General features: G+C 69.7%; 105 protein-coding genes, 1 tRNA gene and 2 rRNA genes (2 of these 108 cut by a window edge). 40 read left to right on the forward strand and 68 right to left on the reverse strand.

What is annotated here, in order from left to right; genetic code table 11:
* From IAI59_RS12950 to IAI59_RS12965, 4 genes are all read right to left on the reverse strand, one after another.
* Positions 1-403, reverse strand: the start of a protein-coding gene (locus IAI59_RS12950; RefSeq protein WP_207418236.1) for an ABC transporter permease. The gene continues 584 nt to the left of window position 1, outside the view; the window shows 403 of its 987 coding nt (coding positions 1-403); the start codon lies at positions 401-403; its stop codon lies off the left edge, out of view.
* Entirely contained in the window at positions 400-1,908 is a 1,509-nt protein-coding gene (locus tag IAI59_RS12955; protein WP_207418235.1) for a sugar ABC transporter ATP-binding protein, read from the reverse strand. The genes IAI59_RS12950 and IAI59_RS12955 overlap by 4 nt, the downstream gene beginning before the upstream one ends.
* A gap of 6 nt (positions 1,909-1,914) precedes the next feature.
* On the reverse strand, positions 1,915-2,874 hold the full coding sequence (locus IAI59_RS12960; protein ID WP_207418234.1) for a sugar-binding protein: 960 nt from the start codon (positions 2,872-2,874) through the stop codon (positions 1,915-1,917).
* Between the two features lie 113 nt (positions 2,875-2,987).
* The gene (locus IAI59_RS12965; protein WP_207418233.1) at positions 2,988-4,454 is read right to left on the reverse strand and encodes an MFS transporter; all 1,467 of its coding nucleotides are present in this window, start codon (positions 4,452-4,454) and stop codon (positions 2,988-2,990) included.
* Positions 4,455-4,577: 123 nt separating this feature from the next.
* Here IAI59_RS12965 and IAI59_RS12970 point away from each other — a divergent pair, with 123 nt between their 5' ends.
* Positions 4,578-5,228: a DNA-3-methyladenine glycosylase family protein gene (locus tag IAI59_RS12970; protein WP_237180830.1), complete on the forward strand. Its 651-nt coding sequence runs from the start codon at positions 4,578-4,580 to the stop codon at positions 5,226-5,228.
* Here IAI59_RS12970 and IAI59_RS12975 read toward each other — a convergent pair.
* From IAI59_RS12975 to IAI59_RS12995, 5 genes are all read right to left on the reverse strand, one after another.
* Positions 5,225-5,986, reverse strand: coding sequence for an alpha/beta fold hydrolase (locus tag IAI59_RS12975; protein WP_207418231.1), 762 nt, complete (start codon positions 5,984-5,986; stop codon positions 5,225-5,227). The genes IAI59_RS12970 and IAI59_RS12975 overlap by 4 nt on opposite strands.
* Positions 5,986-6,858, reverse strand: a complete 873-nt coding sequence (locus tag IAI59_RS12980) for a DMT family transporter (protein ID WP_207418229.1) — start codon at positions 6,856-6,858, stop codon at positions 5,986-5,988. Before IAI59_RS12980 ends, IAI59_RS12975 begins: the two co-directional genes overlap by 1 nt.
* Positions 6,855-7,871, reverse strand: coding sequence for an NAD(P)H-quinone oxidoreductase (locus tag IAI59_RS12985; RefSeq protein WP_207418228.1), 1,017 nt, complete (start codon positions 7,869-7,871; stop codon positions 6,855-6,857). Before IAI59_RS12985 ends, IAI59_RS12980 begins: the two co-directional genes overlap by 4 nt.
* A gap of 192 nt (positions 7,872-8,063) precedes the next feature.
* Complete coding sequence (locus IAI59_RS12990; RefSeq protein ID WP_207418227.1) at positions 8,064-9,047, reverse strand: Bug family tripartite tricarboxylate transporter substrate binding protein; 984 nt, start codon at positions 9,045-9,047, stop codon at positions 8,064-8,066.
* Positions 9,048-9,079: 32 nt separating this feature from the next.
* Positions 9,080-10,237 carry a diaminopropionate ammonia-lyase gene (locus tag IAI59_RS12995; protein WP_207418226.1) on the reverse strand — a complete coding sequence of 386 codons (1,158 nt, stop codon included), beginning with the start codon at positions 10,235-10,237 and terminating at the stop codon, positions 9,080-9,082.
* Positions 10,238-10,304: 67 nt separating this feature from the next.
* Here IAI59_RS12995 and denD point away from each other — a divergent pair, with 67 nt between their 5' ends.
* Both denD and IAI59_RS13005 read left to right on the forward strand, forming a co-directional pair.
* The gene (denD, locus tag IAI59_RS13000; RefSeq protein ID WP_207418225.1) at positions 10,305-11,291 is read left to right on the forward strand and encodes a D-erythronate dehydrogenase; all 987 of its coding nucleotides are present in this window, start codon (positions 10,305-10,307) and stop codon (positions 11,289-11,291) included.
* 198 nt (positions 11,292-11,489) lie between these two features.
* A complete protein-coding gene (locus IAI59_RS13005; protein ID WP_207418224.1) occupies positions 11,490-12,059 on the forward strand; it encodes a fasciclin domain-containing protein in 570 nt (189 codons plus the stop codon).
* 64 nt (positions 12,060-12,123) lie between these two features.
* Here the strand turns inward: IAI59_RS13005 and IAI59_RS13010 are convergent, their stop codons facing one another.
* Complete coding sequence (locus IAI59_RS13010; protein WP_207418223.1) at positions 12,124-13,029, reverse strand: polysaccharide deacetylase family protein; 906 nt, start codon at positions 13,027-13,029, stop codon at positions 12,124-12,126.
* A gap of 130 nt (positions 13,030-13,159) precedes the next feature.
* On the opposite strand from IAI59_RS13010, the gene IAI59_RS13015 reads away from it, so the two are divergent.
* Together IAI59_RS13015 and IAI59_RS13020 are read left to right on the forward strand one after the other, a co-directional pair.
* Complete coding sequence (locus IAI59_RS13015; RefSeq protein WP_207418221.1) at positions 13,160-14,602, forward strand: amidase family protein; 1,443 nt, start codon at positions 13,160-13,162, stop codon at positions 14,600-14,602.
* Positions 14,603-14,642: 40 nt separating this feature from the next.
* The gene (locus IAI59_RS13020) at positions 14,643-15,911 is read left to right on the forward strand and encodes a hydantoinase/carbamoylase family amidase (RefSeq protein ID WP_207418220.1); all 1,269 of its coding nucleotides are present in this window, start codon (positions 14,643-14,645) and stop codon (positions 15,909-15,911) included.
* Between the two features lies 1 nt (position 15,912).
* Here IAI59_RS13020 and IAI59_RS13025 read toward each other — a convergent pair whose 3' ends face one another.
* The 4 genes from IAI59_RS13025 to IAI59_RS13040 all read right to left on the reverse strand — a co-directional run bounded on the left by IAI59_RS13025 (position 15,913) and on the right by IAI59_RS13040 (position 19,212).
* Positions 15,913-16,497: a YcbK family protein gene (locus tag IAI59_RS13025; RefSeq protein ID WP_207418219.1), complete on the reverse strand. Its 585-nt coding sequence runs from the start codon at positions 16,495-16,497 to the stop codon at positions 15,913-15,915.
* On the reverse strand, positions 16,497-18,065 hold the full coding sequence (locus IAI59_RS13030) for a L,D-transpeptidase family protein (protein WP_237180829.1): 1,569 nt from the start codon (positions 18,063-18,065) through the stop codon (positions 16,497-16,499). The genes IAI59_RS13025 and IAI59_RS13030 overlap by 1 nt, the downstream gene beginning before the upstream one ends.
* A 74-nt stretch (positions 18,066-18,139) precedes the next feature.
* Positions 18,140-18,670: a YceD family protein gene (locus IAI59_RS13035; protein WP_207418216.1), complete on the reverse strand. Its 531-nt coding sequence runs from the start codon at positions 18,668-18,670 to the stop codon at positions 18,140-18,142.
* Positions 18,667-19,212, reverse strand: a complete 546-nt coding sequence (locus IAI59_RS13040; protein WP_207418215.1) for a ubiquinol-cytochrome C chaperone family protein — start codon at positions 19,210-19,212, stop codon at positions 18,667-18,669. The genes IAI59_RS13035 and IAI59_RS13040 overlap by 4 nt, the downstream gene beginning before the upstream one ends.
* A gap of 172 nt (positions 19,213-19,384) precedes the next feature.
* Here IAI59_RS13040 and IAI59_RS13045 point away from each other — a divergent pair, with 172 nt between their 5' ends.
* Positions 19,385-19,897 carry an outer membrane protein assembly factor BamE gene (locus tag IAI59_RS13045; protein WP_207418213.1) on the forward strand — a complete coding sequence of 171 codons (513 nt, stop codon included), beginning with the start codon at positions 19,385-19,387 and terminating at the stop codon, positions 19,895-19,897.
* Here IAI59_RS13045 and IAI59_RS13050 read toward each other — a convergent pair.
* From IAI59_RS13050 to rpiB, 11 genes are read right to left on the reverse strand one after another with little or no spacing between them, the layout of a single operon-like run.
* Complete coding sequence (locus tag IAI59_RS13050) at positions 19,894-21,087, reverse strand: MFS transporter (RefSeq protein ID WP_207418212.1); 1,194 nt, start codon at positions 21,085-21,087, stop codon at positions 19,894-19,896. The genes IAI59_RS13045 and IAI59_RS13050 overlap by 4 nt on opposite strands.
* Entirely contained in the window at positions 21,087-22,055 is a 969-nt protein-coding gene (thiL, locus tag IAI59_RS13055) for a thiamine-phosphate kinase (RefSeq protein WP_207418211.1), read from the reverse strand. Before thiL ends, IAI59_RS13050 begins: the two co-directional genes overlap by 1 nt.
* A gap of 4 nt (positions 22,056-22,059) precedes the next feature.
* Positions 22,060-22,557 carry a transcription antitermination factor NusB gene (gene nusB / locus IAI59_RS13060; RefSeq protein ID WP_207418210.1) on the reverse strand — a complete coding sequence of 166 codons (498 nt, stop codon included), beginning with the start codon at positions 22,555-22,557 and terminating at the stop codon, positions 22,060-22,062.
* Positions 22,554-23,036, reverse strand: coding sequence for a 6,7-dimethyl-8-ribityllumazine synthase (ribH, locus tag IAI59_RS13065; RefSeq protein WP_207418209.1), 483 nt, complete (start codon positions 23,034-23,036; stop codon positions 22,554-22,556). Before ribH ends, nusB begins: the two co-directional genes overlap by 4 nt.
* A complete protein-coding gene (gene ribB, locus IAI59_RS13070; RefSeq protein WP_207418208.1) occupies positions 23,033-24,169 on the reverse strand; it encodes a 3,4-dihydroxy-2-butanone-4-phosphate synthase in 1,137 nt (378 codons plus the stop codon). Before ribB ends, ribH begins: the two co-directional genes overlap by 4 nt.
* Positions 24,166-24,768 carry a riboflavin synthase gene (locus IAI59_RS13075; protein WP_207418207.1) on the reverse strand — a complete coding sequence of 201 codons (603 nt, stop codon included), beginning with the start codon at positions 24,766-24,768 and terminating at the stop codon, positions 24,166-24,168. The genes ribB and IAI59_RS13075 overlap by 4 nt, the downstream gene beginning before the upstream one ends.
* A gap of 3 nt (positions 24,769-24,771) precedes the next feature.
* Entirely contained in the window at positions 24,772-25,884 is a 1,113-nt protein-coding gene (gene ribD, locus IAI59_RS13080) for a bifunctional diaminohydroxyphosphoribosylaminopyrimidine deaminase/5-amino-6-(5-phosphoribosylamino)uracil reductase RibD (protein ID WP_272877388.1), read from the reverse strand.
* Positions 25,885-25,887: 3 nt separating this feature from the next.
* Positions 25,888-26,463 (reverse strand): GNAT family N-acetyltransferase, encoded by a 576-nt coding sequence (locus IAI59_RS13085; RefSeq protein WP_207418203.1) that lies wholly within the window; start codon positions 26,461-26,463, stop codon positions 25,888-25,890.
* A gap of 15 nt (positions 26,464-26,478) precedes the next feature.
* Positions 26,479-26,949 carry a transcriptional regulator NrdR gene (nrdR, locus tag IAI59_RS13090; RefSeq protein ID WP_207418201.1) on the reverse strand — a complete coding sequence of 157 codons (471 nt, stop codon included), beginning with the start codon at positions 26,947-26,949 and terminating at the stop codon, positions 26,479-26,481.
* 24 nt (positions 26,950-26,973) lie between these two features.
* Positions 26,974-28,278 (reverse strand): serine hydroxymethyltransferase, encoded by a 1,305-nt coding sequence (gene glyA, locus IAI59_RS13095; RefSeq protein WP_207418199.1) that lies wholly within the window; start codon positions 28,276-28,278, stop codon positions 26,974-26,976.
* Positions 28,279-28,282: 4 nt separating this feature from the next.
* Complete coding sequence (gene rpiB, locus IAI59_RS13100) at positions 28,283-28,747, reverse strand: ribose 5-phosphate isomerase B (RefSeq protein WP_207418197.1); 465 nt, start codon at positions 28,745-28,747, stop codon at positions 28,283-28,285.
* Positions 28,748-28,913: 166 nt separating this feature from the next.
* Here rpiB and hemB point away from each other — a divergent pair, with 166 nt between their 5' ends.
* Both hemB and IAI59_RS13110 read left to right on the forward strand, forming a co-directional pair.
* On the forward strand, positions 28,914-29,918 hold the full coding sequence (hemB, locus tag IAI59_RS13105; RefSeq protein ID WP_207418195.1) for a porphobilinogen synthase: 1,005 nt from the start codon (positions 28,914-28,916) through the stop codon (positions 29,916-29,918).
* An 83-nt stretch (positions 29,919-30,001) separates the two neighbouring features.
* Positions 30,002-30,361: a YXWGXW repeat-containing protein gene (locus IAI59_RS13110; RefSeq protein ID WP_207418193.1), complete on the forward strand. Its 360-nt coding sequence runs from the start codon at positions 30,002-30,004 to the stop codon at positions 30,359-30,361.
* A gap of 42 nt (positions 30,362-30,403) precedes the next feature.
* Here the strand turns inward: IAI59_RS13110 and IAI59_RS13115 are convergent, their stop codons facing one another.
* The 6 genes from IAI59_RS13115 to IAI59_RS13140 all read right to left on the reverse strand — a co-directional run bounded on the left by IAI59_RS13115 (position 30,404) and on the right by IAI59_RS13140 (position 37,315).
* Positions 30,404-31,546 carry an alpha/beta hydrolase gene (locus tag IAI59_RS13115; protein ID WP_207418191.1) on the reverse strand — a complete coding sequence of 381 codons (1,143 nt, stop codon included), beginning with the start codon at positions 31,544-31,546 and terminating at the stop codon, positions 30,404-30,406.
* 98 nt (positions 31,547-31,644) lie between these two features.
* Positions 31,645-32,487: an alpha/beta fold hydrolase gene (locus tag IAI59_RS13120; protein WP_237180828.1), complete on the reverse strand. Its 843-nt coding sequence runs from the start codon at positions 32,485-32,487 to the stop codon at positions 31,645-31,647.
* On the reverse strand, positions 32,480-33,682 hold the full coding sequence (locus tag IAI59_RS13125; RefSeq protein ID WP_207418187.1) for a CaiB/BaiF CoA transferase family protein: 1,203 nt from the start codon (positions 33,680-33,682) through the stop codon (positions 32,480-32,482). The genes IAI59_RS13120 and IAI59_RS13125 overlap by 8 nt, the downstream gene beginning before the upstream one ends.
* A gap of 33 nt (positions 33,683-33,715) precedes the next feature.
* Complete coding sequence (locus tag IAI59_RS13130) at positions 33,716-35,029, reverse strand: SLC13 family permease (protein WP_237180827.1); 1,314 nt, start codon at positions 35,027-35,029, stop codon at positions 33,716-33,718.
* A 44-nt stretch (positions 35,030-35,073) separates the two neighbouring features.
* Positions 35,074-36,549: a malonyl-CoA decarboxylase gene (locus tag IAI59_RS13135; protein ID WP_207418186.1), complete on the reverse strand. Its 1,476-nt coding sequence runs from the start codon at positions 36,547-36,549 to the stop codon at positions 35,074-35,076.
* Between the two features lie 115 nt (positions 36,550-36,664).
* Complete coding sequence (locus tag IAI59_RS13140; protein WP_207418185.1) at positions 36,665-37,315, reverse strand: GntR family transcriptional regulator; 651 nt, start codon at positions 37,313-37,315, stop codon at positions 36,665-36,667.
* Between the two features lie 110 nt (positions 37,316-37,425).
* Between IAI59_RS13140 and IAI59_RS13145 the strand changes: the two genes are divergently transcribed.
* Both IAI59_RS13145 and IAI59_RS13150 read left to right on the forward strand, forming a co-directional pair.
* Positions 37,426-38,937: an aldehyde dehydrogenase family protein gene (locus IAI59_RS13145; protein WP_207418184.1), complete on the forward strand. Its 1,512-nt coding sequence runs from the start codon at positions 37,426-37,428 to the stop codon at positions 38,935-38,937.
* A 90-nt stretch (positions 38,938-39,027) separates the two neighbouring features.
* On the forward strand, positions 39,028-40,290 hold the full coding sequence (locus tag IAI59_RS13150; protein ID WP_207418183.1) for an AmpG family muropeptide MFS transporter: 1,263 nt from the start codon (positions 39,028-39,030) through the stop codon (positions 40,288-40,290).
* Positions 40,291-40,306: 16 nt separating this feature from the next.
* Here IAI59_RS13150 and IAI59_RS13155 read toward each other — a convergent pair whose 3' ends face one another.
* On the reverse strand, positions 40,307-41,104 hold the full coding sequence (locus IAI59_RS13155) for a hypothetical protein (RefSeq protein WP_207418182.1): 798 nt from the start codon (positions 41,102-41,104) through the stop codon (positions 40,307-40,309).
* A 168-nt stretch (positions 41,105-41,272) separates the two neighbouring features.
* Between IAI59_RS13155 and cuyA the strand changes: the two genes are divergently transcribed.
* The gene (gene cuyA, locus IAI59_RS13160; protein ID WP_207418181.1) at positions 41,273-42,298 is read left to right on the forward strand and encodes a D-cysteate sulfo-lyase; all 1,026 of its coding nucleotides are present in this window, start codon (positions 41,273-41,275) and stop codon (positions 42,296-42,298) included.
* Positions 42,299-42,328: 30 nt separating this feature from the next.
* Here the strand turns inward: cuyA and IAI59_RS13165 are convergent, their stop codons facing one another.
* From IAI59_RS13165 to dapA, 3 genes are read right to left on the reverse strand one after another with little or no spacing between them, the layout of a single operon-like run.
* Positions 42,329-43,255, reverse strand: a complete 927-nt coding sequence (locus IAI59_RS13165; protein ID WP_207418179.1) for an AEC family transporter — start codon at positions 43,253-43,255, stop codon at positions 42,329-42,331.
* 19 nt (positions 43,256-43,274) lie between these two features.
* Positions 43,275-43,769, reverse strand: coding sequence for an SsrA-binding protein SmpB (gene smpB / locus IAI59_RS13170; protein ID WP_207418178.1), 495 nt, complete (start codon positions 43,767-43,769; stop codon positions 43,275-43,277).
* Between the two features lie 7 nt (positions 43,770-43,776).
* On the reverse strand, positions 43,777-44,655 hold the full coding sequence (dapA, locus tag IAI59_RS13175; RefSeq protein WP_207418176.1) for a 4-hydroxy-tetrahydrodipicolinate synthase: 879 nt from the start codon (positions 44,653-44,655) through the stop codon (positions 43,777-43,779).
* Positions 44,656-44,802: 147 nt separating this feature from the next.
* On the opposite strand from dapA, the gene IAI59_RS13180 reads away from it, so the two are divergent.
* The 7 genes from IAI59_RS13180 (at position 44,803) to IAI59_RS13210 (ending at position 51,781) form a co-directional block, all read left to right on the forward strand.
* Positions 44,803-46,818 (forward strand): lytic transglycosylase domain-containing protein, encoded by a 2,016-nt coding sequence (locus IAI59_RS13180; RefSeq protein WP_207418174.1) that lies wholly within the window; start codon positions 44,803-44,805, stop codon positions 46,816-46,818.
* Complete coding sequence (locus IAI59_RS13185; RefSeq protein ID WP_272874655.1) at positions 46,815-47,294, forward strand: phosphatidylglycerophosphatase A family protein; 480 nt, start codon at positions 46,815-46,817, stop codon at positions 47,292-47,294. The genes IAI59_RS13180 and IAI59_RS13185 overlap by 4 nt, the downstream gene beginning before the upstream one ends.
* Positions 47,295-47,795 (forward strand): CinA family protein, encoded by a 501-nt coding sequence (locus IAI59_RS13190; protein WP_207418172.1) that lies wholly within the window; start codon positions 47,295-47,297, stop codon positions 47,793-47,795.
* Between the two features lie 22 nt (positions 47,796-47,817).
* Positions 47,818-48,186, forward strand: a complete 369-nt coding sequence (gene secG / locus IAI59_RS13195; RefSeq protein ID WP_207418169.1) for a preprotein translocase subunit SecG — start codon at positions 47,818-47,820, stop codon at positions 48,184-48,186.
* Between the two features lie 153 nt (positions 48,187-48,339).
* Entirely contained in the window at positions 48,340-49,968 is a 1,629-nt protein-coding gene (locus IAI59_RS13200; protein ID WP_207418167.1) for a CTP synthase, read from the forward strand.
* A gap of 91 nt (positions 49,969-50,059) precedes the next feature.
* A complete protein-coding gene (gene eno, locus IAI59_RS13205) occupies positions 50,060-51,337 on the forward strand; it encodes a phosphopyruvate hydratase (protein WP_207418165.1) in 1,278 nt (425 codons plus the stop codon).
* A 120-nt stretch (positions 51,338-51,457) separates the two neighbouring features.
* The gene (locus tag IAI59_RS13210; protein WP_207418163.1) at positions 51,458-51,781 is read left to right on the forward strand and encodes an FtsB family cell division protein; all 324 of its coding nucleotides are present in this window, start codon (positions 51,458-51,460) and stop codon (positions 51,779-51,781) included.
* Here the strand turns inward: IAI59_RS13210 and IAI59_RS13215 are convergent.
* Positions 51,769-52,653 carry a LysR substrate-binding domain-containing protein gene (locus IAI59_RS13215; RefSeq protein WP_207418161.1) on the reverse strand — a complete coding sequence of 295 codons (885 nt, stop codon included), beginning with the start codon at positions 52,651-52,653 and terminating at the stop codon, positions 51,769-51,771. The genes IAI59_RS13210 and IAI59_RS13215 overlap by 13 nt on opposite strands.
* Before the next feature lie 103 nt (positions 52,654-52,756).
* Here IAI59_RS13215 and IAI59_RS13220 point away from each other — a divergent pair, with 103 nt between their 5' ends.
* On the forward strand, positions 52,757-53,791 hold the full coding sequence (locus tag IAI59_RS13220; protein ID WP_237181126.1) for a YeiH family protein: 1,035 nt from the start codon (positions 52,757-52,759) through the stop codon (positions 53,789-53,791).
* Positions 53,792-53,919: 128 nt separating this feature from the next.
* Here the strand turns inward: IAI59_RS13220 and IAI59_RS13225 are convergent, their stop codons facing one another.
* Entirely contained in the window at positions 53,920-55,083 is a 1,164-nt protein-coding gene (locus IAI59_RS13225) for an amidohydrolase (protein ID WP_207418157.1), read from the reverse strand.
* Between the two features lie 25 nt (positions 55,084-55,108).
* On the opposite strand from IAI59_RS13225, the gene IAI59_RS13230 reads away from it, so the two are divergent.
* From IAI59_RS13230 to IAI59_RS13255, 6 genes are all read left to right on the forward strand, one after another.
* Positions 55,109-56,980 (forward strand): autotransporter assembly complex protein TamA, encoded by a 1,872-nt coding sequence (locus tag IAI59_RS13230; protein WP_207418155.1) that lies wholly within the window; start codon positions 55,109-55,111, stop codon positions 56,978-56,980.
* On the forward strand, positions 56,980-60,768 hold the full coding sequence (locus IAI59_RS13235; protein ID WP_207418153.1) for a translocation/assembly module TamB domain-containing protein: 3,789 nt from the start codon (positions 56,980-56,982) through the stop codon (positions 60,766-60,768). Before IAI59_RS13230 ends, IAI59_RS13235 begins: the two co-directional genes overlap by 1 nt.
* A gap of 50 nt (positions 60,769-60,818) precedes the next feature.
* Positions 60,819-61,007 (forward strand): DUF6726 family protein, encoded by a 189-nt coding sequence (locus IAI59_RS13240; protein WP_207418151.1) that lies wholly within the window; start codon positions 60,819-60,821, stop codon positions 61,005-61,007.
* 114 nt (positions 61,008-61,121) lie between these two features.
* Entirely contained in the window at positions 61,122-62,060 is a 939-nt protein-coding gene (locus IAI59_RS13245; RefSeq protein WP_207418149.1) for a Bug family tripartite tricarboxylate transporter substrate binding protein, read from the forward strand.
* Between the two features lie 37 nt (positions 62,061-62,097).
* Entirely contained in the window at positions 62,098-63,801 is a 1,704-nt protein-coding gene (locus IAI59_RS13250; protein ID WP_207418148.1) for a thiamine pyrophosphate-requiring protein, read from the forward strand.
* 280 nt (positions 63,802-64,081) lie between these two features.
* Complete coding sequence (locus tag IAI59_RS13255) at positions 64,082-64,270, forward strand: hypothetical protein (RefSeq protein WP_207418147.1); 189 nt, start codon at positions 64,082-64,084, stop codon at positions 64,268-64,270.
* Between the two features lie 218 nt (positions 64,271-64,488).
* Here IAI59_RS13255 and minE read toward each other — a convergent pair whose 3' ends face one another.
* The 3 genes from minE to minC are packed head-to-tail and all read right to left on the reverse strand — an operon-like array spanning position 64,489 to position 66,425.
* A complete protein-coding gene (gene minE, locus IAI59_RS13260) occupies positions 64,489-64,791 on the reverse strand; it encodes a cell division topological specificity factor MinE (RefSeq protein WP_207418146.1) in 303 nt (100 codons plus the stop codon).
* On the reverse strand, positions 64,788-65,606 hold the full coding sequence (gene minD / locus IAI59_RS13265; RefSeq protein WP_207418145.1) for a septum site-determining protein MinD: 819 nt from the start codon (positions 65,604-65,606) through the stop codon (positions 64,788-64,790). Before minD ends, minE begins: the two co-directional genes overlap by 4 nt.
* A 51-nt stretch (positions 65,607-65,657) precedes the next feature.
* A complete protein-coding gene (gene minC / locus IAI59_RS13270) occupies positions 65,658-66,425 on the reverse strand; it encodes a septum site-determining protein MinC (RefSeq protein WP_207418144.1) in 768 nt (255 codons plus the stop codon).
* Positions 66,426-66,615: 190 nt separating this feature from the next.
* Between minC and IAI59_RS13275 the strand changes: the two genes are divergently transcribed.
* The gene (locus IAI59_RS13275) at positions 66,616-67,053 is read left to right on the forward strand and encodes an acyl-CoA thioesterase (RefSeq protein ID WP_207418143.1); all 438 of its coding nucleotides are present in this window, start codon (positions 66,616-66,618) and stop codon (positions 67,051-67,053) included.
* Positions 67,054-67,208: 155 nt separating this feature from the next.
* Positions 67,209-68,009 carry an alpha/beta hydrolase gene (locus IAI59_RS13280; protein WP_207418141.1) on the forward strand — a complete coding sequence of 267 codons (801 nt, stop codon included), beginning with the start codon at positions 67,209-67,211 and terminating at the stop codon, positions 68,007-68,009.
* A 21-nt stretch (positions 68,010-68,030) separates the two neighbouring features.
* On the opposite strand, the gene gloA is transcribed toward IAI59_RS13280, so the two are convergent.
* The 21 genes from gloA to IAI59_RS13385 all read right to left on the reverse strand — a co-directional run bounded on the left by gloA (position 68,031) and on the right by IAI59_RS13385 (position 90,694).
* Positions 68,031-68,423 (reverse strand): lactoylglutathione lyase, encoded by a 393-nt coding sequence (gene gloA, locus IAI59_RS13285; protein WP_207418139.1) that lies wholly within the window; start codon positions 68,421-68,423, stop codon positions 68,031-68,033.
* A gap of 33 nt (positions 68,424-68,456) precedes the next feature.
* The gene (locus IAI59_RS13290; RefSeq protein WP_207418137.1) at positions 68,457-69,320 is read right to left on the reverse strand and encodes an LpxI family protein; all 864 of its coding nucleotides are present in this window, start codon (positions 69,318-69,320) and stop codon (positions 68,457-68,459) included.
* A gap of 40 nt (positions 69,321-69,360) precedes the next feature.
* A complete protein-coding gene (gene lpxA, locus IAI59_RS13295) occupies positions 69,361-70,206 on the reverse strand; it encodes an acyl-ACP--UDP-N-acetylglucosamine O-acyltransferase (RefSeq protein ID WP_207418442.1) in 846 nt (281 codons plus the stop codon).
* 20 nt (positions 70,207-70,226) lie between these two features.
* Entirely contained in the window at positions 70,227-70,712 is a 486-nt protein-coding gene (gene fabZ, locus IAI59_RS13300) for a 3-hydroxyacyl-ACP dehydratase FabZ (protein WP_207418135.1), read from the reverse strand.
* A 5-nt stretch (positions 70,713-70,717) separates the two neighbouring features.
* Positions 70,718-71,785 carry a UDP-3-O-(3-hydroxymyristoyl)glucosamine N-acyltransferase gene (gene lpxD / locus IAI59_RS13305; RefSeq protein WP_207418134.1) on the reverse strand — a complete coding sequence of 356 codons (1,068 nt, stop codon included), beginning with the start codon at positions 71,783-71,785 and terminating at the stop codon, positions 70,718-70,720.
* Between the two features lie 9 nt (positions 71,786-71,794).
* Complete coding sequence (locus IAI59_RS13310; RefSeq protein WP_207418133.1) at positions 71,795-72,583, reverse strand: OmpH/Skp family outer membrane protein; 789 nt, start codon at positions 72,581-72,583, stop codon at positions 71,795-71,797.
* A 137-nt stretch (positions 72,584-72,720) separates the two neighbouring features.
* Positions 72,721-75,084, reverse strand: coding sequence for an outer membrane protein assembly factor BamA (bamA, locus tag IAI59_RS13315; RefSeq protein ID WP_207418132.1), 2,364 nt, complete (start codon positions 75,082-75,084; stop codon positions 72,721-72,723).
* A 164-nt stretch (positions 75,085-75,248) separates the two neighbouring features.
* Positions 75,249-76,331, reverse strand: a complete 1,083-nt coding sequence (gene rseP, locus IAI59_RS13320; protein ID WP_237181222.1) for an RIP metalloprotease RseP — start codon at positions 76,329-76,331, stop codon at positions 75,249-75,251.
* A gap of 36 nt (positions 76,332-76,367) precedes the next feature.
* Positions 76,368-77,534 (reverse strand): 1-deoxy-D-xylulose-5-phosphate reductoisomerase, encoded by a 1,167-nt coding sequence (gene dxr / locus IAI59_RS13325; RefSeq protein WP_207418131.1) that lies wholly within the window; start codon positions 77,532-77,534, stop codon positions 76,368-76,370.
* The gene (locus tag IAI59_RS13330) at positions 77,525-78,385 is read right to left on the reverse strand and encodes a phosphatidate cytidylyltransferase (RefSeq protein ID WP_237181127.1); all 861 of its coding nucleotides are present in this window, start codon (positions 78,383-78,385) and stop codon (positions 77,525-77,527) included. The genes dxr and IAI59_RS13330 overlap by 10 nt, the downstream gene beginning before the upstream one ends.
* Positions 78,386-78,389: 4 nt before the next feature.
* Positions 78,390-79,139, reverse strand: a complete 750-nt coding sequence (uppS, locus tag IAI59_RS13335; RefSeq protein WP_207418128.1) for a polyprenyl diphosphate synthase — start codon at positions 79,137-79,139, stop codon at positions 78,390-78,392.
* A gap of 33 nt (positions 79,140-79,172) precedes the next feature.
* Positions 79,173-79,745: a ribosome recycling factor gene (gene frr / locus IAI59_RS13340; protein ID WP_207418126.1), complete on the reverse strand. Its 573-nt coding sequence runs from the start codon at positions 79,743-79,745 to the stop codon at positions 79,173-79,175.
* Between the two features lie 25 nt (positions 79,746-79,770).
* Positions 79,771-80,490 (reverse strand): UMP kinase, encoded by a 720-nt coding sequence (gene pyrH, locus IAI59_RS13345; RefSeq protein WP_207418124.1) that lies wholly within the window; start codon positions 80,488-80,490, stop codon positions 79,771-79,773.
* A 191-nt stretch (positions 80,491-80,681) separates the two neighbouring features.
* Entirely contained in the window at positions 80,682-81,593 is a 912-nt protein-coding gene (gene tsf / locus IAI59_RS13350) for a translation elongation factor Ts (RefSeq protein WP_207418122.1), read from the reverse strand.
* 24 nt (positions 81,594-81,617) lie between these two features.
* The gene (rpsB, locus tag IAI59_RS13355) at positions 81,618-82,460 is read right to left on the reverse strand and encodes a 30S ribosomal protein S2 (RefSeq protein ID WP_237180825.1); all 843 of its coding nucleotides are present in this window, start codon (positions 82,458-82,460) and stop codon (positions 81,618-81,620) included.
* Positions 82,461-82,650: 190 nt separating this feature from the next.
* A complete protein-coding gene (locus tag IAI59_RS13360; RefSeq protein WP_207418121.1) occupies positions 82,651-83,307 on the reverse strand; it encodes a DsbA family protein in 657 nt (218 codons plus the stop codon).
* Positions 83,307-86,744: a DNA polymerase III subunit alpha gene (gene dnaE, locus IAI59_RS13365; protein ID WP_207418120.1), complete on the reverse strand. Its 3,438-nt coding sequence runs from the start codon at positions 86,742-86,744 to the stop codon at positions 83,307-83,309. Before dnaE ends, IAI59_RS13360 begins: the two co-directional genes overlap by 1 nt.
* 35 nt (positions 86,745-86,779) lie before the next feature.
* Positions 86,780-87,469, reverse strand: a complete 690-nt coding sequence (locus IAI59_RS13370; protein WP_207418119.1) for an ABC transporter ATP-binding protein — start codon at positions 87,467-87,469, stop codon at positions 86,780-86,782.
* Positions 87,462-88,715 carry a lipoprotein-releasing ABC transporter permease subunit gene (locus IAI59_RS13375; RefSeq protein ID WP_207418118.1) on the reverse strand — a complete coding sequence of 418 codons (1,254 nt, stop codon included), beginning with the start codon at positions 88,713-88,715 and terminating at the stop codon, positions 87,462-87,464. Before IAI59_RS13375 ends, IAI59_RS13370 begins: the two co-directional genes overlap by 8 nt.
* A 5-nt stretch (positions 88,716-88,720) precedes the next feature.
* Positions 88,721-90,031, reverse strand: a complete 1,311-nt coding sequence (gene proS / locus IAI59_RS13380; RefSeq protein WP_207418117.1) for a proline--tRNA ligase — start codon at positions 90,029-90,031, stop codon at positions 88,721-88,723.
* A gap of 399 nt (positions 90,032-90,430) precedes the next feature.
* Positions 90,431-90,694: a DUF1467 family protein gene (locus IAI59_RS13385; protein ID WP_207418116.1), complete on the reverse strand. Its 264-nt coding sequence runs from the start codon at positions 90,692-90,694 to the stop codon at positions 90,431-90,433.
* Positions 90,695-90,831: 137 nt separating this feature from the next.
* Between IAI59_RS13385 and IAI59_RS13390 the strand changes: the two genes are divergently transcribed.
* Positions 90,832-91,059: a hypothetical protein gene (locus IAI59_RS13390; RefSeq protein WP_207418115.1), complete on the forward strand. Its 228-nt coding sequence runs from the start codon at positions 90,832-90,834 to the stop codon at positions 91,057-91,059.
* Here IAI59_RS13390 and IAI59_RS13395 read toward each other — a convergent pair.
* Entirely contained in the window at positions 91,026-91,943 is a 918-nt protein-coding gene (locus tag IAI59_RS13395; protein WP_207418114.1) for a lysophospholipid acyltransferase family protein, read from the reverse strand. The two genes, IAI59_RS13390 and IAI59_RS13395, sit on opposite strands and share 34 nt — an antisense overlap.
* A 124-nt stretch (positions 91,944-92,067) precedes the next feature.
* On the opposite strand from IAI59_RS13395, the gene IAI59_RS13400 reads away from it, so the two are divergent.
* From IAI59_RS13400 to IAI59_RS13440, 9 genes are all read left to right on the forward strand, one after another.
* A complete protein-coding gene (locus tag IAI59_RS13400) occupies positions 92,068-94,596 on the forward strand; it encodes a ligase-associated DNA damage response DEXH box helicase (protein WP_207418113.1) in 2,529 nt (842 codons plus the stop codon).
* Between the two features lie 98 nt (positions 94,597-94,694).
* Entirely contained in the window at positions 94,695-95,420 is a 726-nt protein-coding gene (gene pdeM, locus IAI59_RS13405) for a ligase-associated DNA damage response endonuclease PdeM (protein ID WP_207418112.1), read from the forward strand.
* A gap of 73 nt (positions 95,421-95,493) precedes the next feature.
* Positions 95,494-96,243, forward strand: a complete 750-nt coding sequence (locus tag IAI59_RS13410; RefSeq protein WP_207418110.1) for a metallophosphoesterase — start codon at positions 95,494-95,496, stop codon at positions 96,241-96,243.
* Positions 96,244-96,345: 102 nt separating this feature from the next.
* A complete protein-coding gene (locus tag IAI59_RS13415) occupies positions 96,346-97,554 on the forward strand; it encodes an alpha-hydroxy acid oxidase (protein WP_207418108.1) in 1,209 nt (402 codons plus the stop codon).
* Between the two features lie 76 nt (positions 97,555-97,630).
* Positions 97,631-98,167 carry a SixA phosphatase family protein gene (locus IAI59_RS13420; protein WP_207418106.1) on the forward strand — a complete coding sequence of 179 codons (537 nt, stop codon included), beginning with the start codon at positions 97,631-97,633 and terminating at the stop codon, positions 98,165-98,167.
* Positions 98,168-99,676 carry a CYTH and CHAD domain-containing protein gene (locus IAI59_RS13425; protein ID WP_207418104.1) on the forward strand — a complete coding sequence of 503 codons (1,509 nt, stop codon included), beginning with the start codon at positions 98,168-98,170 and terminating at the stop codon, positions 99,674-99,676.
* A gap of 379 nt (positions 99,677-100,055) precedes the next feature.
* Positions 100,056-101,351, forward strand: a complete 1,296-nt coding sequence (gene gltA / locus IAI59_RS13430) for a citrate synthase (protein ID WP_207418102.1) — start codon at positions 100,056-100,058, stop codon at positions 101,349-101,351.
* A 261-nt stretch (positions 101,352-101,612) separates the two neighbouring features.
* Positions 101,613-102,302, forward strand: coding sequence for a hypothetical protein (locus IAI59_RS13435; protein ID WP_237180824.1), 690 nt, complete (start codon positions 101,613-101,615; stop codon positions 102,300-102,302).
* Between the two features lie 64 nt (positions 102,303-102,366).
* Positions 102,367-102,594, forward strand: coding sequence for a hypothetical protein (locus tag IAI59_RS13440; RefSeq protein WP_207418100.1), 228 nt, complete (start codon positions 102,367-102,369; stop codon positions 102,592-102,594).
* A gap of 73 nt (positions 102,595-102,667) precedes the next feature.
* On the opposite strand, the gene IAI59_RS13445 is transcribed toward IAI59_RS13440, so the two are convergent.
* Both IAI59_RS13445 and wrbA read right to left on the reverse strand, forming a co-directional pair.
* A complete protein-coding gene (locus IAI59_RS13445; protein ID WP_207418098.1) occupies positions 102,668-103,606 on the reverse strand; it encodes a ring-cleaving dioxygenase in 939 nt (312 codons plus the stop codon).
* Between the two features lie 37 nt (positions 103,607-103,643).
* The gene (gene wrbA, locus IAI59_RS13450) at positions 103,644-104,255 is read right to left on the reverse strand and encodes an NAD(P)H:quinone oxidoreductase (RefSeq protein ID WP_207418096.1); all 612 of its coding nucleotides are present in this window, start codon (positions 104,253-104,255) and stop codon (positions 103,644-103,646) included.
* A 105-nt stretch (positions 104,256-104,360) separates the two neighbouring features.
* Here wrbA and IAI59_RS13455 point away from each other — a divergent pair, with 105 nt between their 5' ends.
* The 3 genes from IAI59_RS13455 (at position 104,361) to IAI59_RS13465 (ending at position 106,668) form a co-directional block, all read left to right on the forward strand.
* Positions 104,361-105,335: a LysR family transcriptional regulator gene (locus IAI59_RS13455; protein ID WP_207418095.1), complete on the forward strand. Its 975-nt coding sequence runs from the start codon at positions 104,361-104,363 to the stop codon at positions 105,333-105,335.
* A 21-nt stretch (positions 105,336-105,356) separates the two neighbouring features.
* A complete protein-coding gene (locus IAI59_RS13460; protein WP_207418094.1) occupies positions 105,357-105,872 on the forward strand; it encodes a Ros/MucR family transcriptional regulator in 516 nt (171 codons plus the stop codon).
* Positions 105,873-105,981: 109 nt separating this feature from the next.
* Complete coding sequence (locus tag IAI59_RS13465) at positions 105,982-106,668, forward strand: EI24 domain-containing protein (protein WP_207418093.1); 687 nt, start codon at positions 105,982-105,984, stop codon at positions 106,666-106,668.
* Between the two features lies 1 nt (position 106,669).
* On the opposite strand, the gene IAI59_RS13470 is transcribed toward IAI59_RS13465, so the two are convergent.
* From IAI59_RS13470 to IAI59_RS13485, 4 genes are all read right to left on the reverse strand, one after another.
* The gene (locus tag IAI59_RS13470) at positions 106,670-107,566 is read right to left on the reverse strand and encodes a dihydrodipicolinate synthase family protein (RefSeq protein ID WP_207418092.1); all 897 of its coding nucleotides are present in this window, start codon (positions 107,564-107,566) and stop codon (positions 106,670-106,672) included.
* Between the two features lie 189 nt (positions 107,567-107,755).
* Positions 107,756-107,829: transfer RNA gene (locus tag IAI59_RS13475), tRNA-Met, on the reverse strand.
* Between the two features lie 54 nt (positions 107,830-107,883).
* A 5S ribosomal RNA gene (gene rrf / locus IAI59_RS13480) occupies positions 107,884-107,998 on the reverse strand.
* 134 nt (positions 107,999-108,132) lie between these two features.
* Positions 108,133-109,666 (reverse strand): 23S ribosomal RNA (locus IAI59_RS13485) (it continues 1,202 nt past the right edge of the window).

Here is a 109,666-nt window from a genome sequence, read left to right on the forward strand (position 1 = left end):
CGTCATTGGTGTAGTAGCGCGCGGCGCCGCGGTAGATCAGCAGCCCGCACAACGTGACCACGAAGGGCTGCAGCTTCAGCTTTGTCACCAGCAGCCCGTGCAGCCAGCCGAGGAACAGCCCGGCCACCAGCACGATCAGCAGTGCCAGTGGCCAGGCGACCTCGTAGTTGACCAGCAGGTCGATGAAGATGACGCCCAGCAGTGCGAACATCGAGCCCACCGACAGGTCGATGCCCCCGGTGATGATGATCAACCCCTGCCCGATGCTGAACACGCCGAACAGGCCAATCAGGTTGGCCATGTTCAAGAGGTTCACGCCGGACAGGAACAGCGGGTTCATCAGGGCCGTGATGCCGCCGATGACGATCAGCAGCAGCCCCAGGCCCAGTTCCTTCTTGCTCATGTCTCCAGGGTCTCCTGCCCGATCGCCAGCCGCAGCACCGCCTTCTCGCTGAAGGCGTCCCGCTGCAGGGTGCCGCTGATGCGGCCCTCATGCATCACCACGATGCGGTCCGAGACGCCGATCACCTCCTCCATGTCGGAAGAGATCATCAGGATGGCCACGCCCCTGTCGGCCAGCGCGCGCATCAGCCCGTAGATCTCGCCCTTGGCGCCGACGTCGATGCCGCGCGTCGGCTCGTCGAACAGGATGACCCGGGGCGCCATGCTGAGCCACTTGCCCAAAACCACCTTCTGCTGGTTGCCGCCGGACAGGGTGCCGGCGGCCACCGCCGTGCTGTGCGCCTTGATGTGCAGCGATGCCGCCTGGGCCGCCGCCGCGCGCTGTTCCGCCACGAAGTCGATCAGCCCGGCATGGCAATAGCTCGGCATGCTGGCCAGGGTGATGTTTTCCGAGATGGGCATGTCCAGCACCAGCCCGTCCTGCTTGCGGTCCTCCGGCGCCAGGTAGATGCCGGCGGCGACCGCGTCCTTGGGCGAGCCGATCCGCACCGGGCTGCCATCGAGCGTCACCGCCCCGCCCAGCGGCGGGTCGATGCCGAAGAGCGCGCGCGCCAGCGATGTGCGGCCCGAGCCGACCAGCCCCGCGAGGCCGACGATCTCGCCCGGCTGAATGGACAGATCCACCTTGCGGCCGGGAAAGGCCGCGGTGACCAGCCCGCGCGCTTGCAGCCCGCCCGCGCGCGGCGGCTGGGCGGGCGGGGTGTACAACGCCCGCAGGTCACGCCCGATCATCAGCCGGATCATGTTGGCGTGGCTGATATCCTCGCGCGCCAAGGCGCCCGCCAGCTTGCCGTCGCGCAGGCAGACCACACGGTCGGCGCAGTCGATCACCTCGCCCAGTCGGTGCGTGATGTAGACGATGCCGGTGCCGGAGGCGCGCAGCTCCGCCACCACCGTCAGCAGCCGCGCGGTTTCCGAAAGGGTCAGGGACGAGGTCGGCTCGTCCAGGATGATGATGCGCGCTTCCGCCGCCAGGGCCTTGGCGATCTCCACGAGCTGGCGCTGGGCGATGGACAGCTGCGCCACCGGCGTGTGCGGCGTGAAGTCGGCGCCCAGGCGGCGCAGCAGAGGCGCCACCCGGGCCGCCGCCGCGCGCCGGTCCAGCAACCGCAGGGGGCCGCCCCTCAGCGGCTCCCTGCCAAACAGGACGTTGGCGGCGACATCCAGGTTGTCAAAAAGATTGAGCTCCTGGTGCACGAAGGCGATGCCGGCGGCCTGCGCCTCCGGCACCGAAAGGCGGTCGTAGCTGCGGCCGCCCAGGTGGATGGCGCCCTCGCTGGGCGCCACCACGCCGCCCAGCACCTTCATCAGCGTGGACTTGCCGGCGCCGTTCTCGCCGATCAGCCCCAGCACCTCGCCCGCGTCGAGCGAAAGGCTGACGCCATCCAGCGCGCGCACGCCGGGGTAGCTCTTGCTGATCCCCTCCAGCCGCAGCAGCGCGGTCATGGCACGCTACCGGGTCCGCAGCAGCTCGCGCATCTGGCCCTGGAACTCGGCCACGTTGCTTTTGTCGATGATGCGCGTGGGCACGATGATCTGCTTGTTGGCCGGGATGAACGACCGGTCGTTGTTGATGTACTTGATCATGTTGATCATGCTCATGTACCCGAACTCGAAGGGCTGCTGCACGACGGTGGAAAAGATGGTGCCGTCCGCCACGCCGCGCAGCGTCAGCCCGTCCTCGTCGAAGCCAACGACCTTGACCTTGCCTTCCTTGTTCGCCGTTTTCACCGCCTGGTAGATCTGCGGCGTGTTGTAGGCCCAGAGGCCCGACAGCAGCGCGATGTCCGAATAGCGTGCCAGCGTGTCCTCGACGTTGCGCTTGGCGCGGGCCATGTCGCTTTCATCGGTGCGGACGTCGACGATCTCGATGTTGCCGCCTTGCAGGACCTCGCGAATGCCCTGCACGCGCTCGCGCGCGTTGTCGGCATCCATGGTTCCGACAAAGAGCATGGCCTTGCCGCCCTGCGGCAGCGCCAGCTTCATCTGCTTGCCGGCCTCGCGCCCGGCCGCCACGTTGTCCGTGCCAATATAGACGGCGCGGTTGCTGTTGGGCGCATCGCTGTCCGTGGTGAACAGCACGGCCTGGGAGGCGGCACGGTTCAGCGTGTCGGTCGAGTTGGACGGGTTGATCGGCGAGATGGCGATGCCTGCCACCTTGCGGGCCAGCAGCTCGTCCACGATGCGGCGCTGGTCAGCGGCGCTGGCCTGACCGGGGACGAACATCTCCATGTTGTATTCGGGATGCTCGCGGTTCGCCTTCTCGATGCCGCGCCGCGCGATGGTCCAGAAATCGGCGGAAACGTTGACGATGAAGGCGAGGGTCTTCTTTTCCTGCGCGATGGCGGCGGGGCCGAACGCCGCCGCGGCTGCCAGGGCCGCGGGCACGGCAAGCAGTGAACGCCTTTGCATGGTCGCTCCTCAAACATTTCCCCGGCCCCGGTAGGGCCTTGGTTGCTCGGGCCTGATTTCTGGCCCGTTGCAACCACGCTAGCAGAAGCGCGACGCTGCTAGGAAGCACGCTTTCAGCTTACCTTTTGGCCATCCGCCGGCTCCAGGGACAGGGGGGCGGAGACCTCCTCCAGCGACTTCCGTTCCGCCGCGAAGCCGAGCTTCCATTCGGTCGCAGCGGCCAGCAGCATCAGGAATGCCGCCAGCAGGAAGCCCCAGAAGATGTCGGTGCGCTGCCCGCCCTCGATCAGCCAGCCGAACAGCGTCGGGCCGGCGACACCGCCGATCGCCGTTCCGAAGGCATAGAACAACGCGATGGCGATGGCGCGCATCTCCAGCGGAAAGCTTTCCCCCACCGTCAGATAGGCGGCGGAAGCAGCGGGTGACGCGAAGAAGAAGATCACCGTCCAGGCCAGGGTCTGTTCCCAGGCCGACAGCCAGCCCTGCTGGAAGGCATAGCCCGAGATCGCCATCAGGATCCCCGCCGTGGCATAGGTCAGCGTGATCATCACCTTGCGACCGACGCTGTCGAACAGCGGCCCCAGCAGCAGCGGGCCAGCCAGGTTGCCCAGCGCGAAGGGCAGCAGGTACCAGCCCACCTGCCCGGAGGGGACACCGTAGAACTTGGTGAGCACCAGGGCGTAGGTGAAGAAGATGGCGTTGTAGCAGAAGGCCTGGCAGGCCATCAGCGTGATGCCCAGCACCGTGCGCCGGCGCTGCCGGTGGAGCATGATGTCGAAGACGTCTCGCAGAGAGGTATGGCCCCGGCGCCGCAGCTTGACCGGCCCGTATTCCAGCGGCGGCAGCGGGCCATGCCGCGCTTCCACGCGTTGCTCGATCTCGTGCACGATGCGGCTGGCTTCCTCGCCACGGCCATGGGTCATCAGCCAGCGCGGGCTTTCCGGCACCCAGTTGCGCAGGAACATGATGACGATGGACAGCACGCCGCCAACGATAAAGGCCGCGCGCCAGCCGATCTCGGGGTCCACCACCGCCGGGTCCAGCACCACCAGCGCCGATGCCGCGCCCAGCGCCGCGCCTGCCCAGAAGGTGCCGTTGACGGCGAGGTCCACGGTGCCGCGCTTGCGGGCCGGGATCATTTCCTGGATCGCGGAGTTCACCGCGGCGTATTCGCCACCGATGCCGGCACCGGTCAGCGCGCGGAACAGTGCGAAAGACCAGAAGTCCCAGGAAAAGCCGGTCGCGATGCTGGCGGCCATGTAAAGGCCGACGGTGATGAAGAACAGCTTGCGCCGCCCCCAGCGATCCGTGAGCCAGCCGAACCCGATGGCGCCGATCACCGCGCCGATCAGGTAGGCGGAAGCGCTGAGGCCCACCTGCGTCGCGCTGAGCGCCAGGCTGGGGCTTTCGTTGATGGCACCGGCCAACGAGCCGACCAGCGTCACTTCCAGCCCGTCCAGCGTCCAGGTGATGCCGAGGGCCGCGATAATCAGCCAATGGAAGCGGTCCCAGGGCAGGCGATCGAGCCGCGCGGGCACATCCGTTTCGAATACGTCGCCCACCGCCGTCTGCCGGTCCATCGCGCGCCCTCCCTCGGTCCTTCAACGGCCAACGCGGTTGAAGCGCGGGCGTTGCGGCGACGGGGTTGCCCGGCGGGGCATGGCGTGCATCATCCTCGCGGCATGGTCCGGAGAAACGCTGCGATGACAAGGCGATTGGGCGGGCGCGCCGCCCGCGCGCATCTGGCGGCCGACCCGGTGATGGGGCCGGTGGTCAAGCGGGTCGGCGCCTTCACCCTGGTGCCGGAACCCCGCGAGCCGTTCGAGGCGCTGGTGCGCGCGATCGCCCACCAGCAGGTGCATGGCCGCGCTGCCGAGGCAATGCTGCGCCGGCTGATCGAACTCTTTCCGCAGCAGGCCTTCCCGGACCCCGCCGGCCTGCTGGCCCTACCGGACGGCGCGATCCGTGGCTGCGGCTTCTCGGGCGCCAAGGTCGCCGCCATCCTGGACATCGCGCACAAGACGGTGGGCGGGCTGGTGCCGACGCGGCGCGCCGCGGCCCGCCTGCCCGACGAAGTGCTGATCGAACGCCTGGTGGCGATCCGCGGCGTCGGGCGCTGGACGGTGGAGATGCTGCTGATCTTCACGCTGGGCCGGCCGGATATCCTGCCGGTGGACGACTTCGGCGTGCGCGAAGGCTTTCGCCATGCCGCCGGGCTGGACGCCCAGCCCAGGCCCAAGGCGCTGGCCGAGATCGGCCAAGCCTGGGCACCCTTCCGTTCCGCCGCCGCCTGGTACCTGTGGCGCTATGCGGACCTGGCCAAGGGCGGCTTCAATGCGCCAAGCGCGATCTAGCCGAGAAACGCCCCCAGGGCGGCCAGAAAGCCGGCCGGCTGCTCCGCATGCACCCAATGGCCGGCGTTCTTGACCCGGCCAAAGCGCACGGCGGGGAACAGCGCGCGGAACATCGCGCGGTGCTCGTCCCTGACGTAATCGGAGCTCTCACCGGACAGCACCAGCACGGGGCCGTCATAGCGCGCCCCGGGCGGAAACTCCGGCGCGGCCTCGATGGCCGGCAGCGCAGTCGCCGTTTCGCGCAGCCCAATCCGCCAGGACGGCCCGGTGAAATCCAGGTTCTGCAGCAGAAAGCCGCGCACGCCCGCGGCGGGCACGGCCGCCGCCAGAGCCGCGTCCGCCTGCCGGCGGGTGAGGCCAGGCGACAGCGGCAAGGCCAGCATCGCTTCCGCATAAGGGCGGAAGGCGGGGGGATAGGCCACGGGCGCGATGTCCACCACCACCAGCCGGGATACCGTCGCGGGGCGCGACAACGCCAGCATCATCGCGACCTTGCCACCCATGGAATGACCCACGACGTCGGCGGAAGCGACGCCCAGCGCGGCCAGCGTTTCCGCCACATCCGCCGCCATCGCCGCGTAGTCCATGGCGGCATCGTGCGGAGAAGCGCCATGGTTGCGCAGGTCCAGTGCCAGCACCCGCCGCCCGGCGGCGGCCAGGACCTTCTGCACGCCGCCGAAATTGGCGGCCTGCCCGAACAGTCCGTGCAGCAGCACCAGCGGCGGCCCCTCGCCCAGCTCGACGGCGTTCAGGCGCATCAGCCGAAGGTCGCCACGAGGACGCTGCCGACGATCAGGGTGCCGCCGATCAGCACATCCCAGCCCAGCGGCTCACCCAGCCACATGGTCGAGATCACCACGCCGATCGCCGGCGCCAACAGAAAGCCAACCGACGACACCGCACCCGGCAGCCGCCGCCCGGCCTCGATCACCGCCCACGTGCCGAGGGGCGCGACCACGCAGCCGATCACCAGCATCTGCCACAGGGCCCCGGCGCCGATGCCGCCACCGAGCGCCAGAGGCTCCTGCACCAGGGCCATCGGGAGCAGCACCGCACCCCCGAGCAGAAAGGCGAAGGGCAGGTTCTCCAGCATTGGCCGCGCCGCCGGAAACAGGCGCGTGACGATGATGGCCCAGGACCAGAGAAAGGATGCGATCAGCAGCATGGCATGCCCGAGCACGACGCCATGGTCGTGAAAATCAGCCGCCCAGGGACCCGCCAGCGCGGCCACGCCCGCGAGCCCCAGCCCGGCCGCCACCCAGCGCGCGGACGACACCTTCTCCTTCATCACCAGCACGGACAGGGGCACCAGCCAGAAGATGGTGACATTGGCGAGCACGGCGGTGCGCCCCGCCGGCACCAGCGCCACCGCCAAGTGCGTCAGGGCGAAGTAGCCGCCCAACTGCAGCACGCCCACGCCCAGGATCGCCGGCCAGTCCTGGCGCGACGGCCAGCGCAGCTTGCCCTGCGCGACCAGCAGCAAGGCGATGATCGCCGCCGCCAGCATGGTGCGGGACACGGCGAACCACAGCGGCGTCGCATCGGCCAGGGCGGACTTGGTGATCGGCCATGCGCCGCCGAACAGCGTCACGGCCACCAGCAGCAGCCGCAGGTCAGCCAGGGCGATCATGCTGCGGCGCTGTCGGCGACTTGCAGAACGATCTTGCCGATATGCCCGCTGCTTTCCATCAGCCGGTGCGCCGCGGCGGCCTCCGCCAAGGGAAACACGGCGTGGATCGGCGGCACGCATTCGCCTTTCGCCAGCAGGGGCCAGACCTTCTGGCGCAATGCATCGGCGATGGCTCCTTTCTCGGCGGCGGTGCGTGGCCGCATGGTGCTGCCGGTCACGGTCAGCCGCTTCACCATGATGGGCCGCAGGTCCACCTTCTCGGCCTCGGCACCGCCGAGAAAGGCGATCATCACCAGCCGCCCGTCCTTGCCCAGGCAGCGCAGGTTGCGCTGGAAGTAGCTGGCGCCCACCATGTCCAGCACCACGTCCACGCCCTGTGGCACCGTGGCCTTCACCTCGGACACGAAGTCCTGCTCGCGGTAGTTGATCGCGGCGTCGGCGCCGAAGCGCAGCATCGCGGTGCATTTCTCCGCGCTGCCGGCGGTGGCCAGCACGCGGGCGCCGAACGCCTTGGCAAGCCGGATGGCCGTGACGCCGATGCCCGAGGTGCCGCCATGCACCAGCACGCTTTCCCCCGCCGCCAGCCGGCCATGGCCGAACAGGTTGGCCCAGACGGTGAAGAAGGTTTCCGGCACCGCCGCCGCCTGCACAGCATCGAAGCCTTCCGGCCAGGGCAAGGCCTGCGTGGCGGGCGCGATGCAATATTCGGCGTAGCCGCCGCCATTCACCAGAGCGCAGACCCGCTCGCCCAGGGCGAAGCGCCCGACGCCCTCGCCCAGCGCGGCGACCTCGCCTGCCACTTCCAGTCCCAGCTCCGGGCTCGCGCCTGGCGGTGGCGGATAGGCGCCCTTGCGCTGTTCGACGTCGGGGCGGTTCACGCCCGCCGCCATCACGCGGATCAGGATCTCGCCCGCAGCCGGCCTTGGCACCGGGCCTGTGGCGGGGACCAGCACCTCCGGCCCGCCGCCGGCGCCATGCGCCACAAACGTCATGTTGCTGGGTAGCGCCGCCATGATCTGGTTCCCTCCGCCTGGCGGCCATCAGCCCGGCGTGGCAGGGTCGGCGGTGCATCCTGTCGCGTCAAGGCGCGCGCAAGCCTGTGCCATGCCGATAAGGGTCACAGTGTTGCTGTGGAAACACGCCCCGGCTGAAGTTTGGCGATGGCAGCCAGCGCCACCCGCGAACGGATGGCGCTGGCCGGCGGATCAGTTCGCCTTGATGCCGGCCGCCTGGATGATCGGCGTCCACTTCGCGATCTCATCGTCCAGGAATTTGGCGGTGCTGGCCGGCGTGGTGTCGGACCGGGTCTGCATCGTCAGGTCGGACAGCCGCGCCTTGACGCTGTCCATCGCCATGACCTTGTTGATGGCCTCGTTCAGCTGCGTGACCACGGCGGCCGGCGTGCCGGCCGGCAGCATCACCATGTGCCAGGTATAAGCCTCGTAGCCCGGCACGCCGCCCTGCTGGAAGGTCGGCATGTCCGGCAGCTGCGGCAGCCGGTCGGCCGAAGACACGGCCAGCCCCTTCACTTCCTTGCTGCGGATAAAGGGCAGCGCGTTGTTGGCCACATCCAGCATCATCGCGATGGTGCCGTTCAGCAGGTCCGGCATGGCGGCGGCGGAGCCGCGATACGGCACGTGGTTGACCTTCAGGTCGCCCGCCTGCTTCAGGAACAGCTCGCTCGCCAGGTGCAGCGCGGCGCCGTTGCCGGTGCTGGCGTAGTCGTATTTGCCCGGGTTCTTCTTGAACAGCTCGATCAGCTCGGGCAGCGAGTTCACCGGTAGGTTCTTGTTGACCATCATGATCATCGGGATCACGCCGGTCAGTGCCACCGGTTGGAAATCCTTCATCGGATCAAACGGCAGGCTCGGGAAGATCTCGCGCAGCGCGGCATGGGCGATGGTGGTGTAGAGCGCCGTGTAGCCATCCTTCGGCGCCTTGGCGACGGCGTCCGATCCGACGACCACGCCGGCGCCCGTGCGGTTTTCCACCACCACGCGCTGCGGCAGCATCTTGGACAGCTCGTCGGCGATCAGCCGGGCCGGCACGTCGGTCGGACCGCCGGCGGCAAAGGGCACGATCATCCGGATCGGCTGGTTGGGCCAAGTGGCCTGCGCGCGGGCCGCGGCGGGGAGAAGTCCGGGAAGGGCTGCGGCCGCCCCGAGAGCGAGCAGGTCACGACGGTTCATCGGCGGATCATCTCCTGGGCAGTCCAAGTTTTTTATGGAAGTTTTGTCATCATATGGACCGGGGGCGGACGGGTCAACGCGGGCGTGGTGGCTCCAATCAGGCTCGCATACAGATCCGGGTCGGTCGCGCCTTCCGTGCCGAACAGCAGCACCCGGGACGCGCCGTCCAGTTCCAGTGCCTGCCGCGCCGCCTTGTCCGCCGCGGCCAATTGCAATGCGATCAGCCCCGCCACCGCGCTTTCCCCCGCTTCCACCGGCGGAACGCGCTGCGCCAGGAGGCGCATGGCAGGGGCCACCGCGCTGTCCGGCACCGTCATGAACGCGAAGGCGGCACGTTCCAGCTCCTGCCACGCCAACAGGCTCGGTTCGCCGCAGGCCAGCCCGGCCATCAGGGTATCAGGTTCGCCCGGCGCAGCGGCCATGCCGCCGGCCTCGGCGCTGGCCAGCAGGCACGCGGCCCCATCGGCCTCCACCACAACCACCCTGGTCCCGGTGCCGAGGCGCAGCCGCGACTGTGCCGAAACGGCGGCCGCCACCCCGCCGACGCCGGCCTGGATGAAGATGTGGGTGGGCGGCTCCGGCAAGGCCGTCATCGCCTCGTCCGCCATCAGGCGGTAGCCCTGCATGATATCCCGCGGGGGCTCGGTATAGCCTGGCCACGAGGTGTCGGACACGACGATCCAGCCCTCGGCCTCCGCCATCCGCGCCGCCTCGCGCACCGAATCATCGTAGTGCCCCGGCACTTGCCGCACCTCCGCGCCAAGGGCCGCGATGGCATCGCGCCGGCCCTGGCTGACGCCGGCGTGCACGAAGATCACGCAACGGGCACCGAAGCGCCCTGCTCCCCAGGCCACGGCGCGGCCGTGGTTGCCGTCCGTGGCGCAGCACACCGTTTGCACCGCGTCACCGCTGCGCCGGGCGCGGGCGGCTTCCAGCACGCGGGCCACGGCATAAGCACCACCCAGCGCCTTGAAGCTGCCCAGCCCGAAGCGACCCGATTCGTCCTTGTAGTGAACGGCGCCAATGCCGGCATCGGCCGCCACCTCAGGCATACTCAGCAAGGGCGTGGGGGCGTAGCCCGGCCAGGCACGGATCGCGGCCGCGGCGCGGTGGAAGCCGGAGTTGGGCAGCACCACCACGCCGGGCACGCCATGGCGCGGGTTGCGAAGCAGGCGGAAGGGATGCGTCATGCGCTTCAGCTTGGGCGCGCGCGCCCGGTGGGGCAATCTGCCGCAAACAGAACATTACGAGGAAACGATGCGGATCACCATTCTCGGCGCCGGCGGCTTTCTGGGACGCAAGCTGGCGGCCCGCCTGGCGCGCGACGGCAGCCTCGGCGGCCGGCCCGTGACGGCGTTGACGCTGTTCGACCTGAACGTGCCGCCGGCGCCGGACGCTGCCTTTCCCATCCACCGCATCGCGGGCGACGTGGGGGATGCCGCCACGCTGTCCCGGGCCATTCCGGCCGGTACCGACGTGGTGTTCCACTTGGCCGCCGTGGTCAGCGCTGCGGCGGAAGCCGATTTCGACCTCGGCATGCGGGTCAATCTCCATGGCACGCTGGCGCTGCTGGACGCCTGCCGCAAGCTGGAGCACGCGCCGCGCGTAGTGTTCACCTCCTCCGTCGCCAGCTTCGGCGGCGGGCAGCAGGCCATGGTCCCGGATGACGGGCGGCAGGTGCCGGCGAATTCCTACGGCGCGCAGAAGGCGATGGGCGAGCTGCTGTTGCAGGACGCGTCCCGCAAGGGCTTTCTGGACGCGGTCAGCATCCGCCTCCCCACGGTGATCGTCCGTCCGGGGCGCCCCAACAAGGCGGCCTCCTCCTTCGTGTCCGGCATCGTGCGGGAGCCGCTGCTGGGCCTCGCCACCACCTGCCCGGTGGGGCCGGACTTCGCCGTCTGGGTGTGCTCGCCCCGGCGGGCCGTGGACTGGTTCCTGCACGCGGCGGCGATGGACACCACGCCGCTCGGCATCGACCGGGGCCTCAACCCGCCCGGCCTGTCCGTCACGGTGGGAGAGCTGCTGGCTGCCCTGGAACAGGTGGGCGGGGCGGAGGCCCGGGCGCTTGTGCGATTCGAGCCCGACCCGGCGATCGAGGCGATCGTCGCCGGCTGGCCGGCCGCCTTCGCCGCCACCCGTGCCCGCGCCCTGGGCTTCGCGCAGCAGGAAGACGCCGGCGCCGTGCTGCACGCCTTTCTGGCCGACGACCTGGAAGCGACCCGCGCCGAACGGGCGATGACCTGAGCCCGCAGAGGCACTTCCGGCACGGTTCTGGCGCCGGCTGAGAACTTCGCGGCGGGGCCGGCGGAAGCATCTGGCATGGCGGTATTTTTCCGGCTAAGCCGCGCAAGGGCCACGACCCCGGTCGTCGCCCGATGACCTGCGACCGGCCAAAGAGCGTGCCGCACCTGCCTGCCGGCACCCAGGAGAGGACCAGCAACCTTGATTTCCCGTCGTTCCATCATGTTCGCGGGCGGCATGCTGCCCCTGCTGCTCGCCGGCTGCGCCACCATCATCGCCCCCAACAAGCCGCTGCCGGAAGACGGCACCATCGACCTGATGTCGCTGCTGTCCGGCCTGCCGAATGCCAAGCTGTTCACGGCGGCGTTCAAGCGTTCCGGCCTGTCGGACCGCGTGGGCGTGGCCAACGGCCCCGTCACGGTCTTCGTTCCGACCGACGACGTGCTGGAAGCCCTGCCGCCCGCGCAGCGCGCCATCCTGACCGATACCGCCACCGACAAGGACCAGCTGCGCGCCGCCGTGGGCGGTCTCTGCGCCAGCGGTCAGCTGCGCCTGGAAAGCATCGCGGTGCGCCAGGGCCACATCAACACCTGGACCATCAACCAGCAGCTGCGCGTCACCGGCGCGCCCTCGCCGACCGCCAAGATCCAGCGCGCGGTGCTGGCCAATGGCCGCACCACCGTCAGCGGCCCGCAGGTCGGCTTTGTCCGGGCGGACATTCTGGCCAGCAACGGCGTGATCCACTTGCTGAACGGCGCGCTGCTGCCCTGAGCCGGGCACCACGCCCGAGACCGGGGCCGGAACCGCGATGCGGTTCCGGCCTTTTTTCTTGGGATCAGCCCGCCGACTGGGACTTGCACCATTCGGCCACCTGCGCGTGCGTGGCGAACCACACCTTGCCCGATGCCTTGATGTGCTGCAGCAGCCGGTCCAGCAACGCGATGCGGCTGCGGTGGCCGATAACGTGCGGGTGCATGGTCAGCAGAAACAGCCCGCCTTCCTCCCGCGCGCCATCGAACTCGGCCCGGAAGATCTCCTCAACGGCCGAGGGCGGCGTGTAGGGCCGCAGGCCCGAAAAGCGCAGCATGTTGAAGTACACGGCGTCGTCGCGGATCCATTCCGGGGGCAGTTCGACGATGCCGGTCGGCTTGCCGCCATCCTCCAGCTCGTAGGGGTCGTCATCGGCCATCAGGCTGCTGTCGTAGAGCAGGCCGAGCTCCTGGATGATCCCCATGGTATCCACGGAGAAATCCCAGCTGGCGGTGCGGATGCCGACGGGGCGGCGGCCGCTCAACTGTTCCAGCGTGTCGGCCGCGCGGAAGGTCAGGTCGCGCTCCACGCCGGGCGGCAGGCTAGTATTCGCCTCGTGGATCCAGGAATGGATGCCGATCTCATGCCCCTCGTCGGCCACGCCGCGCACCTCGTCGGGGTGCAGCAAGGCGGACACGGCGGGGTAGAAGAAGGTGGCCGGGGCACCGTGCTTGGCCAGCAGGCGGCGGATGCGCGGCACGCCCTGGCGCGCGCCGTACTGGCCCTGGCTGATGCGCATCGGGCTTTCGTCGTTGTCGCGCAGCGGAATGGTCTCATGGTCGGCGTCAAAGGACAGCGCCACGCAGCACTGCGCGCCGTCCGGCCAGCTGCGCGGCGCCAGGCTGCGGCCGCCCCGCGCGCGGCCGACAATGCCGCGCCAGCGCTCCTCGCTCCATTCCCACGGCTTCTGGCCCTGTGTCGCTTCGCTCATGCCGGTTCCTCCATTGCGATACGGGGGCAGTTTGGACCCGCTGGCCGCCGCCAGCCAGGGGGGGTGCCCTTTCCTCGGTCCCGCCGCCGCCGCATGGTGGCCGGCAACTGAAGCCTTCGCGGAACCTCCCATGTCCGATACCGATCCGGCCCTGATGTCGGCCGAGCAGCTCCTCGCCCTGTATGCCCGCCGGCGGCTGTCGCCGGTGGAAGCGCTGCAAGCGGTGATGGAGCGGGTCGCGCGCTTCAATCCCTGGGTCAACGCCTTCAGCCAACTCAACCCACGCGCCCTGGCGGATGCCGGCGCCAGCACGGCCCGCTGGGCCGCCGGCCGGCCGCTGGGGCCGCTGGACGGCGTGCCCGTGACCGTGAAGGACTCTCTGGACCTGCAGGGCTTCCCCACCCGCCATGGCAGCAAGACCACCGCAACGGCGGCCGCCACGGAGGATGCCCCCGCGGTGCTGGGCCTGAAGGGTGCCGGCGCCGTGATGCTGGGCAAGACGCACACCACCGAATTCGAATGGAAAACCCCCGGCGACAACCCGCCGGGCGGCATCACCCGCAACGCCTGGAACCCCGAGCGCTCGGTGGGCGGTTCCTCGTCCGGCGCCGGCGCCGCGGGCGCGGCGAATTTCGGTCCCCTGCACCTGGGCAGCGATTCGGGCGGCGGCATTCGCGTGCCGGCCGCCTGGTGCGGGCTGGTGGGGCTGAAGCCCAGCCAGGGGCGCGTGCCGCAATGGCCGCGTGCGACGTTCGGCACGTTGTCCTCGGCCGGCCCGATGGCGCGTAGCGTGCGCGACGCCGCGCTGATGCTGTCCGCCATGGCACAGGCTGACCTGCGCGACCCCTCCGCCCTGCCCGACGATGCCCGCGACTGGCGCGGCGGCATCGAGGACGGCGTCGCCGGGCTTCGCGTCGCCGTGGTCCGCCGCCCCGGCTTCATGCCGCCGATCGACGCGGAAGGCGAAGCCTCGGTGGAACTGGCCGCACGCCTGCTGCGCGAGCAGGGCGCCATCGTGGAGGGTGCCGACCCCGACGTGCCGGACCTCCGGGACGCCTTCGCCTTGCTGCGCGGCGTGGCGCTGGCCCGCCGCGTGGCCGGCATCGCGCCAGACCGGCGGCCATTGCTGGATGGCGGCCTGGAGGAAACGGCGCAGCGTGCCGAAGGGCTGTCCGCGCTGGATTACCTGGCGGCGGAGGCGCTGCGGATGGAGGCTGCGCATGCCATGGCACGGTTCCACCAGCGCTACGACCTGGTGCTTTGCCCCACCACGCCCAGCGCCGCCTTCGCCGCCGACGCGCCGACCATCCGCCCGCGCGAGGCATTGTGGCGCGACTGGCTGCCCTGGACCGCCGTGTTCAGCATGACCGGCCAGCCCGCCATCTCGGTGCCGGCCGGCATGGATGAAAGCGGCATGCCGCGCGGCGTGCAGCTCGCCGCCGCCCGCCTGCGCGACGACTTGGTGCTGCGCGGCGCGCGGGCGATCGAGCGCGCCGTGGCGCTGCCCCCGGCCCGCACGGAACAGCCGGAACAGCCGGAACAGCCACAGGGCTGCGCCCACCACGCGCATTGATCGCCGCCCCTCCACGCCACGCAAGGAACCGCCCATCGCCATGACCGACACCCTGCCCCCCGCCCTGCCCGCCGCCATCGATGAAAGCCGGCAATGGGCCCGGCTCATGGGCATGGCCATGCTGGGCGCCATTCCCCATGACGGCGTGAACCGTGAGGCGCTGACGCCGCTGGACCGCCAGGCCCGCCGCCTGCTGGTCACCTGGGCCATCGAGGCGGGCCTGACGGTCAGCATCGACGAGATGAACAACCTGTTCCTGCGCCACGAGGGCACCGACCCCACGGCGGCCCCGGTGCTCAGCGGCAGCCACATGGACAGCCAGCCCAGCGGCGGGCGGTTCGATGGCATCTGGGGCGTGGTGGCGGCGCTGGAAGCGGTGCAGGCGATCCGCGAGGCTGGCCTCGCCACCCGCCGGCCGATCGAGGTGGTGTCCTGGACCAACGAGGAAGGCGGCCGCTTCGCCCCCGGCTGCATGGGCAGCATGGCCTGGTCCGGCCACCGCCCCGCCACCACCTGGGACCAGGTGGCAGACGGCGCGGGCATCACCTTCCGTGCCGCGCTGGACGAGCAGATGGCGGCCGAGGCGGACCTGCCCCGCCGCCCGCTGGGGCCGCAGCCCGGCGCCGCCCCTTTCGCCTACGTGGAGGCCCATATCGAGCAAGGGCCGCGGCTGGAAGCCGACCTGCTGGACATCGGCGTGGTGACCGGCATCCAGGGCAGCCGCTGGTTTCTGGTGGATATCACCGGGCAGTCCGCCCATGCCGGCACCACGCCGGTCGGGCTACGACGCGACGCGGTGCAGGACATGGTACGCGCCATCGAGGCACTGAACCGCCTGACGGAAGACCCGGAGGACGTGCTGCGCTTCACCGTCGGGCGGGTCGAGGTGCATCCGAACAGCAGCAATTCGGTGGCCGACCGGGTGCGCTTCAGCATCGACCTGCGGCACCCGGACGCCGCCGTGCTGACCGCCAAGGGCGATGCGATCGCAGCCACGGTGCAGAGCGCCGTGAAGTTCTGCACGGCGCAGGTGACCGAGCGCTTCACCGCCATGCCCGCCACCTTCCAGCCGGACGTGCCGGCGGCGGTGGAAGCGGCGGCGGCGGCGCTGGGCCTGCGGTCGCTGCGCTTGGCGTCCGGCGCCTTCCACGACGCGCAGTTCCTGGTGCCGGTCTGCCCGACAGGGATGATCTTCGTGCCGTCGCGCGGCGGCATCAGCCACAACCCGGCCGAGTACAGCTCGCCGGAGCAGCTCGCCGCCGGCACCAGGGTCCTGGCCGCGACGCTCTACGACCTGGCCAACCGCTAGCCTACCAGCGGCGCGGCGGACCGCAGTCCAGGTGCACAAAGCCCTGGCGGTAGTAGCCGACGCCGCCCACCTGCATCTGCGCCGCCGTGCGGGCGACGCCGATGCCGTCCCGGCCCTGCAGCCGGAAGTCGGCCGCCATGCCCGACATGTGCAGGCTGACGGTGGAGGCAGCACGGGTCTGCCGGGCCGTGGCGGCATTGTGCTCGGGCGTGCGGTAGCCGCTCATGATGGTGAAGGCCTCGTTGGCATCCAGCCGGTCGGCCACGGCGCTGAGCACGTCAAACAACCGGGGGTCCATCGGCGTGACCTCGGCCTGCGACAGGTCGCGGAACACCCAGTCCAGCTTGTGCAGCGCCGCGCGGTCGTACTTGCCATCGCGGAAATACACGCCGTCGAAGCTGTCGTCGGACACGGCGCGCTGCACGTTCAGGCGCCGCACGCCCGGCAGGCTGGCGGCGAAGGCACCCTTTGGCAACGCCGCGCAGCCGGCCAGCACGCCGAAGCCCGCCTTCAACACAGTGCGGCGGCTGGCCATTGCGGGCTCGCAGCAGGGGCAGCCGCCGCGGCGGTTGAACAGGTCCAGCATCAGCGGGCCACCACGGCGGTGGGGGCGGCCGCGCCGGCGACGACGGCGGCGGGCGGCGGCGGCGGCGCGGCCGGCGGCACGCGCTGGTCCAGGGCGCGCACATAGGCGGCATCCAGGCCATAGATGTCGGGCCGCAAACGCAGCCGTCCTCCCTCCACCACGGCGGTCTGATACACCAGCCGCACCGGCAACGGCCGGCGCAGGCCGACGGCGCTGGTTTGCCGCGATTCCAGCGCCGCGTCGGCCTTGGCGCGGTCCCAGCCGGGCGTGCCTTCCAGTACCGCTCCCAGGAGGTCCATCGGCCGCTCCAGCCGGATGCAGCCCGAGGAAAAGGCACGGTCGCGCCTCGCGAACAAACCGCGGTCCGGCGTGTCGTGCAGGTAGATGTCGTCGCTGTTGGGCATGATGAACTTGATCCGGCCGAGCGCGCTGAAGTCGCCGGCGTCCTGGCGAAAGAGATACGGCACCCGCTCGGGGTTCACTGCCGCCCAGTTCACGGACAGCGGATCGACCTCGACGCGTTCGCCGCCGATGTATTGGAAGACGCGAAAACCCTTTTCGATCATCGCCCGCGGGTCGCGGCGGAACTTCGGCAGCAGGTCTTCCCGCGCATTGCGTTCCGGCACGCCCCAGGGCGGATTGAACTGCACCGTGGTCATGGTGACGGACAGCAGCGGCGTGGCCCGCTGCGGCTTGCCGACGATCACGGCCATGTCCAGCAAGGCCCGCTCGCCTTCCAGCAGCTTCAGCCGGAAGTCGGGGACATTGACCTCGATGCGCCGCCCCGGCTGCGGCCGCGGCATGGCACGGCGCTGGTCCAGGGCAACGCGCAGCTGCGCCACGCGCGCCTCGGCCGGGCGGTTCATCACCGCCAGCGTGGCGGGGCCCACGCGGCCATCGGCATCCAGGTTGTAGGCGGACTGCCAGCGCTTGACGGCATCCAGCAGCGTCTCGTCATAAGCCGCGGGATCGGCCGGCACCTCCGCGGCCAATGCCGCGTCCTCGGCCGCGACGCGCGCGCGCAGGGCCGGCACCCGCACCGGGTCCACCACGCCGGGTTCGATGGTCATGGTGTCCGGCGTGGCGGAGGGCGGCACCTTGGGCCAGCCGCCGGCCTCCACACGCGCTCGGGCCTCGCGCAATGCCGAACGCAACAGGTCGGTGCCCGGGGGCAGCAGGGCCGCCTGCTCCACCACCTGAGCGGGGTCGGGGCTGCCGTGCAGCCGGGCCTGCCACGCCGGCAAAGCCACGATGTCCCGCCGCAGGTCGGGGCGGCCGGGCAGATAGCGCACGCGGCCCTGCAACAGGTCGGACACGGCGGCCCAGGCCGCGGCATAAAGCGCGGCGGCATAGCCCTGCGGGTCGGCGGTCGCGCGCGCATCGGCCGGGATGGCGTAATGCGCCGGGTTCAGGCCGTCCTGGTCCAGGGCCCGCAGGCGGGCGGCCAGGGCCAACAGCGCGTCCCAGTCGGGCCGCGCGGCGGGCGGAACCACGGCGGGACCCGCCGCCTGGGCCGCGAGCGGCAGGACGGAAGCCAGGAACACGAGGCAAGCATCGCGGCGAAGCATGCGGCATGGCATACAGCCCCGCCGGGTCGCCTGGCCAGCCCTTCCTGCATCACGCCGCCGCCAGGAACAATCGGTTACTGAGGTTTCTTCAGACCGGCGAGCTTGGCGAAGGGGTTGGGGCGCGTGGCTTCCGGCGCCGCCTCCGCATCGTCATCCAGCTCCAGCGTGGCGCCCGGCACACGCGGATAGGGGTCGAGCGCCAGGGACAATTGCTCGGCAATGGCCTCGCCCAGCTCCAGGTGCTCGCCGGCCACCGGAATCTCGTCCGGCCCCTCGGGGTCGGGCTCGTCCTCTTCCTCACGCTCGGCGTCCATGCGCACGAAGCGCAGGTCCACCGCTTCCTCCACCCGCTGTGGCACGGGGTCCAGCGTCACCACGCAGGCCTGCACCACATCCGCGCTCATGCGGCCGCGCACCCGCACGGCGCCACCGGCCTCGGACCGCAGCCGCAGGCTGGCCTTCAGCGAACCGATGTCCAGGATGCCGAAGCGGCGGGCCAGGGCAGCCCGCTCGGCGGGGGTGGCTTCCAGCTCCTCGCGCTTTTCCTGGCGGGTGATGGTCCCCCAGGACAGCAGGCGGGAGAATTCGGGGGCGATGTCGCTCATGCCGTTACCTCGGGGAAGCGCGCGCGGCCGGCCAGCAACGCGTCTAGGGGTTGCGCCGCCAGGGCCGTATCGGTGCGCAGCGCCGCGGCCGCCAGCCGGGCGGGCCGATCGTCGTCATCGGGCAGGGTGCCGCGCCACACGTTGCGCGCCAGGGCGGTGGCCAGGCCCGCGGCATCGCCCGCTTCCAATGGCGCCTCGTAGGCCTGGGCCCGGCCGTGAAAGGCTTCCCACATGTTCTTCACCCGGCGGGAAATGGACATGTCGCCCACCCCCATCTCGCGCAGGTTGGTGTCCATGTCCGCGAACATCGCGTCGAACACCGCCTGGGCCAGCTTGGCGCCGCGCGGGTCGGCATCGCGATGCAGGCGCCGGATCAGCAGCGCGACGTACAGGCCGACGATGTCGAACCGCCCGTCCAGCGTGTCCGGCACCGAGAGCTCGGCGTAGAAATAAGGCTGGCGGGCCGCCTGCACGGCCTGGCCATACAACTCGAAGCCGCGGCGCTCATGCGCCTTGCTGCGGAACAGGCCGAACAGGGCCATGGCGGGCGGGGCTCCTCGTGCTTCGGCAAGCGGCAGTTGACCCCAATGCGGGGCGGTGGCAATCGACCGAGCAGATGGCCCGCCAGCCGCGCCCGGTCAATCGGGCACGGGCAAGCGGACCGCACCGACCCCCACCGCGCCGCAGGCCGGTACGTACCGAGAGGGCTCAGCCATGGCCAGCCGCACCATCCCCGCCCCACGGGCCCGCCTCGCGCCCGGTCTCGTCGCGCTCGGCCTGCTGCTCGGCGGCTGCTCGGTGTTCGAGGCGCCACCGGTGCTGCGCGGCAACCGCGCCGACCCCGAGGTGATCGCGCAGCTCAGCCCCGGCGTGCAAACCAAGGCGGATGTGCGCGCGCTGCTGGGCTCGCCCAGCGCCACCGGCACCTTTGACGATTCAGAGTGGTACTACATCAGCTCCGTGACGCGCATCCGGCCGGCGCAGAACCCCGGCGTGGAGAACCAGCGGGTGGTGACCATGCGCTTCGACCCGCAGGGCGTGCTGCAAAGCGTCAGCGAGCTGGGCCCCAAGGATATGCGCGACGTGGCGGTGGTGGAACGCACCACGCCGGTGCCGGGCACCGACCGTACCATCCTGCAGGCGCTGTTCGGCAATATCGGCCGCGTGGGCGCGGCTGGCCTTGGCGCCGGCGCGGATGCCGGGCCGGGCGGCGGCCCCGGCCGCTAAAGCGCGGCCACGGCCCGCCGGCGGCCGAAGGCGATGGCGCCCACCGCCACCGCCATGGCCGGTACCAAGAGCAGCATCAGGGTGTTCCAGCCCGCCCAGGCGTGGATGGCGCCCGACGCAAAGGCGCTGCAGGCCACGGTGCCGAAGACAATGAAGTCGTTGGCGGCCTGGGCGCGCACCCGCTCGTCAGGCCGGTAGGATTCGGCCAAAAGGTTGGTGGCGCCGACGAACATGAAGTTCCAGCCCAGGCCCAGCGCCACCAGTGCCACGCCGAAATGCGCGAAGCTTTCGCCCGAGGCCGCGACCAGCACGCAGCCAATGTTCAGCGCCGCCCCCGCGACGATGACGGGCCGCGCGCCGAAGCGGGCGATCAGCCGGCCGGAAAAGAAGCCCGGGGCGAACATCGCCACCGCGTGCATCTGAATGACCGTGGCGCTGGCGGAAATGCCGAAGCCGCACAGCATCATCTCCAGCGGCGTCGCGGTCATCATCAGGTTCATGCAGCCATAGGCCAGCGCGCCGGCCATGGCGGCGGTGATAAAGGCGGGCCGGACCAGGATCTCGCGCAGCGGCGTGCTGTTCTTGGGGCGCGGCGGCGCCGGCGGCAGGCGGGTGAAGGACAGCAGCGTGATGCACACCAGGGGCAGCAGGGCCAGGATCAGGTAGGTGCCGAGAAACAGCATCGGCGCCAGCAGGTCCTTGGAGTTCTTCACCAGCTCGGGCCCGAAGATCGCCGACAACACGCCGCCCGCCATCACCAGGGAAATGGCGCGCGGGCGGTATTCCGGCGTCGCCACCTCGGCAGCGGCGAAGCGGTAATGCTGGGAGATGCCAAAGCCGATGCCGGCCGGCACCGCGCCCAGGCAATACAGTGCGAAGGAACCCTGCCACACGCCGGCGGCGAAGGTCAGGCTGCCGATGCCGGCGCAAAGGGCACCCAGCATGAAGCCCGGCTTGCGCCCGAGCCGCGCGAAGATGATGCCGGCCGGGATGGAGGCCGCCATGGTGGACGCCATCTGCACCGCCATGGGCAGGGTGGCCAACAGCTTGTCCGTCGCCAGGCTGTAGCCGATCAGGGCGGACATCGCGGTCTGGCCCACCGTCGCCGCCTGCATCAGCGCCTGGCACAGGAACATCAGGAACACGCTGCGCTTCATGGTCGCGGCATCCGCCGCATGGCCGGACTGCATCAGAAGTGGCTCCATCCCTCTTGGGAGAGGGTCATGGGCGCCCCCTGCCCGTCCAGCACCGTAACAAGCGGATCGCCCGCCACGAACCGCCCGATGCGCGTGGCAGTCGTGCCGGTGGCGGCGGCGAGAGCGGCGATGCCGGCCGCCGCGCCGGGCGGCGCCGCGAACAGCAGTTCGTAATCGTCGCCACCCGTCAGCACGCGCCGCAGCAAGGCGGGTTCAGCGGCCAGCACCGCGGCTGCGGCGGGCGACAGCGGCACCAGCACCGCCTCAAGCACCGCGCCGCAACCCGAAGCGCGGCACAGGTGCCCCAGGTCCTGCACCAGCCCGTCCGAAACATCCATGGCGGCATGCGCCAGCCCTACCAGCCCCTGCCCCAGCGCCATGCGCGGGCGCGGGATCCGGTAGCGGTCCGCCAGATGGCCCGCTGCGTCGCCCGCCCGCTCGCCCAGCGCCACGGACAGGCCCAGCGTGCCGTCGCCCACCGTGCCCGAAACCCAGAGCTCGTCCCCTGCCCGCGCGCCGTTGCGCCGCAGGGCGGTGCCGGGCGCCACATGGCCGATGATGGTGAGCGACAGGGACACCGGCCCGGCGGTGGAGGTCGTGTCGCCCCCCAGCACGCGCAGGCCAAACTCGTGTTGGTCCGCGGCCAGCCCGGCGGCGAAGCCCTGCAGCCAGTCCGGCGGCGTCTCGCGTGGCAGGCTGACCGTCAGCAGGTAGCCGAGCGGCTGCGCGCCCATCGCCGCGAGGTCGGACAGGTTGGTGCGCAGCAGCTTGCGGGCGATGTTGCCCGGGCTGTCGTCCGGCAGGAAATGCACGCCGGCGACCATGGCATCCGCCGCCAAGACCAGCTCGCGCCCGGGGGGCGGTGTCAGCAATGCGGCGTCGTCGGACAGGTCCAGGGCGCCAGGGCCCGCCAGCGGCCGGAAGTGCTGGGCGATCAACGCGAATTCCGGCGGCAGGGTCATGCGGTCAGCGAGTGAACTCGGGGCCCCGCAGGTGGCGCGCCAGGGCGTCTAGCACGCCATTGGCGAAGCGCGGCTCCTCGCCCCCGAAGAAGCCGTGGGCGATGTCCATGTATTCGTTGATCACCACGCGCGCCGGCGGCTCGGTGGAGGAGGAGAACTCGAAGGCCGCGGCGCGCAACAGGGCACGCAACACCGGGTCCAGCCGCGCCACCGTCCAGTCGCGGGCCAGATGGGCGCTGATCACGCCATCCAGCATGTCGCCATCCTTCGCCACGCCGCGCACCACGTGGGTGAACAGCGGCACGTCCACCTGCGGCACACGCCCGTCCTCATAGCCGCCGCCATCAGGGCCCAGGCGGTGACGCACGAACTGGTCGATCACCGTTTCGGCGCTTTCGCCGCCCTGGTCGCTTTGAAACAGGGCCTGGATGGCGGCGACGCGCGCGCCGGTACGGGGGCGGCCCTGCTGGGCCGCCGCGGAGGTCTTGGTGGGGGTGCTCATCGGATGCCCCATCTGCGCGCCAGCGCGATCTGGGTCAACAGGGCGTGGGCGGCCTCGGCGCCCTTGTTGTGACGGTCGTCGGCGCTGCGGGCCTCGGCCTGGTCCAGGGATTCGACTGTCAAAAGGCCAAAGCCCAGCGGAATGCCGGTTTCGCTGCTGATGTCCATCACGCCCTGGCACACCGCCTCGCAGATGAACTGGTAGTGGTCGGTCTCGCCCTTCACCACGCAGCCGTGCAGCAGGTAGCCATCCCAGCCAGGCGCGACTTCCATGGCCATGCGCAGCGCCGCCGGCAGCTCGAAAGCGCCCGCCACGTCCACCGTTTCCAGGTGGGCGCCGGCCTCGGCCAGCACGCGCTCGGCGCCGCGCTTCATGCCGCCCACCACGCCGTCGTAATAGGGTGCCTGGATCAGCAGGATGCGCGGCGGCGGGCCGGCGACAACGGGGGTGGCGCGCTCGGGGGCGTCGATGGTGCTCACGGGGTGGGGGCCTCGCCGTCGTCGATGGAACGGGTTTCGGCGACCGTCAGGCCATAGCCTTCCAGGCCGACAATCGCCTTGGGGTGGTTGGACAGCAGGATCATTTCCTTGACGCCGAGATCCGCCAGGATCTGCGCGCCGATGCCGTAGTCGCGCAGCTCCGGGTTCACGCCCCGGCCGCGGCCGGCGCGCACGCGCTCGGAAATGGCGGTGGGCTTCACGTCGCGGATCAGCACCACCACGCCGCGCCCGGCGGCCGAAATCTCGGCCATGGAGCGCTGCAGGTCGTGCGGCCCCTGCATGCCGATGATGTCGGACAGGACGTTCACCGCATGCATGCGCACCAGCGCCGGGCCAGGGCGCGCCAGATCGCCCTTCACCAGCGCGACGTGCTCGCCGTATTCCAGCGTGTTCGCGTAGACCACCAGCCGCCACTCGCCGTTGCCCGAAGCATCCGGCATGCGGCCCTCCTCCACCCGCTTGACCAGCCGCTCCGTGCGGCGGCGGTGGGCGATCAGGTCGGCGATGGTGCCGAGCTTCAACCCGTGGTGCTGGGCGAAGGACACCAGGTCCGGCAGGCGGGCCATGGTGCCGTCGTCATTCATGATCTCGCAGATCACGCCGGCGGGGTTCAGCCCGGCCATGCGGGCGAAGTCCACCGCCGCCTCGGTATGGCCGGCGCGCACCAGCGTCCCGCCTTCGCGCGCCACCAGCGGAAACACGTGGCCGGGGGTGACGATGTCCTCGCGCTTGGTTTCGCCATTGATGGCGACCGCGACGGTGCGCGCCCGGTCGGCGGCGGAGATGCCGGTGGTCACCCCTTCCCGCGCCTCGATGGAGACCGTGAAGGCGGTCTGGTGCCGGGTGCCGTTGGCCTGGGCCATCAGCGGCAGCCCCAGATGCTCCACCCGCCCGCGCGTCATGGCCAGGCAGATCAGCCCGCGCGCGAAACGGGCCATGAAGTTGATGGCGTCCGGCGTGGCGAACTGCGCCGGGATCACGAGGTCGCCCTCGTTCTCGCGGTCCTCGTCATCGACCAGGATGAACATGCGGCCGCGCCGCGCTTCCTCCAGCAGCTCCTCGGTGGGGCTGAGGAACTGGTGCAGCGAGGTCTGCGTGGTCGTCATGTTCATGCGTGGAACTCCTGCAGGCGGGCGACGTAGCGCGCCAGCATGTCGATCTCGATGTTCACCCGGTCGCCGGGCTTCAGGTCGGCAAGGGTCGTGACCGTGCCGGTATGCGGGATGACGTTGACGCCGAAGCTGTTGCCCTGCACCTCGTTGACGGTCAGGGACACACCGTTGACGGTGACGGAACCCTTGGGCGCCACAAAGCGCGCCAGCCCGTCCGGCAGGCGGAACAGCCAGCGGGTGGAGCCGTTCTCCGGCGTCTCGGACAGCACGTCGCCCAGCCCGTCCACATGGCCGGACACCACGTGGCCGCCCATCTCGTCGCCCACCTTCAGGGCGCGCTCCAGGTTGATGCGGCTGCCGACCCGCCAGCCGCCCAATGTCGTCTTGGACAGGCTTTCCGCCGAAACCTCGACCGTGAAGCGGCTGTCGCCCAGCGTCACCACCGTCAGGCAGCAGCCGGAGCAGGCGATGGAAGCGCCGATCTCGGCCCCCGCCAGCCAGCCCTGCGGCGTGTCGATGGCCAGCCGCATGTCCTGGCCGTCGCCCAGGGGCTCGATGGCGGAAACGACGCCGATGGCGGTGATGATCCCGGTGAACATGGTTCAGGCAGCCTCGAATTCACTAAGCAGGTCCGGCCCCAGCGCGATCGCCGAGACCCTGCGGAACTTGGGCATCTCCGACAGCAGGTCCAGGGGCAGCGCTTCCGCCGCCGGCCGGCCATCGGCGCCCATGACGGCGGGAGCATGGAACCAGGCGAGCCGGTCCACCAGCCCCGCGCGCAACAGGGCCGCCGCCAGGCCGGCGCCACCCTCCGCGAAGACACGGGTGATGCCGCGCACCGCCAGCGCCCGCAGCAGGGCGGCGGGGTCCAGGCCGCTGTCCAGCGCCGGAACCTCGATGATCTCCGCGCCACGCCCCCGCAGCGCCTCCAGCGCGGCGGCCGGATGCCCGGCCCGGGTCGCGATCCAGGCGGGTGCGGGGTTGTCCAGTAACTTGGCGCCGGGCGGCGTGCGCAGGCGGGAATCCGCCACCACCCGCACGGTGGGTAACGGCGCGGCGCCGGGCAGGCGCGCGCTCAGGTCCGGGTCATCGGCCAGCACGGTGCCGCTGCCCACCAGAACGGCATCGTGCCGCGCGCGCAGCGCATGCACGGCGCGGCGGGCTTCCGGCCCCGTGATCCAGCGGCTTTCACCCGTGCGCGTGGCGATGCGGCCATCCAGCGTGCTGGCAAGCTTCAGCGTCACCAATGGCAGCCCGGCCGATACGCGTTTCAGGAAGCCGGCGCTGAGCCGGGCCGCCTCGTCCCGCAGCACGCCGGCCTGGACCTTGATGCCGGCATCCCGCAACAACTGCAGGCCCCGGCCATCGACGCGGGGGTCGGGGTCGCGCAGCGCCACCACCACGCGGGCCACGCCGGCGGCGATCAGCGCATCGGTGCATGGCGGCGTGCGGCCCCAGTGGCAGCAGGGCTCCAGGGTCACAAAGGCGGTGGCACCCCGTGCGGCGTGCCCGGCCCGGCGCAATGCCTCGGTTTCGGCGTGGGGCCGGCCGCCGGGGGCAGTCCAGCCCCGACCCACCACCTCGCCGTCCCGCACGATCACGCAACCCACCGCCGGGTTGGGCCAGGTGTTGCCCAGCCCCCGCGCGGCCAGCGACAGTGCGGCCCGCATGTGGGCCTCGTCTTCCGAGGCCTGTGTCTGGCCCGCCGCCGGCACCGTTCAGGCCGCGACGGCGGCCGCGAGCAGCGGCTTGGCCAGCACGCTGTGGCGCAGCATGGCTTCCAGCACCGGCTCCGGCCGCAGACCCGCGGTGCGCAGCGCGTAGCCCCGCCGGCGGAACAGGCCCAACGCGCGCAACTGCCCGCTGGGCACCCGCACCCGCAGGCTGGCGACGCCCTGGCGGCCCAGGGTCTCCTCCATGGCCGCCAGCAGGGCGGAGCCGATGCCCTGCCCGGTGCGGCCGGGCGCCACCCACAGCCCCTGCAGGCGGGCGGGCGGGTCATTGGCGGCGGGCAACGTGGCCAGGGCGCAACCGACCGGCACGCCATCCACCTCGGCCAGCAGCAACACGCCCGGCGTCGCGGCCAGAAAGCAGGTGAAGCGCGCGGCATCCGCCCGCGCCCGCAGTTCCGGCGGCAGCAGCACCGCCACGCCCTGCGCGAAGGCCGCGGCGGCGATGGTGGCCAGCGCCGGCCGGTCGGCCAGCTGCGCCGGGCGAAGCACGATGCCGCCACGCGGACGGACCGCGCCAGGGCGCCAGGCGGCGGGAACCGCGCCGATGTCTGTGAATGTCACCAAGGGATCAGGTACTCAGCCGTTGTCGGGGTCGGGGGTCTTGCCCAGGGAGCCCAGGAAGGCCTGGAAGTCCTTGGCCTCGCGAAAATTGCGATACACGGAGGCGAAGCGCACATAGGCCACGGGGTCGAGTTCCCGCAACGTGTCCATCACCATCTCGCCGATGGCGCGGCTGGCGATCTCGCTTTCGCCCTCGGCTTCCAGGCGGCGCTGGATGCCGTTGACGATGCGCTCCACCCGGTCCTCGTCCACCGGCCGCTTGCGAAGCGCCACGCGGATGGAGCGCGCCAGCTTCTCACGGTCAAAAGGCACGCGGCGCTGGTCGGACTTCAGCACCGTCAGCTCGCGCAGCGTCACCCGCTCGAAGGTCGTGAAGCGGGCGCCGCAGGAGGGGCAGGATCGCCGGCGGCGGATGGCCGCGCCGTCATCGGCGGGGCGGCTGTCCTTCACCTGGGTGTCCTCGCTCCCGCAGAAGGGACAGCGCATGTCTCCGTCCCCTCCCCCGCGCCCTCAGGCCTTGTAGATCGGGAAGCGGTTGCAGAGGTCGAGCACCTGGCGGCCGACCTCGCGCTCCACGGCCTCGTTGGCTTCCGGCGCATTGGCCTGGGCCAGCCCCTTCAGCACCTGGCCGATGAACTGGCCGATCTCGCGGAACTCCGCCTCGCCCAGCCCGCGGGTGGTGCCGGCGGGCGTGCCCAGGCGAATGCCGGAGGTGATGGCCGGCTTCTCGGGGTCGAAGGGCACGGCGTTCTTGTTGCAGGTCAGGTGGGCGCGGCCCAGCGCGGCCTCGGCCAGCTTGCCGGTCAGCTTCAGGGGGCGCAGGTCCACCAGCATCAGGTGGTTGTCCGTGCCGCCCGTGACGATGCCCGCCCCTTGCGCCTGCAGCTCGGCGGCCAGCGCCTTGGCATTGGCCACCACGGCCTTGGCATAGGTGCGAAACTCGGGGCGCAGCGCCTCGCCGAAGGCCACGGCCTTGGCGGCGATCACATGCATCAGCGGGCCGCCCTGCAGGCCGGGGAAGACGGCGCTGTTGAACTTCTTGGCCAGCGCCTCGTCGTTGGTCAGGATCATGCCGCCGCGCGGCCCGCGCAGCGTCTTGTGGGTGGTGGTCGTCACCACGTGGGCATGCGGGATCGGGCTGTCATGCGCGCCACCGGCGACGAGGCCCGCGAAATGCGCCATGTCCACCATGAACCAGGCACCGACCTCGTCCGCGATCTGGCGGAAGCGGGCGAAGTCCCAGGCGCGGGAATATGCGGAGCCGCCGGCGACGATCAGCTTGGGGCGGGACTCGCGCGCGATGCGGGCCACCTCCTCCATGTCGATGGTCTGGTCTTCCTGGCGCACCGTGTAGGGCGCGACCTTGAACCACTTGCCGGACTGGTTGGCGGGCGAGCCATGGGTCAGGTGCCCGCCGGCCGCGAGGTCCAGGCCCATGAAGGTGTCGCCCGGCTGCAGCAAGGCGAAGAACACCGCCTGGTTCGCCTGCGCGCCGCTGTGCGGCTGCACATTGGCGAAGCCCACGTTGAACAGCTTCTTGGCGCGCTCGATCGCCAGCGTCTCGGCCACGTCCACGAACTCGCAGCCGCCGTAGTAGCGGCGGCCGGGATAGCCCTCCGCGTACTTGTTGGTCAGCACCGAGCCCTGGGCTTCCAGCACGGCGCGGGACACGATGTTCTCGCTAGCGATCAGCTCGATGCCGTCCTGCTGCCGCACCAGCTCGCGGCCGATGGCGTCCAGGATCTCCGGGTCGGTTTCGGACAGCGGGGCGGAGAAGAACCGGCCGGCGCCGGCGACGGGGGTGATGTCGTTCATGGCGTCAGGCCTCCTGGGCAGCGGGGGAAGGATTGATCTTGCTGACGCGGCGCGCGTGGCGGCCGCCCTCGTAGGGCGTGGTCAGAAAGGCGGACAGGCTGTCCAGCACCACCTCGGGGCCCGTGGTGCGGGCGCCGAAGCAGGCGATGTTGGCATCGTTGTGGGCGCGGGTCAGCCGGGCCTCGGTGGTGGAATGCACCACCACGGCGCGCACCTCGGGGTGGCGGTTGGCGGCGATCGCCATGCCGATGCCGGTGCCGCAGACCAGCACGCCAAAGACGGCCTCGCCCGCCGTCACGGCCCGCGCCACTTGGTGCGCGAAGTCCGGGTAGTCGACGCTGCCGTCGCCATGGGTGCCGAAGTCCCGCACCGGGTGCCCGGCGGCTTCGAGCGCCGCGCGCAGGCTGTCCTTCAGGGCGACGCCGGCATGGTCGGCGCCGAGGGCGATGGGGGTTTCGGCCGGATTCATGCGGCTTCCGTTACCACGGCTTGTGTCTGCGCGAAACACGAACCACCCGCCCTTGCATGCAACGCGGCAGCGCGGACCCATCATGGCACGCCGCCACGCATCGGCTTTCCCTGCCGGCCCCAGCGTGGCATGGGGCGAAACCGCCGACCCGCGAGGAGCTTCCCGCATGACCCCACCCCTAGGTGCCTTTCCCGCCATCCGCCCGCGCCGCAACCGGCGCGATGCCTGGACGCGCCGCCTGGTGGCCGAGAACCGCCTGTCGGTGGACGATCTCATCTGGCCGATCTTCGTGATGGACGGCGCCGGCGCCCAGACCACCGAGGTGGCCTCCATGCCCGGCGTGCAGCGCGCGACGCTGGAAGCCCTGGCCACGCATGTCGCGCCCGCGGTGGAGCTGGGCATCCCGGCCGTGGCGCTGTTTCCGATGACCCCGCCCGCGCTCAAGGACGCCGAGGGCACCGAGGCGCGCAATCCGGACAACCTGATGTGCCGCGCCGCCCGCCTCTTGAAGCGGGAGTTCCCGCAGCTTGGCCTGATCGGCGACGTGGCGCTCGACCCCTACACCGACCACGGCCATGACGGCGTGATCCGGGATGGCTACGTGGCCAATGACGAATCGCTGGAGGTCCTGGCCGCCCAGGCGCTGGTACAGGCAGAGGCGGGGATCGACGTGATCGCGCCGTCGGACATGATGGACGGGCGGGTCGCCGCCATCCGCGCGGCGCTGGACGGCCGCGGGCTGATCCACACCGGCATCATGGCCTATGCCGCCAAGTACGCTTCCGCCTTCTACGGCCCGTTCCGCGACGCGGTGGGCAGCGGCGGCGCCCTGAAGGGCGACAAGAAGACCTACCAGATGGACCCCGCCAACAGCGACGAGGCGATGCGCGAGGTGGCGATGGACCTGGCCGAAGGCGCCGACATGGTGATGGTCAAGCCGGGCATGCCGTACCTCGACATCGTGCAGCGGGTGAAGGCCGAGTTCCGCGTGCCTACCTTCGCCTACCAGGTCAGCGGCGAATACGCGATGATCATGGCGGCCGTCCGCAACGGGTGGCTGGAGCACGAACGGGCCCTGCTGGAAAGCCTGATGGCCTTCAAGCGCGCGGGCGCCGACGGGGTGCTGACCTACTTCGCGCTGGATGCCGCCCGGGCGCTGCGCGGCCGCTGACGCGGTTGTCACCCCTGCGCCATGGAACGGGATGCCGCCAGGCCCCGTTGCCATGGACGTTTCTGGCAGGGAGATCGCGAAACATGCTGAACCCTTTGCGCGGGGCCGCGGGCCTCGGTGCGTTGGCGCTTCTGGGCCTGTCCGCCTGCGTGCCGCCGCCGCCCGCCGTCGGTGGCTATGCCCCGGTCGCGCCCGTTCATGCGCCGGCGCCCGTGGTGGTTCCCTACCCTGCGGTGCCGCCGCTGCGGGCCGAGATACGCCCACCGCCGCCGGTCGGGCTACGGCTGGTATGGCAGCCCGGCCATTGGCAGTGGAACGGCTACGAATATGTCTGGAGCGAGGGGCGCTGGGTGCAGCAGCGCATCGTCGCGCAACGCTGGGAGCCGGGCCACTGGGTGGACCGCGGCGGCCGCTGGGCGTGGGAGCCGGCGGGCTGGCGCTAGGCCAATGGCGGGGCGGGAGCCGAAGCTCCCGCCCCTGTCACGTCAGGCGCGGGGGCGCCGGGCGTTGCGGCGCGGCGCCACCACGGCGGGTGCCGGCGCGGCGAAGGCGGCCTGCAGCTCCGCCGCGACGAAGCGCTGCGCATCGCCCGCCTTGGACAGGACCTTGGGGTCGGCGCCGAAGAACTCGTGCGTCACACCCATGTAGTCACGCTCGACCACCTGCACGCCGTTGGCGCGCAGCTTCTCGCCCAGGGCCTTGCCTTCGCTGTTCAGCGGGTCGATCTCGGCGGTGACGATGATCGCCTTGGGCAGGCCGCGCAGCTCGGCATTGCCCACCACGTTCAGGCGCGGGTCGGTCTTCTCGGACGGCGCGCCGGTGCCGTAGTTGTCGAAGAACCACTTCATCATCGCGGCGTTCAGCGGCTTGGCCATGGCGTTGGCGCGGTAGGACGGGGTGGTCATGTCCGTGCCCGCCACGGGGTAGATGAGGCCCATCGCCACCGGCAGGGGCGCCCGTGCCTCGCGCGCCATCATGGCGACGTTGATGGCCAGGTTGCCACCCGCGCTTTCGCCGACCACGGCGACCCGCGACAGGTCGCCACCCAGCTGCGCCGCGTTCTGCAGCGCCCAGATGTAGGCGGCATAGGCATCGTCATGCGCGGCGGGGAAGCGATGCTCGGGGCCCTGGCGATAATGCACGGAGATGACGATGGCGCCGGTATCGGCGGCCAGCGCGCGCGGCGAGGAGTCGTAGACGTCCAGGTCGGCGATCACGAAGCCGCCGCCGTGGAAATAAACGATCATCGGCAGGCGCGGCAGCGGCTCGCCCCGCGCGGGCGCCGCCTGCGGCACGTAGATGCGGGCCTGCAGCGGGCCGGCGGAACCGGGGATGGTGATGTCGCGCACCTGCGGGATGGCGCGCGGCGCGGTGGGCAGGCCCAGCATGCGCTGGCGGGCCTTCACGGCATCGGCCATGCTCGGCTGGCGGCGCGCCTCGGCCGGCGTCAGCGTCTCGATCGGCTTGGGGTTCAGCGACGCGAAGGCTTCCAGCAGGCCGCGCATCTCGGGGTCGGCACGGCCGGTCGGGTCGGCGGGCGGCATGGGGGAGACGTCGGTGGCACAGGCGGACAGCGCGGCGAGGCCGAAGGGCAGCAACAGGCTGGCACGGCGGGACAGCATGGTCATGACGGGGGGTCTCTCCTGATCGGCACCCCCCATCCCGGACGTGGGAAGCGAGGCATTACCGCTGCCGGAAACGCTTTGTTACCGCCCCGGTTGCGCTGCTAATCGCGCAGGAAACCGCGGATCATGCCGGTCTGCGCCGGGTCCATGAGGGCCGGAGCGTGGCCGCAGCCGGCGATGGTCGCCAGCGTCACGCCGGGCTTCAGGGCCATGCGGGCGGCCGTGGCCGCGGTCAGCAGGGGGCTGGTTTCACCGCGCAGCAGCAGCACCGGCCGGTCCAGCGCATCCCACATCGGCCACAACACGATGTCCGTCGGCGCGGCGGCCTGCATCGGCTTGGCGATGGCCGGGTCGTAGTGCAACGTCACGCGGCCGCCGGGCGTCATGCGCGCCGATGTCTCGGCCAGGTGCCGCCATTCGGCCGGCGACAGCGGTCCGAAGCCGGCGTGGATGACGCGCAGATGCGCTTCCAGCGCGTCAATCCCGGCGAAGTCTGGCCCGAAGCCGACATAGGCGGCGATGCCGGCCAGCGCCGCCGCCGGGATCTCGGCGCCCACGTCGTTGAGCACCAGCCGCCCGACCCTGTTCCCCGGCAGGCTGGCGAGCGCCATGCCGATCAGCCCGCCCATCGAGGTCCCGACCCAGTCGAACCGCCCCAGCCCCGCCAGCAGCGGCGCCAGCGCCGCGAGGTAGCTTGGCACGGCGTAGAGGCTGCCATCCGGTAGCCAGGAGGACAGGCCACGCCCGGGCATGTCCGGGCAGATCACCCGACGCCCGTCCCCGGCCAGCTCTCGGGCCAGGGTGTCGAAGTCCCGGCCCGTGCGGGTCAGGCCATGCACGCAGACCACCGGCGCGCCGTCCGCCGGCCCCCATTCGGCCCAGCGGAGATCCACCGGGCCGAAGGGGAGCGGGACGCGCAGCGCGCCGAGGCGGGGTTCAGACAATCCCGCCGTCCCGCAGCTTCGCGATGGCGGCGGCATCGTGCCCGAGCGAGGCCAGCACCTCGTCCGTGTGCTGGCCGAGCACGGGGGCGGCCGAGCGGTAGTCCGGCGGCGTGGCGGAAAGCTTCACGGGATTGGCGATCACCGTAACCGGCTCGCCCGAGGCATGGTCCATCGTCACCAGCATCTCGCGGGCCTGGACATGCGGGTCGGCGAAGACCTTTTCCAGCGTGTTGATCGGGCCGCAGCCGATCTTCAGCGCTTCCAGCTTGGCGATCCACTCGTCGGTGGGCTTGGTCCTGGTCAGCGCCGTCAGCGTTTCGGTCACCAGCGCGCGGTTGCCGACGCGGGCGGCGTTGGTGCTGTAACGTTCGTCCGCCAGCAGGTGCTCCAGCCCGAAGTTCTTGCAGAACCGCTCGAACGTCGGGTCGTTGCCGATGGACAGCACCATGTAGCCATCGGCCGTGGGGAACACCTGGTAGGGCACGATGTTGGGGTGCTGGTTGCCCAGCCGCGGCGGGTTCTGCCCGGTGGCCAGGTAGTTCATGCCCTGGTTGGCCAGCCACGCCACGTGCGTGTCCAGCATGCTGATGTCGATCTGCTGCCCCTGCCCCGTCGCCTGCTTGTGCCGCAGCGCCGCCAGGATGCCGATGGTGCCGTAGAGCCCCGCGAACAGGTCCGCCACCGGGATGCCGACCTTCTGCGGCTCGCCCTCGATCTCGCCGGTCAGCGACATCACGCCGCCCATCGCCTGGATCAGAGCGTCGTAGCCCGGGCGCGGCGCGTAGGGGCCGGTTTGGCCGAAGCCGGTGATGGAGCAGTAGATCAGCCCGGGATACTTCTCCTTCAGCTGTTCCCAGCCCAGCCCGTACTTGGCCAGCGCGCCGACCTTGAAGTTCTCCACCAGGATGTCGGCGGATTCCAGAAGCTGGTGGACGATCGCCTGCGCCTCGGGCTTGGCGATATCCAGCGTGATGGACTTCTTGTTGCGGTTGACGCCGACGAAGTAGGCGCTTTCCCGCGTGTTCGGCATGAAGGGCGGCGCGAAGCCGCGCGTGTCGTCCCCCGCCTCGGGACGTTCGATCTTGATCACCTCGGCGCCGAGGTCGCCGAGCATCTGCGTGCAGGTGGGGCCGGCGAGCACGCGGGTGAGGTCCACCACGCGCAGGCCCTTGAGCGGTCCGGTCGGTTCAGTCATGGCATCAGGTCTTTCTTGCTCGCGGGCACTCAATCACATCCAGTTCGGCACGACCAGAATGGCCCAGGCCAGCAGCGGGCCCAGCGCCACCACCAGGCCGCTATAGATCAGGAAGCGGCGGAACAACGTGTCGCGCTCGCTTTCAGCAGCATTGGCCACCACCAGCGCGCCATTGGTGGAAAAGGGGCTGACATCCACGATGGTGGCGGAGATGGCCAGCGCCGCCACCATGCCGGCCGGGCCGATATGCCCCTGCATCATCAGCGGCACCGCCAGCGGGATGATGGCGCCCAGCACGCCGACGGAGGACGCGAAGGCCGAGACGATGCCGCCCACGTAGCACAGCAGCAGCGCCGCCAGCAGCGGCATGCCGAGGTTGGTGACGCTGTTGCTGACCATGTCCACCGCGCCGGACTTCTGCAGCACCGCGACATAGGTGATGACACCCGAGATCAGCAGCACGGTGGACCAGCTGACCTTGTCGATCGCGCCCTTCTGCGCTTCCGGCGACAGCAGCGCCAGGATCACCGCGATGGTGATGGCCACCATGCCGACGTTGAGCCCGAAGGCCAGCGAGCCGACGCCCAGGATGACCAGCCCCGCCAGGGTCAGCATCTGGTCGCGCGTGGCCGTTTCGCGCACCGCGTGGCCGGCGCTGGCCGGCGTTCCGCCATGGCCGCGCACATCGACCGAGGCGCCGCCGCCCTGCTCCAGGCTGTTGTCGCCGCCCGTGTCGCGCCGGCCCAGCAGCTTCAAGCCGCCGAAGGCCACGAAGACCCCGATGGCGACCAGCAGGTTGAAGATCAGGCTGGCCAGAAACAGGAAGACCTCGCTGCCTTCCATGCCCGCGCGCTCGACGATCTGGTTGGTGATGCCGCCATAGATGCTGATGGGCGAGAAGCCACCCCCCTGCGCGCCATGGATCACCAGCAGGCCCATCATCAGCGGGTCGATCCTGTAGTGCCGCGCGAAGCGCAGCGCGATCGGCGCGATGATGGCCACCGCCGCCGGGCTGACGGCACCGATGGCGGTCAGCACCGCCGCCACGCAGAACATCACCCACGGGATCAGCGCGATGCGGCCGCCGACGCCGCGCACCGCCCAATGCACCAAAAGGTCGATGGTGCCGTTCTTCTGCGCGATGGCGAACAGGTAGGTGATGCCGACCAGGGTGACGAACAGATCCCCGGGAAAGCCCGCCAGGATGGCATTGGCGCCCATGCCGACGATGAAGGTGCCGATCAGAAAGGCGAGCGCGAAGGCCAGGGCGCCCATGTTGATCGGCAGCGCGGTGCCGATCACGAACATGACGACCAGCCCCAGGATGGAGGCAATGGCAGGAGACAAAATGAACGTTCCTTTGTTTTTGGGCGCGCGAAAGACGCGCGGCGTCAGGCGGCGGGCTTGTCGCTGCCCTCGGTAGTGCCGCCCAGCAGGCGTGGAAGGTAGCCGCCGCGGGGCTTGGGGGCCGCGACGGCCGGCAAGGCCAGAAGCGCATCGACCGAGGCCGAGCGCGCGACCGCGCCGGAGCGCGTGAAGGCCTCGTGGTTCGCCTCGATGCTGTCAGGGTCGTACAGGTAGTTCACCATGATGCCGAAGGATTCGGCCATGCCGCGCGGCGCGGTGTTGCCCCGCCAGTTGATCCGTTCCAGGCGGGCGCCGTTGCCCAGGTGGAAGCGGGCGACAGGGTCGATGTTGCCCATGCCGGTGTTGGGGCGGGTCAGGTATTCGGCGGCAAGGCGCATCAGCGGCTTGCGCAGCGCAGCATCCGTCGCCGCATCCGCCCACCATTCGCCATCCGCCAGGCTGTCGAGCAGCGCTGCCGCGCCGGGGCGCTCCTCGCCCTCCGCCGGCGGATGCAGCGCCAGGATGGCGGCCTCCTCTTCTGGCAATAGCACGTCGGCGCTGCGGTCCAGGCGGCGCTTCAGCCAGCGGCGGAATCCCGGCACGGGCGACAAGGTGGCGAAGGTGCGGATCTGCGGCAGCTCGCCCTTCAGCTCCTCCACCACCTGCTTGATCAGGAAGTTGCCGAAACTGATGCCGCGCAGCCCGTCCTGGCAGTTGGAGATGGAGTAGAAGATGGCCGTATCCGCATCCGGGCTGGAGCCCTCGGGCGGCGCCAGCAGGGGCTGGATGGCGCTGGCCAGCCCCCGCACCAGGGCAACCTCCACGAAGATCAGCGGCTCGCCCGGCAGGGCGCGGTGCAGGTAGGCGAAGCAGCGGCGGTCCGGCGCCAGGCGGCGGCGCAGGTCGTCCCAGCCCATGATCTCGTGCACCGCCTCGTAGTCGATTAGCTTTTCCAGGATCGCGGCCGGCGTATCCCAGTCGATGCGCCGCAGCTCCAGGAAGCCCCGGTTGAACCAGGAAGTGAAGAGGTGGTGCAGGTCGGCGTCGAGCGGCTTCAGTTCCGGCTGCTTCTTCAGCTCGCCCAGCAGCTCGCGGCGCAGCTGCACCAAAGCGGCGGTGCCGCCGGGCGCCATGTTCATCCGGCGCAGAACCTCCTGACGCGGTGGCTCGGCCTTCTCGAACAGGGTCATGGCGCGGGCGGCGCTGGGCTCATCCAGATAGGCCCGGGCGGCGGCGCGCAGCGCGTCCTCGTCCGGCAAAAAGGCGCCGGCCAGAAATTGGCGGAAGGCCGCGCGGTCTTCTGGGTTCAGGTCGTGCAGCACCGCCAGCAGCTCACGCGCGACCGCGGCGCCGGAGGCCTCTCCGCGTTCCGACAGCAGGGATCGCGCCAGGAGTTCCGCCCGCACCAGCGGCGGCCGGGCGATGCCGGGAACATCGGCGTAGGGTCGGCCACGATCGGCGATGCCGGACCACAGGCGTTCCAGCCAGGTGCGGGCCCCCAGCGTGACGGATATCGGCATGGTTCCCTCCCCCTGCTGTTTCATGGCGTTGCCGCCACTATTCCGCACCCCGGAGCGGAGGGAAACCCGAAATTATGCGAGGGAGGGCAGCCTGGGCCGCCAGGCATGCGGGAGGCTAGCTTCGCGCCCGCCGCATATACTGCGCCAGGGCCGCGCTCGCCGTCAGCATATGCGCGCGCATCAGCTGCGCCGCCTCTTCCCCCGCGCCGCGCAACACCTGCTCCAGGATCGCGCCGTGCTCGGCGAAGGACCGCTGGATGCGGCGGTCCTCGTGGAACTGCGCGCGGCGATAGGGTGCCAGCCGGAGCCGGAGCGCCATGGCGTGCTCGGCCAGCACGCTGTTGTGCGTGCCCCGGTACAGCAGGGCGTGGAAGCCGCGGTTGTATTCGTCATAGGCATCGAGCGCCGTCTCGTCGGCCGTGAAGTCGGCATGCAGGGATTGCAGCGCGAAGCGTTCCGTGGCGGTCATGCGGAAGGTGGACAGGCGCGCGCACATGGCCTCCGTCTCGGCCATCAGCTCGAACATCTCGGCCAGCTGCTCCAGCGTCACGCTGGCGACACGGGCGCCGCGACGTGGCTCGATCACCACCAGGCCGGCGGAGGCCAGCTCCCGCAAGGCTTCCCGCGCGGGCGTGCGGGACGCGCCGAAGCGCTCGGCCAGGGCGCTTTCATCGATCACGCTGCCGGGTGCGATGCGGCCGGCGGTGATGTCGTCGGCCAGGTGCAGGCGGATGGTTTCGGCAAGCGTCGCGGGGGATCGGGTCATCGGGGCCCATGCTGCCCCGCCCCGGCGGCGGGCGAAAGGGGCCGGCTTGAAAGGCAGCCGGCCAGCGCGCATGGTCTCGCGCCCTTTGTGCATCCGGGAGAAGAAACGCCATGCTCGACACGCCAAACCCCGCGCCCGGCAGCCCCCTGCTCGATCCCGCAGCACTGGCGAAAGCGATCTCAGGGTATCATTTCATTGGTGGGCGGTACACGCCCGCCCGGTCCGGCAAGACCTTTGATGTCGTGAACCCCGCCACCGGCGCGGCGGTGGCCCAGGCCGCCGATGGCGACGCGGCGGATGTCGATGCCGCGGTGACCGAGGCGGCCCGCGCGCAGAAGGAATGGGCCAGGATGCCCGCCCGCAAGCGCGGCGCGCTCGTGTACCAGGCGGCCACCCTGATCCGCGAGCATGTGGAGGAGCTGGCCCGGCTGGTGGCGCTGGAGACCGGCAAGGCGCTGCGAACGGAAAGCCGCGTCGAGGCCAACAACGTGGCCGACATCTTCGAGTTCTTCGGCGGCCTGGGTGGTGAGCTGAAGGGCGAGACCGTGCCCTTCGGCCCCGACGTGCTGAACGTCACGGTGCGTGAGCCGCTGGGCGTGGTCGGCGCCATCATCCCCTGGAACATCCCGATGATGCTGATGGCGCTGAAGGCGGCGCCCGCCCTGGTCGCCGGCAACAGCATCGTCGTGAAGTCGGCCGAGGAAGCACCGCTGGCGGTGCTGCGCATCGTGGAATTGATGAACCGCGTGCTGCCGGCCGGCGTGTTCAACATCCTGTCCGGCCAGGGCCCGGAATGCGGTGCGCCGCTGGTGGCGCACAAGCTGGTGCGCAAGGTGACCTTCACCGGCTCGGTCGAGACCGGCCGCATCATCGCCCGGGTCGCCGCCGATAAGCTGATCCCGGCGACGCTGGAACTCGGTGGCAAGTCGCCCATGATCGTCTTCGCGGATTGTGACTTCGAGAAGACTGTGGCCGGCGCGCTGACCTCGATGCGCTTCACCCGCCAGGGGCAAAGCTGCACGGCGGCCAGCCGCATCTTCGTGGAGCGGCCGATCTTCGACAGGTTCGTGGCCGAGATGGCCAAGCGCGTGGACGCCATGGTGATGGGCGACCCGCTGGACGAGAAGACCGACATCGGCACCATCATCTCGCCCGAGCAGTTCAGCAAGGTGCAGGGCTTCATCGCCGAGGGCGAGAAGACCGCCGGCGCCACCGGCCGCGCCTGCTCCGCCATGCCCAGCGACCCGGCGCTGAAGAAGGGCCTGTTCATCCGCCCCTACATCTTCACCGGCCTGACCAAGGACAGCCGGCTGGTGCGCGAGGAGATCTTCGGCCCCGTCACCACCGTCTTTCCCTTCGACAGCGCCGACGAAGTGCTGGCCGAGGCGAACGACAGCGAGTTCGGCCTGGCCGCCACGGTCTGGACCAACGACCTGAAGATCGCGCTGGGCTTCGCGCACGGGCTGGAGGCCGGGCTGGTGCAGGTCAACCAGAACCTGGTGGTGCAGCCCAACCTGTCCTACGGCGGCGTCAAGAACTCCGGCCTGGGCAAGGAAGCCAGCCTGGAATCCATGCTGGAGCATTTCACCCACAAGAAGACGATCATGGTGAACATGGCCTGACGGCCGTCGGGCATGGTGAACATGGCGTAACCCGACACCACGCGCGCGGCGGATAGGAAATCCGCCGTGCGCGTGGCAGTTTGCGCTTCCATGCGCACGCTCCAGCTGTTCAAGAATCCCCGCTTCCTGGTCATGCTCGCCCTGGGCTTCTCGGCGGGCGCACCCTTGCCGCTGGTGCTCGGCATCCTGCGGCGCTGGATGACCGAATCCGGCATCTCGTTGACCGAGATCGGCATGACCGCGCTGATCGGCTTGCCCTACTCCCTGAAGTTCGTGTGGTCGCCGCTGCTGGACAACGCCCTGCCCCCGGCCTTCCGGTCCTGGGGCCGCAGGCGAGGCTGGCTGGCGGTCATCCAGCCGCTGCTGATGGTGGCCATCCTGCTGATGGGCGCCTCCGATCCCGCGCTGGCGCCGCTGGCCACCGTCGCTGCCGCCATTGCGGTCGCGTTTCTGTCCGCCAGCCAGGACATCGTCATCGATGCGTATCGCATCGAGATGCTGGAGGAACGCGAGCAGGGCCTCGGCCTCGCCTTCTATGTCTGGGGGTACCGGCTGGCTTTGCTGGCGGTGGGGGCCGGCGTCCTGTGGGTGTCGGAATACACCGGGTGGTTCTGGGCCTTCGCCTATGCCGCCGCGCTGATCCTGGTCGGCTTTCTGGCTGTGTGGCTGGGGCCGGACGTGCTGTCCCCCCGTCCCCGCATCGCGGTGGCCGGCTTCGCGGCCCGCATGCGGGCCGCGATCGTCGACCCTTTCGCCGACTTCACGCGCCGGCCTTACTGGCTCGCGATCCTGCTGTTCGTGGCGTTGTTCAAGCTGGGCGAGGCTTTGGCCGCCGTGATGGTCACGCCCTTCCAGGCACAGCTCGGCTTCACGCGCGGCGAGGTGGCGCAGGTCGGCAGCGTGTTCGGGCTGTTCGCCACGCTGCTGGGGGCGCTGGCGGGCGGCTGGCTGGTGCTGCGCATCGGCACCGCGCGGGCATTGATCCTGACGGGGCTGGGGCAGATGCTGTCCAACGTCATGTATATCTGGCTTGCCTATGCCGGCCACGACATGACGGTCTTCTATCTGCAGACCGGCGTGGAGAACTTCACCGATGGTTTGGCCGACGCCGCCTTCCTGACCTATCTCTCGGCGCTGACCAGTCGCGCCTTCACGGCGACCCAATATGCGCTGCTATCATCGCTGGCGGCGGTCGGCACCCGCACGGTCGGTGCGTTCAGCGGGTCGCTGGCGGAAAGCCTCGGCTGGCCGGCCTTCTATGCCGTCACCATGCTGGCGGCGTTGCCGGCCATGGCGATCATGCTGTTCCTGCTACGGCGATTGCCGCCGGAGCCGGAGGCGGCTCGGGCTTGAAGACAGAGTAGCAGTGTCACGCCGCGCGGCGGCGGAACAAGCCAAATCCTGCGAGAAAGCCCAGAACCGGAAACATGAACGGGACCGCCGCCCAAGCGAGCATTTCGTTCTGGATGCTCAAGGCCATCAGTAGCAGTGGCCATTGGGACAGAAGCACCGGCACCAATCCGAACGCGAGGTGGACTGGGTGCCATGGCCACCACTGGCATAGCCAGCGTCCCAGCAACCAACTCGCGGCAACGAGAACCAAAAGACCGAGGATCCCAACCATGCCGCGAATAGCTGCTGTCGTCGGCAGGTCACTGACGGCAAAGGCTATCATGATCACTGCGCCCGGCAGCATCACGGAGACCACGCACATGATGAGGGCGCGGCGACGTCCCGAAGAGGGTCGTGTGAGCTGATTGCGACCGGCCTCAGCAGTGATGGCTTGGCGATGCTCATATCCAGCACCGAGCATCATAGCGATGGAAGGCAAGCTGAGAGCGACAATGCTACCGAGCAGTATCGGCACGCCCTCATCGGTTTTCACCCAATGCCAGAACAGCGTGACACCAGACAGCAAAACGGCTGACCGGGTATCCGTTCCAGACCCCGCGCGGCGGGCAAGCCAACGGCCGCCCCGCCATGCAAGAATGTATCCGACCACGGCCATGATAAAGGTGGCGGCGGTTATGACTGCCTCATGCCCCGGCCAGATTTCCCTGACCACCAGGTTGGCGATGATGGGGAGAAGCGTGACGCCCCCGATGATTGGCAGCGCCAGCCCGAGGTGGAGCAGCCCGTAGATCCACCGGTTCAGAGCAGTCGACATGCAGGATCACCCTGGAAATGGCAAAGCTCAGGGTAACATGCTGCCTTCATGACCGTCACTAGGCGGTGGTCCATGACTGGGCCTGACTTGCCATCCTATCCCGCCGCCGCCACACCATCCCCGCAGAAGGCCGAAGGGCCCCAACGCTTCCGGAAGGACTCGATCGCCATGAACCTCGCCCGCTTTCCCCGCATTCGCCTTGGCCACCTGCCGACGCCGCTGGAGCCGATGGAAAATCTGTCGCGCCACCTCGCCGGCCCGAACGGCGGCCCCAACCTCTGGATCAAGCGGGACGACTGCACCGGCCTGTCCACCGGCGGCAACAAGACGCGCAAGCTGGAATACCTGATGGCCGACGCCCGCGCGCAGGGTGCCGACACGGTGATCACCCAGGGCGCCACCCAGTCCAACCATGCGCGGCAGACGGCGGCGGCGGCGGCCAAGCTTGGGTTTGAATGCCATATCCTGCTGGAAGACCGCACGGGATACGACGATGCCGCCTATACCCAGTCCGGCAACGTGCTCCTGGACAAGCTGCACGGTGCCACCGTGTCCCGCCGCCCCGGCGGGGCCGACATGGCGGCGGAGATGGAAACGCTGGCCGCCGAGCTGCGGGCCAAGGGCCGCAAGCCCTACGTGATTCCGGGCGGCGGCTCCAACGCCGTCGGCGCGCTGGGCTACGTGAACGCGGCGCTGGAGCTGGTGGCGCAGGCGGCCGAGATCGGGCTGCGGATCGACCACGTGGTGCATGCTACGGGCAGCGCGGGCACGCAGGCTGGCTTGGTCGCCGGGCTGGTGGCGCTGAATTCCGGCATTCCCGTGCTGGGCATCGGCGTGCGCGCACCGCGCGAGAAGCAGGAAGCCAATGTCTTCGCGCTGGCCGAAAAGGTGGTGGCGCATCTTGGCCTGCCCGGCATCGTCAAGCCGGAGCACGTGGTGGCGAACTGCGACTACGTGGGCCAGGGCTACGGCATCCCGACCGAAGGCATGGTCGCGGCCGTGAAGCTGCTGGCGGAGCAGGAAGGCATCCTTCTGGACCCGGTGTATTCCGGCAAGGGCATGGCCGGCATGGTGGACCTGATCGGCAAGGGCCACTTCAAGCCGGGCGAGAACGTGGTGTTCTTGCACACCGGCGGCGCGGTGGGCCTGTTCGGCTACCCCGAGGCCTTCGCCCTCCCGGCCGAGGCCGGCTGACCGGGGCGCGCGCCCTTACGGCCGCGCGCATTACCGGGCCCAGGCCAGATAGGCGGCGACGGTCAGCACGGACAGCACCGTGCTGGCCAGAATGGTGGCAGAGGTCGTGCCGGCATCCCGCCGGTAGTATTCCGCCAGCATGAACGGCCCCGTGCCGGTCGGCAGCGCCGCAGCCAGCACGGCGGCCTGCACCTGCAGGACCGGCAGTTGCAGCAGGGGCGCGGCCAGCAGCCACACCAGCACCGGCAGGGCCACCAGCTTCAGGCCGGTCAGCCACGCCACCGCGCCCCAGGCGGTGCGTCGCCCGCCCCGTGCCTGCGCCAGAAAGGCGCCGAGCGCCACCAGCGCGCAGGGCGAGGCCGCAGCACCCAGCAAAGCCAGAAAGCGATCCAGGCTGCCCGGCAGCGAAATCCCGGCCGCGGAAGCCATCGCGCCCAGGGCCGGCGCCACCAGCATGGGGTTGCGGACCAGCGCCAGCCCGACTCGCCGGGCGAGGCGCCACGGGCTTTGCCCCGCCTGCTGGCCGATCTCGATGCAAATGACGCCGAAGGCGAAGACGAAGCAGACGGTGAGGATGGTGGCCATCGTCATCAAAGGCAGGCTGGCGGGCCCTAGCGCCGCCGCGGCCAGCGGAAAGCCCATGTAGCCGGTGTTCGGATAGGCGGCGTTCAAGCCGTCCAGCCCCGCTTCGGCCAGAACGCCGCGCCGCATCGCGACGGTGACGCAGAACAGCAGCAGGGACCCCAGCCCGAAGGCCGCGACGAAGCCCGGCTGCCACAACGTGGCGAGCGAGGCCTTGGCCATGATGCTGAACAGCATCGCCGGCAGCGCCAGCCACACCACGAAGCGGTTCAGCTCTGACACCGCGTGCGGCCCCAGCACCCCGCGCCACCGCGCCAGCCCGCCCAGCAGGATCAGCCCGAAGACCGGTAGGACGACGCCCAGGGTTTCAAGCATGAAAGGTCGCGGGCAACGCCTAGATCTTGTCGCCCCGCATCAGCCGCGACTTGTCCCGCTGCCAGTCGCGTGCCGCGATGGCGTGGCGCTTGTCGGCCTTGGACTTGCCCTCGCCCACGCCCAGCACGACCTTGGCGATGCCACGGTCGTTGAACAGCAGCTCCATCGGCACCAGGGTGATGCCGTCCCGCGTGATGGAGCCGGACAGCGCCTCCACCTGCTTCTTGTGCAGCAGCAGCTTGCGGGGGCGGCGCGGCTCGAACTTCGCCACCACGCTGCCGGCCTGCCATTCGGGAATATAGCAGTTGAACAGCCACATCTCGCCGTCCCGCTCGCCGGCCCAGGCGTCGGTCAGCGCGGCGCGGCCGGACCGCAGCGACTTCACCTCCGGCCCCACCAGCACGAGACCGGCCTCGAACACCTCGCCGATCTTGTAGTCGAAGCGGGCCTTGCGATTCTGCGCGGCGGTGCCGTGCGAGATCAGCGCCGACTTCTTCTTGTCCTTGGCGGCCATCGGCTTCTCAGTTCAGCAGGCCGGCGGAGACCATGGCGGCCTTCACGCGGGCGCGGGTGGATTCCGACACCGGCGCCATGGGCAGCCGGCAGAAGGCGGTGGACTTGGCCAGGAGGCTGGCGGCGTACTTCACCGGCCCGGGCGAGGTTTCGCAGAACATCGCGTCGTGCACCGGCACCAGCCGGTCCTGGATGGCCATGGCTTCCGCGAGGTCGCCCTTGTCCCAGGCGGCATGCATCTCGGCGCAGAGCCGCGGCGCGATGTTGGCGGTGACGCTGATGCAGCCATGGCCACCGGCGGCCAGAAAGGCCAGCGCCGTGTGGTCCTCGCCCGACAACTGGCAGAAGTCCGGGCCAATGGCGGCGCGGGTGTGCAGCGGGCGGGTCAGGTTGGCCGTCGCGTCCTTGACGCCGACGATGTTGGGGTGCTTGGCCAGGCGCGCCATGGTTTCGACCGACATGTCCACGACGCTGCGGCCCGGGATGTTGTAGATGATGACCGGCAGGTCCACCGCATCGGCGATGGCCTTGAAATGCAGGAACATCCCTTCCTGGGTCGGCTTGTTGTAGTAGGGCGTGACGATCAGCGCGGCGTCCGCCCCCGCCTGCTTGGCATGGCGCGTCAGCTCGATGGCTTCTTCCGTGCTGTTGCTGCCGGTGCCGGCGATGACCGGCACCCGGCCGCCGGCGGCTTCCACGCACATCGCCACCACCCGGTGGTGCTCGGCATGCGACAGCGTCGGGCTTTCGCCGGTGGTGCCGACCGGGATCAGCCCCTGCGTGCCCTCGGCGATCTGCCAGGCGCAGAAGTCCTGAAAGGCTTTCGGGTCCAGCGACCCGTCCTCGGCCATCGGCGTGATCAGCGCGACGAGGGATCCCTTGAACATGTGACCTGGTTTTCCTTCCCGCAGGGCGGCGATGCGCTTGAAGGCGGGAAGCTAAGGGCGCCGCCCCGCCGCGACAAGCGTTACACCGACATTCGAGCTCAGCGTTGGCGGGACAAGCGCCGGCCGATGGTCTAGGCTTTGGCCCCCATGCGCCGCCCCGCCCTGCCCCGCCTCCGCCCCGCCCTGCTGGCCGCCCTGCTGCTCGGCGCGGCGTTTCCCGCCAGTGCCCAGCCCTGGGCCAGTGACAGCAGCCGCAGCGCCGGCCGGGCCGCGCTGGCCGCCGCTAATGCCGGCCGCTGGCCGGATGCGCAGGCGCTGTCCACCGGCGCTGACCCGCTGGCCGCCAAGCTGGTGCAATGGATGCGCATCCAGGTGCGCGGCATGTCCAGCGCGGCCGAGATCGCCGCCTTTCTGGCCGCCAACCCCGATTGGCCGATGCGCGCCACGCTGCTGGCCCGCGCCGAGGAGCTGCTGCCCCTGCTGCCCGACGACGCCATGGTGCTGCAGCTGTATCAGAACGACAGCCCGCGGGGCCTGTCCGGCGCGCAGGCCCTGGCGGAAGCCCGGCAGCGCCAGGGCCAGGACCCCACGCCGGTTCTGCGCGAAGCCTGGCGCGAAGCCAATTCCGACGCGCTGGAGGAATCCGTCTTCCTCAGCCGCAACGCCCCGGTCCTCCTGCCCGGCGACCATCGCGCGCGGTTCGAGCGGCTGGCCTGGACCCGGCAATTCGTGCCCGCCGCGCGCGTGGTGCCCCTGCTGCCGCCGGAAGCACGCGGCGCGGCCGAGCTGCGGCTGGCCCTCGCGGCGGAACAGCCGGATGCCGCGGTGACGGGGCGGCCCGACGACCTGGGCGTGGCCTATGAGTGGGCACGGCTGCTCCGCCGCCGCGACCGCGATGCCGAGGCCGCAGCCGTGTGGCGTGCCGCCGAGCCGCTGCAGTCCAAACTCTCGCCCGAGGCCGCCAAGGCGGTGTGGGCCGAACGGCAGGTGTTGTCGCGCAAGCTGCTGCGCCTGGGCGATGCCCCCGCCGCGCTGCGCCTTGCCGCCCAGCATGGGCAGGTGGACACGGCGGACCTGCATGATGCCGAGTTCCTGGCCGGCTTCATCGCGCTCCGCCGGCTGAACGACCCGGCGCTGGCCGCCGGGCACTTCGCGCGGGTGGGAGTGGACAGCACCTCCGTCATCACCCGCTCGCGCGGCCATTACTGGCGGGGCCGCGCCGCCGCCGCCCAGGGCCGCGCCGCCGAGGCCCGCGCGCATTTCGAGGAAGCGGCCGCCCTGCCCACCAGCTTCTACGGCCAGTTGGCGGCGCTGGCGCTTGGGGAAGCTTCGCCCCAGCTCGCCGCGCGCATCACCGGCGTGGTGCCCGCCACGCCCTCGGCCCAGGCGGCGAGCGCCTTTCTGGACCGGGAGTTGTCGCGCGTGGTGGTGACGCTGGCGGACCTGGGGGATACCGGCCGCGCCCGCACCTTTCTGCTGCGGATCGAGGATCTGGCGCCTGACCCCGGCACCCAGGTGCTGGCGGCACGGCTGGCCAACCGCATCGGCCGGCCGGACCATGCGGTATGGGTCGCGCGGCGCTCGGGCATCGATGGCGTGATGCTGTTGCCGGAAGGCTGGCCGGTCCCCTACCCGGTGTCCGGAACCGGGCTGGCGGAGCCGGCCTTCATCTACGCCATCAGCCGCCAGGAAAGTAACTTCGACCCCTCCGCCGTTTCGCCGGCCAATGCGCGCGGGCTGATGCAGCTTTTGCCCGGCACGGCGGCGCAGGTGGCGCGGCAGATCGGCATTCCCACCCAGGCCGGCTGGCTGACAACGCAGCCGGAGCACAACATGCAGCTCGGCGCGCAGTACCTGGCCGACCAGATCACCCGGTTCGGCAACCTGGCCCTGGCCGCGGCGGCCTACAACGCGGGTCCGCGCCGGGTGGAGGACTGGCTGTCCACCTATGGCGACCCGCGCATCGGCGTGGCCGCCGGCGGCGTGGACATGCTGGACTGGATCGAGCAGATCCCCTTCACCGAAACCCGAAGCTACGTGCAGCGGGTGGTGGAGAACGCGGTGGTGTACCGCGCGCTGGACCCCGCCACCGCCGGGTTGGACCACCCGCTGAAGCCCTGGCTGCCGGTGGGCAACGCCGCCAGCACCACGGCCACCCGTTGAGCGACCCGGCGCTGCCGGCGCGGGCCACGGTTCCGGCCGGGCTGCCGCGCTTCATCGCCAGCATGGGGGGCGTCGGGTTCTTGCGGCCGGCGCCGGGCACCTGGGGCTCGCTGCTGGTGTTGCCGCTGGCCTGGGCGGGGCCGGTGGCCTGTCTGGGGCTGGCGGTTCTGCTGTCGGCCGCCGGATGGTGGGCGCTTGGGCGCCTGCAGGAAGCCAAGGCCGACCCTGGCTGGGTGGTGGTGGACGAAGGCGCCGGGCAGCTCATCGCCCTGGCCGCCCTGCCCTGGGCAGGCGGCGCGGCGGGCGTGCTGCTGGCGTTTCTGCTGTTCCGTGCCTTTGACATCCTGAAGCCTGGCCCCGTGGGCTGGGCGGACCGGCGCAAGGGCGCCAGCGGCGTCATGCTGGACGACATCATCGCCGGCGCCCTGGCCGCCGGCTTGCTGCTGGTGGCCCGCTGGCTTGGAGTGACCTTGTAGATGCTGCCCCAAGAAACCCTGACCCAGGCCGCCGGCCTGCTGGACCTGCTGCAAGCGCGCGGCATCACCCTGGCCACTGCCGAATCCTGCACCGGCGGTCTGGTGGCGGCGGCGGTGACGGCCATTCCTGGCTCCTCCGCCACGTTGCTCGGCGGCTTTGTCACCTATTCCAACGCGGCGAAGGCGAAGTCGGTGGGCGTGGACCCGGCGGTGATCGGCCGCCTGGGCGCCGTCTCGGCCGAAGTCGCGGCGGCGATGGCCGAGGGGGCGGCACGCGAGTCGGGCGCCGCCATGGGCATTTCCACCACCGGCATCGCCGGCCCCGGGGGCGCCACGCCGGGCAAGCCGGTGGGGCTAGTGTTCATCGGAGTCGCCCTCGCCGGGCAGCCGGCCCGGACCGAGCGCCACGTGTTCCCCGGCGGCCGCGACGCGGTGCGGGCCGCCACCGTGGCCGCCGCCCTGCGCATGGCCGCCGCTGTTGCCGCTGGCGCCGAAGGCTGATCGACGCTAGAAGCGGCCCGCCATGATGACAGTCCTGCTGGTCCTGCACCTTCTCGTCACCCTCGCGCTGATCGGCGTCGTGCTCCTGCAGCGCAGCGAAGGCGGCGGTCTGGGCATCGGTTCCTCCCAGGGCATGGGTTCCTTCATGACCGGGCGCGGCACGGCCAACCTGCTGACGCGCTCCACCGGCATCCTCGCCACGCTGTTCATGGTGCTGGCGCTGGCCATGGCGCTGCTGGGCCGCGGTCAGGCGCAGCGTGGCTCCATCCTCGACCTGCCGCCCGGCCCGGCCATTCCGGCGCAGCCCACCAGCCAGCTGCCGCCGGTGACCACCAACCCGGCGCCCGCGGCCCCCGCCGCGCCGGCGCAGCCGGGCGTGCCGACCAACTGAGCCAGCCCCCACGGGTTGGCGCACCGGGCGCGGGAAGCGAGGCTTCCGGCGCCCTTTTTGTGTGAGCGGCGCGAGCCCCGCGCCGCAGGACAGATCAGAGATGCCGTTGAGGCGGGTTCCCCGAACCCCCGCGGCGCGCTAGGAAGGTGGCCCATGACGCGGTTCGTTTTCATCACCGGCGGCGTGGTTTCCTCCCTCGGCAAGGGCATCGCGGCGGCCAGCCTGGCTGCGCTGCTGCAGGCCCGGGGCCACAAGGTCCGCCTGCGCAAGCTCGACCCCTATCTCAACGTCGATCCGGGCACGATGTCCCCGTATCAGCACGGCGAGGTCTTCGTCACCGACGACGGTGCCGAGGCCGACCTCGACCTCGGCCACTACGAGCGCTTCACCGGCGTGCATGCGACCAAGGGGGACAGCTTCACCTCCGGCCGCATCTACGCCGACGTGATCGCCAAGGAGCGCCGGGGCGACTACCTGGGCGGCACCGTGCAGGTGATCCCGCACATCACCGACGCCATCAAGGCCGCTGCCACCGCCGATACGGACGGACTGGACTTCGTGCTGGTGGAAGTGGGCGGCACGGTGGGCGACATCGAGTCCCTGCCCTTCCTGGAAGCGCTGCGCCAGCTGCACAACGAGCTGGGCCCGCAGCGCAGCCTGTTCATGCACCTGACCCTGGTGCCCTACATCCCTTCCGCCGGCGAGCTGAAGACCAAGCCGACGCAGCATTCCGTGAAGGAACTGCTGGGCCTCGGCATCCAGCCGCAGATCCTGTTGTGCCGCTGCGACCGGCCGATCCCGGAGAACGAGCGCCGCAAGATCGCGCTGTTCTGCAACGTTCGGCCGGAAAGCGTGATTCCGGCGCTGGACGCCTCCTCCATCTACGCCGTGCCGCTGCAGTACCATGCGGAGGGTCTGGACCGTGAGGTGCTGCGCCATTTCGGGCTGTCGGTCTATGGCGACCCGGACCTGTCGCGTTGGAAGCACATCGTCAACCGGCTGACCAACCCGGAAGGCGAGGTCAACATCGCGGTCGTCGGCAAGTACATATCGCTGCTCGACGCCTACAAGTCGCTGGCCGAGGCGCTGATCCACGGCGGCATCAAGCACGGCGTCAAGGTCAACCTGCAATGGGTGGACAGCCAGGTGTTCGAGACGCCCAACGCCGTGGAGCGGTTGGAAGGCGTGCACGGCATCCTGGTGCCGGGCGGCTTCGGCGAGCGCGGCGCGGAAGGCAAGATCGCCGCCGTTCGGTTCGCCCGCGAAAAGAAGGTGCCGTTCCTCGGCATCTGCTTCGGCATGCAGATGGCGGTGATCGAGGCGGCGCGGAACCTCGTGGGGCTGGAGCATGCCTCCTCCACCGAGTTCGGCCCGACCGACGAGCCGCTAGTGGGCCTGCTCACCGAGTGGCTGCGTGGCAATGACCGCGAAAAGCGCAGCAAAGAAGGCGACCTGGGCGGCACCATGCGCCTTGGCTCCTACCCCGCCGCGTTGGCCGAGGGCTCCCTGGTGCGGGACGTTTATGGCGCCGCCGAGATCACCGAGCGCCACCGCCACCGCTACGAGGTGAACATCGGCTACCGCGACCGGCTGGAGCAGGCGGGGCTGCGCTTTTCCGGCCTTTCGCCGGACGGGCTGCTGCCGGAAATCGTGGAATACCCGGATCACCCGTGGTTCATCGGCGTGCAGTACCACCCGGAGCTGAAGTCCAAGCCCTTCGACCCGCATCCGCTGTTCGCGGGCTTCGTGGGTGCCGCGGTGAAGCAGGCCCGGCTGGTCTGACGCTCGGGCCGGGCCGGCAGGCCCGGCTCCCCCTTGCTCTTCCCGGGCCAACATCCTATCGGCAGCACCATTCTGTTGAGGGAAGCCCGGAATGACCGCCATTGCCGACATCATCGCGCGCGAAGTACTGGATTCGCGCGGCAACCCGACCGTCGAGGTCGATGTCGTGCTGGAATCCGGCGCCATGGGCCGGGCGATCGTGCCGTCCGGCGCCTCCACCGGCGCGCATGAGGCGGTCGAGCTGCGGGACGGCGACAAGGCCCGCTTCCATGGCAAGGGCGTGCAGAAGGCCTGCGCCAATGTCGAGGGCGAGATCTTCGACGCGCTGTCCGGCATGGACGCCACCGAGCAGGTGAAGATCGACGAGGCGATGATCGCCCTCGACGGCACCCCCAACAAGTCGCGGCTCGGCGCCAACGCCATCCTCGCCGTGTCGCTGGCCACCGCCAAGGCGGCGGCGACCTATTACGAGACCCCGCTGTACCGCTATGTCGGCGGCGTCTTCGCCCGCACCCTGCCGGTGCCGATGATGAACATCATCAACGGCGGCCAGCACGCCGACAACCCAATCGACATTCAGGAATTCATGGTGATGCCGGTGGCCGCCGGCACGGTGGCCGACGCCGTCCGCATCGGCTCCGAGATCTTCGCCAGCCTGAAGAAGGCGCTGCACGACGCCGGCCACAACACCAACGTGGGGGACGAGGGCGGCTTCGCCCCCGACCTGAAGTCGGCCGAGGAAGCGTTGAACTTCATCTCCAAGGCCTGCGAGGCCGCCGGCCACCGCGTGGGCGAGGACGTGATGTTCGCGCTCGACTGCGCTTCCACCGAGTTCTTCAAGGGCGGCGTCTACGACATGGAGGGCGAGGGCAAGAAGCTCGACGCCGGCGGCATGGTCGATTACCTGGCCGGCCTGTGCGACCGCTTCCCGATCATTTCCATCGAGGACGGCTGCGCCGAGGACGACTGGGAAGGCTGGAAGCTGCTGACCGACCGCCTGGGCGGCAAGGTGCAGCTGGTGGGCGACGACCTGTTCGTCACCAACCCGGAGCGGCTGCGCCAGGGCATCGAGAAGAAGACCGCCAACTCCATCCTGGTGAAGGTCAACCAGATCGGCACGCTGACCGAGACGCTGGAAGCGGTCGAGATGGCGCATCGCGCCGGCTACACGGCCGTGATGTCGCACCGCTCGGGCGAAAGCGAGGACAACACCATCGCCGACCTCGCCGTCGCCACCAACTGCGGGCAGATCAAGACCGGCTCGCTGTCCCGCTCCGACCGGCTGGCCAAGTACAACCAGCTGATCCGCATCGAGCAGAACCTCGGCCCGGCCGCGCGCTACGCCGGACGCACCATTCTGCGTCGCTGAGGCCACAGCCGGGCATCGTTTCGACGGTGCCCGGCAATCCTGCCTTGCGGAGAATGCAATCCTGACCTTTAGCTGCGAGCGTTAACGGCCCATTCAGATTCGTGGCCGGGAAGGATGGCGATGCGGGCGATCAAGCGGGCGTTCGGTGTGCTTTTCGTGCCGGTGGTCTTTGCCGGGCTGTGCTGGCACTTCGCCTGGTACGCGGTGCATGGCCCCCGCGTCGGCTCCCTAGCCCGGGAAGCGAAGGCGGCCGAGATCGTCGTCGCCCGCGCCGACCTGGTGAAGGCCGAAGCCGAGCGCGACAGCATGGAGCGCCGCGTCGCCGGCCTGCGCGGCGACCAGATCGACCGCGACCAGCTCGATGAGCGCGCCCGCGCCCTGCTGAACATGGTGGGCAAGGACGAGGTGGTTTCCCCCTACGGCCCGGGCCGTCAGCTTTTCTGAACCGCGAGGTCCAGCAGCGCCCGCGCGGCTCCGCTGGCATAACGCTCCCGGTGCCGCAGGGCTTTGAAGCTGCGGGGTGGCAGGCGCACCCCTGCCCTGGCCAGCAGGCCGGCGGCCAGATGCGGCGCGGCCGCCCGTTCTGACACCACCGCGGCACCGCCGCCGCCTTCCACCGCCGCCAGCACCGCCTCGTTGGACGGCAGTTCCAGCGCGACCTCCAGCGCTGCCGGGTCGATACCTAGGCTGGGCAGCAGGTCTTCCAGCGCGGCGCGGGTGCCGGAACCTGGCTCGCGCATGATCCAGGCACTGTCGCCGAAGCGGGATGGCGGCAGCGGCGCACCATCCGCCCAGGGGTGGTCCAGACCGACCACGATGATGAGCTGGTCGGTGGCCAGAATGGTCTGCCGCAGCGCCGGCTCCTCCACCTCGCCTTCCACGAAGCCCAGCTCGGCCGCCCCGTCCAGCAATGCTTGGACCACGGTCGCGGTGTTGCCGGCGGTGACGCGGACGCTGACCCCGGGGTGGCTGGCCCGGAAGCGCACCAGCAGCGGAGGCAACCAGTAGCTCGCCACCGTCTGGCTGGCCTGCACCGCCAAGGTGCCGCGCCGCGCGCCGCCGAGCTCGGCCAGGACCAGCTCGGCCGCCTGTGCGCGGGCGAGCACCGCTTCGGCCTCGGCCCGGAAGATTCGCCCCGCCTCTGTCAGTTCGATGCGGCGGCCGACGCGGTGGAACAACGCGATGCCGTGCCGGGCTTCCAGGGCACGGATCGCCGCGCTGACGGCCGATTGCGTCAGATGCAGCGCGGCGGCGGCGCGGGTGACGTGCTCGCGCTCCGCCACGGCAGCGAAGATGCGAAGTTGTTCCAGGGTCATAGCCCGATCATTCACTTTTATCGAACAGAACCACAAGAACAACGCGTTTGATGAATGGTTTGCCTCGTTTCAAAACGGGGGCAAAACCATGACAGGCTCCCTCATGTCGCTTTCCCTCGCCAAGGGCACCGCGTTCCTGCCCGAGCGGCTGCGCGTTCTGGCGCCGGGTCTCCTGCTGTGCATCGCCGTGGTGGCGGTGGCCGAGGTGCTGCAAGCCGCCGAGGTCGTGCTGTTTGGCCGTGCCTGGCTGGAAAGCCTGGTGCTGGCCATCCTGATCGGCACGCTGGTCCGCACGTTGTGGGTGCCGCCCAAGTCCTGCGCCCCCGGCATCGCATTCAGTGCCAAGATGCTGTTGGAAATCGCGGTGATGCTGCTGGGCGCCTCGCTCAGCCTGCGGGCCATTCTGGCGGCGGGTCCGATGCTGCTGGTCGGCATCGCGGTGGTGGTCGCGCTCAGCCTGGGCTTCAGCTACGGCATCGGCCGGCTGTTTGGCCTGCCGCGGAAGATGGCCGTGCTGGTGGCCTGCGGCAATTCCATCTGCGGCAACTCGGCCATTGCCGCCGCGGCGCCGGTGATCGGCGCCAATGCCAAGGACGTGGCCGCGGCCATCGCCTTCACGGCGGTTCTCGGCGTGCTGGTGGTCCTCGGCCTGCCGCTGCTGGCGCCGGCCCTGGGGCTGAACGACCTGCAATACGGCATCCTGGCCGGGTTGACCGTTTATGCCGTGCCGCAGGTTCTGGCGGCCACCGCCCCGGTGGCAGCCCTCAGCGTGCAGATGGGCACGCTGGTCAAGCTGGTCCGGGTGCTGATGCTCGGCCCGGTGGTGGTCGGCCTGTCGCTGGTGGCCGGGCGCGCGGGGGGGCAGAAGCCGCCGTTGTCGCGTCTGGTGCCCTGGTTCATCCTGGGCTTCCTGGCGCTGGCGGCGCTGCGGGCGGCGGGGGCCATTCCGGAAGCGGCGCTGGGGCCGATCTCAACAGTGGCCGGAATTCTGACCGTACTGTCCATGGCGGCGCTGGGGCTTGGCGTCGATGTGCGGGTGGTGGCCCGCGCGGGCGCGCGGGTCAGCGCGACGGTGGTGCTGTCGCTGCTGGCGCTCGGCGCGGCGAGCATCGGGCTGATTCATTTGCTGCCGTTGTAGTATCGCAACCGGATCGCGATTGCCGGGTTACGCTTTGCGCCCAAATCCTGCGTTGAGCGAAACCCCGGCTGTTGGGCGGGCGTTCAGGACTCATGTCACTGTCCTGCCTGCCCGCCCCGGGCCGCTCTTCAGTCCTGTTCCTTCACCAGGGCCCGCTTGGCCACTTCCGCGAGAAAGCCACTGGCTGCGGGAAGCACGGCATCGTTGAAGTCGTAGTTGGGGTGGTGCAGCTCCCGGCCACCGTCGGACGGGCCATTGCCGATCCAGACAAAGGCACCGGGAACATGGTGCAGGAAGTGCGAGAAGTCTTCGCCGGTCATGGCCGGCGGCAGGTCGCGCCGCACCGCCGTCACGATGCCCGCCGCTTCCGCCGCCATGTCGGCTTCCGCCTTGTGATTGGCCGTCACCGGCACGCCGGACTGGATGCTTGCCGCCGCCTGGAGGCCAAAGGTCGCCGAGATGCCGGCGGCCACGCGGTCCAGCCCTTCGCGGATCTGCTGCCCGACCTCGTCGCGGATGTAGCGCATGCTGCCCTTGATCTGGACGCGGGCCGCGATCTGGTTCTGCGCCTCGCCGCCATGGATCGTGGTCAGGCTGACTACGCCGGTATCCATCGGGTCGAGGGCCCGGGCCACGATCGACTGGCAGGCGACGATGGCGTGGCCGGCCGCGACGATCGGGTCGCGCGCCAGGTGCGGCAAGGCGGCGTGGCCGGCATGGCCCTCGATGTCGATCTGGAACCGGTTGCCGGCGGCCATCACGGCGGCGTCGTGCACCGCCACCGTGCCGGCGGCAAGGCCGGGCCAGTTGTGCCAGCCGAAGATGCGGTCCATCGGAAAGCGCTGGAACAGCCCGTCGGCGATCATCGCCTGGGCACCGCCGCCGCCCTCCTCCGCCGGCTGGAACACCAGCTGCACGGTGCCGGTCCAGCTGTCGTCCCGCATCAGCAGGGCCGCGGCGCCGAGCAAGGCGGTGGTGTGGCCATCGTGGCCGCAGGCGTGCATCACGTTGGGCACGGTGCTGCGCCAGGGCAGCGCCTCGGCCGTCGCGTTTTCCTCGATGGGCAGGGCGTCCATGTCGCCGCGCAAGCCGACGCTGCGGTTGCTGCCGGGCCGGTGCAGCGTGGCGACCACCCCGTGCCCACCGACGTTCTTGGCGATGTCGGTGACGCCCAGTTCCCGCAGCTTTTCCGCCACGAAGGCGGCGGTGATGCCCTCGTTCAGGGTCAATCCGGGGTTGGCGTGGAGATGCCGGCGCCAGCCCGTCAATGTTTCGGCAAGATTGGGGTCCATGTGCTAGGGCATAGCGGGTAAGACCATGCGCCTCAAACACAGCCTGCTCCTCCTGGGACTGATCGCTCCCGTCCTCGCCCTCGGGTCGGCTTCCGCCCCGGGGCAGGAAGCCGCGCCTGCCGGATCGCCTGAGCCTGCGGAGGCGGTGCGCTCCTACGAGGTCAGCATCCCCGACACGGGCGACGAAGCGCTGGACGGCGCGCTGCGTCGCGCCTCGGCGCTGGAAAACCTGCGCGACAGCGTGACGGTGGATGCCGACGGGCTGATCGCCCGCGCCATCGGCGAGGCCGGCAACATCCGCGATGCGCTGCGGTCCGAAGGGTACTATGCCGGCAGCGGCCGGGTCACCCTGGCCGGCGAGGCACCGGATGCCGCCGGCTTGGCGCAGCGGCTGGCCGCCATGCCGGGCCCGGTTCCCGTGGTCGTGACGGTGGAGCGCGGCCCGCAATACACCTACGCCCCCGCCCTGCTGGTGGCGGACCCGCCCGGTGCTTCCCTGGCGGATGCCGGCGACGCCATCCTACCGGCGGGCGAGCCGGCCCGCGCCGCGCCCGTGATCGACACGCAAAACCGGCTGGTCAGCAACCTGAAGGACAGCGGCCACCCCTTTGCCGCGGTAGGCCGCCGCGTGGTGGTGGACCATGACACGCGGCGAATGGAGGTCACCTACCGCGTCACGCCCGGCCCGGTGGCGCAGTTCGGCACGCCCACCGTGTCGGGGCAGGAGCAGGTGGACGACCGGCTGCTCGCCAACGTGGTGCGGCCGCTCGCGGGTCGCACCTACAGCCAGGCCGAGATCGACAAGACCCGGCGGGACCTGGTGGCGCTCGGCGTGTTTTCCACCGTGCGCGCCCGCGCCGCCGACCGGCTGGACGCGGCCGGCACCCTGCCCGTCAGCTTCACGGTGGCCGAGCGGGCACGCCATTCCATCGGCTTCGGCGCCGCCTATGAAACCCGCTATGGCCCGACCCTGAGCACCTTCTGGGAACATCGCAACCTGTTCGGCGGCGCCGAGCGGCTGCGGGTGGAGGCCGAAGCCAACCGCCTGGGCACCAGCGGCAACACAGATGATACCGGCGGCAAGCTGTCCGCGAACCTGCGGCAGCCCTGGTTCCTCGGCAGCAACCAGACCCTGGTCTACGACATCGCCGTGCTGCGCGAGCGGCTGGACGCCTATGACCGCGATGCCTTCACCGCCTCGGTCCTGCTGGAACGGCCGATCACGGAAAAGCTGACCATCTCCGCCGGTCCGCTGGGCGAGGTCAGCCGCGTCACGCAGGATGACATCACCACCAACTACCAGTTGCTCGGCGCGCTGGGGCAGGTGCGGTGGGAGGATGTCGACAGCCTGCTGAACCCGTCCCGCGGGCTGCGCATCACCGCGCTCGCCAGCCCGATCTACAACTTCACGGACGCGGACCTCTTCACCCGCACCCGGTTGCAGGCCAGCACCTATCTTGACCTGTCCAGCGACAAGGGCAGCATCCTGGCGTTGCGCGGCGTGGTCGGCAGCATCCTGGGCGCCGAGATCGGCGGCGTGCCGCCGGACAAGCGCTTCTACGCCGGCGGCGGCGGCTCGGTACGCGGCTACGACTACCAGTCCATCGGCCCGCGCACCCGCGGCGACCAGCCGCGCGGCGGCCTGTCCCTGGTGGAAGCCAGCATCGAGCTGCGCCAGCGCATCCGGGGGCCGATCGGCATGGCCGCCTTTGTCGACGCAGGCTCGGTGGGCACGGACGTGACGCCGGAATTCGGCAACATGAAATACGGCGCCGGCCTGGGCATCCGCTACGACACCGCCATTGGCCCGCTGCGCGCCGATGTCGGCATTCCCCTGAACAAGGAGCGGGGCGACAGCGCCTTCGGCCTGTATGTCGGCATCGGGCAGGCATTCTGATGCGCCGCGTCCTGAAATGGGTGGGCGGCGTGGTCGCCGTGCTGCTGCTGTTGCCGGTGCTGCTGATCGGGGGCGTGCTGCTCGGCGCCAACACCGCGCCCGGGCAGCGCGCCATCGCGGACCTCGCGCACCGCTTCGTACCTGGTCTTTCCATAGAGGGTCTCAGCGGCCCCATCCCCGGCAGCCCGGGCTTCGGCAAGCTGACCATGTCCGACAGCAAGGGTCCCTGGCTGGTCGTTGAGGACGGACGGATCGAGCTTGGCCTGTCCGCGCTTCTGAACCGCGAGTTGCTGATCAACCGTGTGGCGGCCAGCCGCGTGGCGCTGCTGCGGCTGCCGGAAGCCGATCCCAATGCCCCGCCACCGCCGCCCAGCGAACCCGGCCCCCTGGTGCCGGCGCCGCCCCAGTTGCCGGTCGCCGTGCGCTTGCTGGCGCTGGACGTGGCGCGCATCGAGATCCCGCGCGAGCTGATTTCCGCCACGGAGGAGGAAGCCAGCCCCGGCGGCTTCGCCCTGTCGGCACGGGGCAATGCCAGCCTCGTCGCGCAGGTGCTGGACGCCCGCCTCCGGCTGGAGCGGCTCGGCCAGCCCGGTTCGCTGAACCTGGAAGCCGGGCTGGACCCCAAGTCGTCGCTGCGCCTGGGACTGCGGGTGCAGGAACCGGCGGGGGGCGTGCTGGCCACCGCCATCGGCGCCCCCGCCAATGCCACCGACCTGACGCTCAGCCTGGACGGCCCGGCCAGCGGTGCGGCGCTGCAGGCGCAAGGCACCATCGGCGAGGCCGCACGCTTCAACGCCGCCGGCACCGTGGCGATGAACCCCGACAGCTCCGCCCACATCGTGCTGCACGGCGAGGCCGCGACGCCGACCCTGCTGCCTCCCCCTGCCCGGCGGGTCGAATTCGCCATCGACGCGGCGCAAACGCCGGCCGGCGGATTGAACCTTGCCCGCCTGTGGCTGCGCGCGCCGGGCGGTGAGGCGACGGCGCAGGGCAACCTGGAACGGCTGACCCTGACCGGGCGCGTGGCGGACTCCTCCGCCCTGGCGCCGCTGGTGCCGGAGATCGTGGGCTGGGAATCCATCGCGCTGGACGGCAGCATCAGCAACGGCCAGGACTTCGTGCTGCGCGTGCAGCCCCAGGGGCTGCGCCTGCCGGCGCCGGCGGACGCCGCGCTCGGTCCCGCGCCTGTCGCGGAATACGCCGGCACGCTGTCGCGCATCGAACGCTTCACGCTGGATGGTGCCGCCGCGCGGCTGGAAGCCTCTGGCGGCTTCGCGGACGGGCTCGATCTGGCGCTGCACCTGGTGGTGCCCGAAGTCAGGCGCATCCGGGAGGAGGTGTCCGGGCCGCTGGACCTGCGCGCGACGGTGAAGGGCCCCGCGGCGAACCCGGCCATCGCCGCGCGGCTGACCAGCCCCGGCCTGACGGCGGCGGGGCGCCGCATCGAGAACCCGGACCTGCAGGTCGAGACGCCGGCCGTGATGGGCCTGACCGGCACCGCCCGGCTTGCCGCGCATGCCGAGGGGCAGCCGGTTTCCCTGGCGCTGCAGGCGGCGTCGGAAGGCGCGTTCATCCGGCTGCGCGAGGCGCGTGGTCAGTTCGGCCCCATCACCATGGGCGCCGATGGCAGCTTCGATACGGTGGCCAAGCTGTTCGACGGCTCAGCCTTCGTGAAGTCGGACAACCTGGCGCCACTCAGCGCCCTGGCCGGCCAGCCGGTGGCCGGCCGCATGGACCTGACGGCCACGTTGCGGCCGCAGGGCGGGCAGCAGGGTATCGATGCCCGCCTTCAGCTGGCCCAGGTGCAGGCCGCCGGGCAGACCGTCGGCGCCAACCTGACGCTGAAGGGCACCGACGCGGCGCTCGACTTCAATGCCGATGCCAAGCTGACCCAGGGCAATGTGTCTGGCCGCGGGCGCTTCACGCGGGGCAGCACGGGCATGCGCTTCGACCTCGCCGCGCTGGACGTGTCGCAGGGCGAGTACGGCGTCCGCCTGGAAGCCCCCGCCACCATTCTGCTGCCGCCATCCGGCGCCGTGGAGATTCCCGGCCTGCGCCTGGCCGGCCGGCCGGGCGGCAACGTCACCATCACCGGGCATTGGGGGCCGGACCGCGCGGACCTGCGGATGGCCCTGGCGACCCTGCCCCTGTCGCTGGCCAACAGCTTCGTGCCGGAGCCGCAGCTCGGCGGCAGCATCACCGGCGACGTGCGCGTCACCGGCCCGACCACGGCCCCGGAGGTGAACGCCGTCATCAACGGCACCGGCCTGACCGTGGTGGCCCCCTGGTCGCGCGGCTGGCCCACGGGCACGCTGCGGGTGGAAGCCACGCGCAGCGGCGCCGGTGCCGTGCGGGCGAATGCCACCTATCGCATGGGAGCACTGGCCAGCCTGAATGCCCGCGCAGAACTGCCGCAAGGCCCGGCCACCACTGCGCCGCTGTCGGCCAGCCTCGACGGCACGGCCGATCTGGCCACCCTGCTCGCCCCCACGCTGGGCGGTGGTGCCAACCGCGTCACCGGGCGCATCGCGCTGGCGGGCGGCGCCGGCGGCACGCTGGGCGCGCCGCAGCTGACCGGCACGGTGGACCTGACCAATGGCAGCGTGCGCAACCAGCTCTACGGCCTGCGGCTGAGCAACATCACCGCCCGGCTGCGGGCCCAGGGCGAGCGGATCCTGGTGGAGCGTTTCAACGCGCGGGCCGGCCAGGGCAGCATCGAGGCCAGCGGCTTTCTGGAACCCTTCGCCGCCGGCATCCCGATCGACATCGCCGTCACCGCCCGCAACGCGCAGCCCTTGCAAAGCGAGCTGATCACGCTGTTGACCGACGCCGACCTGCGCTTCACCGGCCCGCTGCAAACAAACCCGGCGCTGGGCGGCACGGTGCGGCTGCAACGCGCTGTTATCAACATCCCGCAGCAGCTGCCCGGCGGCGGCGTGACCACCCTGGGCGATGTGCAGGAGCGTGGCGGTCCGAACGCCCGGCCCGCCGGGGCCGTGCCCCGCCGCAACGCCGCGCCGCCGGCACCGAACCTGGAGGCCACCCCCGCCGCCCCCGTGGCGCTGAACCTGCGGATCGAGGCGCCGCAGGCCATCCTGGTGCGCGGGCGCGGGCTGGACGCGGAGATGGGCGGCAGCATCCGCATCGGCGGCACAGCGGCGGCCCCCTCGCCCGATGGCACCTTCTCGCTGCGGCGTGGCACCTTTCAGCTGCTCGACCGCCGGCTGAACTTCAGCCGCGGCAATCTGGTGTTCGATGGCGCCGGGCTGCTGCCCAGCCTGGACTTCGCGGCCACCACCACGGCGCAGGGCGTCACCATCACTGTCACCATCAGCGGACCGCCCAACGCGCCGAAGATCGAGTTCACCTCCTCGCCCGAGCTGCCACAGGACGAGGTGCTGGCGCGGCTGCTGTTCGGCCGCTCGGTGGACAAGCTGTCCGCCTTCGAGGTCGCGCAGCTGGCTTCCTCCATTGCCGGCACGGCGGGGCTGACGGGGGGTGGGCGGGGCTTTTTCGGCCGGCTCGCGGACCGTCTCGGCCTGGACCGGCTGGGGGTCGGCAACAGCACGGACAACGAAGCCGGCGGCAACCGCAACGGCGCTGAGAATTCAGCGCTCCAGGCCGGCGGTTATATCGGCCAGGGCGTTTATGTTGGCGTCGAGCAGGGGTTGGAAGGCGGGCCGCGCGTCGGCGTGGAAGTCGAGCTGACCCCGCGCCTGAAGCTGGAAAGCTCCACCGGCGGCCGTGGCGGCGAGCGCCTCGGCCTGAGCTACGAGTTCGAATACTGACACATCGCTGGCCCTGGCTGCCGGCCAGCGCACCTCATGGAGCAGACAGAATGTCCAGCAGCATCATTCTCCGCCGTGTCTGCCAGGGCGCCCTGCTCCTCGCCATCGCCGGCAGCCTGGGCGGCTGCGGGCTGGTGGCCTTGCCGTTTCGCGCCACCAGCGCCGTGGTCAAGGTCGTGCCTGTGGCGGGCGACGTCGTGGCGGCGCCGTTCGATGCGACAGCGGAAGTGATCGACTGACGGCAAAGGCTGGGGCATCCTCGGCATGCGCTTTGCAAACCATTGCATTGTGCATCGTACCGAGATGAGGACCCCATGCCGTTGCCTGGACGACGCGTTCTCGCGGCTTTCACCATGTGTCTGGCCCTGGCCGCGCCCGCGGCGCGGGCGCAGGATTCCTGGCCCACCCGGCCGATCCGCCTGATCATTCCCTTTGGGCCGGGTGGCATCAGCGACAGCGTCGCCCGCCTCGCCGCGGAATGGCTCGGCCGCCATCTCGGCCAGCCCGTCATCCCGGACAACCGCCCCGGCGGAAACGGCGCCATCGGACTGGAAGCCGCGGCCCGCAGCCCGGCCGATGGCTACACCCTTCTGGCTGCCAGCGCGTCGCACGTGGTCGTGCTGCCCCTCATGCAAAACCTGTCCGTGGACCCGGCTCGCGACCTGATGCCGATTTCGATCACGGCCACCAACCCGCTGGTGCTGGTAACCTCGGCAGCTCTTAACACCGGCAGCCTGCCCGAATTCGTGCAGGTGGTGGGGCGCCAGCCCGGCAAGCTGGACTATGCTTCCGGTGGCACGGGCGGGCTGAGCCACCTGGGTATGGGCTTTCTGCTGCATCGCCTGGGGCTCAGCATGGAACACGTGCCCTACCGCAGCGGACCGCTGGCGGTACAGGATCTGCTCGCCGGGCGGGTGCCTGTCTACCTCGGCAACTACATCGACATCGCGGGGCTGCTGCAGTCGGACGGCCTGCGGGTGCTGGCCGTCACCTCGCCCCAACGCAGCATCGCCTTGCCGGCCGTGCCGACGGTGGCCGAGCAGGGCTACCCGGGCTTCGAGCTGGGCACCTGGAACGGCTTGGCCGCCCCCGCCGGCCTGCCCCCGGCCATTCGCGACCGCATCGCCGCCAGCATGGCCAGGGCCTGCGAGGATGAAGGCTTCCGCTCCGCGATCCTGCGCCTCGGCGCCGAGCCCAGCTGCGTTGGCAGTGCCGAGATGGCGGCGACCATCGCGCGCATGACGCCCGTGATGCGGGAAGCCATCGCCCTGTCCGGTACCAGGGTCGAATAGCCAAGCCCAACCACAACAACCAACTGGAGGTTCGCCCATGAACGACCGCATGGAGGCGTCGCCCAGCGCCGCCGAAATTTTCCTGCGTCAGCTTGGCGCCGCCGGCGTGGACTGGCTGTTCGCCAATGGCGGCACCGACTTCCCACCGATCGTCGAGGCCTATGCCAAGCTCGCGGACAGCAACCACCGCCTGCCACGGCCGATGACCGTACCGCATGAGAACGCGGCCGTCGCCATGGCGCACGGCGCCACCATGCTTCTGGGGCGGCCGCAGGCGGTGATGGTGCATGTGAACGTCGGCACCGCCAACACCATCAACGGCGTGCTGAACGCGGCGCGCGACCAGACGCCGATGCTGGTTCTCGCCGGCCGCACCCCCTATGCCGAGCACGGCCGCCACGGCGCCCGCACGCGCAACATCCACTGGGCGCAGGAGATGTTCGATCAGGCCGGCATGCTGCGCGAAGCGGTGAAATGGGATGGTGAGCTCCGCGACCCCGAGCAGGCCGCCGACCTTGGCCGGCGGGCGCTGTCCATCGCCATGGCCTCGCCGCGCGGCCCGACCTACGCGACGCTGCCGCGCGACACGCTGGCCGCGCCTGTCCGCCGCGCCATGGTCAAGGACGGCCCCCTGCCCGCCCCGGCGAGCCCACCGCCCGACCCTGACGCCATCGCCCAGGCAGCAGCATGGCTGGCACAGGCCGAGCGGCCGCTGATCATCACCGCCGCCGCCGGGCGCACGCGGGAAGGGTTCGACGCCTTGTCCGACCTCGCGGACCGTCATGCCCTGCCGGTCGTGTCGTTCACGCCCCGCTTCGTGAACCTGGCCGCCGATCATCCGATGCATCAGGGCTATGAGCCGGGGCCGCTGCTGGCCGAGGCCGACTGCGTGCTGGTGGTCGATACCGATGCCCCCTGGATTCCACATCTGGAAGGCCCCCCGGAAGGCTGCCGCGTCATCCACCTCGGCCCCGACCCTCTGTTTGCCCGCTACCCGATGCGCAGCTTCCCGACCGACCTGGCCATCACGGCCGATCCTGGCCCGGGTCTGCGCGCCATTGCCGCGGCCATGGCGGCCCTGCCGGCCGGGGCCGACATCGCCGCGCGCCATGCCCGCCTCCGTGAGCGTGGCACCGCGCAGCGCGCGGCCTGGGCCGCACAGGTGGCGGAGCCACCGGCTGGCGCGATCACGCCGGAATGGATCAGCCATTGCCTGGGGCAGGCGCTGGAGGACGATGCCATCGTCGTCAACGAATATCCACTGCGCCAGGCCTTCTGCCCCCGCACCCGCTGGGGCAGCTTCTACGGGCAAAGCACCGCGGGCGGCCTTGGGTGGGGGTTCGGCGCGGCGCTGGGTGCCAAGCTGGCGGCGCCGGACCGGCTGGTGGTCGCGACGCTGGGCGACGGGGCCTATGTGTTCAACAACCCCGCCGCCTGCCACTGGGTGTCGCAGGCCCACGGGCTGCCGGTCCTGGTGATCGTCTTCAACAACCGCATGTACGGCGCCGTACGAAACTCCACCCTGGCGATGTATCGGGACGGCGCCGCCGCAGCCCGGGGCGGCACGCTTCTGGCCGATCTCAGCCCCGCCCCGGCCTTCGAGGCCTATGCCGAGGCCAGCGGTGGATACGGAGAAAAGGTCAGCGATCCCGCCGCCCGGCCTGGCGCTTTGCTGCGTGCCATCCGCGCCGTGACGGTGGAGCGAAGGCAGGCATTGCTGAACGTTGTCTGCGACTATTAACAGCTTAGATCATATGACGACTTCATTTCATAAAACGCTGTTCTCACAGCTTTTCACAGAGACTGAATTAAATTTTCCTGGGTCTGTTCCAGCCTCTCGACATTGCCTGGCTTCTGGCCGATACCCGCTGAGGCGGTGCTGAACCGCGACGGCTGGCCTCTTGCCGGCCGCGCGAACGCCGCCTTTCCGTCCTGCGATACCAAGAGGTTTCCTGGCGCCCCCAGCGCCACCGGGACCATGCGGAATGGCGGTGGCGGTCCATCCAAGGAAGCTCCGTATCATGCGTGCCTTCGACGGCCAGATCTCCGGCAACCGGCCCATCCAACGCTCCACCGAAGAGAAGAAGCGTCAGCTTCGTGACCTGAAGGAAGCGCTTGCCGCCCTCAAACCGCATGCTGCCGCCAGCCTCCGCGAATCTTTGAACGCGAAGATCAAGGCGTTGGAAGTGGAGTTGGCTCCCCGCCGCTAAGCGCGCGTCGCTCGTCACGCCGATGCGGCGACGAGCTGATGGGCGTCGTCATGTGCGGAGTTGCTTCGGGACCGATCTCGGCATCGGCCCGGGTGGCCCGCGCCAAGCCTGTCAGCGCAATCTTTCGGAAGCGGGCAGGTCGCAGGGCTTAGGCACCAGGCAGTTCAGCCCTGCCCGGGCGGACAGCGCGGCGATCACCCTCGCCGCGCCGAACGACTTCAGGCGGCGGGGGTGGGCCCGCTGACCTTGCGCTCACCGGGCTTCGGTCCCGGCAGCTCGACCTCGATGGCCAGCGTCGACATGTCGCCGCCGCGGTCCAGGGAAACCTGAACCGCCTTGGCGTCGATGGCCACGTACTTGGAGATCACCTCCAGCAAGTCCTTCTGCAGCTTGGGCAGGAAGTCCTCGCCGGTGCGGCTGATCCGCTCGTGTGCCAGCACGATCTGCAGCCGCTCCTTGGCCGCGCCCGCGGTGGGCGGTGCCGCCTTGCGGTTAACCCGAAAGACGTCGATCCAGCTCATGCGGCCCTCCCGCCGAACAGCCGTGACAGGAAGCCCCTCTTCTCCGCTTCGATAAAGCGGTGCGGCCGGTCCTCGCCCAGAAAGCGTGCCACCGCATCGCCGTAGGCGCTGCCCGCGGTGGATACCGCATCCAGGATCACCGGGTTGCCGGTGTTGGAGGCCTTCAACACGCTCTCGCTTTCCGGGATGACGCCCAGCAGCGGGATGGCGAGGATCTCGCGGATATCCTCCAGCTTCAGCATCTCGCCCTTTTCGACGCGCGACGCATCGTAGCGCGTGACCAGCAGGTGCTCCTTCACCGGATCGCGCTTCTCCTCCGCCCGCTTGGAGCGCGACTGCAGCACGCCGAGAATGCGGTCGGAGTCACGCACCGAGGACACTTCGGGGTTGGTCACGATGATCGCCTGGTCGGCGTAGTAGAGCGCCAGCAGCGCGCCCTTCTCGATGCCGGCGGGGCTGTCGCACAGGATGTAATCGAACTCCTTGCTCAGCTCCTCGATGATCTGACCGACGCCTTCCTTGGTCAGCGCGTCCTTGTCGCGGGTCTGGCTGGCCGGCAGGATCGACAGGGTGTCCACGCGCTTGTCGCGGATCAGTGCCTGGTTCAGCCGGGCCTCGCCATTGACCACATTGACGATGTCGAAGACCACCCGGCGCTCGACGCCCATGATCAGGTCGAGGTTGCGCAGGCCGACGTCGAAGTCGATGACGACGGTCTTCTTGCCGCTTTGGGCAAGACCGGTGGCGAAGGCCGCGGAGCTGGTCGTCTTGCCGACGCCCCCCTTGCCGGATGTCACCACGATCACTTGCGCCATGGGATACAGTCTCCTCTCTGCCGGGCCGATAGTTTGATCTGGGAGACCCGGTCAGCCCAGCTTGTCGAATCGCATGCTTTCGCCGATCAGCCGCACCTGAACAGGCTTGCCGATCGGCGCTTCCGTCAGCCCTTCCCGCACGGCGTAGTAGCCGGCGATGGACACGAGCTCAGGGTCGAAGTTCAGTGCGAAGACGCGCGCATCCGTGTTGTTCTCGCCCCCCGCGATGGCACGGCCGCGCAGGGCACCATAGACGTGCACGTTGCCATCCGCGATCACCTCGGCGCCGGCATTGACCGTGCCGTTGACGATCAGGTCGGCGCCCTGCGCCCATACGCGCTGGCCGGCGCGCACGGGGATGTCGACCACCATGGTCGGGCGCATGCTGCCGGGCGGCGGCGGCGGTTCGGCCGGCGCGGCGGGGGTGGGCTGAGCCGGCGCGGGGGCGGCCGCCGCCTGCTGCGGCACCTCCTCCTCCTTGCCACCGCCGGCGGCGCGCAGCGGCGGCAAGCCGGCGGCCTGGGCGGCCGCCCGCATCTCGGGCGTGCCGCCGGTGGTGCCGATCGGCATGATCTCGATGCCGCGCAGCCCCGCGATCAGCCCACCGAAATCCACGTCCTGCGGAGCCTGCGACAGGTCGTCCAATCCCACCACGATGGGCGCGAAGCGCAGAAAGCCCGGGGCGCGGCGGAACTGGTCCCCCAGCGCGGGGACGATCACCTCCGGCCGCGCATCCAGCAACCGCAGCACCAACAGGTTGAAGTTGGCGCCGCGCAACCGGAACGGTTCAAGGCGGGGCTGGGCGGCGGGGGCTGACATGCGGTGCGGGCTGATCCTGGCTGGAGACGCAACGGCACCGCGGACGGCAACCATTTGTAAACCTATACATCGGGTGTGACGCTCCGCGAAACCCGCCACGCGGCCAAGCCAGAGGATTCGGTGCAATTCTGCCATAGTGTGGCCGAATCGCGCCGGCGCCCCTACCCTGGCCCGCCAGGAGGCCCGAGCCATGCCCAAGACTATTCCGACACGCGACAGCTACCGCCACTTCATCACGGTGCCGACCCGTTGGGCGGATCAGGACGCGCTGCAGCACATCAACAACGCGGTCTACTACACTTATTTCGATACCGCGGTGGCCCGTTTCCTGTTCGGCACCGGCGTGCTAGACGACCATGCCTCGGCCGTCACCGCCGTGGTGGTGGAAACCACCTGCCGGCATCATGCCCCAGCCTTCTTCCCGGACGTGCTGAGCGTCGGGCTGCGGGTCGGACATATCGGCACCACCTCGGTCCGCTACGAGATCGGCGTGTTCCGCGAGGGGCAGGACAATGCCTGCGCCGAAGGGCATTTCATCCACGTGCATGTGGACCGCCGCGACATGGCGCAAACCCGCCCGGTGCCGCCGGAGCTGATCGCCAAGCTGAAGCCTTTGATGGCAGGCTGACAGCCTCCACCACGCGCAACTGCCGGTTGTGCAGGCGCAGCAAAGCCCATCGCGCAGGCATCGCCCATCACGGCGCAGGATTCGAGCCCATGTCCGGCAGCGCGGCACGCAGGTTGCAAAGCCATGCCGGACCCGCAACCGCCGGATACCACGCGATGCCTGTGCCGACCCCCCGCTACCTGCCCCTGCCGCCTGTCCCCCGCCCTGCAGGCCCCGCACCATCCTGGTCGGCCGTGCTGGCCCAGGACTCGGCGGTGCTGCGGCAAGCTCGGCCGGGCCAACTGGACCAGCCCTATGCCGCAGCCGACTGGTGCCGATGGGATCTGTTCCCCGCCCCCGATCCGAACCGCCCCTGCTTGGTGATACTGCATGGTGCGGGCAGCGCGGCGGGGGAATGGTGCTCGGGTGACCGGCGCGATTGCGGCGCGCTTGCGGATGGACTGCGCGACCACGGCTGGGCGTCTGCCCTGCCTGGCCGTGGCCACGTGCCCCAGGCCAGCCCGACGCGGATCGTGCATGAAACCCACCGGGCCCTGGACTGGCTGGCGGCGCAGGGTGCGCGACACGGCCTTGGCGGGCCGGTGGTGCTGGCGGGCTGGGGAGCCGGGGCGTTGCTGGCGGCGTTGCTGCTGGACCATCCGGTCGTCGCCGCCGGCATCGGGCTCTGTGGCGAATACGAACTGGAAGGCTACGCGGGCCTGGGGGCCACGGAACTTGAAGCCGCGGCGCTGTCGCCATCGCAGCTGCCGGTGGTGCGCAAGCGCTTTATTCTGGCCCACGACGGCGGCACCAGCGCCGCCTCGGCCACGGCCTTTCACGAGGTACGCGGGGCGGCGGGCGGCGGCGGGCGCCTGATCGGCCTGCCGGGCCAGGGGCTGGGCCGCCTGCTGGACTCGCTGCGCGCACCGGACGGCGCCTTGTGCCGCGCCGTCCTGGAATTGCTGCCCGGGGCCTGAACGCCACCCCGGGCGTGGGCCTCAGCCCTTCCGCTCGATCAACTCGATCTTGTAGCCGTCCGGGTCCTCGACGAAGGCAATGACGGTGGTGCCGAACTTCACCGGCCCCGGCTCGCGCGTGATCTTGGCGCCGGCGCCGCGCAGGGCCTCGCAGGTCGCATAGATGTCGGGCACGCCGATCGCGATGTGCCCGAAGGCGGTGCCCATCTCGTATGTGTCGACGCCGTAATTGTAGGTCAGCTCGATCACGCCGGCCCCGGTGCTTTCCGGTGCATAGCCGACGAAGACCAGCGTGTACTTGCCGTCCGGCACGTCGTTGCGGCGCAACTCCTGCATGCCCAGCAGGCGGGTATAGAAGTCGACGCTGCGGTCCAGGTCGCCGACGCGAAGCATCGTGTGCAGAAAGCTGCTCATGGCGGGGTGTCCTCGTGAATGCGGGTGCCTGGCTCAGCCGGCCGGCGGTGCCCAGGCGGGGTCGAACGGATTCAACGCCAGGATAAACAGACCGTTCGCCTCGGCGGCGGCCAGCGTCGCCTCGCGGTCGATCACGATGGTGCCATCCGCCTGAATGGCGAGGCCCCGCAGCCCGGCGGCAGCGGCGGCCAGCACGGTGTCGGGCCCGATGGTCGGCAGGTCGGCGCGGCGGTCCTGGCCCGGCTTCATCACCTTGACCAGCACGCCGCCCGGCCCGTCCCGCCGCAGCGTTCCGGCCCGGGCCAGCATGGCATCGGTTCCCTCGATCGCCTCAACCGCCAGCACCAGGCCCTGCTGCACCACGGCGCCCTGGCCGATATCCTGGGCGCCGATCGCCCGCACCACGGCCAGGCCGCGGCGGATGTCCTGCACCGCCTGCTCGTCCGGCCCGGCGGTGGTCAGGAGGCCCGGCTGGTCGACCATCAGCTCCGCCATGACCTGGCGGGCTTCCAGGGGGTTGAAGCCTTCCTCCCGCAGCACCTGCACCACGGCGGACAGCAGCGAATCATCGCCGCCGAAGGCCTTGATGCCGACGCGCGGCACCAGCCGCGCAGCCCCGGCGTCCGGGCGCAGCGACAGAAAGCTGGGCCGCTTCACCGCGCCGGCCAGGATGAGATCCCGCACGCCGGCGGCGCGCAGCCAGTCCAGCATGCGCCCCGCAGCGCCCATGCGGCATACGATGTGGGGGTAGGCCGTGAAGTCCGCCGGCTGGCCGAAGCCTTCCAGCACCACCACATGGACCGCCCGCCCCGCCGCCACGGCGGAAGCGGCGGCGCGCTGCGGCAACAGCCCGCCGCCGGCGATCAGCCCGAGCGGCCCGCCCAGCGGCTGGGACATGCCCAGCTGGCGCTGCAAGGCCCCACCCGGCGCCACCGGGTCAGCCCTCGGCCGCGTCGTCGTCCTCGACCATCTCGCGCCCGGCCTTGCACAGCCCGCGCTTGCTGTCGGCGCGCACGAAATCGAGGATCTCGGCCACCACCGGGTCGGTGCCATGCTGCGCCTGGACCGCCGCCACCCGCTCGTCAAACACGCCGGGCGACCGGAACAGGGTGCGGTACAGCCCGCGCAGCACGTTGATCTGCGGGCGCGGAAAGCCACGGCGCTTCAGGCCGATCAGGTTCAGGCCCGTCAGCCGCGCCCGGTTGCCCATCACGGCGCCGAAGGGGATGACATCGGCCTCCACCCCGCTCATGCCGCCGATCACCGCTTGGCGACCGATGCGGACAAACTGATGCAGCGCCGCGCCGCCGCCGACAAAGGTGGTATCGGCAATCTGCACATGGCCGCCGAGCATCACGTTGTTGGCGAGGATCACATGGTGATCCAGCGTGCAGTCGTGACCCACATGGGCAACGCACATGATCAGGCAATCCGGGCCGATGGTGGTGACGCCGTGCCCGCCCACGCTGCCGCGATGGATGGTGGCATGCTCGCGCACCACGGTGCGGGCGCCGACCACCACGCGGGTCGGCTCGCCCTTGTACTTCAGGTCCTGCGGCGGCAGGCCGATGCTGGCAAAGGCGAACACCTGCACGCCTTCGTGCAGGTGGGCATGGCCATCGATCACGGCATGCGAGGTCAGCACGCAGCCGGCTTCCAGCACCGCATCGGGGCCCACCACGCACCAGGGGCCGATGCGACAGTTGGCGCCGATCCGCGCCCCTTCCGCCACCACGGCCGTGGGGTGGATCTCGGCGCTGGGGTCGATGCCGGCGGACAGCATGGTCACCTGATCCGGCACGCTCACGCGCCGACGATCATGGCGGTCACGGTCGCCTCGGCCACGGTCGCGCCGTCCACGCGGGCGACGCAGGCGAACTTCCACACGTTGCCGCGCTGCCGCTCCTTGGTCACGGTGATGCGCAGCTGGTCGCCCGGCACCACGGGGCGGCGGAACTTGGCGTTCTCGATGCTCATGAAATACACCAGGCGGCCACGGGCGGATTCACCCAGGGTCTCGACCACCAGCACGCCGGAAGTCTGGGCCATGGCTTCCACGATCAGCACGCCCGGCATCACCGGGTGGCTGGGGAAATGGCCCTGGAAGAAGTTCTCGTTGGCGGTGACGTTCTTGATGCCGACCGCGCTCTCGCCCAGCACGACCTCGACCATGCGGTCGACCAGCAGCATCGGGTAGCGGTGCGGGATCGCCTGCATGATGCGGGCGATGTCGAAGGCCTCGATGCGCGTGCCGCCGGTGTCGCCGGAAGCCTGTTCTTGCTGGTCCATGCTTGTCAGTCCGTCTTGTCTGGCCGCTGCGGGCCGCTGGGCGCCAGCGCGGACTTCCCGCCGCGGGCGCCGATGTTGCGCAGATGGATGGAGGCGCGGAGCGAATCGCGCAAGGGGATGGCCGGCGTGCCCGTCACGTCCATTCCCTCCGGAATGTCGGTCAGCACGCCCGCCTGGGCGCCGATGCGGGCGCGCGATCCCACCTTGAGATGGCCCGCCAGCCCCGCCTGCCCTGCGGCGGTCACGTAATCGCCCAGCACCGTGGAGCCCGAGATCCCCACCTGGGACACCAGAACGCAACCACGCCCGGTCACCACGTTGTGTCCGATCTGCACCAGGTTATCGATGCGCGTGCCGTCACCGATCACCGTGTCGTCCAGGGTGCCGCGGTCGATGCAGGCATTCGCGCCGACCTCCACCTCGTCGCCGAGCAGCACCCGGCCAAGCTGTGGCAGGGTGACGAAGCGACCCTGCGGCGTGGGCGCGAAGCCAAAGCCTTCCTGCCCCACCCGGGCACCCGGATGCAGCGTCACACGATGCCCGGCCACGCAATGCGACACGCTGGCGGAAGCCAGGATCCGGCAATCGTCGCCAAACCTGCATCCCGGACCGATCACGGCATGCGCGCCCACGACGCAACGCGCGCCCAGCACCGCCCCGGCGCCGATCACGGCATAGGGGCCGACCTCGCAGCCCTCGCCGAGCTCGGCATCCGGCGCCAGCACGGCGCTCGGGTGGATGCCCGCCGCCACGGCGGGCGCGGGGTGGAACAAGGCCGCGACACGGGCGAAAGCCAGTTGCGGCGTGGCCGAGACCAGCGCCACGGCCCCCTCCGGCAACGCCGCCAGCGACGTTTCCGCCAGCACCACCGCGCCGGCCTTGCTGGCACGCAGGGCTTCGAGGTTGCGGCGGCCATCGACAAAGGACACCTCCCCCGCCCCCGCTGAGCGCAGCGGTGCCACGCCGTGCAGCAGCCGGCCCGCGTCGCCCACCGCGCGGGCACCGGCGGCCTCGGCCAGAACGGCCAGGCTATGCGGGCCCGTGACGGGGTGAAAGCGCGGGTCGACCGGCACGGCGGCGCCTCAGTTCCGCCGGGGCGCCTGGCCCTGCGCGGGCGGGCGCTGCCCCTGGCCGGCCGGCGCGGAGGCGGCGGCGGGCGTGGCTTCCTCGGGCGGCACCGTCACGCTCTTGAGCACGCGGTTCAGCTGCTGCGCCACCTCGGCCGTCAGGTCGAACGGCGGGTCGTTGTAGATGACCAGCGGCCGCGGCAGCACCAGGTTGACCTTGCGGCTGGCGGACACCTGCCGGATCACCGTGGCCAGCGCCTGCTCGATCTCCATCAGGCTGCCCTGCGCGGCCTGCTCGATCGCGCGCGAGCGGTCGCGGAAGATACGCTGGGCGTCCTGCACGCGGTCCTGCAGGTCACGCTCCTTGGTGCGCAGATCCTCGGGCGACAGGCCGGCCCGCTGCGCGGCCAGGGCCTGCTGCTCGTCGCGCCAGCGCGCCTGCTCGCGCTGCAGGTCCTCGTTCAGCTTGGCGCGCCGCTTCTCGATTTCCTCGCGCACGGCGTTGAAGGCGCTGGAGTTGCGCTGCACTTCCGGCACGTCCACGATGCCGATCACCGCGGCGGGCGGCTGCTCGCCGGGCGGCAGCGGCGCCGGGTTGGGCTGCACGGCGCGCTGCGGCGGACGCTGCTGCTGCTGCGGGGGGCGCTGCTGCTGCTGCGCCGGGCGTGGCTGCTGTGCCGGGGCGGCGCCCCCTTGCCCCTGGCCGGGCACGAACCAGTCCTGCTGCTGGGCCATGGCGGCGCCGCCCAGCATCGTGGTCGAGAGAAGGATCGCCGCCAGGGCGACCGGTGCGCGTCGCGCCATCGTGGAAATACTCCGTGCAGGCCGGGTGGTTGAAAGCGGGACGGCCTTGCGTGCCGTCGCCCCGGCTTGTTGGGCAGGGCGCCCGGTGGGCGGCCCCGCAGGATGGAATGCCGGCAGCGACGGCAAGCGGAAGCCGGTCAGAAGCGTGTGCCGAAGCCGAAGCGGAAGACCTGCGTTTCGTCGTAGGACTTCTTTACCACGGCCTGGGCAACGTCGATGTTGATCAGGCCGAAGGGGCTGCGCCAGGAGATGCCGACGCCGGCACCGACGCGCGGGCTGCTGTCGTCGACCACGCCCGTGCCGGCGTTGACATCGCTGAGCGAACCGACGTCGACAAAGGCGCGGCCGGTGATGCCGATATCAGCGGGCAGTGGCAGCGGAAAGCGCATCTCCGTGCTTTGAGTCCAAAGCACCCGTCCACCTAGCGAGTCCGAACCATCCGCGTTGGTCACACGCGGCCCGGCACCGGCGACCGCGAAGCCGCGCAGGTTCTCGCCACCCAGGAAGAAGCGATCGATGATGCGCTCGGGCTTGTCGTCGAAGCTGCGCATGATGCCACCGCCAGCCGACAGTGCCAGCACGTAGTCCGGATCACCCAGCCAGCGCTCGAACGGAATGTAGTAAGTGCCTTCCAGACGCGCGCGAACGAAGGCCACGTCGCCGCCAAGACCGGCGAGATCGGTACCCAGCCGCAACACATAGCCGCTGCGGGGATCAAGACGGGAATCCCGGGTATCATAGGTCAGCGTCTGGCCGATCTGCGACAGCACGGTCACACCCACCTGCTCTCTAATGACCTGACGCTTCAACGAGTTCTCGTCGATACTGAACACGTTGCGGCGGGACAGGGTATAGGCCCAGGACTGCCGCAACCGCTCGTTAAACTCGTAGCCAGCGCGGACGGCGCCGCCATACCGGCGCTCCTGGTAGCCGGAGTAGTCGCGCAGATCGCGCGTCACGTAGAACAGGTCGGCGCCGACCGACAGGTTGCGGTCCAGGAAGGACGGGTCGGTCACCGACAGGTCCACCGAGCTGCGGCGCTGCGCGATGGTGGTGTTGATGCGGGAGTCGATGCCCGTGCCGAGCAGGTTGCGCTCGCGCAGGCCGATATCGGCCAGTGCGCCGGCATCGGTGGAATAGCCGCCGCCCAGCGACAGCTCGCCGGTCGCCCGCTCGTTCACCGTCGTCGTCAGGATCACCCGGTCCTGCTGCGATCCGGGCTGCGAGGTGATCTGTACGTTCTGCTCGAAATAACCCAGGTCGCGGATGCGCTGGCGCGACCGCAGCACCGCGGCGTTGTTGAAGGCATCACCCTCGGCCAGCCGCATCTCGCGCCGGATCACGCGGTCCTGGGTGCGGGTGTTGCCCGTGATGTCGATGCGCTCGACATAGGCGCGCTGGCCTTCCGCTGCCTCGAACACGAGGTCGATGGTCTTGCTGTCGGGGTTGCGGGTGATGCGCGGCGTCACCTCGACAAAGGGCGCGCCCAGCACGTTGGCGCTGTCCTGCACGGCTTGCACGGAGCGCTCGATCGCGTCGCCGTCGTACCAATCGCCGGAATTGACCTCCAGCGCATCCTGCAGCTGCGCGCCGGACACGTTGCGCAGGGTGGACGTCACCTCGACCTTGCCGAGGCGGTAACGGATGCCCTCGTTGATCGTATAGGTCAGGAAGAAGCCGCTGCGGTCCGGCGCCAGCTCGGCGCTCGCGCCGGTGATCTCGGCATCGGCGAAGCCGTTGCGCTGGTAGTAGCGGCGCAGCAGCTCGCGGTCGAAGTTCAGCCGCTCGGGCTCATAGGTGTCGGACGAGGAGAAGGGGCGGTACCACGCCTGCTCGCGCGTCGAGACGATTTCCTTCAGGCGGCTGTCGGAGAACTGGTCGTTGCCCACGAAGTTGATACGCGAGATCAGGGCGGTGTCGCCTTCGGTGATCTCGAACACCACGTCCACGCGATCCTGCTCGCGCTGGATGATCTTGGGCTCGATGCGGGTGTTGAAGCGGCCGCGGCGGGCATACAGCTCCAGCAGGCGGGCGCGGTCGTTCTGCGCGGCGGCATCGGTATAAACCGAGCGCGGCTTCAGCGTCGTCTCGGTCCGGAGGTTGTCGTCGCCGATCTTGCGGTTGCCTTCGAAGACCACCTGATTGACGATCGGGTTTTCCCGGACCGTCACTACCACGCGGTCCCCGTCGCGGCCGATCTGCACATCGCGGAACAGGCCCGTGGCGAAGAGCGTCCGCAGGCTGCGGTCCTGCCGGTCGCTGTCAAAGCGGTCGCCGGGCTGGAGCAGCATGTAGGAGCGGATGGTATCCGCCTCGATCCGCTGGTTGCCACGGACCTCGATGGCGCGGATCACCTCGCCGGCCGGGCGCGCCGCGGCGGCGGTGGCCGGCGCAGCACGGCGCGCGGGGGCCGTTCGCTGGGTCTGCGCCTCGGCCGCCAAAGGCAGCACGACGGGGACCAAGCAGGTGGCAGCGAGCAGAAGGGCGCGTGTGGCGTGCAAAGGATTCGGTCCGGACCCTGGAGTCATTGATCGAGGCCACGAACGGGCCGGCGCGGGCCGGAGACTAGCCGGGAACCATCCCCCCCGCCAGCCCCTGGACCGCCCGGCGATTTATGCCCTGTTCACCTTCGGTTGCAACACGTTGCCGAGATTCGCGCGCCGGCTCAGCCGAACAGGCGCACGACGTCCTTGAAGGTGGTGAAGACGAACAGTGCCACCAGCAGCAGCATGCCCGCGCGAAAGCCGTATTCCATGACGCGCGGCGGCACGGGACGGCCGCGGATCGCTTCCAGCGCGTAGAACACCAGATGACCGCCATCCAGGACCGGGATGGGGAATAGGTTGATCAGCGCCAGATTGACCGACAGGATGGCGATGAAGCTGACCAAGCTCGCCACGCCCATCAGCGCCACCTGCCCCGACAGCTGGGCGATGCGCAGCGGCCCGCCCAGGTCATCCGTGCCGCGCTGGCCGGTCACCATCTGCCAGATGCCGGCAAGCGTCTGCCCGGTGATGTCGGCGGTCTGCGCCACGCCGGCGGCCACGGCGCTGAATGGGTTGAGCCGGCGGAACTCCGGCGCGCCGCCTGTCACGCCCAGCACGCCGACGGTGCCGCCATTGGCCTCGCGGGCATCGGGAGTGGCGGTGAGCTGCTGCTCGGCGCCTTCGCGGCTGATGCGCAGCTGCACCGGCTGCCCGGCACGGGCCTGGATATGGCGCTGCACTTCCTCGAACCGCCCGATCGGCTGGCCGTCCAGGGACAGGATGCGATCGCCCGGCAGCAGGCCGGCGCGGGCGGCCGCGCTGTTTTCCACCACGCCCCCGACGGTGGCCGCCGGCTGCGGCTGGCCGATGCTCATGTAGAGCCCGGCGAACAGCACGGCGGCCAGGATGAAGTTGGCCGCAGGGCCGGCCGCCACCACGATGGCACGGTCGCGCACCGGCTTTTCATGGAAGGTCCGGCCCGGCAGCCAGCGGGCACGCTGTTCCGGTGTCGCGTCGTCCGGGCCTTCCTGGCCGTGCAGCTTCACGAAGCCGCCCAAAGGCAGCCAGGACAGCCGCCATTCGGTGCCGCGCTTATCGGTCCATTTGCGGATGGCGCGCCCGAAGCCGATGGAAAAGACCTCGACATGCACGCCGCGCCAGCGGGCCGCCAGGTAGTGGCCCATTTCGTGCACGAAAACGAGCACGCCCAGCACCACGAGGAAGGACAGCACCGTGCGCAGGCCGTCGGACAGGAATTCCAAGGTCAACTCTCCGTCCCCGGTGGGGGCGTGTGGGGGTCAGGCCGCGCGGCGGGCGGCGCGGGCTGTGGCATCCTGCCGCGCCGCGGCATCCAGCGCCAGCACGGCCTTCAGGTCAGGCACGGCGGGCGAACCCAGGGCCGACAGCGTTTCCTCCACCACCTCGGCGATGCCGAGAAAGCCGAGCCGCCGCTGCAGGAACAGGCCCACCGCCGCCTCGTTGGCGGCATTCAGAATGGTGGTGGCGCCGGGACCCGCCCGCAAGGCTTCCCGCGCCAGCCGCAACGCGGGGAAACGCCGCGTATCCGGGGCGTAAAACTCCAGCCGGCCCAACGTCACCAGATCCAGGCGCGGCACCCCCACCGCCATGCGACGTGGCCAAGCCAGGGCGTGGGCGATGGGCGTGCGCATGTCGGGCGAGCCGAGCTGGGCCAGCACCGAGCCATCGGCATACTGCACCATGCCGTGCACCGTGGACTGCGGATGCACCAGCACCTCGATCCGCTCCTCCGGCATCGCGAAGATGCGGGCGGCCTCGATCAGCTCCAGGCCCTTGTTCATCATGGTGGCGCTGTCGATGCTGATCTTGCTGCCCATGGACCAGACCGGGTGCTTCAGCGCCTGCTCCACCGTCACGGCGGCCATCTGCTCCGGCGTGAACAGGCGGAACGGACCGCCCGAGGCGGTCAGCACGATTTTCTCCACCACCGAGGGATCACGGGCGTCCAGCGCTTGGAAGATCGCGTTGTGCTCGGAATCCACCGGCAGAATGGTGGCGCCGGATGCCGCGGCTTCCGCCAGCACCAGGTGCCCGGCGCAAACCAGGGCCTCCTTGTTGGCCAATGCCAAGGTACCGCCGCGGGACAGTGCGGCCAGCGTCGGTTCCAGCCCGGCGGCGCCGACAATGGCGGCCATGGTCCAGGCGGCCGGCAGCCGGGCGGCGGCCAGCACCGCCTCCGGCCCGCAGGCATGCGCGATGCCGCTGCCCGCCAAGGCAGCTTCCAAAGCCGGCGCGGCGGAAGGATCCGCCAGGACGGCCACCTGCGGCCGCAGCCGGCGCGCCTGCTCAGCCAGCCCGGCGACATCGCGGCCCGCCACCAGCGCAACCACCTCGAACTCACCGGGGGACGCCGCATCGAGCAGCGCCACCGTGCTGCGGCCCACCGAACCGGTGCAGCCGAGGATGGAAACGGTCTTCACCGCCACAGCACCACGCCATAGCCGACCGCCAGGGCCAGCAGCGCCGCCACGGGCGCCGCCGCGATCAAGCCGTCCAGCCGGTCCAGCAGCCCGCCATGGCCGGGGATCAGCGCCGAGCTGTCCTTGACGCCGAAATGCCGCTTGAAGGCGCTTTCCAGCAGGTCACCGATCTGGGTGGCCACGCCCAGCAGTGCCGCGATGCCGGCCGCCTTGATCATGTCATCCGGATAGGGCGTCGCCCAGGCGGCCACGCCGGCGCCGATCGCCATGCAGCACAGCAACCCGCCGACGGCGCCCGACCAGGTCTTGCCCGGCGAGATCGCCGGCGCCAGCTTCGGGCCACCCACCATGCGCCCGACGATGTAGGCGCCGATGTCGCTGGCCCAGACCACCGCGATCAGAAACAGGACGTTGTCGCGCCCCGCCTCGTTGTCGTGACGCAGCGCGATCAGGGAAATGCCGGCGATGCCCACATACAACACGCCGAAGCCCAGCCAGCCGGCCGACGCCGGGCGCCCGTCCCGCCGCCGCATCCAGCCCGCGCCGCCCCAGGTGGCGGCAGCGCCCATCAGCAACAGCGCGAGTGCCCACCAGTTGTAGCCCAGCACCGCGATGGCGCAGGCAACGAACACCGCGGCCGGCACCGCCGCCCCGGGCAGCACCCGGTTGCGCAGGCCGCACAGATGCACCCATTCCCACACCAGCCCGGCAATGGCGACGGCCATCAGCGCGGTCCAGGGCAAGGCCCCCAGCCAGATGCACAGCAGGGCCCCCGGCCCCAGCACGGCGGCGGAGATGGCGCGCTTCTTCAGGTCCCGCCAGCGCTTGGCGTCCGACGACGCGGCCTCTGCGCTCACCGGCTCAGCCCGCGCCGTAGCGGCGGTCGCGCCGGGCAAAGGCGGCCATGCCCGCGGCCAGCTCGGCGGCGCCGAAGTCGGGCCACAGCACGTCCGTGAACCAGAACTCGGCATAGGCGGCCTGCCACAGCAGGAAGTTGGACAGCCGCTGCTCGCCCGAGGTGCGGATGATGAGGTCGGGGTCCGGCATGCCGACGGTGGACAGGTTGCGCTCCAGCAGCGCCTCGTCCAGCTCGTCCGGATGCAAACGGCCGGCCGCCACCTCGCGGGCCAGCGCGCGGGCGGCCCCCGCAATCTCGGTGCGGCTGCCGTAGGACAGGGCGACCGTCAGGTTCAACCCCGTGTTGTTGGTGGTCAGCGCCTCGGCATCGCGAATCGCGGCGGTGGTTTCGCGCCCGAAGCGCTCCCGCTCACCGATCACGCGGAGCCGCACGTTGTTGCGGTGCAACGCAGCGATCTCGTGCCGCAAGTAGAAGCGCAGCAGGCCGGTCAGGTCCCGCACCTCGTCATCCGACCGCTGCCAGTTCTCGGACGAGAAGGCGAAGAGCGTGAGCCAGCCGATGCCGGCCTGCGCCGCGGCCTCTACCGTGCGGCGCACCGCATCGGCGCCCGCCTTGTGGCCCAGGGCGCTGGGCAGGCCCCGCCCCCGCGCCCAGCGGCGGTTGCCATCCATGATGATGCCGACATGCACCGGCACGCCCGGCGGCGTGCCACCCGTGATCACCGGTGCTGTCGCACCCTTGGCCGCGCTCATGATGAGTGTGTTACCCGCGTGCAGGAGTGGCGATCAGACCGTGCGGATATCCTTGTCCTTTTCGACCAGCATGTCGTCCACCTTCTTGATGGTGCCGTCCGTCATCTTTTGTACGTCGTCCGACCAGCGCTTGGCGTCGTCCTTGGAAATCTCGGACTTGGTTTCCCAGCCCTTGATCTGCTCCATGCCGTCGCGCCGCACGCCGCGGGCGGCGACCTTGGCGGATTCGGCATACTTGGAAGCCTGCTTGGCCAGTTCGTTGCGGCGCTCGGCGGTCAGCGGCGGCAGCGGCACGCGGATCGTCTGGCCCTCGGTCTGCGGGTTCAGGCCCAGCCCAGAGTCGCGGATCGCGACCTCGACGGCCTTGATCGCCGAACGGTCCCACACCTGCACGGACAACATGGACGGCCCGCCGACGGCGATATTGGCCACCTGCGTCAGCGGCTGGTTGGCGCCGTAGAGCTCGACCCGGATGGGCTCCAGCAGCGCCGGCGAGGCGCGGCCGGTGCGGAGGCCGGAGAATTCCTTCTTGAGCGACTCCAGCGCGCCATCCATGCGGCGCTGCAGGTCCAGCTTCAGCTTCGGGAAATCGGCGGGAGCGGCCATGGCGGGGCGTCCTTCTTCTCTAGGCTTAATGATCAACGACCGTGGTGAACTTGCCTTCGCCCTGCATGACGGCGGTGAAGGCACCCGGCTCGTGGATGTTGAAGACGATGATCGGCAGCTTGTTCTCGCGTGCCAGGCTGATGGCGGCGGCGTCCATCACCGCCAGGTCGCGCGCCAGCATGTCCAGGTAGGTCAGCGAGACGTAGCGCTCGGCATTCGGGTTCTTGCGCGGGTCGGCGGAATACACGCCGTCCACCTGCGTGCCCTTGAACAGCGCGTCGCATTTCATTTCGGCGGCGCGCAGCGCGGCGGCGGTGTCGGTGGTGAAGAACGGGTTGCCGGACCCGGCGGCGAAGATCACCACCCGCCCCTTCTCCATGTGCCGCTCGGCGCGGCGGCGGATGAAGGGCTCGCACACGCTGCTCATGGGAATGGCGGACTGCACGCGGGTAGCCACGCCCGCCCGCTCCAGCGCGCTTTGCATGGCCAGGGCGTTCATGACAGTGGCCAGCATGCCCATGCTGTCCGCCTGCGCGCGGTCCATGCCGGAGGATGCGCCGGCCACGCCACGGAAGATGTTGCCGCCGCCCACCACCAGGCAGACCTCGACCCCGAGTTCCACCACGCCCTTGATGTCGACCGCGATGTCCTTGACCGTCTGGTTGTCCAGGCCATAGTCGCGGCTGCCCATCAACGCCTCACCCGACAGCTTGAGCAGGACGCGCTTGTAGATGGGTGCAGGCATGCCGGCGGAACTCCATGGGCTTCAGGCGTCAAAGGATGACAGCGCATCGTGGCGAGGCGATGGCGCGCGGGCGCACGATAGGCAGGCGCCCCACGGCCGGCAAGGCACGGCCGGGTGACCCTGCCCTTACATGAAGACGGGGGCACCGGCCAAGCCGGCGCCCCCGCCAGATTTAGTTCGGCAGGCCGGTGTCAGACCGTACCGGCGGCCGCCGCGACCTCGGCGGCGAAGTCGCCGACCTGCTTGTCGATGCCTTCGCCCAGCTGGAAGCGGGCGAAGCCCGTCAGCTTGGCACCAGCCTTCTGCACCACGGCCTTCACGCGGCTTTCGCCGTCATGCACCCAGACCTGCTCCAGCAGCACCACTTCCTCGTAGTACTTGCGGACGCGGCCCTCGACCATCTTCTCGATGATGGCATCGGCCTTGCCGGAAGCGCGGGCCTGCTCCATCAGCACCGCCTTCTCGCGCTCCAGCGCGGAAGGGTCGACGGCGTTGACGTCCAGGCTGTCCGGGCGGGCAGCCGCGACGTGCATGCCGATCTGACGGCCCAGCGTTTCCAGCGCCTCGGCCTCCGAAGGGGCCTCCAGCGCCGCCAGCACGCCGATCTTGCCGAGACCCGGCTTGACGGCGGAGTGGGTGTAGGTGGCGACCACGCCCGACGGCACCGTCAGGCGCTTGGCGCGGCGGATCGTCATGTTCTCGCCGATGGTGGCGATCAGGCGCGTCAGCTCCTCCTGCACCGAATGGCCGGTGCCGGGGAAGGTGACGGTCTTCAGCTGCTCGATGTCGTCGCCATAGGTCAGCACCAGGCTGGCGGCTTCCGACACGAAGTTCTGGAACAGCTCGTTGCGCGCCACGAAGTCGGTCTCGGCATTGACCTCGATCATACCGGCGACCTGCGGGCCGCTGGCCACGCCGACCAGACCCTCGGCCGCCACGCGGCCGGACTTCTTGGCGGCGGCGGCGAGGCCCTTCTTGCGCAGCCAGTCGACGGCGGCCTCGATGTCGCCACCGTTCTCCACCAGCGCCTTCTTGCAGTCCATCATGCCCGCGCCGGTCTTGTCGCGCAGGTCCCGCACCATCAGGGCAGTGACTTCAGCCATATCGTTCGCTCCCGACTGTTCGGTTCAGGCCTGGGCGGCCGGGGTCTCTTCGGCGGCAGCCGGCTCCGCCACGGAAGCGGAAGCCTCGATCGCCTCGTCGGCGGGCGCGGCGTCGTCGGCCAGCACGTCCTCGGACGGCAGCTCCTCGGAAGCACCCAGGTCGACGCCGGAGGCCTGCAGCTCGGCGCTGATGCCGTCGAACACGGCGCCGGCCACCAGGTCGCAATACAGGTTGATGGCGCGGATGGCGTCATCGTTGCCCGGGATCGGATAGGCGATGCCCGAGGGATCGGCGTTGGAATCGAGCACGGCCACGACGGGGATGCCCAGCTTGTTGGCTTCCTCGATCGCCAGCTTCTCCTTCACCACGTCGATGACGAAGATGATGTCCGGCAGGCCGCCCATGTCGCGGATGCCGCCCAGCGCGCGGTCCAGCTTCTCCTTCTCACGCGTCAGCATGAGAACTTCCTTCTTGGTCAGACCGGCGGTGTTGCCGCCGAGCTGCTCGTCCATCTGCTTCAGGCGCTTGATGGAGCCCGTGATGGTCTTCCAGTTGGTCAGCATGCCGCCGAGCCAACGGTGGTTCACGTAGTACTGGCCGCAGCGGGTCGAGGCCTCGGCCACGTATTCGGCGGCGGACTTCTTGGTGCCGACGAACAGCACGCGGCCACCACCGGCCACCACGTCACGGACGGCGCGCAGCGCGCGGTCCAGCAGGGGCACGGTCTGCTGCAGATCGAGGATGTGGACCTGGTTGCGGATGCCGAAGATGTACGGGGCCATCTTCGGGTTCCAGCGGCGGGTGTGGTGTCCGAAATGGACACCGGCCTCGAGCAGCTGGCGCAGGGAAACTTCGGGCATCGCCATGCGGGCGGTCCTTCCTTCAGGGTAGTCCGGTTGAGCCTCCGCGGCACTCACCCCCCTGTCGGGGGACCGGACCCAGGCGCCATGAGGGCGGAAGGGCGTGCCGCGTGCGGATTTGCCCGTGCGGGATCAACCCCGCCCGGGCGCGCCGCATATGGCATGAAGCCCCTGTCAGAGCAAGGCCGGAGCGCCGCTAGCGGACGTCCTCCTCCGCATCCGGGCGCAGGCCCAGGCTGGCCAGCAGCGCTTCCACCGGGCCGAACAGCGCACCGTTCGGCACCACCACCGGCTGCCCGTCCTGCATCCGCAGCAAGGCCGGCACGCCGCCGATGCCCAGGCGTCGCATGAGGTCCTGCGCCGTCGCGCTCCGGCTGTCCACCGCCGCGTCCAGCGCCGGGTCGCCGCTGTCCAGCAGCGCCGCCGCCTCCTCCAGCCCCAGGTCACGGAGCGTTGCCGCCAGCAGCGCCGGGTCGGCGATGTCGCGCCCTTCCGCGTAGCGCAGCATCTGGATGCGGTGCAGCGTTTCCAGCTCTTCCGCCGGCTCGGTCAGATGCACCGCGGTCAGCGCGCGGGTGGCGGGGGCGGAATCGAAGCGCCCTGCCCGGTCGCCAAGCACCTTGTCCCGGTAGGTGTCGGAAAACACCTGACCGGTCATTGCCGCGATGCGCTGGTCGTTGCTCCAGGCCTGGGCGGCGAACTCCTCCGTCATGGTCCGACCACCGCCCGCGAACAGGCCGGTGGCCAGCGGGTGCACCACCGCGTCCGGTTCCAGTTCCAGCTTCACCACCGCGGGGGCGGCGCCGTAGCACCAGCCGCACAGGGGGTCGTAAAGATAAAAGAACTCGACCATCAGCCCGCCTCCACATGTGCCACGCCGGGCAGAACCTTCATCGCCTGCGCCAGGCGCGGGGACACGTTGAAGTACCCCGGCAGCGGCACCTGCACCTCCTGGCCGGGCGCGGTGCGCGCCCAGATGTCCACGGTGCCGCGCCCCGCGCCTTCGCGCTGCAGCAACGCCTGCACCAGCCCGATGGCTGCCTCGTCCTCGATCACCAGCCGCAACTTCTGCCGCAGGTCGGCGGCGGCCTTGTCCAGCGGCTGCAGGTCCATGGCGGTCAGGCGCAGCGTGTCGCTTTCCATCTTCGCCTCGCAGGTCATCAGGATGGCGGTGCCCTCCTTGAGCCATTCGCGGGACCGCAGCAGCACCTCGCTGAACAGCGTCACCTCCGTGCTGCCCGACGAATCCGAGATCCGCACCCAGGCCATGCGGCTGCCGGTGCGGGTGGTGCGCTCCTTGCTGTTCACCACCGTGCCGGCCAGCTTGATGCGCCCGACGCCCGCTTCCGCCCGGACCTGGGCGTGGGAGATGGGGGTGGCGCCCAGCTTGCGCAGCGCCTCGCGATAGGTGTCCAGCGGGTGGGCGGAGAGGTGGAAGCCCACCGCCTCGGCTTCCTGACTCAGCCGCTCCAGCTCCGGCCAATCCGGGATGTCGGGCAGCCGCAGCGGTTCGGGCCGGGCGTCACCGCCGCCGAAGAGTCCGATCTGGCTGGAGGCGCGCTCCTCCGCCTTGGCCTGGGCGCGGCGCAGCACCACCTCGGCGCCGGCCACCATGCGGGCGCGGTTCTTTTCCAGCGTGTCGAAGGCGCCAGCGCGCGCCAGGTTCTCCACCTGCATCTTGTTCAGCAGGCGCGGGTCCACGCGCCCCGCGAAGTCCGCCACGGATTCGAAGGGCCGGTCGCGCGCCGCGACCATGTCCTTCATCGCCTGCATGCCGACCCGCTTGACGGCGGCCAGCGCGAAGCGGATCGCGGCCTTGCCGTCCGGCGTTGTTTCGGTACGGAAGTCGGCGGCCGAGCGATTGACGTCCGGCGGCAGGATCGGGATGCCGATGCGGGACGCCTCCTGCATGTGGTTCGCTAGCTTCTCCGTCTTGTCCATGTCGAAGGTCATCGACGCGGCAAGGAAAGCGACGGGGTAGTTCGCTTTCAGGTAAGCGGTCTGGTAGGCGACCAGCGCATAGGCGGCGGCGTGCGACTTGTTGAAGCCGTATTCCGCGAACTTCTCCATCATGTCGAAGATGGCGCCGGCCTTGTCTTCCGGCACGCCGTTCTTCACGGCGCCGTCCACGAAGGTCTTGCGCTGCGCCTCCATTTCCGAGCGGATCTTCTTGCCCATGGCGCGGCGCAGCAGGTCGGCGCCGCCCAGCGAATAGCCGGCGACGTCCTGGCTGATCTGCATCACCTGCTCCTGGTACACCAGGATGCCGTAGGTCTCCTCCACCAGGTGGCGCATGGAGGGGTGGACAGGCTCCCACGCCTCGCCGTGCTTGCGCGAGCAATAGGCCGGGATGTTGGCCATCGGGCCCGGGCGGTACAGCGAGACGGCGGCGATCAGATCCTCGAACCGATCGGGGCGCATGGCGCGCAGGCAGTCCCGCATGCCCTGGCCTTCGAACTGGAACACGCCCGCCGCGTCGCCCCGGGCCAGCATCTCATAGGTGCGCTTGTCGTCCAGCGGCAGGCTCGCCAGGTCGATCGTCACCCCCTGCTCCGCCAGGATCTCCACGGCGCGCTGCAGCACCGTCAGCGTCTTCAGGCCCAGGAAGTCGAACTTCACCAGGGAGGCGTTCTCGACGTATTTCATCGAGTACTGCGTCACCAGCATGTCGGAACGCGGGTCGCGGTACAGCGCCACCGTGTCGATCAGCGGCTTGCGGCCGATCACCACGCCGGCGGCATGGGTCGAGGCGTTGCGGAACAACCCTTCCAGCACCAGCGCCGTTTCCATCAGCCGGTCCACCATCTCGTCGGACCGCATCTCCTGCAGCCGCGGCTCGCCGTCGATCGCCTGTTGCAGCGTCACGGGCTTGGCCGGGTTGAAGGGGATCAGCTCGGCGATGCGGTTCACCTGGCCATAGGGCATGCCCATCACGCGGCCGACGTCGCGCACCACCGCCTTGGCCTGCAGCCGGCCGAAGGTGATGATCTGCGCCACGCGGTCGGCGCCGTATTCGTTGCGGACGTACTGGATCACCTCGTCCCGCCGCTCCTGGCAGAAGTCGATGTCGAAGTCCGGCATGGACACGCGTTCGGGGTTCAGGAAGCGCTCGAACAGCAGCCCGAAGCGCAGCGGATCGAGGTCGGTGATCAGCAGCGCCCAGGCAGCGACGGAGCCGGCGCCCGAGCCGCGGCCCGGCCCGACGGGGATGCCCTGCTGCTTGGCCCATTGGATGAAGTCGGCGACGATCAGGAAGTAGCCCGAGAAGCCCATCTTCTCGATCACGTCCAGCTCGAAGGCCAGCCGCTCGCGGTACACCTTGCGGGTGTCCGGGTCGGGCGCCGTGCCCTGGGCATCCAGCCGGCCTTCCAGGCCACGCGCGGCCATGTCGCGCACCGTCTCGGCTTCCGTCATGCCGGGCTGCACCTTGGGGCAGATCGGCAGTTCCGGCTTGCGGTTTTCCGCCATGATGGCGCAGCGGCGGGCGATGGCCAGCGTGTTGTCGCAGGCTTCCGGCAGGTCCTGGAACAGCGTCCGCATGGCCTTGGCGGACTTGAAGTAGTGCTCGGCCGTCAGACGGCGGCGGTCCGGCTCGGCCAGGGTGCGCCCCTCGGCGATGCACAGCAGCGCGTCATGCGCCTCGTACATCTCGGGCTTGGCGAAATACACGTCGTTGGCGGCGACGATGGGCAGCGCCGCGGCATCAGCCAGCGCCAGCAGCGCCGCCTCCAGCCCCCGCTCCGTGGGCAGGCCGTGGCGCGTCAGCTCCACCGCCAGATTGTCGCGGAAGCTTTCCTTCAGCGCGTCCAGCAGCTGCGCCGCGGCGTCCCGCCGCCCTTCCAGCAACAGCCGCGCCAGCGGGCCCTGGGTGCCGCCGGTCAGCAGGAACACGCCCTCCGCGTGGTCCCGCAGCAGGTCCAGCGTGATGGACGGCTTGCCCGAGGCGTCATCCCGCAAAAAGCCATGCGAGGACAGGCGCTGGACGTTCTCCAGACCGCGGGCGTTCATGGCCAGCGCCACCACCGGGTCGGGCAGCAGGCGGGCGGCCTCCGGCCGGTCGTCGGTGGCCGAGCGGGCCAGCATCAGCTGGCACCCCAGGATGGGCTGCACGCCCTTGCCGGCGCAGTAGCCAGAAAATTCCAGCGCCCCGAACATGTTGGCGGTGTCGGTTAGCGCCAGGGCCGGCATGCCGGCCTCCTTGGCCAGAGCCGCCAGCTTGTCGATCTTGATGGCCCCTTCCGCCAGGGAATAGGCCGAATGGGTATGCAGGTGGACAAAGGAACCGGACATGCCTGCCTTATAGCATGCCCGGCCCCGGGTGCGCGCTATTCGACCGGCGCGACCAGCCCTTCCCACAGCGTCACCACCCGGTCCATGCGCCGGGCGAGGTCCGGATTGTGGGTGGCGATCAGCGCCCCCACGCCCGCGCCCCGCACAGCGGCCAGCAGTTCCTCGAACACCCGGTCGGAGGTGCCGACGTCCAGGTTGCCCGTGGGCTCGTCCGCCAGCAGCAGGCCGGGGCGGTTGGCCAGGGCGCGGGCGATGGCCACGCGCTGCTGCTCGCCACCCGACAGCCGCCCGGGCCGGTGCTGCTCCCGCCCCGCCAGCCCGAACGAGGCCAGCAGCTCACACGCGCGTGCCTCGGCCGCCGCCTTGGCGGTGCCGATGGCCATCTGCGGCAGCACCACGTTTTCCAGCGCGGTGAATTCCGGCAGCAGGTGGTGGAACTGGTACACAAAGCCGATGGACCGGCCACGCAACGCGCTGCGGGCATTGTCGGAAAGCCCAGCCGTGTCCTGGCCATCGATCAGCACCCGCCCGGAATCGGGCTTTTCCAGCAGCCCGGCCAGATGCAGCAGGGTGGACTTGCCCGTGCCGGACGGTGCCACCAGGGCGACGATCTCGCCGGCATGGATGTCGAGGTCGGCGCCGCGCAGCACCGGCAGCTCGCCCGCCTCGGTACGGAACGAGCGGGCGACGCTGTTGAGCCGCAGGCGCGGCGGGTGGTCACTCATTGCGCAGGGCCTCCACCGGGTCGATCCGCGCGGCGCGCCAGGAGGGGTAGAGCGTGGCCAGCAGCGACAGCACCAGGCCCATCACGACCACCTGCGTCACCTCGTTGGCGTCCACGATGGCGGGCAGCCGCGTCAGGAAATACACCTCCGGGCTGAACAGCTGGGTGCCGGTCAACGACTGCAGCGCCTGCCGGATGCGCTCGATGTTCAGGCAGAACACGAGCCCGATGCCGAAGCCGATCAGCGTGCCAAGAATGCCGATGGAAGCGCCGCACAGCAGGAAGATGCGCATGATGGCGCCGCTGCTGGCCCCCATGGTGCGCAGGATGGCGATGTCGCGCCCCTTGTCCTTCACCAGCATGATCAGCGAGGAGATGATGTTGAAAGCGGCGACGACGATGATCAGCGTCAGGATCAGGAACATCACGTTCCGCTCCACCTGCACGGCGGCGAAGAAGGAGCTGTTGCTGGCCTGCCAGTCGATGACGCGGAACGGCATGGGCGAGAGCGTGCGCTGGATCTCCTGCGTCACCTGCCGCACCTGGTCCGGGTTGATGGCGAAGATCTCGATCTGCGACACGGCGCCGGGCATCTGGAAGTAGAGCTGCGCCGCCGACAGCGGCATGAAGACGTAGCCGCTGTCGTATTCGTTCATGCCCGTGTCGAACAGGGCCGCGATAGTATAAGTCTTCAGGCGCGGCACCATGCCGATCACGGTGGTGCGGCCCTGCGGGCTGACCATCGTCACCTTGCCGCCGACGCGCAGCTGCAGCTTCTGCGCCAGCCGCGCGCCGATGATGATGCTGTCCTCACCCCCGAACTGCGCCAGGTCGCCGGCCACGATGTTGCCGGCCAGGATCGGCCGGGCGCGCAGGTCCTCGGGCCGGATGCCGCGGGCGAAGCCGCCGGTGGCGCCGCCGCCCTCGCTGGTCAGCAGCACCTGCCCCTCCACCACCGGCGCGGCCGAGACGATGCCGGGCAGGCCGCGCACGCGCGCCAGGATGCTGTCGAAATCCCGCAGCCCGCCACCGTCGGCGGCATAGATGCCGAGGTGGCCGTTCAATCCCAGGATGCGGCCCAGCAGTTCTTGCCGGAAGCCGTTCATCACGGACATGACGATGATCAGCGTCGCCACACCCAGCGCGATGCCGACCAGCGAGAAGGTGGCGATCACGGACACGAAGCGCTCGCCCTTGCGCGCCCGCAGATAGCGGAAGGCGACGGTGCGCTCAAAGGCGCCGAACATGGGCGTCAGCCCCCCTGGATGTGGCGCAGCGCCTCTTCGAGCGAGCATTCCATCCGCTCGCCCGTCGCGCGGCGCTTCAGTTCGATCTTCTCGTTGGCGGCACCGCGCGGGCCGATGATGGCCTGCCAGGGATAGCCCGCAAGGTCGGCATCATTGAACTTCACGCCCGCGCGGTCGGGGCGGTCGTCATACAGGGCCTCGTCCGGCAGGGCGGCGTAGAGCTTCTCGCACAGCATGTCGGTGGCCAGGTCGCCCGGCTTCAGGTTCAGGATGGCGACGCGGAAGGGCGCCACCGCATCCGGCCACTTGATGCCGGCCTCGTCGTGGTTGGCCTCGATGATGGCGCCCAGCAGGCGGGACACGCCGATGCCGTAGGAGCCCATTTGTGGCGTCACGGGCTGGCCGTCCGGGCCGGTCACGGACAGGCCCATCGCCTTGGAATACTTCTCGCCGAAGTAGAAGATGTGGCCGACCTCGATGCCGCGGGCCGAGACCTGCTGCTCGGCCGGGATGGCATTCCAGGCGGCCTCGTCGTGCATCTCGTCGGTGGCGGCGTAGCGGCTGGTCCAGAAGTCGACCGTGGGGTCCAGGCTGCCGTCGTAGTCGGGCTTCTGGGCCAGCACGTCGAACTCCAGCAGGTCCTTGTGCAGGTAGACCTGGCTCTCGCCCGTCTCGGCCAGGATGATGAACTCGTGGGACAGGTCGCCGCCGATCGGGCCGGTGTCGGCGCGCATCGGGATGGCCTTCAGGCCCATGCGGGCGAAGGTCCGCAGATAGGCCACGAACATCTTCTTGTAGGCGAGCCGCGCGGCCTCCGCGTCCAGGTCGAAGGAATAGGCGTCCTTCATCAGGAACTCGCGGCCGCGCATGACGCCGAAGCGGGGGCGCACCTCGTCCCGGAACTTCCACTGGATGTGGTACAGGTTGCGCGGCAGGTCGCGGTACGACTTGGCGAAGCCCTTGAAGATGTCGGTGACCATCTCCTCGTTGGTCGGGCCGAACAGCATCTCGCGCTCGTGGCGGTCGGTGATGCGCAGCATCTCCTTGCCATAGTCGTCGTAGCGGCCGGACTGCTTCCATAGCTCGGCGCTCTGGATCGTTGGCATCAGGATTTCCTGGGCGCCCGCGGCGTCCTGCTCCTCCCGCACGATCTGCTCCACCTTCTTCAGCACGCGCAGGCCCAGCGGCAGCCACGCATAGATGCCGGCGCTGGTCTGCCGGATCATGCCGGCGCGCAGCATCAGCTTGTGGGAAGCGATCGCCGCCTCGGCGGGGATTTCCTTGAGGGTCGGCAGGAAGGCGCGGGAAAGGCGCAAGGTCTGGCTCCGGTCCAAAGCAGTGGCGCGGAACCTAGGCGGGATTGCAGGCCGATGCCAGGGAGCGGGGCCACTCCTCCGACCTGCATGCTGCACCGCAATAAAAATACGCCGCAGCCGCTCAAATTATAACTTTGTTCGATTCCGCTTGGAATGTGCTTACCGAAGCGATACAAATCCACCCAACAAAAAAAAGGCCGCACCGAAGTGCGGCCGAGTTTAGGGAGGAAACGCCAGTCACACGGCAGGAAGAGAACCAGCTCTCTTCCTGAGACCAACTGTGACCGGCGATGACCCGGGCGGCAACGCAAAAACCCGATGTGTTTGCTGAAAAATCGGGCGCCTGAAACCTGAAAGCCTTGAAAATGGACAAGAGCGAGAAAATCGCCGCCATTCTGCTTAATTCGGCGTCATTGCCAGCCAACCGCTGCGGAAGCTGAGCCAGTCGCTCCGCACGATCATGAAGATTCCCGCCCACAGCACCGTGGCCACCACGGTGGTCCATATCGCCTTTGTCAGGATCGCCGGCCGCCGGGGCGCGCCACGCCAGCCGCCATCGGTTTCCCGCCCATCGGGCTCCGGCTGGATGCCGAAGGGCAGCACGGCGAACAGCACCGTCCACCAACACAGGAAATACACCATGATCCCTGTCGCCCAGCCCATGACGGCACCTCCTTCGTTGTGGCCCGGCCTTAATCCCATCGCGGGCGGCAGGCCAGGGCCCGTGGTGGTTCGCCGACGTCGCCGTCATGCCGCATGACCTTCATCGGCCGGTCATGAATTGCGGAGATAAGCCCGCCATGCCCAGCCATCGCCCTGCCCTGCCCCCACAAACCCTGCGCCACGCCGGCGAGATCGAGGCTCCGGTCGTCGCCCTGTTCGAAAGCGAGGCCGCCGCCCAGGCCGCCACCGCCCGCACCGGGGCCCGGACGCTGCGCCGCCCCACCAGCGGCGTGCTGACCTTCGCGCCCATGCCCGGGCTGCGCGAAGACCTTTACGCCGCGGGCGCGCTGCTGGTGGTGGGCTGAGCGCGGTAGACATCCTTGGGAAAGCGGCGGTGCAGCCACAGCCACTCGCCCGGCCGCGCCCGCACCCATCGCTCCATGCAGGCGTTCACCGCCGTCAGCAGCAGGCGCACGTCCTCCGCCCGGTCACCGCTGTCGGGCAGCGCTAGCGGCGGCTCCACCACCACCCGGAAGCGTGCGGGGCCGATACGCTCCACATGGGTCGGCACCAGGGGGCAGCGGAAGCGCAGCGCGAACTCCGCCACCGCCGGCGCGGTCATCGCCGGGTGGCCGAAGAAGGGGATGGCCAGCCCTTCGTTCAGCTTCTGGTCCACCACCAGGCCCAGCGCGCCACCGCCGCTGAGGTGCTTCAAGGCCGCCCGGGCACCACGGCTGCCCTTGGGAAACAGCGGCAGCTCGGCGCTGCCTTCCCGCATGCGCCGCACCTCGGCATCCACGAACGGGTTGTCCGGCGCCCGGTAAAGGCTGGCGAGCGCGATGCCGAAGCGCAGTGCGGCACGTGGCAGCACCTCCCAGTTGGCCAGGTGAGCGCTGAAGCTGATCATGCGGGTGCCGGCGGCGGGAAGGTTCTCGGCGCCCGCCACCTCCCAGCCCGGGCCCTCCGCAGTTTCGCCCAGGCTGGCGACCAGCGGCATCTCCAGCATGGAGCGGCCCAGGTTGTCCCAGGCGTCGCGCAGCACGGCGTCCCGCCAGGCGGGGTCGCTGTCCGGAAAGGCCAGTTCCAGGTTGCGACGGCCCACGGCGGAAACCGGCAGCCATGGCCCCAGCCGGCGCAGCGCGCCGCCGCCCAGAGCCGAGGCGCGCCGCACCCCGAGCCGCCGCGCCAGCGCGAAAAGGCCCTTCACCAGCAACGCCTCGAACCGCCACCACAGGCGCTTCACATCCATGTCCCTTCCCGGCCGGGCGGCGGTTCTGCGGCATCGGCGCCCTGCTGGCGATGGCAAAATCGCGCGCGATGTGAAATCGGCGCACTTCCGCCCCGCGCGCGCTTGCCCCATATCGGGGGCGACGATGCGAACATTGCCGGAACCCTTCGCCACCTGGTTCGCCTCGCGGGGCTGGAAGCCACGGCCGCACCAGATGCAGATGCTGGCGGCGGCCGAGGCGGGGGAAAGCGCGCTGCTGATCGCCCCCACCGGCGGCGGCAAGACGCTGGCAGGCTTTCTGCCCAGCCTGATCCAGCTGCACCGGGCACCGCAGCCCGGCTTGCACACCTTGTATATCTCGCCGCTCAAGGCGCTGGCGGTGGACATCGCCCGCAATCTCACCGAGCCGGCGGCCGAGATGGCGCTCGACATCCGCATCGAGACGCGCACCGGCGACACCCCGGCCAACCGGCGCGCCCGCCAGCGGACCGATCCGCCGCAGATCCTGCTGACCACCCCGGAAAGCCTGACCCTGCTGCTGTCGCTTTCCGACGCGCACGAGATGTTCGGCAGCCTGAAATGCGTGGTGCTGGACGAGATCCATGCGCTGGCCGGCACCAAGCGGGGCGACCAGCTGGCCTTGTGCCTGTCCCGCCTGTCCGCCCTGGCGCCGGACATGCGGCGGGTGGGGCTGTCCGCCACCGTGGCGCACCCCCGCGCGCTGGCCGCGTGGTGCGCCGCCGATGCCGACCCGGACAAGGTGCGCACCGTGCGTGCCGCCGGGGGCGTGAAGCCGAAGCTGGAAACGCTGCTGCCTTCCGGCCGCCTGCCCTGGGGCGGCCACATGGGGCTGACCACCATGCCGGAGGTGTATGGGCGCCTGCGCGATGCGGCGGTGACCATCGTCTTCACCAACACCCGCGCCCAGTCTGAGCTGTGCTTCCAGGCGCTGTGGCGGCTGAACGACGACAACCTGCCGATCGCCCTGCACCATGGCTCCCTGACCGTGGAGCAGCGGCGCAAGGTGGAGGCGGCCATGGCCGCCGGCAAGCTGCGGGCCGTGGTTGCCACCGCGTCGCTGGACCTCGGCATCGACTGGGGGGCGGTGGACCAGGTGATCCAGGTGGGGGCACCCAAGGGCGTGGCGCGGCTGCTGCAGCGTGTGGGCCGCGCCAACCACCGCATGGACGAGCCGTCCCGCGCCGCGCTCGTGCCGGCCAACCGCTTCGAGGTGATCGAGTGCCGCGCCGCCATCGAATCGGTGGCCGCCGGCGAGATGGATGGCGAGCCGCCGCGCCCGGGGGGCCTCGACGTGCTGGCGCAGCACATCCTGGCCATGGCCTGCCACGCGCCCTTTCTGCCGGACGAGCTGTATGCCGAGATCCGCGGCGCCGCCCCCTATGCCGGCCTGACCCGGCAGGACTTCGAGGATACGCTGCGCTTCGTGGAGGACGGCGGCTACGCGCTGTCGGGCTACGACCGCTTCCGCCGGCTGTTCCGCGACTTCGAGGGGCGGGTGCATGTGCGTGGCCCCCAGGTGCAGCGGCAGCTCCGCATGAACCTCGGCACCATCGTCGAGACGCCGGCCATCAAGGTGCGGATGCGCGGCGGCCCCGTGCTGGGCGAGGTAGAGGAATGGTTCGTCTCCACCCTGGAGCCGGGCGACAACTTCATCTTCGCCGGCCAGGTGCTGCGCTTCGAGGCGATGGACGCCAACGCCGTCATCGTCTCGCGCGGTGGCGGCGACGAACCGCGGGTGCCCGCCTACGCCGGCAGCAAGCTGCCGCTGTCCACCCACCTCGCCCGCCGGGTGCGCGGCATCATTTCAGACAAGGCGCAGTGGAAGAGCCTGCCCAAGGCGGTGCGCGAATGGCTTGGCATGCAGGAGCTGCGATCCGAGCTGCCGCCGCTGGAAGGGCTGCTGGTGGAGGTGTTCCAGCGTGGCAACCGCTGGTTCACCGTGGCCTATTGCTTCGAGGGGCGGCTTGCGCACCAGACGCTGGGCATGCTGGTGACCAAGCGCATGGAGCGGCTGGGATGGGGGCCGCTCGGCTTTCTCGGCACGGACTATGTGATGGCGGTGTGGTCGGCCTTTGAGCCGGGCGAGATCGAGCAGCTGTTCGAGGAGGACCTGCTGGGCGAGGAGCTGGAGGAATGGATCGCCGAGAGCTCCATGTTGCGCCGGACCTTCCGCAACATCGCCACCATCGCCGGGCTGTTGGAAAAGAACCACCCGGGCCAGGAAAAGTCCGGGCGGCAGATGACCATGTCGGCGGACCTGATCTACGACGTGCTGCGCAAGCACGAGCCGGACCATATCCTGCTGCGGGCCACCCGTGCCGAGGCCGCCTTTGGCCTGACCGACGTGCGGCGCATCGCGACCTTGTTGGAACGTGCGCGCGACGACATCCGGGTGCGGCGGCTGGACCGCGTGTCGCCCCTGGCCGTGCCCGCCTTGATCGAGGAAGGCCGCGAATGGGTGTCCGGCACCGCCGAGGACGCCTTGCTGGCCGAGGCCACCGCCCTGGTTTCGGAAGCCACCTGGGGCGAGGACAGCTTCACCGGCGAGATTTCCGACGGCGCGCCCGAGCCACCGCCGCCGCCGCCCCGCGCGCCCCGCAAGTCGCGTTCCATGCAGTTCGCGGCGCGGCGCCCCCGGCGACCCAAGCGATAGCTTGACGATGGGGAGAACAATTCGCGCCCGCATCGTGACAGCTGTTGCCACTTTCCTTCTTCCCGGCCCCGCCCGCCTCCGCTAACCCGTTGTTGAACATGATTGCAGCTCCTTTCCATCTTGCCGGCGAGCGGCTCCTGCTGGACCCCTCCGGCGCCGTCTTCTGGCCGTCCCGGCAGCTCCTCGCGGTGTCAGACCTGCACCTGGAAAAGGGCAGCCACTTCGCCAGCCGTGGCCGCTTCGTGCCGCCCTATGACACGCGCGAAACCTTGGGCCGCCTGCAGCCGCTGCTGCGGCGCTACACGCCGGACCGCATCGTCTTTCTGGGCGACAGCTTCCACGATGCCGGGGGCGCCGGCCGGATGCACGAGTCCGACCGTGCCACGCTGCTGCACCTGCTGGGCAACCGCCTGGTCACCTGGGTGCTGGGCAACCACGACCCGGTGGGGCCGGACGGCCTGCCCGGCGAAGCGGTGGAGGAACTGCACGACGGCCCCTTCACGTTTCGCCACATCGGCGTGCCCGGCAAGGACAGCGGCTTCGAGCTGAGCGGGCATTTCCACCCCAAGGCCAGCCTGCCCACCCGCTGTGGCCCGGTCACCCGCCCCTGCTTTCTGGCCGATGCGCGCCGGGTCATGCTGCCGGCCTTTGGTGCCTATACGGGCGGGTTGGAAATCACGGCGCAACCCATCGCCGCGCTGTTTCCCCGCGGCGGGCGGGCGTTCCTGCTGGGGCGCGACCGGCTGTACAGCGCCGCCGTGGGGCCGATGAAGCACTTGGCCGCCATGACCGGAACGGCCACTGCGTCGTTACAGACATCATGAGCGACGACCGACCCTTCCCGCCCCGCCGCCCCGCCGCCGCCCCTCTGGCCGCGACAGCAGCGCCGGTGGCGGGATGAACGCGCAGGGTGCATCACCGGCCTGGCCCAGCCTTTCCACCTTGCGGCCCGCCTTCAAGGGATTGCGGGTGGTGGGCGACGTGCATGGCGACGCCACGGCCTTTTCCGCCGCCATCGAAGGCGCCAGGGCCAAGCAGCTGTTCACGCTGCAGCTCGGCGACCTGACCGACCGTGGGCCCGACAGCGCCGCCACCCTGCGCATGGCGCTGGCGTTGCTGGCGGAGCGGCAGGGGCTGTTTCTGTTGGGCAACCACGACCACAAGCTGCGCCGCGCGCTGGCCGGCGCCCTGGTACGACCCGATCCGGAAGGGCTGGGGGTCACTCTGTCGCAGATCGCCGCCGCGCCGGATGCCGATACGTTGCGGACAGAGGCGCTGGAAGCCATCGGCCACGCCCCCGCCTGGCTGCGGCTCGGCCCCTGGCTGTTCGTGCATGGCGGCTTTCACCCCCGCATGCTGCGCGAGCCGCCGCCGCCCGCCGCCGGCAGTTCCAAGCCGGATGGGCTGGTGCCGCGCGCCATGTTCGGCCAGGTGACTAGCCGCACCCGCGTGGATGGATACCCGGAGCGCCTGCACAACTGGGTGCACCGCATCCCCTCCGGCATCACCGTGTATTGCGGGCATGAGACGCGCAGCGCCGATGGCCGCCCCTACGTGGCCGTGGCGGCGGCGGGCGGCCGGGCGGTGTTTCTGGACACCGGCGCCGGCAAGGGCGGACACCTGTCCTGGATCGACCTGCCGTGGTGAGCATGGCCCTGGTGAGCGTGGCGCTGGCGGCAACGGGCCTTTGACCGCGTGGCGCCGATGGGGGAACATCGGGGCAACGCGCAAGGCAAGGGACGAACAACAATGCCGCCGGTCACCAACATCGAGGATCTGCGGCTCCGCGCCCGCCGCCGCATCCCCCGTGCCATCTTCGACTACGCCGATCGCGGCTCCTATGACGAGGCGACCTACCGCGCCAATCGGGCCGACCTCGCCGCGCTGAAGCTGCGGCAGCGGGTGATGATCGACGTGTCCGAGCGCAGCACCGCCACCACCATGCTGGGCGAGCGGGTGACCATGCCGGTCGGCATCGCTCCCACCGGACTGACCGGTCTGTTCCACGCGGATGGCGAGATCCTGGGCGCCCGCGCGGCACAAAGCTTCGGCATCCCCTTTTGCCTGTCCACCATGTCCATCTGCTCGATCGAGGACGTGGCGGAGGCGGTGGACAAGCCTTTCTGGTTCCAGCTCTACGTGATGCGCGACCGCGGCTTCAGCCGGACGCTGGTGGAGCGCGCCATCGCCGCCAAGTGCTCAGCCCTGGTGCTGACGCTGGACCTGCAGATCCAGGGCCAGCGGCACAACGACATCAAGAACGGCTTGGCGGTGCCGCCGAAGCTGACGCTGAAGAACGCGCTGGACATCGCCACCAAGCCGGACTGGGCGCTGCGGGTGCTGCGCGGCAAGCGCAGGAGCTTCGGCAACCTGGCGGACGCGCCGGGCGCCAAGGAAGGACTGGCGACATTGTCCCACTGGATCGCCGGGCAGTTCGACCCGTCGCTGTCCTGGAAGGACGTGGAGTGGATCCGCTCCATCTGGCCCGGCAAGCTGATCCTGAAGGGCGTGCTGGACGTGGATGATGCCCTCATCGCGGCAGGGCTCGGCGCGGATGCCATGGTGGTGTCCAACCACGGTGGCCGCCAGCTGGATGGCGCCCCCTCCTCCATCTCCGTGCTGCCGTCCATCGTGGAAGCGGTGGGCGACCGGACGGAAGTGATGTTCGATGGCGGCGTGCGGTCCGGCCAGGACGTCCTGAAGGCGGTGGCCCTGGGGGCCAAGAGCTGCCTGATCGGCAAGGCCTGGCTCTACGGGCTGGCGGCGGGCGGCGAACAGGGTGTCACCCAGGCGCTGGAACTGATCCGCAAGGAGCTGGACGTCAGCATGGCGCTGACCGGCACCAAGGATATCCGCGACGTCACGCCCGGGCTGCTCCACCAGCCCCGGCACGGCGACGTGGTCCGCCCCGCCGGCGGCCGCCCCACCGCCACGGCCGAGCCGCAGGCCGCGGAATAATACGGCGCGGCAACGTCACACGAAATCCGGCACGGCATCCCGTTACAGCGATGCCGTGCCGTGCCACATTGCCGTCATGCGGCAATTGATCCTGCTCCGTCACGCCAAGTCGTCCTGGGATGATCCCGGTTTGCCGGACCACGCCCGCCCCCTGAACGCCCGGGGCCGCCGCGCCGCCGCCGTGATGGCGGCCGTGATGCGTGACCTGGGGCTGGGGCCGGACCTCGTGCTCGTCTCCTCCGCCCGGCGGACGCTGCAAACGCTGGAAGCGCTGTCGCCCCTGCCGGACAGCCCGCTGGTCGAGCCGATGGACGACCTCTACCTCGCCACCTGGCAGCGCATGCTGGACACGTTGCGCGGGCTGCCTGAGACGGTGCGCAGCGTGCTGCTGATCGGCCACAACCCCGGCATGCATGACTTGGCCCTCGCGCTGGCGGGGCCCGAGGCCATGCAGCGTGGCACCGCCCCCGGCACCGCGCGGCTGGCGGACAACTTCCCGACCGCCGCCCTGGCGGAATTCTCGATCGGCGTGCCCTGGCGGTCGCTGCAGCAGGGCCAGGCGCGGCTGCTGCGCTTTATCGCACCCAACGACCTGCCCGAGATGGCCGGCTGAATGGAGCCCCCCGCCGCCGCGCCGCCGCCGGAACCACTGCCAGAGCCGCCGCCGCCCGTGCCACCGCTGGAACTGGAGCTGGAACTGCCGCCCGAGGCCGTGGCGCAGTTGTGGCGGCATGCCGCGCTGGGCCAGCCCCGCGCCCGGGGCGTGGCCGAGGACTGCGTCTGGCTGGACAGCGCCGATGGCCAATTGTCGAAGCGGGGCGAAGCGCTGGAAGCCCCCCGCAAAGGCCCGCGGCGGCACCTGCGGGTGATGCCGCCGGAGGGTTCGCAGCCACCCGGTTTGGCCCCGCTGCCCCTGGCGGAATACGCGCCCTCAGCCGCACCCGACGTCGTGGCCGACCAGATCCTGCAGCCTCTCGCCGCCTTCACCGGCCGCCGGCAGGAGGTCGTGGCGGGTGGCGTGCGGCTTGTGCTGCGCCATGGCAACCTGCGCTGCGTCGCGGCGGAAGCGCCCATCGCGCGCCTGACGCTCAGCGGCCCGGCCCCGGCGTTGCTGACGCTGGCGGCGGAGCTGGCGCGCGACCTGCCGCTGCTGCCCGCCCGCGCCGCGATGCCCGAAGCCGCGCAGGCGCTGGCCCGCCAGCAATCCCCCCGCCCCCGGCGCCTGGGTCCACCGGACCTCGGGGAAACGGAAACGGTGCCCGACGCGCTGGCACTGTCCATCGGTCATCTGGCCGAGGTGCTGTTGTGGCACAGCGGCCGGGTTGGGCCCGATGCCGGGCCGGAAGGGGTGCACCAATGCCGCGTCGCCATCCGGCGCCTGCGGTCCTGCCTCAAGCAGTTCCGGCCGGTGGCCGATGCACCGCCCTTGCGCGAGCTGGATGCCATGCTGGGCGATCTGGCCCGGGCCATGGGTGCGGCGCGCGACCTGGATGTCTTTTTGCGCGACCTGGGCGCGGCGCTGGGGCGTGCGGCCGGCGAGGACCGCCGCGTGGCAACGCTGTTGCGCGTGGCAGAGGCCCGGCGGCGCGCGGCCTATGCGACGCTGGCGGTACGGCTGGCCTCGCCGCAGTTCCGCCGACTGATTTGGTTTGCTTGCTGCCTGGCGGTGCTTCGCGAATGGCTACCGGACGATGGCACTGAGGCGGCACCGCTGCGCCCCTTCGCCGCGGCCACCTTGTCCCGCCGCTGGCGCCAACTGCGGCGGCGTGGCGCCGGGATCGAGGAGCTGGATGCCGAGGCGCTGCACGAGCTGCGGCTGGCCGGCAAGCGGCTGCGCTATGCGGCCGAGTTGTTCGCACCGCTGTGGCCGGGCAAGGCCGGACGCCGGTTCCTGAAGCGCCTAGCCGCCTTGCAGGAAGCCCTGGGTCTGGCGAACGACACGCATGTGGCCCGCGCCTTGGCTGCCGGGCTGGGCCAGCCCCTGGCGGGCAGCGGCAAGGCGGGCGGCTGGGCGGTGGGGCTGGCGGAAGGCTTCGCCCTGGCCCAGGGCGCAGGCGCGCGGCGCGACGCGATCCGTGCCTGGCACCGGCTGCGCAAGGCAGAGCCGTTCTGGAAGGACTAGCCGGCGGTCTGCCTTGACTGCCGCACGAAACTCCGGTCCAGGCGGCACCGCCACCCTGTCGGGCATCTCACGCATCGCAGCCGGTCTGTGTGCGGCTGTTTCCCGGGGCCGGGCCGCGCAGAGCGAAGTCGCGCTCGTGATCGATGTTGAGACTCGGCGCGCGGCGGAGGCCTAGCGCAAAGCGCAGGACGCGGCCCTTTCTCGCTGGCGTGACGGCTGATCCGCCCCATGTGATGCGCACCAGCGGGATGGAGGCACACGGCGGCCTCCCCCCGGATGGACACCCATCGCGGCCCTGCCTATCTTGCGCTGCATCATGACGGCGCCGCGTCACACGGCGGCACCGCCCCCCGCGAGCAACAGACTCAAGGAAGACGCCATGAGCGAAAACGCCAAAGGCTCCGTCACGGTCACGCTGGACGGCTCCAACAAGAGCATCACCACACCGCTGATGCATGGCACCATCGGGCCGGACGTGTTTGACATCCGCAAGGTCTACAACGAGCTGGGCGTCTTCACCTTTGACCCGGGCTACGGCGGCACCGCCGCCTGCGATAGCAAGATCACCTACATCGACGGTGACCAGGGCATCCTGCTGTATCGCGGCTACCCGATCGAGCAGCTGGCCGAGAAGAGCAACTTCCTGGAAGTCTCCTACCTGCTGCTGCACGGCGAGTTGCCGACCACCGAGCAGATGAAGGAGTTCGAGCACAACGTCGTCATGCACACCATGGTGCATGAGCAGCTGCGCTCCTTCTTCGGTGGCTTCCGCCGCGATGCGCACCCGATGGCGATCCTGTGCGGCGTGGTGGGCGCCCTGTCCGCCTTCTACCACGACAGCCTCGACATCACGGATGAGCGGCAGCGCGAGATCGCGGCCTTCCGCCTGCTGGCCAAGGTGCCGACCATCGCCGCGATGGCCTACAAGTACTCCATCGGCCAGCCCTTCGTGTACCCGCGCAACGACCTCGGCTACGCCGAGAACTTCCTGTACATGCTGAACGCCGTGCCGGCCGAAGAGTACAAGGTGAACCCGATCCTGGCGCGTGCCATGGACCGCATCCTGGTACTGCACGCCGACCACGAGCAGAACGCCTCCACCTCCACCGTGCGTCTGGCCGGCTCCACGGGTGCCAACCCCTACGCCTGCATCGCCGCCGGTATCGCCGCATTGTGGGGCCCCGCGCATGGCGGCGCCAACGAGGCGGTGCTGAAGATGCTCGGTGAGATCGGGCATGTCGACAACATCCCGGACTTCATCAGCAAGGTTAAGGACAAGAACTCGGGCGTGAAGCTGATGGGCTTCGGGCACCGCGTGTACAAGAACTTCGACCCGCGCGCGAAGATCATGCAGGCCACCTGCCATGAGGTGCTGCGCGAGCTGGGCATCAAGGACGAGCCGCTGCTTGACCTTGCCGTCGCGCTCGAAAAGATCGCGCTGGAGGACGAATACTTCGTCAGCCGCAAGCTGTACCCGAACGTCGACTTCTATTCCGGCATTATCCTGAAGGCGATGGGCATTCCCACCCACATGTTCACCGTGCTGTTCGCGGTGGCACGCACCGTGGGCTGGGTGAGCCAGTGGAAGGAGATGATCGAGGAGCCGGGCCAGCGGATCGGCCGCCCGCGGCAGATCTACACGGGCTCCCCGGCGCGCGACTACGCCAAGCCCTGAACGGCAACGGGGGATTCGCTGAACGACGGCCCCTGAAACCTTGCCAATGCGTCAACCCTGCCGGCCACGCCGGCAGGGTCTTTTTTTGTCGTTTTCTGTACTGTGATGTAGAACTCGAAGACAACACTGCAACATATTGGAAAATACAGTTAAGACCGACATTGGCCATGCGGCATACCGAGACTTGATTGCCAAGTCATAGCTGTGTTGCTTGTAAAAAATGCTGACGCCCACTTGATCACTAAACCGTGATAATGATTGATGCGCGGACCTGAGCAAAAGGCCGGACCGCTGATGATTCAAATCGATAGGCCTGAACTGACGTACCGGTCGCTCGATGATCTGGTGCGCCGACGGCTGAGACAATGGCCGCAGCGCCCACCGGGCGCGCTGGATACCCCGAAGCAGCGCGGCGTCTGGTTGCGGGCCCGGCCAGGCGAGCCGGATGCCTCGTTGCAGCCCTATCTGCGCCTGCCCGGCTCGCAGCGGTTGCGTACGATGCCCGATGGCCTGTGGCTGCATGTGAGCCCCGATCCGGCCGATGCCTATTGCGACATCCTCTGCATCGAAGCGTGCTCGACGTTGCAGAACCTGCTCGACAAACGCTCCCGCTTCGCGCCTTCCACCATCTCCCTGCTCGCCGTCTGTCCGGTGCCGTGGCTGTTGGATGCCGTGGCGGCCCATGACGCGACTCCGCGCTGGAAGCTGATCCGGTTGCTGAAGCAGGAACCGACGGCACCTTTGGTCCTGCCGGTTCGCGACGTGCGCGTGCTGTACGGCTTGAAGAAGCGGCAATACGAGGGTTTCGCGCGGACACAGATGCCCCAGGCCCACGAGTATTTCTGCCCGATGGAGGCTTTGACCGATGAGGAAGGGGCCAGCAATCCGGCGATGCGGGCCCTGATCTCCCGTGCCTCAGGTGCCGCCAACTTCATGGCGCTGCCCTGGTAGGACTACCGGTGCAACCTCCCTGCCCGCCCCGGTTTGAGTCCGGTGACACCAGGGAGATGCGATCATGGCCAAGGAAACCAGCAATGCCGGTCTGGAGAACTGGGGCACAGGCCCGTCCAGCGCCCGGCCGGGCAGCGTCGGGCCCCACGACGTAAACGACAAGCAGCTCAAGCCGGACGACAAGCCGATGGACCCGGGCAAGAACTACGAGAACCAGCCCGGCGACAACAAGGGCATGGGCGTTGGCAAGGACGCGCCGGGCGGCCCGGTCAACATCAAGGTCAAGGAATAAGCGGGCGACCGCGAATCGCCCTGACGGGCTGATTCGCGGCCTTGGCCCCATGCAACGGCCGGTTGAACCGGGATCAGATGGGCTTCAGGCCCCGCTCGATCTCCGCCCGCCGGTGTTCCAGGAAGGGCGGCAGGGACAGGGTTTCCCCCAGGGCGTCCGGCGCTTCGTCGGTCGCGAAGCCGGGGCCGTCGGTCGCGATCTCGTACAGGATGCCGGACGGTTCCCGCACATACAGGCTGCGGAAGTAAAAGCGGTCAACCGGGCCGCTGGACCGCAGGCCGAAGCTCTCGAAACGCTGCACCCAATAGTCGTATTCGTCGTCCCGCACACGGAAGGCGACGTGATGCACGCTGCCGGCACCGGGCTGGTGGCGCGACAGGCCCGGCTCCACCCGCATGTGCAGTTCCGCCGCGGGACCGCCCTCGCCCATCGCATAGACGCGTGTCACGACGCCATCCGCGCCGGTCACCTCGCGGTCCAGCCGCATGGCCATGACCTTGGTGGCAAAGGCGTCCGACTGGTCCGCCCGGGCCACGCTCATGGTGATGGGGCCAAGGCCGCGGATTTGATGCTCCGCCGGCACCGGGCTGCGCGCCCAGGGGTGCGCGGGGCCGACTCCACCGTCATCGATCAGGGCCAGCCGCTGGCCTTCCGGGTCCTCGAAGGTGAGTTCGAGGCGACCATCCACCGTCGTGACCGGGCCGTGCGGGACGTTGTGCGCGTCAAGCCGTGCCGCCCACCAGTCCAGAGTGGCCGCGCCGTTCACCCGCAAGGCGGTCCGGACCACGCTGTTGGTGCCCCGCACCTCCCGCGCAGCCGGCCAGTCGAAGAAGGTGAGGTCGGTGCCGGGGCTTGCTTCGCCATCCGCGTAGAAAAGGTGGTAGGCGCTGACGTCATCCTGGTTGACGGTCTTCTTGACCATCCGCATGCCCAGAATGCGTGTGTAGAAATCGTGGTTTCCCTTGGCGTCCGCCGAGACGGCCGTCAGGTGATGAATGCCATGCAGCTGCATTGTCGCTCTCCTGTATCCTGACGGCCTGTCGGAGGCCTTAGGCGCGGCCGCGCAGCAGGGCGCCGGTCACTTCCGCCACATGGCGGCCCTGGCTGGCAGCCATGCCAAGCTCGGCCTCGGTCGGCTGCCGGGAGCCGTCGCCATTCGCGATGGTGGTGGCGCCGTAGGGCGAGCCGCCGGTGATCTGCGAATTGTCCATCTGCCGCTTCTCGGTATAGGGCAGGCCGACGATCGTCATGCCGAAGTGCATCAGGTTGACGATGGTGGACACCAGCGTGGTTTCCTGTCCGCCATGCTGGCTGGCCGTGGAGGTGAAGACCGATCCGACCTTGCCCACCAGCTTATCGCCGAACCACAGGCCGCCGGCCTGGTCCAGGAAGTTGGCCATCTGCGACGCCATGCGGCCAAAGCGCGTGGGCGTGCCGATGACGATGGCGTCGTAGTCCGCCATCTCGTTGACCGTCGCGACGGGGGCCTGCTGGTCCATCTTGAAGTGGGAGTTCCGTGCCACATCCTCAGGCACCAGCTCGGGCACGCGCTTGATGGTCACCTCGGTGCCGGGAACGGCACGGGCGCCTTCGGCCAGCGCCTGGGCCATGGTCTCGATGTGGCCGTAGCTGGAATAATACAGAACCAGGATCTTGGTCATAGTCATCGCTTCCTTCGGAGTGGTGTGCGTCGGGAAAGAATTGCGTTCGCGCAGCCCCGCTGGCAACCGCTTGAGCAGGAACGCTGCGTTCGCTAATCGAGAACGATGCGACCAGACCCAGAGGATCTCGCGACGTTTGTTCAGGTGGTGGACAGTGGCACGCTGACGGCTGCGGCCTTGCGGCTCGGCTTCGCGAAGTCCGTCGTCAGCAAGCGGGTGCGGGGGCTGGAAGCCATGCTGGGCGCTAAGCTGCTGCACCGGGCGCCACGGCAGGTGACGGCCACGGAAACCGGCCTCCTCCTCTACGCCCGCGCCCGCACCCTGCTGGCGGAGCTCGACAGCCTGACCGAGGACGTCTCCTCCCGCGCCGGCGCCCTGCGCGGTGCCATCCGTGTGGCGGCCCCCATGAGCTTCGGCACCCGCCACCTCGGTCCCGTGATCGCTGATTTCGCTCGGCGCTACACGGAGATGGAGGTGACGCTGGACCTCGACGACCGCTACGTCGACCTGCAGGGCGGCGGATACGACCTCGCGGTGCGGATCGGCCGGCTGGAGGATTCGGCGCTGCGGTCCCGCCGGCTGGGCACCAGTCACCGGGTGCTGTGCTGCTCGGCCGACTATGCCGGGCGGGCGGGGCTGCCGCAAACGCTGGAAGCCCTGCAGGCCCACGACGTGACCAGCTACGGCAACAGCCGGGCTGGGCATATCTGGCGCTTCATGCCGCGCGAGCCGGGGGCCGAGCGGCGGGTGGCACAGCATCGCTCACTGGCCCTGCAAGGCCGGTTGTCGTCCAACAGCGGCGAGGCGTTGCTGGATGCCGCCCGCGCCGGCCTGGGCCTGACGCTCATGCCAAGCTTCATGGTAGGCCCTGCGATCGCCGATGGCTCGTTGATACCGGTGCCGCTTCCCGGGTGGGTCCCGGTACCGGATACCATTCACGTGGTGTGGCCGGACACTCGGGCGCTGCCATTGAAGCTGCGCGCCATGGTCGAGCACCTGGCGGCGGCCATTGCCGAACCCTTTGCCTGGGATGCGGCGCTGCCGGACGAGGCGCTACCGGTCAGGCTCGGAACCGTCTAAAACACGGCATCGCCTTCTGGAATGATCATCTTGCAGCTTACCAAAGAACAGGCCGAGGCCGCCCGCGCGCTGGGATGCCGCTTTGTCGCCGCGACGGAAGCGCAGATCCGCCAGTTCTCGATGCAGCGCCGGATCTTCACGATCGAAGGTCAGCCCTTTCTGGCGGCGCGCAAGGATGGCTTCTACGAGACGGCCGGTACCCTGCAGGCTCTGATCGCGGGAGCGATGAGTGAGCTGGATGCAGAACCGGCGCCGGCGCCCGAGCCCACCCCTCCGCAACCCGTCACACGGGAACAGGTAAACGAGGAAGAACCGCTTCCGGATGAGCCAGAGGATCCGGTCGAGGCCATCCCGCCGCCAGTGGCTCGGGGCCCCATGACGCGGGCCACCGCGGCACCTCATCGGTCGCCGCAGGGCCCCGTGATGGCAGCGACGGTCACCATCGTGAAAGGCTACGCCCGCCGCGGCACGCTGGACACCGCTATGCTGACGACCCTTGTGGCCAGCGTGCATCAGACGCTGCGACGACTGGCCTGATGCCCTAGCGGCGGCGTGCTGCTGCGGTCTTCGCCTGTCGGTCACGCATAGCGTTGCACCCTGCCATGAGCAGGACCATTTGTGGCCTCGCTTTCCTTTTGGAGCCGCAATGCACGCCATTCCCGCGAGCCTGATTCTGCCCTGGCAGCAGATCGGTGAACCTGGCTTCCGCTGGCCTCTCTTCAAAGGCGTGGGCGGTGCCATCCTGGCCTTTGCCGCGCTGATCGGATTGGCGGACTGGGGCGTGGCCTCTCTGGTTGGCGGCCAAGGGTGGTTGGCGACATTGGCAGGTCTTCTAGGAGGTTTGCTGGTTCTGGTGTCCGCCGTGTGGCTGTTCGTGCCAGTGACGATGGCAATTGCCGGGCTGTTCCTGGACGAGGTGGCCGACGCGGTGGAGCGGCGGCATTACCCGTCCTTGCCCCCAGCTGAAGGCTCGGCGCTTCATAGTCAGGCCTGGGCGGGGCTGACCCTGGGCGTGCGGCTTCTTGGCTTGACGCTATTGGTCGCACCCCTGGCACTGTTCCTGCCGCCCGTGGGTGCGGTCGCGTTCTGGGCTATCGCCGCGGTGTCGCTCGGCTACGGATTGTTTGATGGGGTCGCGCAGCGCCGGATGTCGATCGCCGAATCGCACCGCCTCAGAGCGCGGATGCGGGGGCCTATATTGGTGCTGGGCGGTGTATTAGCGCTGCTGGCCCTGGTACCACTCCTGAACCTGACGGTGCCGGTCCTGGGCACCGCGGCGATGACGCATTTGCTGCACCGGGCCAACCCTGAGACGGTGCAGCACCAGCGCTAGGTCAAGCTGCCTTCGGGCGGGCCAGGACGTCGTCCATCGCCGCACCCAATTCGCGTGCAACGTCCTCCGTCACCGGTGGCAGGGGTACCCGGGTTGTGAGCCAACCCATGTCGCCATAGCGATGTGCCACCAATGCTTTAACTGCCGGGGTTACCGGGTAGCGCAGAATGGCTTCCACGAGTGGCGCGATGCGCGCATCGTCCTGGCCGGTTCTGGCTGCCGCCAGGAGAATCTGCGGGGCAGCGTTGGACAGACCACAGATCGTGCCACTACCGCCTTCCCGAACCGCTCGGGCAAGCAACCTCTCATCCCCAACCAGTATCTGTAGGTCGCGGTGTTGGGACAGCAAGGTCGCGGTGTTGTCCCAATCGCCTGAGCTGTCTTTGACGCCGGCGATCAGGGACGGAAAGGCTTGCCGAAGCCGCCCCGCCAATGCTGCCGAAATGCCGACCCCCGTCATTTGGGGAATGTGGTACAGGTATACTTGAGTCCGACCCTGAAGCGGCTGCAGTATTTTGGCGTACCAAGCGAAGACTGAATCCTGGTCGACAGCGCGAAAATAGCTGGGCGGAGCAATCAGCAAACCGCGGCAACCGGCGGCCAGGGCGGCTTCGGCCTGGGCGGAGCTATCTTCATCTGACAAGGCCATAACACCAGACAGCAATTTCTGGGCAGGATCGATACCGGATGCTGCGAGCGCTGCGAAAGCAGCTTGGCGGGGAGCAATACCGAATGAGGTGCCCTCCCCTGTCGTACCAAATAACGTCAGGGTGTCGCAGCCGCTGTCGAGGCAATTGCGCGCATGAGCCACCAGCCGAGGGAGATCGAGTGCTCCATCGGTTGAAACCGGGCTGGTCAAAGCGCAACCCAGGCCAAAATGTTTGGTCGAGACGGACATTAGACGGACATTTCCTGTTCTGGTGATGGGCCTGGTTTCGTCCGGCCAGTCTTGAGAGACAGGTTAACATGCCGCCACGACCCCCTCGCAAGGAATTACCTCTAGAGACCACCCCACGCATGCTGACCCCCCGGACGCGTATGATGCGTTCGGGGGTTGATGGTGAGTGGGGGGAGGTTTTGGTGAGGGATGCGGGGACAGGATTTGAACCTGTGACCTTCAGGTTATGAGCCTGACGAGCTACCGGGCTGCTCCACCCCGCGTGGGTGTATGTGTTGGGATCTGTGCGGTGATCAACGGTACGATCCGGCTGGGTGGCCCGGCGGCGACCTACTCTCCCGTGCCTTGAGACACAGTACCATGGGCGCTGAGGCGTTTCACGGCCGAGTTCGGGATGGGATCGGGTGTGGCAGCCTCGCGATGGCCACCGGGCCACCGAGCCGGATCGAAGTTGATGGTGCACAGATGTGAGGTGATGAGGATGGTGATATCGGGTGGAAGTGTTGTGAGTGTGTCGCGGATGGATGCTGCGTGCGGTGTTCATCGTGAGATGGACCGCGTTGATAGAGTTGAGATCGATCGGGCTATTAGGACCGCTCGGCTGCGTCTGTTACCAGACTTCCACCTGCGGCCTATCGACGTGATGGTCTATCACGGCCCTTAGGGAGATCTCGTTTAGAGGCTGGTTTCCCGCTTAGATGCCTTCAGCGGTTATCCGTTCCGCACTTAGCTACCCAGCGATGCGCCTGGCGGCACAACTGGTACACCAGAGGTACGTCCATCCCGGTCCTCTCGTACTAGGGACAGATCCTCGCAAATCTCCTACACCCATGGCAGATAGGGACCGAACTGTCTCACGACGTTCTAAACCCAGCTCACGTACCGCTTTAATCGGCGAACAGCCGAACCCTTGGGACCTGCTCCAGCCCCGGGATGCGATGAGCCGACATCGAGGTGCCAAACCTCCCCGTCGATGTGGACTCTTGGGGGAGATCAGCCTGTTATCCCTAGAGTACCTTTTATCCGTTGAGCGATGGCCCTTCCACGCGGGACCACCGGATCACTAAGGCCGACTTTCGTCTCTGTTCGCGCTGTCGCGCTCACAGTCAGGCGGGCTTATGCCTTTGCACTCAACAGCCGATGTCCGACCGGCTTGAGCCCACCATCGCGCGCCTCCGTTACCATTTGGGAGGCGACCGCCCCAGTCAAACTGCCCACCACGCAGGGTCCCGACCCCGGATAACGGGGTTCGGTTAGATGCCAGAAAAGCTCAGGGTGGTATTTCAAGGTTGCCTCCGCCCAAGCTAGCGCCCGGGGTTCAATGGCTCCCACCTATCCTACACAGCTCTGTCCTGGCACCACTGCGAAGTTGCAGTAAAGGTTCATAGGGTCTTTCCGTCTGACCACGGGTACCCCGCATCTTCACGGGGAATTCAATTTCGCTGAGCCCATGCTGGAGACAGTGGGGAGGTCGTTACGCCATTCGTGCAGGTCGGAACTTACCCGACAAGGAATTTCGCTACCTTAGGACCGTTATAGTTACGGCCGCCGTTTACCGGGGCTTCGGTTCGATGCTTGCACATCTCCCCTTAACCTTCCGGCACCGGGCAGGCGTCAGACCCTATACGTCATCTCTCGATTTCGCAGAGCCCTGTGTTTTTACTAAACAGTCGCCACCCCCTGGTCTGTGCCACCCCATCACGGTTGCCCGCAAAGGGGTCTCGCTTATCCCGAAGTTACGCGAGTAATTTGCCTAGTTCCTTCAGCATGGTTCTCTCAAGCGCCTCGGTATACTCAACCAGTCCACCTGTGTCGGTTTCGGGTACGGACCATATGCTAGAGCTATTTCCTGGACCGATCCGGCAGCCCCTCCAATCCGATAAGGAGGAACAACGGTTCACGGTCGTCACTTCTAGCGGGCTCAGGAATATTCACCTGATTTCCATCGGCTACGGCTGTCGCCCTCGCCTTAGGGACCGGCTCACCCTGCGCGGATTGGCCTTGCGCAGGAACCCTTGGACTTTCGGCGAGAGGGGTTCTCACCCTCTTTGTCGCTACTCATGTCCGCATTCGCACTTCCGATACCTCCAGGACCCCTCA

Origin of the sequence: Roseomonas haemaphysalidis (genome assembly GCF_017355405.1) — a bacterium.
Classification (GTDB): domain Bacteria; phylum Pseudomonadota; class Alphaproteobacteria; order Acetobacterales; family Acetobacteraceae; genus Pseudoroseomonas; species Pseudoroseomonas haemaphysalidis.

Coding starts and splice junctions, on each gene's coding strand:
- IAI59_RS12955 (WP_207418235.1), bottom strand. CDS start 1,908: ATGACCGCGCTGCTGCGGCTGGAGGGGATCAGCAAGAGCTACCCCGGC.
- IAI59_RS13135 (WP_207418186.1), bottom strand. CDS start 36,549: ATGCCGATATCCGTCACGCTGGGGGCCCGCACCTGGCTGGAACGCCTG.
- IAI59_RS13385 (WP_207418116.1), bottom strand. CDS start 90,694: ATGGGCTGGGCGACAGGGATCATGGTGTATTTCCTGTGTTGGTGGACG.
- IAI59_RS13020 (WP_207418220.1), top strand. CDS start 14,643: ATGACCGACACCCTGCCCCCCGCCCTGCCCGCCGCCATCGATGAAAGC.
- glyA (WP_207418199.1), bottom strand. CDS start 28,278: ATGAACGACATCACCCCCGTCGCCGGCGCCGGCCGGTTCTTCTCCGCC.
- IAI59_RS13370 (WP_207418119.1), bottom strand. CDS start 87,469: ATGAGTGACCACCCGCCGCGCCTGCGGCTCAACAGCGTCGCCCGCTCG.
- gloA (WP_207418139.1), bottom strand. CDS start 68,423: ATGAGCAGCTTTCTGCACACGATGCTTCGCGTCGGCGACCTGGACCGC.
- IAI59_RS13465 (WP_207418093.1), top strand. CDS start 105,982: ATGCACGCCATTCCCGCGAGCCTGATTCTGCCCTGGCAGCAGATCGGT.
- gltA (WP_207418102.1), top strand. CDS start 100,056: ATGAGCGAAAACGCCAAAGGCTCCGTCACGGTCACGCTGGACGGCTCC.
- IAI59_RS12965 (WP_207418233.1), bottom strand. CDS start 4,454: ATGGACCGGCAGACGGCGGTGGGCGACGTATTCGAAACGGATGTGCCC.
- thiL (WP_207418211.1), bottom strand. CDS start 22,055: ATGACCCTGCCGCCGGAATTCGCGTTGATCGCCCAGCACTTCCGGCCG.
- IAI59_RS13245 (WP_207418149.1), top strand. CDS start 61,122: ATGTGTCTGGCCCTGGCCGCGCCCGCGGCGCGGGCGCAGGATTCCTGG.
- IAI59_RS13145 (WP_207418184.1), top strand. CDS start 37,426: ATGCTCGACACGCCAAACCCCGCGCCCGGCAGCCCCCTGCTCGATCCC.
- IAI59_RS13240 (WP_207418151.1), top strand. CDS start 60,819: ATGTCCAGCAGCATCATTCTCCGCCGTGTCTGCCAGGGCGCCCTGCTC.
- IAI59_RS13010 (WP_207418223.1), bottom strand. CDS start 13,029: ATGAGCGAAGCGACACAGGGCCAGAAGCCGTGGGAATGGAGCGAGGAG.
- IAI59_RS13050 (WP_207418212.1), bottom strand. CDS start 21,087: ATGCAGTCCGGCCATGCGGCGGATGCCGCGACCATGAAGCGCAGCGTG.
- IAI59_RS13290 (WP_207418137.1), bottom strand. CDS start 69,320: ATGTCCCAGCCGCTGGGCGGGCCGCTCGGGCTGATCGCCGGCGGCGGG.
- pdeM (WP_207418112.1), top strand. CDS start 94,695: ATGATTGCAGCTCCTTTCCATCTTGCCGGCGAGCGGCTCCTGCTGGAC.
- IAI59_RS13390 (WP_207418115.1), top strand. CDS start 90,832: ATGCCCAGCCATCGCCCTGCCCTGCCCCCACAAACCCTGCGCCACGCC.
- IAI59_RS13420 (WP_207418106.1), top strand. CDS start 97,631: ATGCGGCAATTGATCCTGCTCCGTCACGCCAAGTCGTCCTGGGATGAT.
- IAI59_RS12975 (WP_207418231.1), bottom strand. CDS start 5,986: ATGCGCCTGAACGCCGTCGAGCTGGGCGAGGGGCCGCCGCTGGTGCTG.
- IAI59_RS13415 (WP_207418108.1), top strand. CDS start 96,346: ATGCCGCCGGTCACCAACATCGAGGATCTGCGGCTCCGCGCCCGCCGC.
- minC (WP_207418144.1), bottom strand. CDS start 66,425: ATGTCAGCCCCCGCCGCCCAGCCCCGCCTTGAACCGTTCCGGTTGCGC.
- IAI59_RS13460 (WP_207418094.1), top strand. CDS start 105,357: ATGATCATCTTGCAGCTTACCAAAGAACAGGCCGAGGCCGCCCGCGCG.
- IAI59_RS12985 (WP_207418228.1), bottom strand. CDS start 7,871: ATGGCGGCGCTACCCAGCAACATGACGTTTGTGGCGCATGGCGCCGGC.
- IAI59_RS13115 (WP_207418191.1), bottom strand. CDS start 31,546: ATGACCATGCTGTCCCGCCGTGCCAGCCTGTTGCTGCCCTTCGGCCTC.
- minE (WP_207418146.1), bottom strand. CDS start 64,791: ATGAGCTGGATCGACGTCTTTCGGGTTAACCGCAAGGCGGCACCGCCC.
- IAI59_RS13410 (WP_207418110.1), top strand. CDS start 95,494: ATGAACGCGCAGGGTGCATCACCGGCCTGGCCCAGCCTTTCCACCTTG.
- frr (WP_207418126.1), bottom strand. CDS start 79,745: ATGGCCGCTCCCGCCGATTTCCCGAAGCTGAAGCTGGACCTGCAGCGC.
- dnaE (WP_207418120.1), bottom strand. CDS start 86,744: ATGTCCGGTTCCTTTGTCCACCTGCATACCCATTCGGCCTATTCCCTG.
- IAI59_RS13470 (WP_207418092.1), bottom strand. CDS start 107,566: ATGTCCGTCTCGACCAAACATTTTGGCCTGGGTTGCGCTTTGACCAGC.
- eno (WP_207418165.1), top strand. CDS start 50,060: ATGACCGCCATTGCCGACATCATCGCGCGCGAAGTACTGGATTCGCGC.
- IAI59_RS12990 (WP_207418227.1), bottom strand. CDS start 9,047: ATGAACCGTCGTGACCTGCTCGCTCTCGGGGCGGCCGCAGCCCTTCCC.
- IAI59_RS13040 (WP_207418215.1), bottom strand. CDS start 19,212: ATGGCCCTGTTCGGCCTGTTCCGCAGCAAGGCGCATGAGCGCCGCGGC.
- IAI59_RS13165 (WP_207418179.1), bottom strand. CDS start 43,255: ATGCTTGAAACCCTGGGCGTCGTCCTACCGGTCTTCGGGCTGATCCTG.
- IAI59_RS13180 (WP_207418174.1), top strand. CDS start 44,803: ATGCGCCGCCCCGCCCTGCCCCGCCTCCGCCCCGCCCTGCTGGCCGCC.
- nusB (WP_207418210.1), bottom strand. CDS start 22,557: ATGAGCACCCCCACCAAGACCTCCGCGGCGGCCCAGCAGGGCCGCCCC.
- tsf (WP_207418122.1), bottom strand. CDS start 81,593: ATGGCTGAAGTCACTGCCCTGATGGTGCGGGACCTGCGCGACAAGACC.
- denD (WP_207418225.1), top strand. CDS start 10,305: ATGCGGATCACCATTCTCGGCGCCGGCGGCTTTCTGGGACGCAAGCTG.
- lpxA (WP_207418442.1), bottom strand. CDS start 70,206: ATGCTGTCCGCCGGCATCGACCCCAGCGCCGAGATCCACCCCACGGCC.
- IAI59_RS13075 (WP_207418207.1), bottom strand. CDS start 24,768: ATGTTCACCGGGATCATCACCGCCATCGGCGTCGTTTCCGCCATCGAG.
- nrdR (WP_207418201.1), bottom strand. CDS start 26,949: ATGCGCTGTCCCTTCTGCGGGAGCGAGGACACCCAGGTGAAGGACAGC.
- IAI59_RS13395 (WP_207418114.1), bottom strand. CDS start 91,943: ATGGATGTGAAGCGCCTGTGGTGGCGGTTCGAGGCGTTGCTGGTGAAG.
- minD (WP_207418145.1), bottom strand. CDS start 65,606: ATGGCGCAAGTGATCGTGGTGACATCCGGCAAGGGGGGCGTCGGCAAG.
- IAI59_RS13445 (WP_207418098.1), bottom strand. CDS start 103,606: ATGCAGCTGCATGGCATTCATCACCTGACGGCCGTCTCGGCGGACGCC.
- IAI59_RS12980 (WP_207418229.1), bottom strand. CDS start 6,858: ATGATCGCCCTGGCTGACCTGCGGCTGCTGCTGGTGGCCGTGACGCTG.
- IAI59_RS13150 (WP_207418183.1), top strand. CDS start 39,028: ATGCGCACGCTCCAGCTGTTCAAGAATCCCCGCTTCCTGGTCATGCTC.
- IAI59_RS13225 (WP_207418157.1), bottom strand. CDS start 55,083: ATGGACCCCAATCTTGCCGAAACATTGACGGGCTGGCGCCGGCATCTC.
- cuyA (WP_207418181.1), top strand. CDS start 41,273: ATGAACCTCGCCCGCTTTCCCCGCATTCGCCTTGGCCACCTGCCGACG.
- IAI59_RS13375 (WP_207418118.1), bottom strand. CDS start 88,715: ATGTTCGGCGCCTTTGAGCGCACCGTCGCCTTCCGCTATCTGCGGGCG.
- IAI59_RS13400 (WP_207418113.1), top strand. CDS start 92,068: ATGCGAACATTGCCGGAACCCTTCGCCACCTGGTTCGCCTCGCGGGGC.
- IAI59_RS13310 (WP_207418133.1), bottom strand. CDS start 72,583: ATGGCGCGACGCGCACCGGTCGCCCTGGCGGCGATCCTTCTCTCGACC.
- IAI59_RS13030 (WP_237180829.1), bottom strand. CDS start 18,065: ATGCTTCGCCGCGATGCTTGCCTCGTGTTCCTGGCTTCCGTCCTGCCG.
- pyrH (WP_207418124.1), bottom strand. CDS start 80,490: ATGCCTGCACCCATCTACAAGCGCGTCCTGCTCAAGCTGTCGGGTGAG.
- ribB (WP_207418208.1), bottom strand. CDS start 24,169: ATGAACATGACGACCACGCAGACCTCGCTGCACCAGTTCCTCAGCCCC.
- IAI59_RS13200 (WP_207418167.1), top strand. CDS start 48,340: ATGACGCGGTTCGTTTTCATCACCGGCGGCGTGGTTTCCTCCCTCGGC.
- IAI59_RS13140 (WP_207418185.1), bottom strand. CDS start 37,315: ATGACCCGATCCCCCGCGACGCTTGCCGAAACCATCCGCCTGCACCTG.
- rpiB (WP_207418197.1), bottom strand. CDS start 28,747: ATGAATCCGGCCGAAACCCCCATCGCCCTCGGCGCCGACCATGCCGGC.
- IAI59_RS12960 (WP_207418234.1), bottom strand. CDS start 2,874: ATGCAAAGGCGTTCACTGCTTGCCGTGCCCGCGGCCCTGGCAGCCGCG.
- IAI59_RS13045 (WP_207418213.1), top strand. CDS start 19,385: ATGGCCAGCCGCACCATCCCCGCCCCACGGGCCCGCCTCGCGCCCGGT.
- rpsB (WP_237180825.1), bottom strand. CDS start 82,460: ATGGCGATGCCCGAAGTTTCCCTGCGCCAGCTGCTCGAGGCCGGTGTC.
- IAI59_RS13250 (WP_207418148.1), top strand. CDS start 62,098: ATGAACGACCGCATGGAGGCGTCGCCCAGCGCCGCCGAAATTTTCCTG.
- IAI59_RS12970 (WP_237180830.1), top strand. CDS start 4,578: ATGACAAGGCGATTGGGCGGGCGCGCCGCCCGCGCGCATCTGGCGGCC.
- uppS (WP_207418128.1), bottom strand. CDS start 79,139: ATGAGCGCGGCCAAGGGTGCGACAGCACCGGTGATCACGGGTGGCACG.
- wrbA (WP_207418096.1), bottom strand. CDS start 104,255: ATGACCAAGATCCTGGTTCTGTATTATTCCAGCTACGGCCACATCGAG.
- IAI59_RS13015 (WP_207418221.1), top strand. CDS start 13,160: ATGTCCGATACCGATCCGGCCCTGATGTCGGCCGAGCAGCTCCTCGCC.
- IAI59_RS13435 (WP_237180824.1), top strand. CDS start 101,613: ATGCGCGGACCTGAGCAAAAGGCCGGACCGCTGATGATTCAAATCGAT.
- IAI59_RS13190 (WP_207418172.1), top strand. CDS start 47,295: ATGCTGCCCCAAGAAACCCTGACCCAGGCCGCCGGCCTGCTGGACCTG.
- IAI59_RS13275 (WP_207418143.1), top strand. CDS start 66,616: ATGCCCAAGACTATTCCGACACGCGACAGCTACCGCCACTTCATCACG.
- IAI59_RS13360 (WP_207418121.1), bottom strand. CDS start 83,307: ATGGTCGAGTTCTTTTATCTTTACGACCCCCTGTGCGGCTGGTGCTAC.
- fabZ (WP_207418135.1), bottom strand. CDS start 70,712: ATGGACCAGCAAGAACAGGCTTCCGGCGACACCGGCGGCACGCGCATC.
- IAI59_RS13235 (WP_207418153.1), top strand. CDS start 56,980: ATGCGCCGCGTCCTGAAATGGGTGGGCGGCGTGGTCGCCGTGCTGCTG.
- IAI59_RS13230 (WP_207418155.1), top strand. CDS start 55,109: ATGCGCCTCAAACACAGCCTGCTCCTCCTGGGACTGATCGCTCCCGTC.
- IAI59_RS13155 (WP_207418182.1), bottom strand. CDS start 41,104: ATGTCGACTGCTCTGAACCGGTGGATCTACGGGCTGCTCCACCTCGGG.
- hemB (WP_207418195.1), top strand. CDS start 28,914: ATGACCCCACCCCTAGGTGCCTTTCCCGCCATCCGCCCGCGCCGCAAC.
- IAI59_RS12995 (WP_207418226.1), bottom strand. CDS start 10,237: ATGACGCATCCCTTCCGCCTGCTTCGCAACCCGCGCCATGGCGTGCCC.
- IAI59_RS13215 (WP_207418161.1), bottom strand. CDS start 52,653: ATGACCCTGGAACAACTTCGCATCTTCGCTGCCGTGGCGGAGCGCGAG.
- IAI59_RS13280 (WP_207418141.1), top strand. CDS start 67,209: ATGCCTGTGCCGACCCCCCGCTACCTGCCCCTGCCGCCTGTCCCCCGC.
- IAI59_RS13110 (WP_207418193.1), top strand. CDS start 30,002: ATGCTGAACCCTTTGCGCGGGGCCGCGGGCCTCGGTGCGTTGGCGCTT.
- IAI59_RS13125 (WP_207418187.1), bottom strand. CDS start 33,682: ATGACTGAACCGACCGGACCGCTCAAGGGCCTGCGCGTGGTGGACCTC.
- IAI59_RS13025 (WP_207418219.1), bottom strand. CDS start 16,497: ATGCTGGACCTGTTCAACCGCCGCGGCGGCTGCCCCTGCTGCGAGCCC.
- smpB (WP_207418178.1), bottom strand. CDS start 43,769: ATGGCCGCCAAGGACAAGAAGAAGTCGGCGCTGATCTCGCACGGCACC.
- dapA (WP_207418176.1), bottom strand. CDS start 44,655: ATGTTCAAGGGATCCCTCGTCGCGCTGATCACGCCGATGGCCGAGGAC.
- IAI59_RS13440 (WP_207418100.1), top strand. CDS start 102,367: ATGGCCAAGGAAACCAGCAATGCCGGTCTGGAGAACTGGGGCACAGGC.
- IAI59_RS13255 (WP_207418147.1), top strand. CDS start 64,082: ATGCGTGCCTTCGACGGCCAGATCTCCGGCAACCGGCCCATCCAACGC.
- IAI59_RS13425 (WP_207418104.1), top strand. CDS start 98,168: ATGGAGCCCCCCGCCGCCGCGCCGCCGCCGGAACCACTGCCAGAGCCG.
- secG (WP_207418169.1), top strand. CDS start 47,818: ATGATGACAGTCCTGCTGGTCCTGCACCTTCTCGTCACCCTCGCGCTG.
- IAI59_RS13455 (WP_207418095.1), top strand. CDS start 104,361: ATGCGACCAGACCCAGAGGATCTCGCGACGTTTGTTCAGGTGGTGGAC.
- IAI59_RS13035 (WP_207418216.1), bottom strand. CDS start 18,670: ATGAGCGACATCGCCCCCGAATTCTCCCGCCTGCTGTCCTGGGGGACC.
- IAI59_RS13210 (WP_207418163.1), top strand. CDS start 51,458: ATGCGGGCGATCAAGCGGGCGTTCGGTGTGCTTTTCGTGCCGGTGGTC.
- IAI59_RS13220 (WP_237181126.1), top strand. CDS start 52,757: ATGTCGCTTTCCCTCGCCAAGGGCACCGCGTTCCTGCCCGAGCGGCTG.